Origin of the sequence: Nitrosomonas sp. GH22, assembly GCF_009833115.1 — a bacterium.
Taxonomy (GTDB): domain Bacteria; phylum Pseudomonadota; class Gammaproteobacteria; order Burkholderiales; family Nitrosomonadaceae; genus Nitrosomonas; species Nitrosomonas eutropha.
Window position 1 is genome coordinate 1 of record NZ_QRCA01000011.1, and the last position, 115343, is coordinate 115343.

Genomic DNA, 115343 nt, shown 5'->3' on the forward strand with positions numbered 1-115343 from the left:
GCGTATGTTTGCGAAACGCCACAACAGCGGCTTCTTCTTCCAGACTTAAAACAGTCGAGTGCGACTCTTTGGGGCCCATCGGTGCATCGTGGGTGAATTCCCGCTTCCGCCACTTCGCTACCGTTTTTGGATTAATCCCATGCCGCTTGGCCAGAACATTCAGACTCTCTTGACTATTTTGTATCGCTCGACGCACCGCCGCTGTCGTGCGGGCGCTTCCGTGTAATATCTGTCCCATAAATCATCCCTCCGTAGCTGGTTATATGTTACACCAGCACACCGTGGGACTAAACAACTAAAGGCCGATGAATATTTTCCTCCTGTTGCTCCACCCGTTTCGACCCTTGTAACCATTTCTCCAGTACCGATTTAAGCTGTTCTAGTTGCACCGGCTTACTCAGATAATCATCCATTCCTAGTGCACGACACCTTTCCGCTTCACCCTTCAGTGCATTCGCTGTCAAAGCGATGATTGGAATCTGATAACGGCCCGTTTTTTCAGCGCGAATCGATTGCGTTAACTGATACCCATCCATTTCCGGCATATGCAGATCAGTCAGTATCAGCGCATACTCTCCACTTTTCCATTTCTGCAGTGCCTCACGCCCATTGACGACAATGTCTGCAGCAAACCCCAGCAAAGTAAGCTGCTGGCGAATAACTTTCTGGTTAATCTCATTGTCTTCAGCAACCAGAATCAGATTATCCCGCTGTAGCGCCTCTTCCCGGGATAATGGAACAACTTTATCGACAACTACTACAGAAATATCCTGATCTTCCTCTAGCTTTGCCCGGCCGGCTGCAACCGCTACCGCACGGAGAAATACCCGACGATAAAGTACATTTCCATCGAGCGTCACTACACCCTCCTCTTCCATACGGCCGCGATGGCGGCGGCCACGTCTAATAATTACAAACTGAAGCTTGTCATTTACACTCGAATTGGGCCGATCGCGAAATACCGCACGCAACTCTTCAATGGGCAACTCCTCATCCCTCATATCTACCACTAACAACCATTGACCCGTCGGAAGCTGTTTAATTCGTTCACGTGCAGCAAGCAATCCCGGTACACACTCAACTACAACACCTGCATATTTCAGATAGGTTGCAAGATCAAGGCTCAATCCGTCTTTACTTCCCATAACCACACATGACAACCCCGTGAGATCTGTTTCCAATTCCTCCTCTTGAATGACTTCTCTCTGAATTATTCCAAACGGGATACGCACGGTAAACACAGAGCCTACATCAGGTTTACTTTCTACAGAGATCTCACCTTTCATCAACTCAACCAGCCGACGGCAGATGATCAAACCCAAGCCGGTTCCACCAAAGCGGCGCGTGGTGGAAGCATCTCCCTGGGAAAAAGGTGTAAACAAACGCTCCCGAGCAGCATCATCCATACCGATACCATTATCGATAACCTGGAACATAACCGTTACAACATCGCCATCCACCTCCTCCGCCGGACTGGCCCTGACCGCAACACGCCCTGACCGCGACATGCCACTGGAAAATTTGATGGCATTGTTAATCAGGTTGATTAATATCTGCCGCAAACGCAACGCATCTCCCAGTACACCTTTCGGTAAAGCCGGATCTACGAACAAGGTCAACTCAACTTCCTTGCTGGCAGCCATATGTGTCAGCGTCCCACATGCACGCTCCACCACTTTCTCCAAAGATATCGGCGTTTGCTCGATCTCCAGCCTGCCCGCCTCAATCTTGGAAAAATCGAGAATATCCTCAATGATCTCAAGCAACGCGAAGGCAGATTCCCGAATGAGATCAGTCATTTCTCTCTGATACGTACTCAAGCTGGTCTGATCCAGTACATCGATCATGCCAATCACACCATTCATCGGCGTGCGAATTTCATGGCTCATGGCGGCAAGAAAAGCAGATTTTGCCTGATTGGCCAGCTCGGCCTCGTGCCGCGCCTGTTCCAGATCCTGTCGGATTTTCACATGCTCGCGCATATCACGCATAATTCCAGTGAAATGCCGTTCATCTCCTACGAAATACTCACTAACTGCAAGATACAAAGGAATAACCGTTCCATCCTTGCGTACCCCCTCGACTTCACGCCCCAGCCCGACATTATGCCCGCCTGGCAGTTGTGGACGCCCCACATATTGCTGACCATATCCAGTTTCACAATACCGCTGCATATAGTATTCATGCATGCTTCTATCTGGCTCTGGCACCAGAATGGAAACGTTCTGCCCAATCGCCTCTTCCACGGTATAGCCAAACAGTTTTTCCATGACGGGATTCACTGAGAGCATCACGCCTCGATCATCGGTTGACACCACACAATCCACCATGTGTTCAACGACTGAACGTGTTTCCTCTTCCTTGATTGCCAGCTCGGCGTTGAGTCGCTCAAGTTGGGCAGTACGCTCAGCCACACGCGCCTCCAGATGCCGGTAGCTGATCGCCAAGCGCTCAGTCATCATATCGAAAGCACCGGCTAGTTGCCCGATCTCATCCCACCCTTCACTGGGAATATGATGCTGAAGATTCCCGGCAGTAATTGCTTGAGCGCATTCATTGAGATTTTTCAGCGGGATCACAACCCGCCGGTTGAACAATAGCGCCCCCAGAATCGCCATCAAGAAAGTCAGGCCAAGCACCACCAACCCCATGATGCGCATTTTCGTCACCGAAGCAAATGCTTCCTCGGTATCAATCTGTACGACTATCCCCCAGCCCATACGTGATAAATACCGCCAGGCGGCAATCACCGGCTGGCCATTAAAATCAGTGACTACTCCTCCTCCATGTTCGCCATTCAGACTGTTTCTGATCGCCAATGCAAGCAACGGCTCATTCAGAGATATGGTGCGTTTCAGAGCAGCATTAGGATCTTCCCGCAGAGGCGCCACGATTCGGGCAGTGTCTTTGTTTTCTCTATGAGTAACAATTGTTTCGCCACTTTCACCCAGTCCGACGTTATTGGTCAGCACATTGAATACATGCTCGCTGTATATCTGCAGCGCCAGCACTCCGTGAAAATCTCCATCAATCAATATGGGCACGGCGACAAACGCCGCAATTGCACCGTGTGATGGCGGATAGTATTCAAAACTAGATAGATCGCTTTGATGTGTCTCTTTTATTTGTTGAAATACCTCACCCAACCCAGTATCTCGATAAGGACCTGTTAATAAATTGGTGGCAAAATCGGATTCATGGCCAACAGAAAAAACAATCCAGCCATCAGGAGATATCAGGAACAGATCATAGTAGCCTGTGCCTGCAAGATAGCGCTCGTAATGCGCCCGGTAGCGAGCATCCAGAGATCGATAGACATCGGAATCTGCACCATGCCGGCTGAATACCTGTGAAAATTCGTCTATTGCCTGACGCGTCGTGTCACTTGTCTGGATAAGATCTGCGTCCAGTATCCGTTCATGCAAGTAAGAATCAATCTGTTCAACTTTTTTGTCAGCAATCGACGAAACCTGCTGAATGGCCGACTTGCTGATTTCTCCCTCAAAGATGTGCAGCAAACCATAGCCGACCAACGCAATAGGCAATAACGCCACCAGCGCAAACCAGATGGCAAACCGCTGAGTGAGCGACGTAAGAATCATCACTCTCACAGACAATCAGAACAATGTTTCAGAGAACGTCGGGCGTAATAGGCAAAGGCGCTCGCACTGCGTTGCGCATGTAAAATCCAGTCATGCGCCTCTCGTCCCAGCGTCGGATCGATCGGCTGAATTTCGCCAACCGCACTTGCCAGCAACTGCATGCGTGCAGCCCGCTCAAATGCCAGCGCAATCAAACAGGCTTCCTCAACATTACTGCAAGCCACCAGCAGTCCGTGATGAGCAAGCATCAATGCGCGTTTACTACCCAATGCCTCGGCAATCAACCCACCTTCTTCGTTACCCACCGGAACACCCGGCCATTTCGGTAAAAAAGCCACATCACCATACAGCACACAGTTATCCATGTGCGAAATGATGAGCGGTGTTTCCAGCATACTCAGTGCCGCTGTATGCAATGCATGGGAGTGGACAATGCAATGTACATCGGGGCGTGCACGATATACCCAGGAATGAAAACGATTCGCGGGATTAGGCATACCCTCCCCTTCCAGCACCTGCAAATCCTCATCAACCAGCAACAAATTCCCGGCACTGATCTCGTCAAAACCGAATCCCAGCCGCTGCGTCAAAAACGTGCCCGGCACCTCCCCGCGTGCGGTAATCTGTCCAGCCAATCCAGAATCATGGCCATTATCAAATAAAATACGACAAGTCAAAGCCACCTTCTGGCGCAGAGAATAAATTGCCCCCGGCAGCTTATTCTCCATCTGATCGAATTCACGTTGCATCAACTGCTGCTTGTCAAGATCAAACGTTTCACCACTCATAAGCCGGAATCTCCCTCTTTTCCACAAAGAAACTTCATTGTTATTACCAGTGCAATTTTCCGTATTTCTTTCGTGGTTGCAAGCAAAACCCGATAGAAATCAAGCATAATCTACATTAGCTCTGACGTGGCTCTCAAACGTTCGATGAAAGGGCAGCTTAACCTCGTTTGCTTCCCAGGGTCTGTGGATTTGCTACCAGCCGCCCGGTTGCTTGAGATCACGATAAAAATCGACTATGTCTGCATCAACATTGAAAAATTTTTCTGCCCAACAGAATCGAAACATCAAAAAAATAGAGGGAGGCATGAATTATGAAAGCCTCCGATTCTCGAAAACAGGTTGAAAAATAGTGCAACCAAGGATGGCCTTGGTGGGGAATGCTGCCTTGGTCGAGATTGTCAAGTAACTTAAGCGTTGTCTTGAGCTGGTTTGCCAGTCGAATTACCTTTATCACTGAAGATATATCAAGCAAGTGCATGTTTCTGCTGCCGCACGTGCAAACGCACATCTACAGAGCTGTACGGGCACCCTACTGGCCATCACCAGTTTCTGACTTACCGGCGGCTTGTCGAAACCTGTCATCTCATGACTTTCAGAAAGCCAGCTGGTACAATTTTCAGGTCATTGGGGAGTAGCCACTCTTTATCACAAAGAGGCTTACATCAACATACTTGACCCACAACAGGTCATGGTGTAGGCAGCCCTTCGCCTGGCAAGACCTTTGACTGCGATGCTTCCACTAGGCCGGAGATGTATCGTGGTCAATCGTCTTTTCCGGCCAGGAAATTCTCATGGAATCGTTCTTCGTATCAACCGGGATCATTGCCCTCGCTGAAATCGGCGACAAAACCCAACTCCTCGCATTCATTCTCGCCGCACGCTTCAAAAAACCTGTTCCTATCATCCTGGGAATCCTGGTGGCCACCATCGTGAATCATAGCCTGGCAGGAATGCTAGGGGCCTGGATTACTGAAATTGTCAATCCCGGGGGATTGCGTTGGGTACTCGGCCTATCGTTCATTGGCATGGCCATCTGGACAATGATTCCCGATAAGATTGAGGAGGAAGAAACACGGATTGCCAGACGATTCAGCGTGTTTGGAGCGACTCTGGTCACTTTTTTTCTGGCCGAAATGGGGGATAAGACGCAGATTGCAACTATCACATTGGCCGCTCACTATGCCTCTCCATTTTTAGTTGTGATTGGTACGACTCTTGGTATGCTCATCGCTGATATACCAGCGGTATTCATCGGTGACAGGTTTGCAAACAGGATTCCTATGAGACTTGTGCACTCGATCGCGGCAGGCATCTTCGCCCTGCTTGGTCTTGCAACGCTGCTGAGGGGGGCGGAGCAGCTTGGATTCTAAGGTAAGACTGTAAAAGCAAAGTGTCATCATGACAAAAAAACAATTCTCAGCAAGATTCCTTCCGGCGTCTGGGTACTGGGCTTCGTTAGCATGCTGATGGACATCTCCTCCGAGATGATTCACAGTCTGCTGCCGTTATTCCTGGCCGGCACTCTGGGTGCAAGTGCTCTTATGGTTGGCTTGATCGAAGGGCTGGCCGAATCCACGGCACTCATTGTCAAGGTATTCTCGGGCGCACTCAGCGACTATCTAGGCAAACGCAAAGCACTGGCTCTGTTCGGTTACGCCCTAGGAGCACTGACCAAACCGTTGTTTGCCATTGCCCCAGTCACCAGTGTTGTACTCGCGGCTCGATTGTTGGATCGGGTGGGTAAAGGTGTCCGGGGTGCTCCACGTGACGCGCTGGTAGCGGATATCACCCCCATAGAGGTGCGCGGTGCGGCATTTGGCCTCAGACAATCGCTGGATACAGTCGGTGCATTCCTTGGCCCGTTATTGGCAACCGGCCTGATGCTACTGTGGGCAAACGACTTCCGGGCAGTGTTTTGGGTTGCTGTTATCCCTGGGTTGTTAGCGGTCGCGTTGCTATTCTTCGGTGTTCATGAGCCAAAGCAAAACGTTAGTAACAAACGTATCAATCCAATCTGCAAAGAGAATCTGATGCGTTTGCATGCCACGTACTGGTGGGTTGTCGGTATCGGTGCCGTATTCACACTGGCACGGTTCAGTGAAGCATTTCTGGTGCTTCGCGCTCAACAAGGTGGCATCCCACTTGCACTGGTTCCACTGGTAATGGTTGCCATGAACTTGGTTTATGCAGCATCGGCCTACCCTTTTGGCAAGTTATCCGATCGCATAAGTCACAAGATATTGCTGGCACTAGGGCTGTTTGTTCTGATTGTCGCTGATCTGGTATTGGCTATCGATGCTCATTGGATGACAGTACTCGTAGGTGTCGCGTTATGGGGAATTCACATGGGCATGACGCAGGGGCTGTTGGCAACAATGGTTGCTAATGCCGCACCGGTTGATTTACGCGGTACAGCGTATGGATTCTTTAACCTTATCAGCGGCATTGCCATGCTCATCGCCAGTGTGGTCGCCGGTCTGCTTTGGGATCAGATGGGAGCGTCCTTCACGTTCTATGCCAGCGCCGGGTTCTGCGGTATTACATTAATTGCACTGGTCAAGCGAGGATAACTGTGGATAGTAAAGTGATCAATACAAACGTATCCTGGTACAAAAAGTTTCGGCTGTAGCAGATACTCCGGAAAGCTATAATCAATTCTGTCATCCGGATTGTCATAGCGCTATCGTAAAAAAGGAGGATTTCCATGAAACACCATCAGAAAAGAGTCAGCCAGACCAACCTGCCAGGCTGGATCAAACGGGGAATACTGATCTGGACGGCAACTATTATCGGTTCATATTCGCTGCCGCTACTGGCAGAGGATATCGGCAGTGTATCGACACGATTCAAGTTGCTGGGTGCCAACGATAAAATAGTAGTAGAGGCATTTGATGATCCGGATGTAGCAGGCGCTACGTGTTATCTGAGCCGAGCAAAAACAGGGGGAATAAGCGGCACAGTAGGTGTGGCTGAAGATAGATCGGAGGCTTCTATCGCCTGCCGTCAGACAGGGCCAATTGCATTGCCGGAGAAAATAAAAAATGGTAAGGCGGATGGAGACGAAGTATTCAAGAAAAGTACCTCGCTGCTGTTTAAAACATTACAAGTGGTACGTTTCTATGATGCCAGGCGTAACGTGCTGATCTATCTCAGCTATAGCGATCGAGTCATTGAAGGATCACCACAAAACAGCATATCTGTAATCCCGGTTACGCCCTGGCATTAACAAGGTGTTGAAAAGCATCAACAAGATCGTCAAGGTAAGATGAAAATAGGTGAAAAAACGCAGTTTACATACGATAAAGAGTACTTTGAGCCTGTTTTCAATACCGCAGGACGATATGAAAGTTATACAGACCATCTTTAAGCAACCAGTATTTCCAGCGGTGATGTATACGGCAAACCGAAAGCCTCAGCTACTGCCGGATGCATGACTTGTCCACGATAGATATTAAGGCCATTCATCAACGCCTGATTGCTCTGCAAGGCTGACAGCCCTTCATCTGCCAGACAGGCAACATAGCTGGCAGTCTGGTTGTTCAACGCAAAGGTGCTGGTACGCGGAACTGCGCCCGGCATGTTCGTCACACAGTAATGCAGCACACCATCCACTTCAAAAACAGGATGGCTGTGTGTGGTCGGTCGGGTTGTTTCCACACACCCTCCCTGATCAACTGCCACATCAACAATCACTGAACCCACACGCATTTGCGGCAACATTTCCCGAGTTACTAGCCAAGGTGAGCGCCCACCGGGGATCAATACGGCACCGATGACAAGATCTGCCTCGTAAACTGCCTGACGCACATTGACCGCATCACAATATCGAGTTTGCAGCCGTCCGGAAAAACGGTCATCCAGCGCTTTCAAACGATCATGATTGATATCCAGCACTGTCACCATCGCCCCCATTCCGGTTGCTACTACCGCAGCATTGGTGCCCACTACCCCTGCGCCCAGAATGACTACATTGGCTGGGGCAACGCCTGGCACCCCACCCATCAGCACTCCCCGCCCCCCTTGGGTTTTTAACAGATAGGTTGCGCCAATCTGCACCGCCATGCGCCCCGCTACCTCGCTCATGGGTGTCAATAACGGTAATGCGCCGAATGCCGTCTGCACTGTTTCATAGGCAATTGCACTGACGCCGCTGGCGAGCAGTTTTTCTGCTAGGGCTCTATTTGAAGCCAGATGTAGATAAGCAAACAGCAGTAAATCCTTTCGCAAATACTGATATTCCACTTCGGTTGGCTCTTTTACCTTGACGACCAATTCAGCTGCCCAGGCATCTGCGGCGCGCATCACAATTTCTGCACCGGCTTCCCGGTAATCCTGATCGGAAATAATACTGCCCGCACCTGCTCCGGTTTCAACCAGCACCCGGTGCCCTCGCTCAGTCAGTGTATGTACGCTGCCCGGAGTAAGTCCGACCCGGTATTCATCCTCTTTCGTCTCTTTGGGTAATCCGATAATCATTCACGCCCTCAAGCTTTTCACACATAAAATTCAGATTTCTTGCTGCTTACGCCAGCTCCACCCAAACCGGTGCATGATCTGACGGCCGTTCCAGTTTCCTGGGTGCCTTGTCCACTTGCCAGGTAGCGCAACTGTCTGCCGTTTCATGACTCAGCAAAATATGATCAATACGCAACCCTCTGTTCCGGCGGAAAGCCATCATACGATAATCCCACCAGGTATATATTTTTTCAGGCTGCTCGAACAGGTGAAAACTGTCAACAAATCCTGTATCTAACAATCCGCGAAAGGCTTGCCGCTCAGCCTCGCTGCACAACACTTGTCCCTTCCAGGCCTCAGGATCATAAACATCACGATCCTCCGGAGCAATATTGAAATCTCCTAGTAATGCCACCTTGCCGTAACGTGTCCGCTCCTGTTGCAAAAAAGAATTGAGTATCGACAACCACCTCAGTTTATAGGCATATTTTTCTGAATCAACACGCTCCCCATTCGGCACATACACACAAATAATACGCAAATCTCCATAGGTTGCTGCAATCAGCCTTTTCTGTGGATCATCAAAATCGGGCAAGGCCGCGCAAACATCCACTCCTGTTACTTTACTCAGTAAAGCAACGCCGTTATATGTCTTTTGACCAGCATAGATTGACTGGTAACCCGCCTGCGCAAGTTCATCCACCGGGAAGAATTCATCCTGAAGCTTGGTTTCCTGCAAACACAATACATCTGGTTGATTGACGTTCAGCCAGTCGATTACCTGCTGTAATCGAACTTTGAGTGAGTTGACATTCCAGGTGGCAATTTTCATGATCTATTCCGTAGCAAGAGAGGTTTGTTTTCCAACTGTTTAACCGGGCTGAAGATACTAACATCAAACATTTTTACAAGCACACCACATAAGCTTGCAGCAATAATTAAATTAAGATGGATAGCGGCTATAATGTCCGCCCTTGTTAAACGGAGAGAAAAATGAAAAGAACGATTGGATTGTTGGTGGTTTCTGCAGTAATCAGCTTGACAGGATGTGCGAAGACCGACACTTATACCCCGGCAGAAAATGCTAGTGGCGAAGATATTTTTTTCGCAAGCTGCACTAAATGTCACAAACCTGAAACAGATGGCAAGGTCATGCTCTTGAGCGCCAAGATGAATACCAAAGAAGCCATTATCGAGAAAGTTCAAAAAGGCGGCATGACAATGACAGCCTTCCCCAACATTACCGGCGAACCCGCGCAACGTCTGGCTGAATTCGTTCTGACAAACAGCAAAACCAAATAATCGACTGCTGCTAATGCTGTTTTCTGGTTGATACAACGCAATAATGATTCGGGAAGAAGTTTGAAAATTGCTGATTCTACTTTCAGCTGAAAATAGAATCAGCCCAGTCGTTCTGAATCCATGCGCTGAGGAATACTCACCGGCCACTGTAATTGTTCCCGGATTGCACAGGCAAAAGCTTCGGCACTACCCGGTTCGCCATGCACGATGAAAGTTTTTCGCGGAGGCTGGCTGAATCCTCTTAACCAATCAAGCAGATTCTCCTGATCAGCATGGGCAGAAAGCCCGCCAACCGTATGAATAGATGCGTGCACAGGAATTTGTTCACCAAAAACACGAACATTTTTACTACCATCCACTAATCTGCGCCCCAAGGTACCCGCAGCCTGAAAGCCGGTAAACAAAATGCTGCATTCAGGTCTGGGCAAGTTATATTTCAGGTGATATTTAATGCGCCCGGCATCGCACATACCACTGGCAGAAATAACGATTGCGCCGGATTGTATGTGATTGAGCCTGATTGAATCCTCGACTTCCTGCACAAAATGAATCCGCAGATTCTTATTATGCTGGCTGTGCCAGTTCATGATATCGATAGTTTCCTTATCAAATAATTCTCTATGTCTGAGTGTGATTTCCGTAGCAGCCAACGCCATAGGTGAATCCACGTAAATATCCATCACTCCCAGGCGCCCCTGACGCTGCAGATCCGTCAGCAGAAATAACAAATCCTGAGTACGGCCAACAGTAAACGCCGGTACGATGATATTGCCGCGTTTATGGATCAGTGTCTGACAAATGATTTCCACCATTTCATCGCGTGTGTCTTGCATGCTGCGATGGCAACGGTTGCCATAAGTGGATTCAACCAACAGATAATCAGCCTCTTTGATAAATGTCGGATCGCGCACGATAGGATGGCCCGGCTGCCCCAGATCACCCGAGAAAACAATTTTTCTCTGCCTGGAACCGGACTTCAGCCAGACCTCAATGATGGCTGATCCAATAATGTGTCCAGCATCACGAAATCGACACTGCACTAATGGATGCGGCTGACATGTTTCGTCATAATTGACACCTCGCATTTGTTTAAGAAATGCTTCTGCCTGGGTAACAGTGTAGAGCGGGACATTTTCATAACGTAGCGAACGTTTATTACGCAATGCCGTTTTTGTATGCCACTCTGCTTCTTTTTCCTGAATATGAGCACTATCTTTCAGGATGATTGAAAGCAGATCTGCCGTGGCCGGGGTCATGTAGACAGGCCCTCTGAATCCGAGCACACTCAAGCGCGGCAATAACCCAGAATGATCCACATGGGCATGTGTTAGCAAAACAAAATCCATTGATTCCGGATTAAAATTGATTGCGGCATGATTTTTACGACTTGCATCCCGCCCGCCCTGGAACATACCGCAATCCACCAGAAAGCGCACATCATCCGTTTCAACCAGGTAACATGATCCGGTGACTTCTCCAACACCGCCCAGAAAGGTAATCTGCATGGGTATTTATATTCTATTGAGAATGTGCAGAATACCCCGGGCCATCAATTCCATTTCCTCTTCATTAATAATGTACGGCGGCATGATGTAGACCGAGTTGCCCATGGGACGAATCAGAAGTTGTTGTTCCAGTCCCTTTTGCGCAAAGCGGTGTGTGAAATCCGGTTGGGGGTTATCCACTTCAAACGCCCAAATCATACCGCAGTTGCGGAAATTCTTGACATCCGGGTGCTCCCGAACAGGCTGTAAACATTGATTGAGAAAATCAGTTTTTTTACGGTTTGTTTCGATCACATTATCCTGCTCAATGATATCGAGCGTTGCCAGGGCTGCCCGACAGGCAAGAATATTGCCGGAATGGGAGTGCGAATGGAGAAAAGCCTGGTTAATTTCATCACGGTAAAACGCACGATAGACTGCATCATTAGTCATGACCACTGAAAGCGGCAAATAGCCCCCACTTAACCCTTTGGCAAGGCACATAAAATCCGGCGTGATTCCAGCTTGTTCACATGCAAACAGAGTGCCTGTTCGACCAAATCCAACCGCAATCTCATCTGCGATTAAATGAACCCGGTAGGTATCGCATATTTCCCGTGCCCGTTGCAGATAAACCGGGTGGTACATTCCCATTCCGCCCGCTCCCTGGATAAGAGGCTCCAGAATCAGAGCCGCTGTACTGGCATGATGTTGTGCGAGATAACTCTCCAATTCAGCGGCAGCCTTCAGCGCATGAGTTTCCGGGGTTGTTCCAGTTTCAGCAACACGCCAATCAGGGGTAGGTACCGGATGCGCAGGGCGTAACAGCGGTGCATAAATTTGTCTAAAAAGCGGGACATCGGTGACCGATAACGCCCCCAGGGTTTCTCCATGATAACCATTCTGCAGATTAACGAATTGGGTTTTATCGGGGAAACCACATTGCTGCCAGTAGTGAAAACTCATTTTCAGCGCAATCTCATTGGCTGACGAACCATCGCTGGCATAGAAACAATGACTCAGGTTTCCTGGCGTTATGGCACTCAATCGTTCTGACAGCTCTACTACTGGCTCATGAATCAATCCAGCCAGCATCGCGTGTTCCAGCTTGCTAAGTTGGTCAATGATGGCAGCATTGATACGAGGATTGCAGTGCCCAAATAAATTGACCCACCATGAACTGATTGTATCCAGATAGCGCTTACCATCTGCACCATACAGCCACACACCCTCTCCCCTGGTGATTAATATCGGGGGAAATGCTTCGTGATGCTTCATCTGGGTGCAGGGATGCCAGACACTCTGATGGGTGTGCAAAGTTACTTTTTTATCATTCACTGTCTTGAAATTCCTTATAATAGCCTCTATTATTAGCACTCAACGTCGTTGAGTGCTAATAATAGGTTGTTACGAGACTCAGCGATTGTTGATGAAACTCATTGAATCAGATTCAAATATGACCAGATCTTTCGTTTTTGTTAACCATTGTAGGAGAAAAGGACTATGAATATTCGCCCTTTGCATGACCGTGTAATTGTTAAACGGCTGGAAGAAGAACGCAAGACCGCGTCCGGTATCGTAATTCCCGATACCGCCGCAGAAAAACCGGATCAGGGTGAGATCATCGCTGTAGGTAAAGGAAAGGCGGGCGAAGACGGCAAAATCCGCGCATTGGAAGTTAAAGTCGGAGACAAGGTACTCTTCGGCAAATATGCCGGCCAGGCTGTCAAAATTAAGGGCGAAGAGTTCCTCGTAATGCGTGAAGAAGACATCATGGGTGTGATTGAAGGTTAATTGATCGTTGAATAACCAACTGAAATCAGGAGTAAAGATATGGCAGCTAAAGAAGTAAGATTTGGAGATGCAGCGCGCAGCGCCGTAATCACTGGCGTAAATGTACTGGCAGATGCGGTTAAAGTGACGTTGGGCCCTAAAGGACGCAATGTTGTACTGGAGCGTTCATACGGCGCCCCCACCATTACTAAGGATGGCGTATCGGTTGCGAAAGAGATTGAACTGAAAGACAAGTTCGAAAACATGGGCGCACAAATGGTCAAGGAAGTCGCCAGCAAAACCTCGGATACAGCAGGAGATGGCACAACGACGGCAACTGTTTTAGCACAAGCCATCGTCAAGGAAGGTATGCGTTATGTCGCAGCCGGAATGAATCCAATGGATCTGAAGCGCGGGATCGAAAAGGCAGTTAGCGCCGCTGTTGAAGAATTGAAAAAACTTTCCAAGCCATGTTCCACCAGCAAGGAAATCGCTCAAGTTGGCAGCATTTCTGCCAATTCCGATGCCGAAATCGGCAGAATCATTGCTGAAGCAATGGATAAAGTCGGCAAGGAAGGCGTCATTACGGTTGAAGATGGTTCCGGCCTGGAAAATGAGCTGGATGTCGTGGAAGGCATGCAGTTTGACCGAGGTTATCTCTCTCCCTATTTTGTCAGCAGCGCTGAGAAACAGATTGCAGCACTCGAAAACCCTTTCATTCTGTTGCACGACAAAAAAATATCCAATATTCGTGACCTTCTGCCAATACTCGAACAAGTAGCCAAAGCAGGTAAACCACTGCTGATCATTGCTGAAGATGTTGATGGTGAAGCCCTGGCAACACTGGTCGTGAACAATATTCGCGGCATCCTCAAAACATGCGCAGTCAAGGCACCTGGTTTTGGTGATCGTCGTAAGGCTATGCTGGAAGATATCGCGATCCTGACGGGTGGTACGGTGATTGCCGAAGAAGTCGGTTTATCCCTGGAAAAAGCTAAACTGGAAGATCTGGGCCAGGCTAAACGCGTTGAAGTTGGCAAGGAAAACACCACCATTATTGATGGTGCCGGAGATACCAAAGCCATTGAAGCACGCGTTACACAGATTCGCAAACAAATCGAAGAAGCAACCAGTGACTATGATCGCGAGAAGCTTCAAGAACGCGTAGCCAAACTGGCTGGGGGTGTAGCTCTAATCAAGGTTGGCGCTGCCACGGAAATGGAGATGAAAGAGAAAAAAGCTCGCGTTGAAGATGCCTTTCACGCAACACGCGCTGCGGTTGAAGAAGGTATTGTTCCTGGTGGTGGCGTCGCCCTGCTGCGTACAATTGATGCTGTGAGCAAGGTCAAAGGCGACAACCATGATCAGGATTCCGGCATCAAAATTGTTTTGCGTGCACTGGAAGAGCCACTACGCCAGATCGTAACCAACTGCGGAGATGAAGCTTCTGTAGTCGTCAACAAAGTTAAGGAAGGTAAAGGTAACTTTGGTTACAATGCTGCAACGGGTGAATATGGCGATCTAGTTGCTATGGGCGTGCTGGACCCTACCAAAGTAACCCGCTCGGCTCTGCAAAACGCCTCATCAGTTGCAGGATTGATTCTGACGACGGACGCAATGGTTGCAGAGCTTCCAAAAGAAGATTCGCCTGGGGCAGGTGCCGGCATGGGCGGTATGGGTGGCATGGGCGGTATGGACATGTAACCGACTCCAATCGGTCTATCTGTTAACAATAATGAACCACAACGGATCGGTATGCAAAAAACCGGACGTTGTGGTTTTTAACTTCTATCGGTCGTGCTGAGATAAATATATTGGATACTTTAAAAACTTATCCGGATGACCGGAATTTGCTTGCAGACCGGGTTATCCTGGTTACAGGTGCAGGACAAGGTATTGGGCGCACTGCAGCACTCACTTTCGCAAAATATGGCGCCACGATTATTTTACATGGCCGTAAAACCGAGAAGCTTGAGCAGGTTTATGATGAAATCGAGACGCTCGGCAGAGCATCAGCAATCATTCTGCCATTTGATTTCGAACAGGCTACTGAAACTGGCATTGTGGAACTAGCTGGGGCAATAGCCTCCCAAATTGGTCGGCTGGATGGTATTTTGCACAATGTCGCCTGGACCACCGGCCCAATGCCACTTGAATTCCATACACTTGAGCACTGGCAAACCACCATGCAGATCAATCTTCTCATCCCTGCAATGCTGACTCGCGCCTGTTTTCCGTTGCTCAAGACCGCCCAGGATGCCAGTGTAATCATGACGGGAGACACCCACGGCCAAGTACCCACAGCCTACTGGGGTGCTTTTGCAGTAGCGAAAGCAGGGGTGGAAGCATTGGTCAAAATTCAGTCTGAGGAGTGGGAGATTTATCCAAATTTACGCATTAACGCACTGATTCCTGGAGCTACAGACACGCCACAACGTACCAAAACTCATCCGGGCAGCAATAACCGTTTATTACCCAAACCGGCAGATCTGATGGGGACTTATCTCTTCCTGATGGGACCAAATAGTACTGGAGTAACTGGCAAAACGTTCAATTGCCAAAAAGATTAACCGCACAACGGACAGGAAATCTGCCCCGGTTGTTAGAAGCGAGTATAATTGGCTATAAAGGGGTGTGGTGTGATTCGCTGAAAAACAAGCTGCGGCACAACTGTGTGAGCAAAAATCATCTTGTTTTTGGGAATTCTGAATCCCGCTAATTTTTGAATAGCCCGGCGCGCGAAAGTGGCGGAATTGGTAGACGCACCAGATTTAGGTTCTGGCGCCGATGAGGTGTGGGGGTTCGAGTCCCCCCTTTCGCACCACGGAATATTCAGGCTTGGCCAACCTAGCACGATCATACCACTTGTTTAATCAATGTTACGTATCAGCTCAGGAAAATAGATGCAGACACAAGAGGAAGCCTCCAATCCACTGGAGCGCAATATTGAACTCTCTGTTTCACGGGAAAAAGTCGAAGCCGAAGTGGGTCAGCGCCTGAAGCGCCTGGCTCCAAAAATCAAGATACAGGGATTCCGTCCGGGCAAAGTTCCTATGAAAATAGTTGCACAGCAATACGGCCATCAGATTGAGCACGAAGTGCTGGGAGAGTTGTTGCAACAACAGTTTAGCGAAAGTATTAATCGAGAAAACTATCGCATTGCAGGTGTTCCAAACTTTGAATCCAGAAATCCCGGAACAGATAATTCAAACTATGAATTCCGCGCAACATTTGAAATCTATCCTAATATCGAACTGGGTGATTTAAATTCGATTACAATCAACAAACCTGTTTTACAGATTGGCGACGTGGAAATCCAGAAAACACTGGAAGTTCTGCGTAAACAGCGAACAAACTATGAGTCGGTAGATCGTCCGGCACAAACGGGTGACCGGGTTAATATCAATTACCGGGGATCCCTGGACGGAAAGAACTTTGCTGGTGGCCAGGCAGATAATTACAGTGTCATTCTTGGAAACGGGCATCTTCTGGAAGATTTCGAGGCATCTATCCTGGGCATGAGTACAGGACAGGAGAAAACGTTTGATATGACTTTTCCTGAAGACTATTCAGGAAAAGAAGTTGCCGGAAAGAAAGTAACTTTTACAATTACACTCAATAAGGTTGAAGCTCCTAAGCTACCGGACGTGGATGGTGAATTTGCCAAGTCGCTAGGGATTGAAGATGGTAATGTTGAAAAAATGCAATCAGAAATCAAGGCTAATCTTCAGCGTGAAACAACCCAGCGTATCCGGGTAAAACTCAAAGAACAAGTCATGCAATCCCTACTGGATAAGATTTCAGTAGATATCCCCAAAATTTTGGTTCAACAGGAAATAGATCGGCTAATAGAAGAAGTACAAGATACCCGGACAGCACGTGGTTTTCCTAAAGCCTCCAATTTGCAAAGAGATACCTTTCTGGAAAGAGCTGAGCGGCGCGTCAGGCTGGGACTCATTTTATCCAGGTTGATCGAAACACACGGATTAGGTGTAAAGCCTGAGCAAATCAAAAGTTTTATTGAAGAACATGCTCAAAGTTACGAAAATCCTGAACAGGTCGTCAAATGGCACTTCGCTTCACCTGAACGAATCAAGGAAATAGAACCGCTTGTTCTGGAGGATAACGCCGTATCATGGATACTGGACAGAGCCAATATCGTTGATCAGAATGTCACTTTCGATGAACTAATGGGATATTCACATGCAACCAATACTTGATTGGGAGAAAAACGAATTGAATACTACAGGACTGGGTTTGATTCCCATGGTAATCGAGTCCAGTGGTCGCGGAGAGCGCGCCTACGATATTTATTCAAGGCTGCTCAGAGAAAGAATCATTTTTTTAGTGGGCCCGGTTACAGAAACATCTGCCAACTTGGTAATTGCGCAGCTCTTATTTCTAGAATCTGAAAATTCAGAGAAAGATATTTCCTTATATATCAATTCGCCCGGCGGGCTTGTCACGGCAGGACTAGCTGTGTATGACACCATGCAATTCATTAAACCGGATGTCAGCACACTTTGCATAGGACAAGCTGCCAGCATGGGTGCCTTGCTGCTTACTGCGGGCGCCAAAGGCAAGCGTTATTGCCTACCCAATTCACGCGTTATGATCCATCAGCCACTGGGCGGATTTCAGGGACAAGCATCCGACATAGAAATACACGCTAAGGAAATTTTGGCACTGAAAGGTCGTTTAAATGAAATTTTGGCTAAACATACCAGTCAAACGATTAGAACTATTGAGAAAGATACTGATCGTGACAATTTTCTCGGCGCAGAAGCAGCCGTAAAGTATAGTTTAGTGGATGCAGTATTAACGAGCAGGAAAGTAAAACACGAGTAAAATCAAATTGTTCCTGTTGAACAAGAGCAATATTCGTTTGATGATTGTGGGGTGGAATAATGTCTGAAAAAACAAATGACGAAAAACTTTTGTATTGTTCTTTTTGCGGAAAGAGTCAGCGAGAGGTCCGGAAGTTAATTGCCGGGCCATCTGTATTCATTTGCGATGAGTGTATCGACCTTTGTAATGACATTATTCGCGAAGAAATACAGGTTGATGAAACGGCCAAACTATCTAAAACAAGTTTGCCGACCCCACATGAAATTTGTGAAACACTGGATCAATATGTCATTGGACAGGAATCTGCAAAAAAAATACTGTCTGTTGCAGTTTACAACCACTATAAGCGATTAAGAAATCTATCAAAAGTTAATGCTGGTAGCGATGACATTGAACTTGCCAAAAGCAACATATTGCTGATTGGTCCTACCGGATCTGGCAAGACCTTACTGGCACAGACACTGGCAAGATTGCTAGATGTACCGTTTGTTATTGCTGATGCAACGACGCTGACAGAAGCAGGATATGTCGGTGAGGATGTAGAAAATATTATTCAGAAGTTGCTGCAAGCAAGCAACCACGATGTTGAAAAGGCCCAGCGCGGAATCGTATACATCGACGAGATAGATAAAATTTCGCGTAAATCAGACAACCCTTCCATCACTCGGGATGTTTCAGGAGAAGGTGTACAACAGGCACTACTCAAACTGATTGAGGGTACAGCAGCCTTGGTACCTCCTCAAGGTGGGCGCAAACATCCCAATCAGGAATTTATTCAGGTTGATACCACAAATATTCTGTTCATCTGCGGTGGGGCATTTGATGGTATCGATAAAATCATACGTGCACGATCTGAAAAAAGTGGCATAGGCTTTGGTGCGGATGTCATCAACCAGAACGATCGCAAGGAATTAAACAAGATATTGGGTGACATTGAACCAGAAGATCTAATTAAATATGGCTTGATTCCGGAGTTTATCGGGCGTTTACCAGTCGTGGCAACGTTGCGTGAATTGAACGAGGCAGCACTGATCCAAATTTTGATTGAACCCAAAAATGCACTGGTTAAACAATACAGCAAGCTATTCAGCATGGAAGGGGGAGTTGAATTGGAATTCCGCGAACAGGCTCTTGTAACAATTGCCAGAAAAGCGCTTGCACGGAAAACTGGAGCACGTGGATTACGTTCTATTCTTGAGGAAACACTGCTGGATATTATGTATGATCTGCCTTCAATCAAAAACGTCTCAAAAGTAGTGATCGAAAGCAGCTCTACAAATGATGATCTTCAACCTATCATAATTTATGCTGAAAAGCCCAAGCTGGCCAGAAGCTCGAAATAGTACAAATTCTTTTAAGAGTTTGTTTTTAGCACACTGCGGGTACCTGTTTTTCACAGGTGTCACCATATCTTATCCTATCCATGTTTTCTGCAGGATGTAAATGACATGACATCAGATATTCTCGACACCCAAGAACCAAAAAACGAGCTTGATTTACCACTGCTCCCACTGCGTGATGTGGTGGTCTTTCCACACATGGTTATTCCATTATTTGTGGGACGTCCAAAGTCTATCAAGGCTTTAGAAGCTGCGACAGAAGCTGGAAAAAATATTCTGCTAGTTGCTCAGAAATCAGCCTCTAAAGATGACCCTTCTCCCCAAGACCTTTATAAAGTTTGCTGTGTTTCAAGCATTTTGCAAATGCTGAAACTCCCCGATGGAACAGTCAAGGTATTGGTAGAAGGAAGTTATCGGGCAGAAATTGAATCTTTTAATGATTCCGAAACCTATTTTTCTGGAAAGGCTATACCAGTCACAATTGATGAGATCGACACGTCAGAAATTGAAGCATTACGACGCGCTCTTCTTTCCCAATTTGACCAATATGTCAAATTAAACAAAAAAATCCCATCAGAAATTCTTGCTTCCCTGACAGGAATTGATGAGGTCGGACGATTAGCTGATACGATCGCTGCTTATCTTCCCTTGAGACTGGAGCAAAAACAGGAAATTCTGGAAATTTTTGAAGTTCAGCCACGTTTAGAACGTTTACTTGGCCTTCTGGAAGCCGAACTGGATATCCTCCAGGTAGAAAAGCGCATTCGCGGTAGAGTCAAGCGCCAGATGGAAAAAAGCCAGCGGGACTATTACCTGAATGAACAGGTTAAAGCTATTCAGAAAGAACTGGGCGAAGGCGAAGATGGCACTGACCTTGAAGAAATCGAAAGAAAAATAAAGGCAGCTTCCTTGCCTAAAGAAGCATTAGCCAAGGCAGAGTCTGAGCTGAAAAAACTGCGCCTGATGTCTCCTATGTCAGCCGAAGCAACTGTTGTACGAAATTATATTGACACGCTGGTTGCATTGCCCTGGAAGCAGAAAACCAAAATCAGCAAAGAATTAAAGATTGCCGAATCCATCCTGAATGAAGATCATTATGGTTTGGAGAAAGTAAAGGAAAGGATAGTTGAATACCTTGCAGTACAACAGCGGGTTGCCAAATCCAAGGCTCCCATTCTTTGCCTTGTCGGCCCGCCTGGGGTAGGTAAAACTTCACTAGGTCGATCTATAGCTCGCGCGACAAACCGTAAATTTGTTCGTATGTCTCTCGGAGGCATGCGAGACGAAGCTGAGATCCGTGGGCATCGTCGAACTTACATCGGTTCGATGCCCGGAAAGATTTTGCAAAGTATGACAAAAATCGGTGTCAAAAACCCACTGTTTCTGTTAGATGAAGTTGACAAAATGGGAATGGATTTTCGTGGCGACCCTTCTTCTGCCTTGCTGGAAGTACTTGATCCGGAGCAAAACAATACATTTGTTGATCACTACATCGAAGTTGAATACGACTTATCGGATGTCATGTTTGTTGCTACCGCAAACACACTGAACATTCCTCCCGCACTCCTTGATCGAATGGAAGTTATTCGACTTTCAGGCTATACCGAAGATGAGAAACTAAATATTGCAAAACGATATCTTCTACCCAAGCAAATGAAGGATCATGGTTTAAGCGAGGGGGAGTTGTCTGTTTCTGAATCTGCATTACGTGACATTGTCCGCTACTACACCCGAGAAGCGGGAGTGCGTTCAATGGAAAGAGAAATCTCCAAGATTTGCAGGAAAGTCGTCAAAATTTTGCTGGTTAAAAAAAATAAGGAAAAGATTATTATCAACTCCCGCAACCTCGATAAATATCTTGGAGTGCGCCGTTACGCTTATGGCATGGCTGACGAAAAAAATCAGGTTGGACAGGTTACGGGACTGGCTTGGACGGAGGTAGGCGGTGAGTTGCTGAGAATTGAGGCAGTAGTGCTACTAGGCAAAGGGAAGACGATTACGACCGGTAAACTGGGTGAAGTCATGCAGGAATCCATTCAGGCAGCCCTGTCTGTTGTTCGAAGCCGCTCAATCGTTCTGGGAATATCAGATGATTTTTATCTGAAGAACGATATTCATATTCACTTGCCTGAAGGGGCCACGCCTAAAGATGGGCCGAGTGCAGGTATTGGTATTTGTCTGGCTATGGTTTCTGCATTGACCGGAGTCCCGGTGCGAGCATCCGTTGCGATGACCGGGGAAATTACACTAAGAGGCGAAATTCTTCCAATCGGTGGGCTCAAGGAGAAACTCCTGGCTGCTCATCGTGGTGGAATAAGCACAGTGTTGATCCCGGAAGATAATGTCAAGGATTTGAGTGAGATTCCTGGAAACATTAAAAACAAACTGGATATCAAGCCAGTAAAATGGATTGACCAGGTGCTAGAAATTGCTCTGGAATATAAGCCTGATGCGATACCGTCAGCTATCCCTGGTCAAGTCATTGCATCCACACCTAAAGATAGCGTTACAAGAGCTTCTTCAATCAAGCATTGATTATTTGGATACACATAACGGGAGAGCTTCAATAAAATTTTAAAGTATCTTCCTTTAAAGCTGCTATTTTATAGATAGATTCGGCTTTATTTTCCGCAGACAAGCGAATAGTAAATTTTACGATCACTTGATAGAATCTTTGCTTGAATCCTTAAGATGAATCCCAAGGAAGTACTATTTGACTTAATCTGAAGTCAAAGTAAATAGCCTATTGGTTTCCACCAGTAGGCTATTTGATATTTCCCTGAAGATTCTGGTTACTGATAGAAACCGGATTCTAGAGAACAACATTTTCATTCACTCATATTAGGAATATCGATGACCATTGATAGCTTTCGCCCAGAAAAAAAAATAACCACTTTCTATCCGCCTCAGCGCACCTTGCTTGGTCCGGGACCATCCGATACACACGCGCGTGTTTTATCCGCTATGGCTCGCCCGACACTGGGTCACCTTGATCCGGTTTTCACCGAAATGATGGAAGAATTGAAAGGCTTGCTGCGATATGTATTTCAAACGACCAATTTATTGACTTTTCCAGTTTCCGGACCAGGTTCGGTCGGAATGGAAATGTGTTTTGTTAACATGATTGTGCCTGGAGACAAAGTTGTTGTTTGCAGAAATGGTGTCTTTGGCGGACGGATGATCGAGAATGTCGAACGCTGTGGCGGAATTCCATTGGTAGTGGAGGATAAATGGGGCGATCCGGTTGATCCTCAAAAAGTGGAAGATATACTGAAAAAGAATCCGGATGCTAAAATTGTGGCGTTTGTACATGCCGAAACTTCTACAGGTGTTCAGTCGGATGCCAAGACCATCGGCCAAATAGCAAGAAAGTACGATTGCCTAACAATTATGGACACTGTCACGTCATTAGGCGGGACACCTGTTTATATGGATGGATGGGATATTGATGCCATTTATTCCGGCAGCCAGAAATGTTTATCCTGTCCACCGGGATTGTCTCCCGTCAGTTTTTCAGAAAGAGTAGTAGATCTGGTCAGGAATCGTACTGAAAAAGTACACAGCTGGTTCATGGATATCAGTTTGTTACTCGGTTACTGGGGATCTTCCCGCACCTATCATCACACCGCACCAACCAATTCTCTATATGGCTTGCATGAATCACTGATTATATTGTATGAAGAAGGGCTTGAGCATTCCTGGACCCGGCATCGTCGTAATCACGAAGCATTAAAAGCTGGATTGAAAACACTGGGTATCGGATATGTCGTGGATGAAGCATATCGTCTGCCACAGTTGAACTCTGTGCATGTCCCGACGGGCGTAGATGAAAAAGAAGTACGCCGCAGGCTCTTGGCTGATTACAATCTAGAAATTGGTGCTGGTTTAGGTGATTTTGCCGGAAAAATCTGGCGCATCGGCTTGATGGGTAATTCAAGCAAACTGGAAAACGTCATATTCTGCCTGGATGCATTAGAGCATGTATTGGCCGATTTGGGCACGAAAGTCGATAAAGGTGCAGCATCATCTGCTGCGCATCAATATTATGCAAATAATCCCGCTGTATAGGTGACTGGTAGAGCTGCTGCTAAAAAGTAAATTTCTCCATTTTGTAACAGGAGAAATTTACTGCTCCGGCGAAAAACTAAATTTTTGCTCGCATTTTCTGTTATTTCCCTAATTAGTGCCACAGCAAAAACAGTAATCCAGCTATTAATTTTCTGACAAAAACCAGAACTGAAGTGTCATCATTCACCGTTACAAAGTATTTTTTCAGCGCCCCTGTATCATTTTTGATACTTGTTTGTGCAATACCGGAAATGCTCTTGCCATCACCCTGCGAAAACTTGGCATCACCACCTAATTCCACTTGACTTATGAACAATCGCCAAGTGATTTTCCATCATGACCTTTAGAACACATGCGATAACAGATGATCGAGTAATCAAACTCATTTGGACAAGATTAGTATCCAGGTACTCTGCCCAATCAGGATCTCAAAATACTATCTATTCGCCCTGCCTGAAGCACGTATCCTTACCAGCTTCCAGTATCGAACAATACTGAGAATATCCGGTAATCTTCAAATTCCCCTGGTCCTACAATAGCCCATATGCCAATAACCAGATTAGAGCCGTATGCGCTCAGTTTAACGATTGATCCCGGTTCTCTGGAATTCTCAGATACATCTACTTTGATTGATCAACCACTTGACTGGATTGGTCAGGAACGTGCCAGGCGGGCAACTTATTTTGGCCTCGAAATGGAACACCCGGACTACAACCTTTTTGTATTGGGCGAAACGGGCAGTGGCAGATCTTCCCTGCTGCGACAGGCGATGACAGAAGTTGCAGCAGGGAAGCCTGTACCATCTGATTTATGCTACGTCTACAACTTTGATGTGCCGGAACGACCTCTGACATTACGCTTACCAGCAGGCAAAGGTAGCTGGCTACGGCAACAACTTGCACAATCCATGAGCGATTTATTGCAGGAAATACCGGAACGGCTGAATAGAGATGATTTCAAGGCAGAAGCGGAGCACATTGAAAACCGCTTCAAGCTGGAAGAAAGCAATTATTTTGAAAAACTCAATATATATGCAGAATCATTAAAATTTGCAATTCGGCGTGAATCTGGACGCCTGGTTTTTACGCTTTTAAATGAATCCGGAAAGCCACTGACCGAAGAAGAAATCTTGACGCTACCGAGAGACCGGAGAGCTGCTCTCGATCAGGACGAACAAGCACTACGCCATGAAATTGCATCTTATCTCCAAAAAATTCGTATGCTTGGCCAAAACCGGGATAAGGAGCTCTCCACATTATGTCGGAATTGGATTGAACCTCTGCTAAATCAGGTATTGGATGCCGTACCGGGCGAACTGGACCGATCCTTTAAAGATTATGCCAGGCTTGAACACCACTTGAACGGGATCAAACACGATATTCTTGAAAACCTGGATATATTCCAGCCAGCTGATTTAGATGAAGAAAAGAGCCCGGAAGATCTAAAGGAGTTGTTTGAGCGCTACCGGGTAAATATCGTAGTAGACAACCGAGATTCAATCAGCGCACCGGTTGTGGTCGATGACAATCCATCTTTTAAATCGATGATTGGCAGTATCGGGTACCAATCCATTGAAGGTATGCTGGTGACAGATTTTACGCGTATCCGCGCAGGCAGTTTGTTGAAGGCGCATGGTGGCTTCCTGATGTTACATTTGGATGATTTACTGGTTGATACTTTCTTGTGGGAAAAAATTTGTCGCTTTCTGCGTAACCACATATTGCAGATTGAAGAATCCTGGACTGCTAATGCCGCAACACCGGTCATACCCATTGAACCTGAATCTGTCAAGATTGATGTCAGAATCATCCTGATTGGCTCGCGTGAGCAATATTACACAATTCAGGAAGAAAATCCCGAACTAGCGCGGCGATTCCGGGTAAAAGTTGATTTTGCAGTCTCATTCCTGGCCAGTATACAAGCCTACCGGGCTCTGTCTATTTTTATATCCCATCTCTGTAAACAATCCTCTCTGCCACATTTTTCACGCGGAGCGGTTGCTTGTGTGCTAAAAACCTGCCACAGAACCACAGAAGACCAGAAGCGATTAAGTGCAAACTTCAGTTATACAGAAATGCTGGTTGTGGAAAGCGCCCTGCAATGCAAAGCGCGCGGAAATACTATTGTTGAGGAGCGAGATGTTACAACTGCCCGCCAGGCTCGGACACTGCGACATAATTACCCGGACCAATGTGCACAAGAAGCTATTGCTGACGGAGATATAGTCATCACCGTACATGGTGAAAAAGTCGGGCAGATCAATGGTTTGAGCTTGATCGAGATGGGTGATCACAGTTTCGGTATTCCTACACGCATTACTGCGCACACCTTCGCTGGAGAAGACGGTCTGCTCAATATTGAACGTGAAGTCGGCATGTCCGGGCCGATCCACGATAAAGGCGTATTCATCCTGCAAAATTTTCTATCCGCTTTGTTTCACCATAATGCACCGCTCGCACTCAATGCATCTATCGTGTTTGAACAGGAATACTATGGCGTAGAAGGCGATTCTGCTTCATGCGCGGAATTGTATGCACTACTTTCAGCCTTGTCGGGATTACCGTTCAAACAAGGTATCGCAGTCACTGGTGCGATCAATCAATTTGGTGAAATGCTCCCGGTAGGAGGCATTAATGAAAAAATAGAAGGATTTTTCAGGGTTTGTGAAACTGCCGGTCTTGATGGTACTCAAGGAGTGCTGATCCCGGATCGCAATTGCCGTCACCTGATACTGGATGATAGTGTAATTAATGCGGTATCCAAAGGTATGTTCCACATTTACGCTATCGATCATATGTATGATGGCCTGGAATTACTATCCGGCTTTCCTGCCGGAATCAGTGATGATGTCGAGCCACGCGAAATTATCAATTATCCACAGGATACCGTTCTGAGCCACGCACAAAAAGCATTACGCGCTTACCGCATGGCTTGCCATCAGCAACCACAACGCACAAAAATATCCTCTAAACGACCAAGCGAACATCCAGAAAAATAATTCTTCTACTACCTTGATTACACTAATTTTTCGGCTTTTTTACTAAAAATAAACAAGAAGAATCAAAGTAATGCATTAATTTCCAGCAAATCATCTTCATCCAGATCACCCACTTCAGCTTTAAGCTGGAGCCGGGCCATCAGATAATCATAATAGGCCTGAGCAAGATCTCTGCGCGCCGAAAAATATTGCTGCTGCGCATTGAGTACATCTATTTCCATCCGTACACCTACCTCCTGACCCAACGTGGTTGAATCAAGCTGGCTGCGGCTGGATGTTAATGCCTGCTTCAGCGCTTTGATCTGAGCAATACCATTAGTTACATTGAGATAATTCTGGCGAACCTGCAATGCGATCGTGCGCTGCACATTTTCCATATCTTTACGAGCCTTGTCCCGGTTAGCTAAAGCTTCTCTAACACGAGATTGCACTGACAATCCCTGGAAAATAGGAACCGTCAATTGTAATCCAACAGATTTATTGACGATATCCAGCCCTCGCCCGGTGAAAGCACCGCCGACACCATGCTGATCACTATATTGTGCAACCAGATCAAGAGTTGGATAGTGACCAGCTTTGGCACGGTCAATGTCTTGCTCGGAAATCTCGTAAGCAATACGCTGTACTTTCAGCTGGAAATTCTTTTCTTCCGCTAGCCCGACCCACTCATCCATACCATCGTGAGGCAAAGAAAGTGGATCGGCGATAATCTTGTCCAGGCTTGCATCCTGCAGATCATTCGGGAGTCGATTGATTAGAACTTCTAATGCATGCTGACTGATTTCCAGTTTGTTTCTGGCAGCGATTTCCTGTGACAAGGTTAAATCGTAACGCGCTTCGGCTTCGTGTGTATCGACTATGGTCGAAACACCAACTTCAAAATTTCGTCTAGCCTGTTCTAGCTGTTCATGAATCGCTTTTTTCTGCGACTCGACTACCTCAAGGTCAATTTTTGCCTTGAGTATATCAAAATAGGTTTGTGCAACCCGCAAGATCAAATCCTGCGCTGCGATAATGAATTGCGCATCTGCCTGCGCCACCTCATTTTTAGATTGCTGATAAATAATAAAATTCTCAAAACGAATGAGCGGTTGAGTCAGAGTCGCGGTAATTCCCCGATTTTTGATCTCTCTGCTTGGCAAACCACTTGTTTCAATATATTGATTTTGGCCAACTCCAGTCAGGCGAATATCGGGCAATAACCCAGCCCTTCCCTGAGGCATCCGTTCTTGTGCAGCCACATAGGCAGCGCGCGCCGCGCCGTATTGTGCATCCTCTTCCAGCGCTTCACGGTAAATCTGCATCAGATCGGCAGCTTCTAACTGAACACAAACAAACATGCTCAAGCATAATAGACACGCTAAACCTCGTAAGCTTTTCATCATTAGCCGGCTGATTTCATTATCTTCGTATTTTCGTGGTTTGATGATTGCCACTGAAGTTATCAGTACATTGGCTTTTATGAAGCGGTTAGCAGACACAGGGCTTCAAAAATGAAATTGCTCACGCTGCAATGCATTTCTGAATGGCGCAGTACAGGTTTCAAACAAGCGGGTCGAACTATAGTTACCTGGTGTAGTACAGGTTATCAACATTGCCTCCATAACAGGCTCCTCACCAACTATGGCGAACAACCGGCCTCCCGGTGCCAGACTTTGCTGAAATGCCTCGGGCAGCACTGGTGTGGAAGCTGTCAGGACAATTACGTCATACGGACCGTGATCAGGCCAGCCGCGTGCAGCATCACCCTGCTCCAGTGTTATGTTGGTGATATCATGTGCCTGCAGATTGATACGCGCCATGACATGCAGTTCCGGTACGATTTCCACACTATAAACATGTGCGCCAAGTTTAGCCAACAGCGCAGTCATATACCCCGTTCCGGTACCAACCTCAAGGATCTTATCAGTTTTATTGATGTTCAATTCCTGCAGAATACGTGCCTCCATTTTGGGCGTTAGCATTACCGCATCATGCTCCAGCGGAATTTCCATATCTGTGAATGCCATAAAACGATAAGCTGCAGGTACAAATTCTTCACGCTTTATCTGATATAACAAGTCAAGAATATCCTGATTCAGAACATTCCAGGTCCGGACTTGTTGTTCCACCATATTGAAACGACTTTGTTCGAGGTTCATCATAGATCTAATTTCTGTTATCAACGAAAGAATCGGGCTTGCAATTATTCCATATTTACTTTAGCTTGGCAGCTTTGGCTAGGGGTCCGCATTCGTAGAAAACTGGAATGTTGGTGAGACAGTCCCTTAATACCTGATGCGGATAACGCCGCCGGAGGGAAGCTGGGAGTAATTTCCCTGCTCCTTGCGGCTTTCTTAAGGAGCATAGCATGAAAATACCTGTTTCCAGACTGGAAAAATTCACCAGTGACAATGCACGGGTAGATACAGCTGCAATACAATCTCTCCCCAATTCACGCAAGATTTATATTCAAGGCTCCCGCGCAGATATCCGGGTACCGATGCGGGAAATCAGCCAGTCTGATACCAACACCAGCCAGGGAATCGAAAAAAACCCGCCCATCTGCGTCTACGATACTTCCGGCCCCTACTCGGATCCTGATATCAATATAGATATCCGCCACGGTCTGCTCCCTTTGCGTGAAAAATGGATTGAAGAGCGCGAAGATACAGAAGTTCTCTCGGGATTATCCTCAAGTTACAGTTTAAAACGGTTGCAAGATCCCGCTTTAACAGCAATGCGTTTTAATCTCACACGCCCGGTTCGTCGCGCCAAAGAGGGCAGCAATGTTACTCAAATGCATTACGCTAGGTGCGGCATTATTACACCGGAAATGGAATTCATCGCAATTCGGGAGAATCAGCGCAGAGAGCGTGTCACCGATCTGGCGAAAAGCGAGTTACTAACTCGACAACACCCCGGACAAAGTTTTGGTGCTGCGATTCAGGAATGGATCACCCCAGAATTTGTTCGTGATGAAGTTGCACGCGGGCGTGCCATTATTCCAGCCAACATCAATCATCCGGAAGCAGAACCCATGATTATCGGCCGTAATTTTCTGGTCAAAATCAATGCCAATATTGGTAATTCCGCACTGGGTTCCAGCATTCAGGACGAGGTGGAAAAAATGACCTGGGCGATTCGCTGGGGCGGTGATACGGTCATGGATCTCTCCACTGGAAAAAATATCCACGAAACACGCGAATGGATTATTCGCAACAGCCCAGTTCCAATTGGTACTGTACCAATTTATCAGGCACTGGAAAAAGTGGATGGCAAGGCCGAAGAACTAACCTGGGAAATTTTCCGCGATACGTTGATTGAACAGGCAGAACAAGGCGTGGATTACTTCACCATTCACGCCGGGGTACGTTTGCCTTTCGTTCCAATGACAGCCAAACGCATGACCGGTATCGTCTCTCGTGGCGGTTCCATCATGGCCAAATGGTGCCTGGCACATCACAAGGAAAGTTTCCTGTATACACATTTCGAAGATATCTGCGAAATCATGAAGGCCTATGACGTCAGCTTTTCCCTAGGAGACGGCTTACGTCCTGGCTCAATTTATGATGCCAATGATGAGGCACAATTCGCAGAATTAAAAACGCTGGGTGAACTGACAAAAATTGCGTGGAAACACGATATACAAACCATGATTGAAGGACCGGGGCATGTGCCCATGCACCTGATCCGGGAAAACATGGATCTGCAACTCGAACATTGTCATGAAGCACCTTTCTATACATTGGGGCCACTCACCACCGATATCGCACCTGGTTATGATCACATCACCTCGGCAATCGGCGCAGCCATGATCGGCTGGTATGGAACTGCCATGCTGTGCTACGTCACGCCCAAAGAACATCTTGGTCTACCGGACAAGGATGACGTCAAGGATGGGATCATTACCTATAAAATCGCCGCACATGCTGCTGATCTGGCTAAAGGACACCCAGGCGCACAGATTCGTGACAATGCACTGTCCAAGGCGCGTTTTGAGTTCCGCTGGAACGATCAATTCAATTTAAGCCTGGATCCAGATAAGGCCAGGCAATTTCATGACGAAACCCTGCCGCAGGAAGGTGCCAAGCTTGCCCACTTCTGCTCAATGTGCGGGCCCAATTTCTGCTCAATGAAAATTACCCAGGATGTGCGTGATTATGCTGCACAACAGGGTATTTCTGAAAATGAGGCGTTACAGGAAGGCATGGCCAAAAAAGCGGATGAATTCATTGAAAAAGGCGGTGAGATTTATAGAAAACTATGATCTTTCCTGGTGATTTCATTTGCTTAAACAATTCACATTAGGCCGCTATGGACTGGCTGATTCTCATCAAAGTATTTCTGCTTGGTATTGTTGAAGGACTGACCGAGTTTTTGCCAATCTCATCTACCGGACACCTAATACTGGCGGGCGATTTACTGGATTTTAATGACGATAAAGCTCAGGTTTTTACGGTAGCAATACAGCTGGGGGCGATTCTCTCCGTTTGTTGGGAATATCGTGCACGGCTAATAAATGTGGCCAGGGACTGGGGCACCCGACGGGCAAATCGTTTCGTACTGAATCTGTGCGTTGCTTTCTTGCCAGCCGCAATACTGGGCTTGCTATTCATCAAAACGATAAAGTATTACTTATTCCACCCGCTGCCGGTTGCTATTGCATTGGTGACTGGCGGCGTGCTGATACTCTGGGCCGAGCGTCGGGAACACAGAATTGAGGTTGAAAATGTAGATGATATGAACTGGAAGCATGCGCTGAAAATTGGCTGCGCACAGTGTCTGGCACTGATCCCTGGCACCTCCCGTTCCGGCGCAACGATTATCGGTGGATTATTGTCCGGATTATCACGTAAAGCTGCTGCAGAATTTTCTTTCTTTCTGGCAATCCCAATCATGTTTGCTGCCACCTTCTATGATGTCTACAAACACCGGGAATTTTTACATAGCGATGATCTGGGAATGTTTGTGGTGGGATCAATCGCAGCTTTCATTAGCGCGTTAATTGCGATACGCGGGTTTATACGCTATGTCAGCCATCATGATTTCACCCTGTTTGCCTGGTACCGCATTGGTTTTGGCCTGATTGTATTGCTGACAGCCCATTTTGGCCTGATTAACTGGTCTGCAGGTTAATGTTAAAGCCCTCTTTAGCCCTGAATCCACGGCAATCCAGCGGCTTTCCAGCCGGATTGTCGCCCGCGGTGACCACTTTCATCCTTATCGCCTTCAAAACCTTCCAGAATGTTATAGCACTCCGTAAAACCATTCTGGCTCAGAAGGGTTGCTGCCTGGTCAGACCGGCCACCACTGCGGCAGATGAACAGCAGAACAGCATCATCTGCAACCTGACCAGTAAGCTGTTCCAGAAAATCAGGATTGGGCTGCATTCCTGGGTAAGTCAGCAACTCGACTTCAATTGCCCCGGGAACACGCCCAACCCAGTCCAGTTCAGCTCGACAGCGCACATCCACAATTCTGGCTTCCGGCATGGATTGCAGCACCTTATGCGCCTCTGATGGCAACAGTGCTCCCCTGTAGCAAACACCCAGCTCTTGCGCCCGATTTTGAGCTGTTTCCAGAATTTTATTGATCTCCATCATTTCTACTGAATTTCCATTTGTAAAACACAGGCCAAATTATTTTTGGTGCCAGACACAAATTATTTATCAGAATTTTAGCTCAAGCCCGCTTAGCTTTTTCAATGATGACATCTTCCAGCGGTACATCCTGGTGTCCGGCAGAACGACCTGTTTTCACTTTCTTGATTGCATCCACCACTTCCTGGCCTTCCACAACCCGGCCAAATACACAGTAACCAAAACCTTGTGGCGTCATGCCAGTGTGATTCAAAAAACCGTTATTGGCAACGTTAATGAAAAACTGTGCAGTGGCAGAATGCACATCGGAAGTGCGAGCCATGGCAATTGTATAGGTCTCGTTACCAGAACCCAAAGCAGCTTCATTCTGAATAGGCGCCAAAGTTGATTTTTCTTTCATTCCTGGTGCATAACCGCCACCTTGAATCATAAAACCATCGATAACACGATGAAACAAAGTGTTGTCGTAATGTCCGCTATCAACATAACGCAGGAAATTTTCGACAGTGACAGGCGTTTTATCACTGTCAAGTTCCAAAGTAATGGCGCCGTAATTTGTATGTATTTTAACCATTTTAATTTTGTCCTGAGTTTACGGATTTTCGGAATTGGCAGAAGCCGGGAGCAATTTGACACTTTCAATAACGATCATGTTTTGTGGTACATCTCTGTTAAAAGGCCCATTTGCTCCGGTTGGCGTCCCGGCAATCGCATTAACAACATCCATGCCAGCTGTAACTTTACCAAAGACTGCGTAACCATACCCCTGCATGGTAGGAGCGGTGTAGTCAAGAAAATTATTGTTTGCGACATTAATAAAAAACTGTGACGAGGCAGAGTGTGGTTCATTGGTGCGCGCCATCGCAATCGTACCAAGTGTATTTTTAAGCCCGTTGGCAGCTTCATTTTCGACAGGCTGCCGGGTAGGCTTCTGTACGTAATTCTGATCGAATCCACCCCCTTGAATCATGAACTTGGCAATAACCCGATGAAAAATCGTGCCGGTATAGTAATCATCATTAACATAGTTCAGAAAATTCTTGACAGTCTTTGGCGCCTGATCGGCATAAAGCTCTATCTGTATCGCGCCAAGATTGGTTTTAATTTCAACCTTAGGATTAGCTGCAAAAACGGATGTTGCCAACATCGTCAGGCATAAGGTAAAGAAAAGCGTAGTGGAGGTAACTATTTTTATTGAACGAGCAGTATGCCGCTCAAAGGAGAAGATTATCATTATGCTATACTCACACGGTTTTGCCCCTGGTTCTGCCGGGCGGACGGTTATAAAGAAAAGTCCCTGATTTTATCAATAAAATAAGCACTTCTCACAACTATCTCTCTTGCATACGCCTCCGATGCTCAAAATTTACGATACGCTCACCCGCTCCAGACGCGAATTTATCCCTCTTACACCCGGGAAAGTCAAAATGTATGTGTGTGGCATGACTGTTTATGATCACTGCCATCTTGGACACGCTCGTGTATTGGTCGTATTTGACAGCGTAGTACGCTGGCTACAGACTCTTGACTACGAGGTGACTTATGTCCGCAATATCACTGACATCGACGACAAGATTATTCGCCGCGCGCTGGAAAACCATGAGCCGTTTGGAGCACTGACTGCCCGCTACATTCAAGCAATGGAAGAAGACGCTGCGGCATTGGGCATCATCAGTCCTTCTTTCGAGCCGCGCGCAACTGAATGCATCGAGAGTATGGTCACAATGATCGAATCATTACTGAGCAAAGGGCTCGCCTACGTAGCAAACAACGGCGATGTATTTTACGATGTACGCCGTTTCCCCGGCTATGGCAAGCTCTCGGGTAAATCACTCGATGATTTGCGTGCCGGTGAGCGCGTGGAGATCGATACCAACAAGCGGGATCCCTTGGATTTTGTGTTATGGAAAGCTGCCAAACCCGATGAACCCAGCTGGGATTCGCCGTGGGGCAAAGGACGTCCGGGCTGGCATATTGAATGCTCCGCCATGAGCGGGCACTACCTGGGTGAGCGGTTTGACATCCATGGGGGCGGTCAGGATTTACAATTCCCGCATCACGAGAACGAAATCGCGCAAAGTGAAGGCGTCCACGGCCACCCCCATGTTAATTACTGGATGCACAACGGATTTGTGCGCGTAGACAATGAAAAAATGTCCAAATCGCTGGGTAATTTTTTCACTGTGCGGGAAGTGCTGGCACGCTACCAGCCCGAGGTAGTTCGTTTTTTCATTGTGCGGGCACACTATCGCAGCCCGCTCAATTATTCTGATGCCCACCTCAACGATGCCAGAAACGCACTGGAACGTCTCTACACAGCGCTGAAGAATCACGCGCCATCACAGGCACAGGCAGCTGAAGAAGCAACTGCTACGATTGACTGGGTAAATGATGGCTACGCTCAGCGTTTCATGGCGGCGATGAATGATGATTTCAACACACCAGAGGCGGTTGCGGTGCTGTTCGATCTGGCAAGCGAAGCAAACCGGACGGGTAATTCACACTATGCCAGTTTGCTCAAGGCTCTAGGTGGAATACTGGGTCTGTTACAGCAATCACCAAGGCAATATTTGCAACATCCCGCACACCCACAGAATGACCACCATTCCATAGAAGAAATTGAACGCATGATCCAGCAGCGATTACAGGCGCGCAAGGAGAAGAACTTTGCGCAGGCTGATGCACTGCGTCAGCAACTGGCCGAAGCCGGCATTATTCTGGAAGACGGTCCGCAAGGAACAACCTGGCGACGACAATAACGCAGAATTTCATCAAGGTATTTGCCAGATATAAAGTGCGGCACCACTAAAATCATCCAGCTGGATACACCGATCAGGCATGACGCCTGGAACAGTAAAGGTGTTACTGATGAAAAGGCTACCCGGACGCATTTCCTGGCATACTTTCTCCCATAAACGAGGCATGGGCACAGGGGAAAGATAGGCATATACTACATCGTATCCAGACAGATCATACCGCCAGATGCTTTCCCATTGAAACCGGCAATCCTGCCCGGATAGCATTGCTCTCAACTTACTGATCCAGCAGGGCAACATGGCGGTCTCAATGCCGTGATAGCTGCCATGCGGCAACATCCGCGCCAATTTGCATACCAGCCCGCCACACCCCGAGCCCAGATCAATCAATTTGAAGTTGCAATCCTGCGGCAGCAATCCAGCCAGTGTATCAACCGCCTCCTGGCTAGACAAAAACAACGGCACCCGTGTGTGATGTATTCTTCCAAAAATTAGCATGAGTGTAATAAAACCAGCCAGATACCAGTCAGCAGACAGCTTCAGTGTTGATATCGCCGACAGCAGCGCCGGGAAAAAGAACAGATGAATAACCGCCTGCCAGACTGGCAAGCGCAACAGATAGAAACTCATGAGCGCAGCAATCACTCCCTGCAGCCAGATTGCGTGCAGCAGCGTGAGCGGCCACGGCAGAATTACCCCAAGCAAACATACAAGCAAAATACTGCTCGGCAGCACTACAAAGATCTTTTTCAGCAGTGATTCGGAAGCAGCACACCGATGAACAGTCTCAGTTGGATACGGCATTGTTTCCATCCACAATCTGCGGACTGACTTCTTCTTCACTATGGATGTTTACTTCACCCAGGCTTTCACGAGTAATGGCATCCTCGGCTTTTTTATTCATGACGATAATGCTGATCCGCCGGTTAAAAGGACTGAATGAATCTTCTTTATCAAACATCACCGCGGAAGACAGCCCGACCACTCGCAACATTTTCTCCGGATTCATTCCACCCGCGATCAGCTCACGCCGGGAAGCATTGGCACGATCCGCCGATAATTCCCAGTTACTGTAGCTTTTTTCACCGGAGGGATAGGGAGTCGCGTCAGTGTGGCCAGAAAGACTGATTTTATTGCCGACATCATTCAGCATCTTGCCGATTTCATGCAGAATCATTTTGGTATACGGCTGCAATTCTGCTTTTCCGATAGCAAACATCGGACGGTTTTTTTCATCAACAATCTGGATGCGTAAACCTTCCGAGGTAATATCGAGTAACAGCTGGCTCTTAAATTTATTAAGTACCGGATTACTGTTGATTGCATCTTCTATTTTGGCTTTGAGTTTTTCCAGTTGTTCCCGTTCAACACGATCCTGGAGAGTCTGCAGCGCATCCATATCAAGAGATTGCTTCAAGTCATCAAAATCGGATCGCCTCATCTGACCGATTCGCCGGCTCAGATCATCACCACCTCCTTTAATGACACTGGTACTGTCCCCGCTGCCATCTCCCCCAAGCAGCGCAACTTTTAAAGGCATCTTGAAATATTCAGAAATACCTTCCTTATCCCCCTGCGTAGTTGAACCCAACAACCACATTAACAGGAAAAAGGCCATCATGGCGGTAACGAAGTCAGCATAGGCAATTTTCCACGTGCCACCATAATGCGCTCCCGCTATCTTCTTGATGCGTTTGATGACGATTGGTTTTTGTGAAAAGTCCTCAGCCATTCGCGACCTCATACAGAAACAAAAAAACCCGGGAAAACAACATTACTTGGCCTTACTCTGTTTGACATGCTTCTCCAACTCGATAAACGATGGCCGTTCAGTGGAAAAGAGCACTTTCCTGCCAAACTCCACTGCCAGCGCCGGTGCATAGCCGTTAAGATTAGCCAGCAGCGTAACCTTGATGCACTCCAGCAACTTGCTTGATTCATGCAATCTCTGTTCCAGGCGACTGGCTAGAGGACTGACAAAACCATAGGCAAGCAAAATCCCAAGAAACGTCCCAACCAATGCCGCAGCAATCAATTTGCCCAGCTCTGCCGGTGGAATGCCGACTGACGCCATGGTATGCACCACACCCATCACGGCTGCCACAATTCCGAAAGCTGGGAGTGCATCCCCCATCTTGCCGATAACATGCACGGGCACTTCCCCTTCCTGGTGATGCGTTTCGATTTCACCATCCATCAGATTTTCAATTTCCAGGGGGTTAAGATTGCCACCAACCATCAGCCGCAGATAATCGGTAATGAATTCTATGGCATGATGATCCGACAGGATTTTGGGATATTTTGTGAACAACGGACTTTTAGCAGGATCATCCACATCCGCCTCAATCGACATCAGTCCTTCCTTGCGGATTTTGCCGAGCACTTCATAGAGCAGTGTCATCAGCTCCATGTAGACCACCTTGGTATATCGGGCACCCTGAAAAACACCAGGAAGCGCTTTGAAAGTAGCCTTGATTGCTTTGCCGGAATTACCGACGAAGAATGCACCCAGCGCGGCACCTGCAATCATGAGCAGCTCGACCGGCTGAAATAATGATCCCAGATGGCCGCCCGCTAGAGCAAATCCACCAAACACAGAGACAATGACAATAAGATATCCGATACTTACCAACATGACTGAAAAACCTTTTATGAATTTCAGACTTTATCGGCTGCTTGCGGGCTGACTTTAATCTGGTAACCACACCAGCTGGATATCAGGCCAGTACCAATGGCTTTCAGACAAAAAAATCAATTTTTATAACAATGAAGATTCGATTGTGCCGAAGTAACACTAAGCGCTACCCGCATTGATCGACAGTAGTGTAAAGTTGCCCTATGAGCATAAGCACTACATTGCACATCAAACTGCCAGCTTTCCTTGTACAGGCAAATATGGAGCCGCGCGTGCTGATTAAACCTGAAGCACGCATGAGTTATGTGCTTGAACTCATGCGTATCAATATAGCTACAGATGGTGGCCCCTTTGCTGCGGCGGTATTCGAGCGCGACAGCGGCTTGCTGATTGCAGCCGGTACCAACCGGGTGGTATCAAGCCACTGTTCCACTGCTCACGCCGAAATACTTGCGTTATCGCTGGCGCAGACAAAACTGGGCAGCCACGATCTGAGCGCTGACGGTCTGCCTGCCTGTGAACTGGTAACCAGTGCCGAACCTTGTGTAATGTGCTTTGGTGCAGTGATCTGGTCCGGCGTACGCAGTTTGGTCTGTGCTGCACGCGGTGAGGATGTGGAGGCAATCGGTTTCGACGAAGGTCCTCGACCAGAGAACTGGATTGATGAATTGGAAATTCGCGGTATCATCGTGACAACTGATCTGTTGCGTGATACCGCCTGCACGCTCCTGCGCGACTACGTTGCCTGCAACGGCGTGATTTATAACGCACGCTGCGGAATACACAAATGAACAGCGAGTTACTTACTTTTATCCGGAAGTCCCCTTGCTGCCCAACTCCATTGCCCGTGCTTCGTCTTCCTGCGCAAGATACACCCAATCTACGATCTCCTGATTGGGGATATAACCAGGAACCAGTTGTGCCATCATCAACCGGATGACACCGACATCATTCACATTTAAAGCCATCTCCAAAGCACTCAGCTTACCTTCCAGCTCTGCCCAAGGAACAGAATCTTCATGCGCTCTCATAATCCTCGGATGGGAGGTCAGTTCCGGGTTGTTTCCAATCAACAGCTCCTCATAAAGCTTTTCACCGGGGCGCAAACCGGTGATCTCAATTTCAATGTCACCTTCCAGATTCTGCTCATCTCTGACAGTCAAACCAGAAAGCTCAATCATGTGGCGTGCCAGATCCATAATCTTCACGGATTCTCCCATATCCAGCACAAACACCCCCCCGCCCCTGGCCATTGCCCCTGCCTGGATAACCAATTGAGCCGCTTCCGGAATTGTCATGAAATAGCGGGTAATCTCCGGATGAGTCAGCGTAATCGGACCCCCCTCCCGGATTTGCTGACGGAATTTCGGCACCACTGAGCCCGATGAACCCAGTACATTACCGAAACGCACCATGGAAAATCGGGTAGCGGAATTGTTATCGGCCAGAGCCTGTAATACCAGTTCTGCCAAGCGCTTGCTCGCACCCATGATATTGGTAGGTCGCACTGCCTTGTCTGTGCTGATCAGCACAAAATCCATCACACCATTTTCCTCGGCGGCCCGTGCCAGATGGAGCGTACCAAACACATTGTTCTTAATGCCTTCCGCCGGATTATGCTCCACCAGCGGCACATGCTTATAGGCAGCGGTATGATAGACAGTATCCGGGTGCCAAGTAGATATGATCTCCCGCATACGGCCCTCATCCTGTACTGATGCCAATAAAGGCACCAACACAATATCACGGCTGGCAAGCTTCCCCTCCAGTTCCTGGTGAATCATATAAAGCGCAAATTCATTCTGTTCAACCAACAGCAACCTGATCGGCCCCACAACAAGAATCTGGCGGCAAAGCTCACTACCAATCGATCCACCCGCCCCCGTCACCAACACCACTTTACCCAGGATATTCTTCGCTAACAGAATATGATTCGGTGTTACCGGTTCACGCCCGAGCAGATCATCAATATCCAGTTCACGCAAATCTGTAATACCCACCTTACCCTGGATCAGATCAGTCACACTGGGCAATGTCCGTACCGAAACACGCGCATCACGAATCTGGCATAAAATTTCATTACGACGACGGCGTGAAACACCCGGCATTGCCAACAAGACATCGCTGATATTCAAGGTGGAAACCAGGGCCGTCAGATCACCCGGGTTATAGATAGGCAAACCATTGAGTACATGTCCATGCAAGCGATCATCATCATCCAGAAACCCCGCTATCTGTATTTCCGGACTATTGGCCATGGCTACTGCCAACTGACGACCTGTTCGGCCAACACCATAAATAAGTGCCCGGGGCCGGGAAATATGTCTCAAAATATTCTGGTACTGATCTCCCAGCCACACACGTGCCAGCGCACGCGATGCACCGACAAACAGGAGTAGCAGAATCGGCTGAATGATACCGATTGTTCGTGGAACACCTGACAGCCCGATAACCATAAAGATGGTGGCATAGATCAGCCCATAAATACTGATAGCACGTGCTACCGTCAATAACGCCGGCCAACCGCTGTATCTGAAAATGGCACGATAAAGACCAGTAACAATAAAAATAGGCAGCGCCAGTACAACGGAGGTTACCGCTGCCCAAATGGCGCCCTCTGCCCATGGACCCTGCCTGGTAAAACTGACAAACTCACCCAAACGCAGGTAATAAGCCAGCCAGACTGTCAAAACACACAAACTGAAGTCTACAGAAAGGGCAATTAGCCGTTTCATCGTACGGGACAAGGTCAACACTGAGGGTGCAAACTGTCTGAAGTAATTTTTAACCATAAAACTTAATCAACCGGATTTTTCTCTTACACGATCCCCTGCACCACGACCTGTCGCTGTCAGCACAATGTACTTAAAATAATTCACCACCGACAACGTCTTGATCATCTGCCTATCAACCTCTGCCAGCAGCACAGGGGTAGACATATCAATACCCCGAATCTGCGCCAACCCTGTAATACCCGGACGCACATCAAAGACTCTCCGTTGCACTCGTTCTCCGATCAACTCAAGCTGATTTGGCAAGCAAGGCCGGGGGCCAACCAGACTCATCTCTCCCTTGAGTACATTCCATAGTTGCGGCAGCTCATCCAGCTTAGTTTTTCGCAAAAAATTACCAAAAGAAGTAATAGCCGAGACATCCGCCAGATGCGTGGCAACAGAAGCCGTACCTGGTCGCATAGTACGAAATTTAACCAGGACAAATGGCTTCTGCTGTCTTCCTACCCTTATCTGCCGAAATAATGGTGATCGTGTGTCGAACAACCCAACCACATAAAGAATCGTCAACAGCGGCAGGGTAACCAGAATACCCAAGACTGCCAGCACAATATCCAGTAAACGTAACATGATATCCCGGTTTACAGGTTCACTTGAAAATTCACCCTAATATCATATCGCATCACAGCTGATCAATCCGTTCACGTACCCAGCCAAAGCCCAGATGTTCCTGTTCCAGCCTCAGCCCCTCACGGATACGGTTGTCACGCAGAGCATCGTATAGATCCGATTCTTCCGGAGTTAATCGGTGCAAATCATTCCGCTGTGGCTTGTCTTCCCGGCCCCAGAAAGCAGTGTGCGCCTCAAGAGTCGCGCGATCCATCAGCAGAGATGAAACATGCGGAAAATGGCTGCGCAGTTGATCAAGAATGGCGAAGCCGTGAGTGTCGATATCTCCCCAGTAATGGATCACACAGCGATCCAACCAACGGCTCCGAGCAAGCGCTTCCCAGCCGTAGCCGGAGCCGAAAACAGCCATGGCAGCAGGGACATTGGGCAAAGCCAGAAAGTTGATTTCGTTTTCAGTGATAAACACCCGCCGGATACCAATGGTCAATCGGCTAAAGCTACCAGCATCCAGTGTAATATCCGGACAACAGATACCCGCGATGATTTGTATTTCAGGATCCAGGATATGAAAACGAATCCTGGCAGGCTTTTCTACAAAGCCATAGCGGGCAGCAAATCGGGCAATACCAGTCTGACTGGCATCTAGTATCTAAAGGTCTTTAAGCAGCTTTCTTTATAAGACTTGCGAAACGGTTAGCCTGTTTCCCGACAACTTTCAATAAACGGCTTGGTGAATCTTTACAAAAACGCTCAATATTTTTCATGCCATCAACAATACTGTAAGTACCAGAAGGAATAAAATCGGGACTCAAGTAATTTGTCAGCACAAATCTGGTTCTATTTTTGAATTCTGCCAAGACTGGCTCTCGACCGTACATTTTCCCTTCTTCCATAAGCTTGAAGCTATTGATAACGAAGTTCTTGTAAGGCCCAAAGACATGAGAAAGATCAGCAGTGCGCACAGCTTTAGCTGTGTTACCAAGCTCTTCACCTACATTTTCCGGTAGCTGTTCACCCATCCTTGTAAACATTATGCATGTTTGAACATCTCGAATATATGATTCTTCGAACCCGTAATTTTGCAGGAGGACATTCATTATATGAGCTGAATACCCCTCTTTACTGCCATACTTTTCCCAGACAGGTGCTATGAGATCATGGGGGAAACCAGCGTCATGCCCCATATAAGCAATTTTGGCCATGAAAGAATTGATTAGGTTGCCTTTGGTCTTTTCCTGCTTACAAAGGTCGTCGATGATACCAAGACCGTGCTCAATATGTTCATCCCAGTTGTGATAGGGTAAACGCGGCTCATAAAAGGGCTTTAAATCACACGCGAGCAACTCCAAAAAACCAGCTTCATCTTGAAGTTCATCGTTTAATATAACGAATTCCATACGACTTGATTATACCTGTACGTTTCTGCATAACAAAGATTGCCGGAGGCCAGGAACGTTGACTCATGTAAGGTAACTCTGAGAAAAAAGATGTTACGTAACAACCAGCATCGATTGGCTGTTTCAGATCAATAGCACGCTGATAAGCGTTTGGGCAGGGTGTTTGAACACCCTGCCACCCAGGCTGATCCTGTCATATCGATGCTATCCCTGCTCATCACTCTACAACATTTATGAAAAATCATCTGGAGAGTAAAGTCATAAAACGCGTGATGGTAGGCACCGACCGCTCTGAAGCCGCCGACCGAGCTGTCCAGTGGGCCGCTGGATTTGCCGACCGCTACGATGCGGAGCTGTTCGCGATTGAGGTAGTGGTGCCGCAGTATCCGTCCGCCACAGAATTCGGCGAAGCCGAACAAACGCGCGCTGCGGCAGCCAACAACGATTTGGCACACTTTGTGCGGCAGGTCGCCGGAGATCGCGGGCATGCTTTGGTCGTCATTGATACGGATCCGGCATTGGCAATCGTCCGCGCCGCTGAACAGAAGGCAGTCGATGTCCTGGTGGTTGGCAATTTTGGCATGGCAGGTCGAAAAAAGTTTTTGCTCGGTAACATACCGAACCGCATCAGTCATAGTGCCCATTGCACCGTGATTATTGTAAATACCGCGCATTCTACTGGTGAGCAGACATCGGGTTTGGCTCGAACTCACCTATCCGCGGGTGAAATCCCGCCTTTTGAGCCTCGACTGGCAGCCCGCGCTACGCATATCGCAGCTGTAATGGCGAAACATGGCCTCAAGCTGTTCAGCCAATCTAACGAACCAGATATATCTATCCGCCGTCAGCAAGCCAAGCGCTTACGAGCAGCCCTGGAAGAGCTTGGCCCGATATTCTCAAAACTCGGACAAGTGTTGTCAACTCGCCCGGATCTCCTTCCAATTGAATACATTGAGGAGCTTTCTCTGTTGCAGTCCCGGGTGCCGCCGATGACGGAAAGCGAGGTGGTCCAAGTTTCCGAGCAGGAATTGAGAGTCCCCTGGGAGGATGTATTCAAGTCGATTGACCCGAAGCCTCTCGCCGCTGGCACGATCGCTCAGGTCCATCGTGCAACGCTCGAAAGCGGTGAACGGGTCGTAGTCAAGGTTCAGCGACCGACTGCTCGCATGGATATCGAACAGGATCTCGCCCTCCTCCAGGTGTTTGTGGAGAAAGTCGGAAAGCGTCCTGCGCTCAATCAGGTGATTGATATGGAAGCCGTGTTCAAACATCTCTCCACCTCGCTCCATAGTGAACTCGACTTCCGTCAGGAGGCCGACAATATCGAGCGCATGCAAGTGGTGCTCGCAGACTATAATCGCCTTGCCGTACCCAGCGTACACCGGGATCTGTCCACGTCTCGGTTATTAGTAATGGAAGAGATCCAGGGTATACCGATCAGGCAGGCGCCGGCTGGCCCAGCACGCATCCAGGCTGCTCGTCAACTGTTGGAGAGCTACTACAAACAGATCATCGTCGATGGCTTCTTCCATGCCGATCCCCACCCAGGCAATCTGATGTGGTGGAAGGATTGCATCTATTTTCTTGATTTCGGAATGGTCGGTATGGTAGGAACCGATCTCCGTGAGCATCTCTTGTTAATGTTGATGGCTCTATGGCAGGAAGATGCGGCGTTTCTCACCGATGTCACATTCATGATGACGAGCGCCGATAATAGTAGCACCCTCGATGTGGCCCGATTCCAGAGTGAGATTGGGGAAGTGATGGCAAAATATCGCACTGCCTCGCTTGCCGAGATGCAGATCGGGCCGCTTCTGCAAGAAATGAGTGCGGTTTCGTTACGGCACGGAGTACCGCTACCAGCTTCGCTCACGCTCGCCATCAAGGCACTCGCGCAGGTACAGCTGGCGACTGCCGAGCTTGATCCAGCACTCGATCCGTATGACGTAGCGGGAAAGTATCTGATGCGCTTGATGGCTAAACGCATGGGTACCGCGTTCAATCCGAAGACATTGCTGTATCAATCTCAGAAGTTGAAAGTACGAACCCTGCGCATGATCGAAGCAGTTGAAAATTTCGTTGGTGCCCGCCCTGGCGGTCCAAAGCTTGTGGTAAATTTCCGGGCCAATTCACTGGAGGATATAGTACGTCATACGGGACGACGACTAGCGCTCGGCCTGACCGCTGCGGCAAGTATCCTGGCCAGTGGATTCACAGCAGCGTCAACGGTTACTGCCGAGTGGGTGCCAATAACATTCGGGATCGTCGGAGGTCTGCTGACCCTTGGCCTGGTTATCGATCTGCTGCAAAGACATTGAAGACAAAAATAGTTTACGATGGCGGACTGTTCAGTGCCGAAGATTTTGTGCCACTACGCTTGATCGAACGCAACACGGCTTTCTCGATCACGTAGGCGATGACCGCCATTACCATGCCTACCAGTTGACGTTCCATTTTTCGAGTGAAAGATCCTTTAGGAATCATATTTTTGGAAGCGTTGTTCATCACAGATCTATTATCAATTAAAGGATTGCGATCCGCAACGAGTAACTTCCCGCGCTTAACTCAGTTAATCCTGTCCATGGCAGGCCGGAATATCTACCATCGACTTTGTTCATGACGAATGATCACATATCAGAATGGCTGGATAACCTTGGCCTAGGTATATATCGCGAGTCGTTTCAGCAAAATGCGATCACCTGGGATGTCCTGCCCGAGCTGAATGAGGGCGATCTGGAGGCGCTGGGTGTTTTGCTGGGACATCGGAAAAAAATCTTGCGCGCGATCACTCAATTGTCGCAAAACGCTGAGGTTATGGATTCGAGGCCTATGCCCGCTGACGTCATTCAGGAGGAGCAGCTATTCCGTCCAGAACGGGATCAAGCAGAACGTCGACAGTTGACGGTGATGTTTTGTGATCTTGTGGATTCGACAGCACTGTCCTGCCGATTGGACCCTGAAGACCTCCAGGATGTGATCCGACGGTTCTTGGACGCCTGTAGCCAAGCAATTGACCGGCTCAATGGCTATATCGCAAAATACATGGGCGATGGGATGCTGGTTTATTTCGGGTACCCCCATGCCTATGAAAATGATGCGGAACGAGCGGTCCATGCTGGACTGGCTATTCTGGATACAGTGGGGGAACTTAATCGAGACAACCCCCATTTACAGTTTGATATTGCTGCACGAATCGGGGTCGCTACTGGTCAAGTCGTAGTCGGCGAGCTAATAGGACAGGATCTTGCCAAGGAACGGTCAGTGTTTGGTGAAACCCCAAATCTCGCCGCCCGCCTCCAGACGCTGGCAAAACCCAATCAATTGATCATTGATCCAGCGACGAAACGGCTTGTCGGAAATGAATTCGAATTTCTGGATCTCGGCTCCTTTTCGCTGAAAGGGTTCGACACACCTGTCCAAGCTTGGCAGGTTCTGAGTACCAGGCTGTCGGTCAGCCGGTTTGAGTCCTATCGATCCAGCCACTTAGCCAAATTTGTAGGCAGAGAACAGGAGATCTCACTCCTGTTGGGTCGCTGGCGCGAGGCCATCAGCGGCGAAGGACAAGTCGTGCTCCTATCCGGTGAGGCCGGCATCGGAAAATCGAGAATCGTCTGTAGTTTATGTGAGCGCCTCAAAGATGAACGGTATCAGACGATTCAGTTTCAATGTTCACCCTACCATACCAATACGGCACTCTATCCGGCCATCAATTTTCTGCGGCAAACAGCGGGACTCGCAAGTCATGACAGTGCCCAGGCACAACTGAACAAGCTCGACGCCCTGGCTATCGAAGGCAGAATCGATAGCCAGGAAACGGTTTCATTGCTGGCAGATCTGCTCTCGATCCAGGGAGATCATCGGTATCCGCTTCTCAATGTGCCATCCGAAAAACGCAAAGACATGACGCTGGAAGCACTTGTGCACTATCTACAAAGGCTGGCCGATCGTTGTCCACTGTTGTTCACGGTGGAAGACGCCCATTGGCTTGATCCAACAACGCAGGAACTCATGACGCGAATCATTGGCCGCATTCGGCAGATGCGTGTGTTGTTGTTGATCACAACTCGCCCCAACTTCAAGCCGTTGTGGTCGGAATATAGCTATGTGACGTCCCTGACGCTCAACCGACTTCCACGTCGGCATAGCGCTGAACTCATTGCGGCGATAACAGGAGGAAAAGTGCTTCCGCCCGAGGTGCAGCAGGCTATTCTGGCCAAGGCCGATGGCATACCCCTCTATATTGAAACATTGACGGAAAATGTGCTTGGATCTGGGCTCCTGATCGAGGACAACAATTCATTTACTCTGAAGGGCCCACTAAAGGGATTGCCCATTCCAGACAGTCTGCAGGCGTTGCTCATGGAGCGGGTGGATCGGTTAGGGTCAGCCAGAGAAATTGTGCAAACCGGTGCGGCAATAGGGCGCGAATTTACCTACGAGCTGTTGCGAGCCACTGTCGAAGTGCCGGACAGCGAGTTAAGGAATGCACTCGACCTGTTCGTTGCTTCCGGGCTCGTTCTTCAAGAGGGCAAGATACCTCTTGCGACATACTACTTCAAGCATGCACTCGTCCAGGAAGCGGCCTACAGCATGTTACCCAAGAAACCTCGGCGCATACTTCATGCTCGCATTGCCAAAACCCTGGAGAGCCGGTTCCCAGAGCGGGTAAACATGGAACCGGAACTCTTGGCTTATCACTTGGAACAGGCAGGGCTGACTGGTCCGGCAGTTGATTATTGGCATCGCGCGGCCCGTAGAGATGCGAAACAATCAGCCAATATCGAATCGCTTAATCATTTTAACAGAGCACTGGATTTGCTAAAGGAACTGCCGCAAGACCCGGAGCGAAATACCCTGGAGTTGGAACTCCTGCTTGCACGCGGAGGCCCATTGCTGGCCGTCAAAGGATATGCGTCCGACGAAATGGAACATAATTATCGAAGAGCGAAGGATTTGTTGTCGGAGCAAAGCAGTTCCGTGGACCAATTTCGAGTTATTCGGGGATTGTGGGTCGTTCTTATGCTCAGAGGGCACCTCGTCCGTGCGCGCGGCCTGGCTGAAGATCTCTTGGCACTGGCTCACCGTGAGCAAATAGCAGAACTGCTGATTGAAGCTCACCATGCCTTGGGTGCAATCAACTTATTTTCTGGCCGGTTTGACGAAGCCAGAACCCATCTGTCCGCCGCAAAATCCCTTGACGTTCCGGATGAACACCGCTCACAGGTCTTTTTCTACGGACAAGATTCAGGAATAAGCGCGAGGATTCTGCTGGCCAGGACGTTATGGATATTAGGTGAGATTGAGCAAGCCGAAACGTTGGCATTGGAGGCGATAGGTATGGCGAGGGCGCTGGAGCACCCATTCACTCGTGTTTTTACGCTCATTTTTCTTGCCTGGATCTATGCCGGCGCCCGCAATGCGAAGAGAACGCTGGAGCTCACCGATGAGGCAATTACGGTTTCAACACAATACTCATTTGAATTGGGGTTGGCGTGGGCGACAGCCTCTCAGGGTTGGGCATTGGCCGAAATTGGACGGGAGGAAGGCCTCGTCAAATTAATTAATGGGATTGCTGCTACCCGGGCCACAGGTGCGATTACCAACAATACGTCTACATTGGCGTTACTGGCAGAAATCTATTTACGCAGAAATAGAATTGACGAAGGATTGGTCGCCATTGAGGAGGCACAGAAACTTGCTGTTACTGGAGGAGAATTGTTTTGGCAAGCGGAGTTGTTTCGATTGAAAGGCGAACTGTTGCTCGGGCAATCCGAGCAAACAGTCCAAGAAGCAGAGGAGTGTTTGTGTGAAGCCTTAAAGATCGCGCAGGATCAGTATGCAAAAATATTTGAACTTCGGGCCGCCACGAGCCTAGCTAAACTTTGGAGAAAACTCAACAAAGCAGACGATGCCAAACGCATCTTAAACGCGGTGTACTCCAGATTCAATGAACGCGTAGACAACCTCGACTTGATTGAAGCGAAAACAGTCCTTGAACAGCTGGGTGCGTGAAATCGCTGCTGTTGTAATCGGGATTTGAAGTTCAACGATACGAGCCTGTATAGCAAGATAGATCATCATTCTACAATTATGCCTTTTTGAAGCGTTTGCGATCATTGCGATTTTGCCAGCAACGCGGCTCATGGAGGATCCGCGCAGAGGCCTCTTAACTGTAGCTTATCGCGAACAACATTTGATCGATTTCAAAGACTTTGCCACCCAGATTTTCTAATATGCCTACCAACAAATATCAGAAAATTGACAGACAAAATCATCCTGGTTATGAATGTAATTGTGCCCGTTCATTGTTGTGCGCACAGATACTACGCCAAGAGACATGAAATGAACATCTTGCTGACTGGATCCAGCGGTTTTGTAGGCGGTACCATCTGGCAGACACTGCGTCAGCGAAAGGTAACGGTACGGCCTGTATTTCGCACGTCAGTCTCAGCGTTGACAGCAGGGTGTCCGGTTGATGAAGCAGTAATCGTACCCACATTGGATGCGGCCACCGACTGGACGCAAGCCCTGGCAGGAGTGGATGTGATAGTCCATTGCGCTGCCCGCGTCCATGTAATGCAAGATAACGCGACTGATCCACTCACGGAATATCGCCGCGTGAACGTGGATGGTACGCTGCGCCTGGCGCAGCAGGCTGCCGCTGCCGGAATGCGGCGTTTTGTGTTTATCAGCTCAATTAAGGTCAACGGCGAAGGCACGCAGCCGGGGCGACCCTATTCAGCAGATGACACGCCTGCGCCAGAAGATGCTTATGGCATTTCCAAGGCCGAGGCCGAAGCGGGTTTGCACAAACTGGCTCAGGAGATGGGCATGGAGCTGGTCATCATTCGTCCCGTGTTGGTTTATGGCCCTGGCGTCAAGGGTAATTTTCTGACCATGCTGCGTTGGGTGCGGCGTGGTTTTCCTCTGCCGTTGGGTGCGGTGGTGAAAAATCGTCGTAGTCTGGTGGCGCTGGACAATCTGGTGGATCTTATCTGCACCTGCGTGAATCACCCAAACGCAGCCAATCAGACTTTTCTGGTAAGCGATGGAGAAGATCTATCCACTGCCGATTTATTGCAGCGGCTGGGCCAAGCGATGGGCAAAAAAGTACACTTACTTGCCATACCGGTGTGGCTGCTACACCTGGCGGCGCGCTTGCTGAGTAAAGGTGCAATAGCGCAGCGTTTGCTAGGTTCGTTGCAGGTGGATATCAGTAAAACCCGCACCCTGCTCGGGTGGCAGCCGCCGTTATCAGTAGACGAAGGCTTGAAAAAGCTGGTGGAGCACCAGGGATGATCTTGCCATGTGCTTACTCTGCAGAATTTGCCAACGTCCTTGGTAAACGCCACCAATGCTTCCAGAGATACCGCAACATGCTGACCATGTGCCACCTCATGTAGCGCAAACTTCTCCGGCTGGCCCGTTGCGCATCGTGAATTACCCGGACCTTTGGACATGCCAGGACTGACCGCCCAGATTTCCACAAGCGCGCACAGATATCCACATCCTCGTAGTACAGAAAATACTTCTCGTCAAAACCAGCAATCGCACGGAAATCTCCTGCGCGAAACAGCATGAACATTCCACCCACCCAGTCTGCTCTGAACGTCACATCCTCGGCAGCGAAGATATATCGGCCATCACCACATCCGAAAAATTTGATGGCTAGAGAAAAAGGGGTGGGAAATCGCCGAACACTGTCCTCGACCCCACCATTCGGCGTGATCACCATCGGTGCGATCACTGCGGCGGATAACCGAGTAATCTCCTCAAGCAAAACTGGAAACAGATTCTCAACCAGACGGATATCGGGATTCAGAACACAGAACCATTCTCCCTTTGCTTGCTGGAAAGCAGCATTATGATTCGCACCAAATCCCCGGGGCGCAGTATTTCTCAACACACTGATCGGATAGGGAAAATCATCAGGTTCAAATAAAATTTCTTCGGGGATATTGAGGGTAATCAACACCTCGGCGATCATAGACATATCCAGCCTGGCTAAATCCTTGAGTAATTCCTCAACCAGAGCTGATTGACCGTGACTAACAACAGAAATCGTGATCATGCAACGGCACTGCCAAAGGCGCTTGCATAGTATAACCAGCCACAGGGTAATATTTCCTGTAAAAGCCTGTTGATACAAACCCGCAAGTCGGTTCCATAATGAAGCATCCTGAAATCGGGAAGATTCATCATGTCATAGATGTCGCGATTTTCCAGGGGAAATTTTCCATGCAGATTTGACAATACTATCCTTTCGGTTGGCAGATCATTTTTGCTTTGACATGGAGTCGATTGCTATCCAATATCGGTCCATGAGAACCAGTTTCAAGCATCCGTTCGCCCAGTATGTCAATAAAGCTAACAGGCCGCTGCAACTGGCAATTGAAGATAAGGTAGAAATGATATGCGAAACACCAGAAATTGGCGAGCTCAAAGCGAGGGATCTGGCCGATGTTCGGGCTTACAAGTCCCGGTTCAACCAGCAAGAGTATCCAATAGCTTATCGATCGCCGGCCAGAAACATACCTATTGAATTTATGATCATCGACTTCTATCAAATCGGTACGTACGAGAACTTTTACGACAAACTGAAACAGTATTTGCGACACGATAAAAATCTGAGAGATGAATCACGATCACGGATATAAACTGCTATTTTCCCACGCTGAAATGGTGGCAGACTTGCTGCGCGGCTTTGTTAAAGAAGACTGGGTTAATGAACTCGACTTTTCCACACTGGAGAAAATCAACGGTAGCTATATCAGCGATGATTTGAGAGAACGTCAGGATGACATCATCTGGCGCTTGCGCCGTAAGCAAGGCAAGCAAGACGAATGGCTGTACGTTTATTTATTGCTGGAATTTCAATCTACCGTGGACTGGTTCATGGCGGTGCGAATCATGACTTACATCGGCCTGCTGTATCAGGACCTCATCCGCAGTGAATCCATTAAAACGGGGGAACAGCTACCACCAGTACTACCGGTAGTTTTGTACAATGGAGACAACCGCTGGCAGGCACCGGCAAACATAACTGAGCTGATTTTCCCTGCGCCTGGCGGACTGGATCGTTACCGGCCACAGCTCAACTACCTGCTGCTGGATGAAGGACGTTACCATGAACACGAACTGGCAGCATTGCGTAACCTGACAGCCGCTTTGTTCCGACTGGAGAACAGCCGCACCCCAGAAGATGTCCAACAAGTGTTACAGGCATTAATCACTTGGCTGCACACCCCGGAACAAGACAGCCTGCGACGCGCATTTACTGTCTGGCTGAAACGGGTATTCTTACCAGGCAGAATGCCAAAAATCAGCTTCGATGAAATTCATGATTTACAGGAGGTACACAGCATGCTTTCAGAACGCGTCAAAGATTGGACCAAAGACTGGAAACAGCAGGGAATTGAAGAAGGAAAGCAGATAGGTATTCAGGAAGGGCGGCAGATTGGTATTCAGGAGGGGCGGCAGGAAGGAAGATTGGAAGGTGAAGCAAAATTTTTCCTGAGGTTACTGGAGCGAAAATTTGGTCCAGCAGATGAAATTATCCAGACCCGTATCAAATCTGCAGATTCACAAACCCTGCTGTACTGGGGTGAGCGGATTCTGACAGCACAGACCATTGAAGAAATATTTGAAGAATAATGGAGCCTGTAAAATATCTTGTGTAAGTGCCCGAGCCTTCATCCCCGTGAAGGAATTTTCCATGACTACTGACACAATGAATGAACTCGACCTGAACCAGTGGCAAGCCCATATTGGCTGCTTGGCGAAAAATATCAAATCTGAAGCAGATCTGGGTAGCCTGACCCAGCAGCTAGTTAAAATGACCGTGGAAGCAGCCCTTGGAGCCGAGCTGGACGAGCATCTGTTATGCCAGGCATGATCCTGCCGGGCGTGGTTCAGGCAACCGCCGCAACGGTACATTATCCAAGCACAACTGAAGGGCGCTCATGGCAAGGTTGGTATTGAGGTGCCCCGTGATTGGGCTGGTACTTTTCAGCCACAGATCGTGCGCAAGGGCCAGACGCGTCTAACGCAGATGGAGATGACCAGATTCTGGCGCTTTACGCCAAGGGCATGAGCACGCGCGACATCGTTGATGCGTTCAGGGAAATGTACGACGCTGATGTGTCGCCTACCCTGGATGCAATTTACCCGATCGTTTATCTGGACTGTATTGTGCTGAAAATCCGGCAGAACAACCGGGTTATCAACAAGTCGATGTACCTTGCACTTGGCATCAATAGGGAGGGCCATAAAGAGCTGTTGGGCATGTGGCTAACATCAATCATCAGCCATTCATATCAGAATCATCAATCAGGATTTCCAGCAGCTTTTTCAAATATCTTTGTCACGCCAGCGGATAAAACGACGATGTGTATTGCTCCAGTTCCCGTAGTCTGGCGGCAAATCCTGCCATGGAGCTCCTGTTCGTATAATCCAGAAAACAGCATTAATAAACTGTTGATTATCTCTGGCTACTCCATCCCATGCTCTTTCGCGTCCTGGTAAATGCTCCTCAAATAACACCCATGCCTTATCCGAGATATCATGTCTGCGATGCGATTGTGTTATATGAAGTCCTTTTAAAGGATAAAAGGATTTCATATTTTCAATCTCACGACTACACTATTTAGGCTACAACACAATTAAGAATCATGCCAGATGTACCTTGATACCGGATGCGCTGCGCTGATCCGGCCTGCGGGGAGTGACTTGGATATAAAAGGGGATACCGATTCTTTGAATATGCTCAATCAGGTCTGGATTATCTATCTTATGAAATAATGATAAATCCACCATCCAGGGCAACAACAGATCGTCTATCTGGTTTTCTATGGCCAGCAGAGTTGTCAGGTCTAGCTGTTCACCCTGGATGCTTAAGTCTATATCAGAACCCGGGCGGTAATTGCCTTTGGCGCGCGATCCATAAAGAATTACGCTGTCGATTTGTGGATATTGACTAAAAATATGGCATAACCTGGTAATAGCAGCTTGAGGCAGACCAAATTTTTTCGGCATTTCACGCGCTCCTGGTTTGCATATCTGCTTCAAATTTTGCAAAAAGCAGGTGGTAGCTACTCAGAATTTTCTCACAGATTTCATTAGCTACCGCTTCATTGTAAGTATGTGATGTTTGGTTGCGACTTTTGATCATCTCCATCCAACCCTCACCGTCGGTGATAAGCCCGGCTTTAAAAGCCTGGCGTATAGCATCGCGTGAACCGGTTATTTCTGGATTACCCTGATAAATAAAGTAATCTTTCATTACATTCCACGCCAGCTCAAAAACAAACTCGAAGGACTGAATCAGCCCCTGTTTTTCCAATTCGGATAATTCCCGGGTAGCTGCCAGTTCCACCGCACTCACCAAGCGTTGGCGCGCTTTTTGATAGTTAGCCAGGCGCTGGAGCCAGCGTACGTCTTGAGTGGGCATAAGAAATTTACTTAATAAGAAAAATGGGGACAGGCCACGGTTCTCACCGTTTAGTCAAACAACCCCTCCTAACTCTGGCGCTATCACCTTCCGAGGTCACCCGGATTTTCCCGGGGTCACCCGTCGCCTCAAAGTGGCCACAATCTCTTCACCAAAGCGCCACTATCCAAGACAAAATTACCACTCTTAGTAGAAAACTTGGTCTGTCCCCTATTTTACTATTTTATGCGCCCTAATTTTCCCAATTATGATTACTGCAACACTGACACTTTGCAACCACAGGCCACTGAACAAAATAAACCCCATACGCTACAGTTGTTTGCACCTGGGCATGGTGAGCAGTTTATTTTTAACGCGTAAAAAACCGAACTCTTTTCCGGGTGCCGATATAAGCCCTGGAGTGCCCGGCCAAGCGCAGGTCAGATCACACTGTTGTGTTCAAAACGCTGTTGCCAAGGGTTTCATACAAGTCCTTTACCAGGGGAGGATACCTACTGGTTTGATGTCTCCAAGCTGCGAGGTATGATCATTTCTGGTGTATGCCAGTAGAGGGAAAAGCGGTGTAATCTGCTGGTAAAGATCTCAGCAGACCAACCAATAAAAAGAAAAACACCGCATGACAGATAGTAATATTTTAAAGCCGAACAAACCAGAGCAAAATGATCCATTGCAGGAAGTACTTCGAGAAGGCGCACGTAGAATGCTGGCTGCAGTTATTGAAGCGGAAGTATCCACTTTTATCGAGCAGCACGCCACTTTAAAAACTGGCGAAGGTAAGATGATATTAGCCAGAAATGGCTATTTGCCTGCACGTTCGATACAAACGGGACTTGGAGACATTGCAGTCAAAGTTCCGAAAGTTTGAGATCGCTCCAAGTTGGGTAAACAGTCTGATATCACCGTATTTGAAGCGCACCCGGAACATTGAGGAGTTTTTGCCCTGGTTATATCTGAGAGGAATTTCAACGGGAGATTTTTCCGAAGCGCTGAAACATCTATTCGGGCCAGAAGCAACGGGATTATCGGCAGCCATGATCAGCCGCCTGAAACAGGACTAGGAGCAGGATTATCAAAACTGGACGCGTCGTGATCTGAGTGGCAAACGGTAGGTTTATGTCTGGGCTGATGGAATCTACAGCACTGTACGAATGGATGACCGATTATGTCTTTTGGTGATTATCGGTTCTGATGAGACCGGGCGTAAAGAATTGCTGGCATTGTCCGATGGCTATCGCGAGTCAGAAGCCAGTTGGACGGAAGTACTCATGGATTTGAAACAGCGCGGTCGCAAAGATGCACCAAAATTAGCTGTCAGCGATGGTGCCCTGGGATTCTGGAAAGCTGTAGCCAAATGCTGGCCGGCATCTTTGTTTTTGCTAAATACTTAACTAAAGCTGATTGACTATGATTGATAACAGAAATCATGATCATGCAGCGGCACTGCTAAAGGCGCTTGCATAGCGTGGCCAGCCACAGGGTAATAATTTCCTGCAAAAGTCTGGCGATAAAGTCTCGCGCAGTACAAACCTGCAAGCCGGTTCCAGAATGAAGCATTACGAAAGCGGGAAAATTCGTCATAGATGGAACGATTTTCCAGGGTCAGTTTTTCACGTAAACCTGACAGTGTTTCGATATTCCGTGTATTCCACCGTCGATGCATCCCAGACAGCATCAGGCCAAAGCGCCTGAGCCTGGCAATAAATCCATCATTTTCTCCGATCAGGTTGGCAGCATGCTGGCGATAGCGCAGGCTTGGAGCAGAATCGTAAATCACAACACCTCCACAACCGCTGACCACCATATACAAAAACCAGTCATGCACCACAGGTCAATCCATGACAAACCTGCTCCCTCCACTCTTTTCCTCTTTTCCTCTTTTACACAAAACACGCTTATTCCAGGCAGGCATAAAAGCGTAGGGTGACGGGATAAATCAGCGTTTCTCCAAGTTGGCATTAATCTGTAATGTCGTTTGACGCTAATATCGTAACGCAATACTATGTACTCATGACGATCACTCCTCACCCTCCAGCTCTCTTTCAATATCCTCAATGCGCGGCAAGTCAGTTTCCAGCTCTTTTGGTAAAGCCTGCACCAATTGATACTCAGCCACACCGATGGGCTTGTTCATATCGCGCAACGCATATTCAGCTACCACCTTGTCCCGGCTTTTGCACAGCAGCAGACCCAGGCTGGGATTATCGGTGGGATGCCTGAGTTGGCTGTCCACCGCGCTGAGATAGAAATTTAGCTTGCCTGCGTATTCAGGTTGAAATTCGCCTGCTTTCAGTTCCACCACAACATAGCAACGCAGCTTGAGGTGATAGAACAACAGGTCGATGTAGAAATCCTTATCGCCCACCTCCACATGCACCTGCCGCCCGACAAAAGCGAAACCTGCTCCCAGCTCCATCAAAAACCGGGTGACATGCTTGACCAGAGCATCTTCGATGGCACGTTCCTGCGTCTCCTTGCCCAATCCGAGAAAATCTAGTCGATACGGATCTCTCAATGATTCACGCGCCAGATCGGACTGCGGCTGGGGCAGGCACTGGCTGAAATTAGTGATAGCAGCCCCTGTGCGTTGACGCAAATCAGATTCAATCTGCATCACCAGCACATTGCGTGACCAAGCATTCTCAATGGCTTGGGCGGCATACCATTGGCGCTCTTCGGCCGTCTGAAGCTTGTCCAGCAGGGCCACCTGGTGATACCACGGCAATTGTGCAAGCACCCCTTGCACAAATTCCCCGTCTGGCCAGGCCTGCGCGAATGCGCGCATGTATTTGAGGTTGCGTGGGGAGAAGCCCTTCATATCCGGGAAGGCGTTGCGCAGGTCACGAGCCAGTGCCTCCACGACCTTGCTTCCCCAGCCTTGGCTGGCCTGACGCTCCAGAATGCCTTGCCCGATCTGCCAATACAGCAAGACAAGCTCACGGTTGACCGCGAGAGTGGCACGTTGCTGCGCAGCATGGATGCGCTGCTTGAGTTCTGCCAGCCAGTCAGCATACCCGGCAGGCACAGCATTCAGTCTGTATTGACTCATAGTCGTCCCCTCAGATGCTCTTCACTTCAGTACCCGGGTTCATTAAACCATGCCACTCTGCAGTCTTTGCGAACCCTGCAAAGGTGAAGCAATGCAGAAATAACCAGAGACAACACTAACAGATATGCAATTGCCGGTTTCTGTCATCGTTATAACAGCACTGCTAAAGACGCTTGAATAGCGCAGCCAGCCACAAGGTGGCATTTCCTGCAAAAGTCTGGCGATAAAGTCTCGCGCAGTACAAACCTGCAAGCCGGTTCCAGAATGAAGCATTACGAAAGTGAGCAAATTCATCATAAACATAACGATTCTCCGGGGTCAGTTTTTCACGTAAACCTGACAGTGCTTCGATATTCCGTGTATTCCACCGTCGATGTCTCCCGGATAGCACCAAACTCAAGCGCCTGAGCCTGGCAATAAAACCACCATTTGCCCCAATCAAGTTGGCAGCATGCTGGCGATAGCGCAAGCTGGGAACGGGATCATAAATCACAACACCTCCACAACCGCTGACTACCATATACAAAAACCAGTCATGCACCACAGGTCAATCCATGACAAACCTGCCCCCTCCACTCTTTTCCTCTTTTACACAAAACACGCTTATTCCAGGCAGGCATAAAAGCGTAGGGTGACGGGATAAATCAGCGTTTCTCCAAGTTGGCGTTAATCTGTAATGTCGTTTGACGCTAATATCGTAACGCAATACTATGTACTCATGACGATCAAGACATTTCGATGCGTGGATACTGAAACCCTATTCAAGTTGGGGCGAGTTGCACGATTTGTCAACATTGAGCGTCCAGCGTTACGCAAGCTCAAGTAACTTGATTTGGCACGGTGCATTGAGGATATACGCGTGCCGCCCGCGAATCGGCTGGAAATATTGAAAGGCGACCGTGCCGGGCAGCACAGTATCCGCATCAACGACCAGTGGCGTGTGTGCTTCCGCTGGACAGGCACGGATGCAGAAGATGTTGAGATTGTGGATTACCACTGATGGAGATTAACCATGAATAATAAATTAACGCCGGTTTCCCCCGGCGAGATGCTGGCAGATGAATTCTTGATTCCGCTGGGTATGAGCAATTACCGGCTGGCAAAGGAAATCGGCGTATCAGCGCAGCGCATCGGTGAAATCGTAGCGGGTAAGCGTGCCATTACCGCAGATACAGATTTGCGCTTATGCCGATTTTTTGGTCTGTCAGACGGATGGTGGTTGCGCCTACAAGTGGACTACGATATCGAGATGGCGCGCGGTGCGCTGGAAGAAACATTGGCAAAGATCAGGCCGTGGGCAAATACCCAAGAGCATGAGACACCGGCCTGATCATTGTTTCCAGTGGATGGTTTCAGCCACCACAAAAGTAAGAATACCGGGTCCCAAGAGCATCTATGTCGGCGTGATTCGATACAAGATTCCCACTCGGATGATGCGAGAGCATTCAAAGCTTTAGAATCATTTTTCTGGATTACTTCCTGCCTTACTTCGCCTGCAGTCGCAAGATGGTTATTTTTGCAATTACAGAGTCTCTTCGCTGTCTTTGCGAACCCTGCAAAGGTGAAGCAATCCAGAAAAATGTCAGCAACCCGGCACAGCGGAGTGATGACTGGCACCTTTGTTTCTGCTATCAATGCTCAACCAAAGTGATTGGCCATAATTGACAACAAAGATTGTAATCATGCAACAGCACTATTAAAGACGTTTGAATAGCGCAGCCAGCCACAAAGTGACATTTCCTGCAAGAGTCTGTCGATAAATCCCGGTACGATACAAGCCCACCAATCGGTTCCATAATGAAGCATTACGGAAACGGGAAAATTCATCATAAATGTAACGATTTTCCGGGGTCAGTTTTTCACGTAAACCTGACAGTGCTTCGATATTCCGTGTATTCCACCGTCGATGCATCCCAGACAGCATCAGGCCAAAGCGCCTAAGCCTGGCAATAAATTCATCATTTGCTCCGATTAGGTTAGCGGCATGCTGGCGATAGCACAAGCTGGGAACAGGATCGTAAATCACAACACCGCCACAACCACTGACTACCATATACAAAAACCAGTCATGTACAACAGAATTAGCATCCGGCCCTGCTTCCAGCATGAGTTTTCTGGCCGCATGGTTGAACACCATGGTATTACCGCCCGCTATATTTTGCACAAGTGCGTTACGAAAACCGGGAGCATGTTTGAATAAGGGTGACAAGCCTGTTTCATTATTTCGCTCATCCACTAATTTTGTCCGGGAGCAATAAAGTGCCGGGGTTTCACAAGAAATATCGGACAACACCTTAACAGCACGCAAAAGCTTGTCTTCATGCCAGATATCATCCTGATCAGACAGCGCATAGTAATCCGCCTTGATCAATCCATTACAAATCAGCGACAGGAAATTCTGACAAAACCCATTTCTTGGCCCCTGAATAACACGCAGCCGATCCGTTTTTGCCTCGAAGGCGCGCAAAATATCCCGCGTGGAATCTTGCGAACCGTCATCCGATACATATAAATACCAATTCTTGTATTTCTGGTTTTCGATGGAATCAAGTTGAGCCTGCAAGTAATGTGCACCATTGTATGTGCACATCAGAACGGCTACTTGTTGATCAAGCAAACCACTCAATTCGTCCCCAGCCATCCCTGAACTGTCCACAGCCAATCAAACAGGAATCAATGCAACATCGCGCACGGCAATGAATGCCGGATTCAGTACGCCTGATTTGCCGTAACGCAATGCTCGCCCATCTAGGTCGATCACCTTGCCACCCGCTCCCTCCAGAATAGCCTGAGCAGCTGCGGTATCCCATTCGCTGGTTGGTGCAAGGCGCGGATAAATATCTGCCATGCCTTCTGCCACGCGACAAAATTTCAAGGAACTGCCAACCTGTAACAATAGCACTTCTCCCAGGCGATCTATAAACGCCTGCGTTCCGGCATCGAGATGGCTTCTGCTCGCTACCACACGGCAAATATCTTCAGGCTCTCCCGAACTCACGCAAATCGTCTGGGTACCTGATTCCGTTCTTCTAAATGCTCCCAAACCTGGACCACCCCAATACATACAATCCATAGCAGGCGCGTATACAGCGCCGAGTACACTGCGGCCTTCTTCAATCAAAGCGATGTTCACGGTAAATTCGCCATTGTGGTTAATAAATTCCCGAGTGCCATCAAGCGGATCAATCAACCAAAAACGATTTTTATCATCCCGATATTGATGGGATGTCTTATCTTCCTCCGATACGACCGGGCAGCCCGCTATCAGTAACTTCAAGCGTTGCACCAACCCATCATGCGCTGCCAGATCAGCTCGGGTAACCGGACTTTGATCAGCCTTCTGCTGAAAATCAATCTCCCCGGCCCGGTATACTGCCATGATAGCGTCACCTGCCGCCTGAATAATCGGCAACAATTCTGTCAGCAAGGCGGTAAGATCAATTTTTTGCATAATGAAATTATATTTCGTAACCAACCACATCAGCCTGCTAACAAATAATGCATCAGGAAGAGACTTTAACAACCAAACCGCTAATAACATCCACTCAATCTGACAGACTGCACGTTCTCATTTGCGTAGATAAAAGTAGCGGTAAGCGTGCCCTATTCGACTTCCTGTTGAGTACTCTCTCCAAAGCAGCAGACCACCAACCAGCACAAGACAACAATTTCAACTTCAAACACAAATCTGGCGCAGTCGATAGTGAAACCTGGTCCATTTTTTCAACGACAGGACGTGAATTCTCGATCACCATTGCAACAGCACCCGAGAGAAACAACCGCGAAATACATGCTGCACTCTTCAAGGCAAACGTCGCAATCATTCTGATCGATGCCGCCTGCGGAATACAAACCCAGGCCAAATGGTACGCTTATCTGGCATCGTCCTTCAAAATTCGCCATCTCATTCTCGGCGTCAACAAGATGGATCAGGTGGATTTTGATCCCCATATCTTTCACGGTATCGAACAGGACTTTCACGATCTGTGCAGTCACCTGGATTTTGCAAGCACCGCAATCATACCCACGGTGTCGCTTCAGGGGAATAACGTTCTCAATCCCTCCGTCCATACCCCCTGGTATGACGGCCTCTCACTGATTGACTATCTGACAACCATAGAAACAGCAAGAATAACTGACAACCGCTTCATATTTCTGGTGCAAGAAAACAATCCAGCGAACATCCGCTCTGATCGTTGCAACGGAATGATCGCTAATGGTCAAATTACTATAGGTGACGTGGTACGTATTGCTGCCTCCGGAGAAATCGCGCAGGTAAAAAATATTCGCACTTTAAATAGCGATGTATTTGAAGCGCGTACGAATGAAGTTATCACTCTGGCATTGGATAAAGAGGTGAAAATTTCGTGCAATGATGTTATTTCAGCCGCGCATTCACCTCTGGAAACAACGGATCAATTTACTGCCGTAGTAATCTGGACGCATGCTGAACCAGGATTAGTTAGTCGAAACTACCAGCTAATCCTGGCGAATCAGCAAGCCGATGCATCCATTACTACCATCAAATATCGCCTTGATATAAATACTGGCGCCCACGAAGCATGCCAACAGCTAAAACAAAATGATATTACGGTATGCAATCTGGCGCTGAACCATCCGGTAGCATTCGATACCTATACCACATTGCCCGTACTGGGCAATTTTGTGCTGGTGGATCAATACAGCCACGCCACGATAGCCACGGGATTGATTATGCATAATCTGCGCCGGGCACAAAATGTGCACCGGCAGGCCCTCAGCATTTGTCGTGAAGATCGTGAACGTTTAAATGGTCACAAAGGTAAGGTCATCTGGCTCACCGGATTATCCGGCTCCGGCAAATCCACCATTGCCAACGCACTTGAAAAGGAGCTGCACTCACAAGGCAAACGAACCTATATCCTGGATGGCGACAATATGCGCCACGGATTAAACAAAGACCTTGGTTTTACCAATGCCGACCGGGTAGAAAACATCCGCCGTGTTGCAGAAGTAGCAAAACTGATGATGGATGCCGGCCTGATCGTGATCACCGCTTTCATCAGTCCATTCAGAGCGGAACGCGAAATGGCCCGACAACTTATCGGGAAAGAAAACTTTGTCGAGGTTTATATCAGTACACCGCTAGAGGTATGCGAACAGCGCGACCCCAAAGGATTGTACAAAAAAGCACGGAGTGGACAGCTACCTAACATGACGGGGATTAATAGCCCTTACGAGCCACCAGAACACCCCAGCCTGATCATCAATGGTACAAACCAGAACATTTCCGCAATACTAAGGCCGCTACTTCAACTTGTCAGCAGCCTTCAATAACATGTCAGAGAAATTATGATGATCTTTACAGACCAGCTTTCAGCAACCGGGGATTTGTTGTCAGTACTTCAATACCTGCATGTTGAAAATCAGCGTCATTAGTCATCAACTTCATATTTTGCTTCTTGCAGATATCTATGAGGAGCGCATCGTTGAAATCAACCCGTCTGGATTTAAAATCTGCCAAAGCCTGATTGAAATCCAGTTGATCCGCTGGAATTGAATGGATTTGACAAGCGCCTAGAATTTTTGATGCAAATATATGAGCAGATAAAGCTATTTTCTGAAAATCAGAAGATTGCCTGAATTGCTTAAAAGTCCGGCATTGTGATTTGAAGTTTCCTTCCCACTCTATTCTGCAATAGCGGTTCAAATATTCACTCAACACCATAGGATCAAGAACAGGTTGTGCCCGGGCACTGACAAGCCTCGAAAAAGCAGCTGAATATTGATGAGCAAAAAATTGCTGAGGATTTCCAGGCGCAGGAAACAAATAAAGCCAGATGTTGGTATCCACCAGAATCTGTTCTCCGGATGAAAAGGAATAAGAAGACAGGTCATACACCTTATTGTTCATCTTCATTCGCTTCTTCCTGCCATGCTGCATCATAACCTTTCGGATTCGAATAATATTTTTTGGCATTGTCAACAACGTGCTTCAGAAGCTCCATATCGTCCCCGGAAAGACCTTCAACTCTAACCAGTGCCTTTACTTCATCCTCACTGAACGAGCCATACAGTTGGCCAATTGCAACATTGAGAAAAAGAGAAATTACCATGTCCACATGATCAAATGAAATGTTTACCGGCCTACTCTTTTTTAGAAGGGGTAATACCTTTTCAAATACCTTCTGCCCATCCTCAGCAGATATACCCAGCGGCCCTCCAATAAGATCTGCAACTCTGATACTTACCTGATCGTTCATTATGGAATCCTTTAAAATCAAAAAATATCGTTACTGCTCAGTTCAGATTTCAGGTAATAGCTGTTTGTATCCTGAGTGTTAATCTCGATGTTTACACATGTTCCAGGGAAATCATGATCAAGCTTTTTACAATTGTCACCAGTCGCAGAGAACTCGTAATAGCCAGATCGAGAAATAATTTGAAGCTTTCCTTCATTCATCCGGATAAAATCTTTGAGCAATTTCAAACCCAGGCCACCAGGTTGATTTCCTGTTTTTGTCGTATTTCCTTCAGTAAGCGCCCATTTAATAGCCGCACAGGAACTCATCTTTGTATTTCCAGTATATTGACGAATATTATCTCGTATACCCACCCCAGCATCAGCAATCGTAAAATCAAGTCGATGCTTTTGAGGAAAGAACTGTCCGCAGGTAAAAATTCCAGATATTGATCTGGAATGGATGGCAGCATTCTGGAATATCTCAAAAAGACTTTGTTGAAATCGTTTAGTAAGCACCGCTGACATAGCCGGAATCCCCTTTCCATACATGTAAGATTCAAGATATTCGAAAAACTGCTCCCCCGCTTGAAGCTTGAATACTTTAAATGGAACGGTTGTCTGATTGGTATCTATCAGAGCCGTCTTCTGAAATTTGGTCAGAAAATGATTTTTTCTGAGGATCGTATCTAAATCAGGCTTTAGATTGATGAGTGAAACATCGTTCAATTCATCCCGAAGTCTTGCTACAACGACATATAATGGCGCGGCCATATTGGCTTCAAAGAAATCGCAACTGGAGAAATCCACTTCAACAGAATCTGAAAATGCTCCGTGCGACTGTTCAGCTACACGAGCGATGCTGTTAAATCCAGCATAATCACTTCGCACAGTCCCAATATTCAGCTTCATAGCAGCAGGTTCGCAGTTTTATTTCACAAAATCTCCATAATACTGGAATCATTGCTTATCAGGTTCGAGTAAATTTTTCAAAAGAAATTGTTCCACTTCTACCAATTCCGATATGGAAATGGCTGCATGACAAGAATCTGTAGAACGAAATAAAAAACGCACAGGAATACCAGCAGCGGCGGCCGCTTCAATATCACTGATCTTGTCACCAACAAGCACGCACCGATCCAAATCCAACCCGTGCTCACGTGCTGCTTGAAAGAACATACCCGGATTAGGCTTGCGAAACTCACTCTCTTGCCGGTAATAGCCCACGCCATGCTCGGGGTGGAAGGGGCAAAAATAAACGGCATCGATGCTTGCATTTTGATCTTCAAAGCGCTGTCGCATCCATTGTGTAAGCGTATGAAACTGCGCCTCGGTATAGTAACCCCGACCAATCCCGGCCTGATTAGTGATGACAATTATCTTGTAGTCCAGATTACGTGCTGTACGAACCAGATCAAATATATCCGGCACGAATTCAAAATTCTGAGACTGATAAACATACCCGTGGTCGATATTGATCACTCCATCACGATCCAGGAATAGTGCTGCATTGGTCACGGATCAAAATCCGGCCAGTTCAGTCTGCGCGCGCAGGAAATCCTCTGGCACTCCAATATCGATGAACTTCCCTGCCGTGACGAATACATCAAATTCTCCACGCGCCACAGCCGGAGCAAGAAAATCAGACTCCAGTGAGAAAGGTTGATCGGCAGGAAAATCATCCAGTTGTTGGCGTTTGAATACATAACACCCGGCGTTGATCAGTCCGGGCCCGGCGGTATCTTTCCCGGCAAATCCCTGGACCACACCATCACTTACAAGCAAACGACCATAACGCGATGTATCCGCCACCGCCCGTCCTACAATAATCGGGTGCCGCCTGGATTGCCATTGCTGTTCCACCTGATCGATTTCCAGATCCAGAAATGTATCTCCGTTAAACACAAACACATGGTCAGAAACCACCTGTTCAAGCGACAGACGTACCCCACCGCCTGTACCAAGCGGTTGATCTTCCATCACATAAATCAAATCCATACCTGCATGAAGCGAGCCAAAATAGCTACTGACCTTCTCTGCCATGAATCCTACCGAGAGGATGATCCGCTTGAAACCTTTACGTGCCAGCACATCAAGCAGAATTTCCAGAAATGGACGACCCGTAATAGGCGCCATGGGCTTGGGTACATCGGCCACAACCTTGCGTAAGCGCGTGCCCAGCCCCCCAGCCAGAATAATGGCTTCCATCAAATGGGAGCCTTGAACAGCGTACGCTCCACCAGGCCACAGAGGATATGGCCCAGTACGGCGTGACCTTCCTGAATCTTCGGCGTATCCGCCGACGGAACGTCTAAATAATGGTCACATAAATTTTTCATCGGGCCACCCCGGTTACCCGCCATGCCGATACAAATAACTTCTTTCTGCCTGGCTATTTGCAATGCCGCCAAAACGTTGGAAGATTTGCCCGAAGTAGAGTAGGCAATGAATACATCGCCTTTTTGCGCATGCGCCTGCACCTGCCGGGCAAACAGATTTTCATAGCCATAGTCGTTACCAATGGCAGTCAAAATCGATGTATCTGTAGTCAGCGCAATTGCCGGCAGACCCGGCCGATCAAAAGCAAAACGGCTGACAAACTCTCCAGCGATATGCTGCGCATCAGCAGCACTGCCACCATTACCTGCCAGCAGGATTTTATTACCTGCTTGCATACAGCCGATACAAGCTTGGGCTGCTGCTTCAACACGGGACAGTAACCCCTCATCCGCCAGCATAGCTGATACGATCTGCTGGGTTTCCTGAATCTGGGAATAAATGTAGCTTCTCATTTAACCTTCCAGGCTTGTGTACCATTTTTGGTGAAATGGCAGTTGCTTACCTGCCCGCCGAAATTATTCAGAGTGCGAATCACATCCATCCGTTTTTCTGTAGGTACAAAAAACAACATAAAACCGCCACCACCCGCTCCTGAAATCTTACCTGCCAGCGCACCGGCCTGAATCGCTGCGTCATAAATTGCATCAATATGAGGACTGGAAACCGTTCTGGCTGAACGTTTCTTACTTTCCCAACCCATACGCATTGATTCAATGAGACCACCAAAGTCACCACGCAACAGGCATTCTTTCATTAATAAAGCTTCGCGTTTAATGCCATGCATGGCTTCCAGAGCACCGGTGACACCTGAATTAACATTGTTACTTTGGTCTGCAATAATCTTCGCTGATTCCCGCGAAATACCAGTGAAATACAATACCAGCGAAGCTTCCAGTTCGCAGATAATCCAATTTTTGATGCGTAACGGATTCACAATGGCACGATCATCCGCATAAAATTCCATGAAGTTGAAACCACCAAATGTTGCTGAATATTGATCTTGCCTGCCGCCCAGCAGACCGCACTCAATACGCTCTATCTGAAAGGCAATGCGAGCCACATCATAATCACCGAAGGGTAAATTCAGCAGCTCAACAAAGGCCCGTATCATCGCAACGACCAAAGTTGAAGAAGAGCCCAGACCTGACCCAGGTGGTGCATCACAAAATGTACTCAGTTCAAGGGAAATTGGTATCCCATTATTGTAATTCAGGATGAAGTAATTATAGACTGCCTTATGCAGATCCAGTTTTCCGTTCAAAGGCAGTGGAAATATAAAACCTCTGCAAATTTCCATCTGCTGATCCGTTGCAATCAGACGAACAATATTTTCATCCAATCTTTTGATTACAGCATAGGCATAGCGATCGATCGTGGCATTAAGGACATAGCCGCCATGAACATCACAGTACGGCGACACATCACTACCGCCACCCGCCAGCCCGAGGCGCAGTGGTGCCCGACTTCTGATTATTGTCATTACCTGGATTATTCTGTGAGGAGCAAAATAAAAAGCGTACTAAAGTGCTTACCGATTCAAGGGAATTTTTCCTTTTGAAATTTCTTCCCGCCAGTGATTCAGCAAATCTGCAAACATCTGACGAGCCGGGATCTCCGGCTTCCAGTTGATTGTTGATCGAATTTTCGTGTTATCGAACATCTGATAATCAGCATCAATGGGACGAAACCGCTCCTGATCTGTGATAACCCGGATATCGCGCCGCGTACTCATCCCAAGCAAAATTTCAATCACTTCCGGGAGTTTGAAAGCTTCCTCTCCAGCAATATTGAAATATTCCCCACAAGGAATCTTGCCTTGCTCACTTGCCTCCAGCAGCAGAAAGTAGGCTCTTACCGCATCACGCGCATCCTGAAAGGTTCGTGTACTCGATAAATTACCAACACGAATAACCGGCTCCTGGTACTCGGCTTCAATTAGAGCAATCTGCTTGGCAACGGTACTCTCAAAAAAAACATCGCTACGCCTGGGGCCGGAATGCGTACCCATGCGAGTAACAAACGTACGAATCCTATAAGCCTCTCCGTAAAATTGCCCAAGATAATCTGTACCAATTTTACTGATACTGTACGGACTGGCACCATGGAATTGAGTCTCTTCCGATAACGCAATTCCTGGCTTCGCCCGACCATACACTTCACTTGAGGAACAAATATGCACCACAGGATCATAACCATCAACTTCTTTCAGTTGCCGAATATTCTCGAGCAGATTGGCTGTACCAATAATGTTTGTCTGCAATGTTTCAATAGGGATATTGAATGAAGTCTTCGGGTATGATTGCGCAGCCAGATGTGAAATGTATTCAGGCTGGATTTCTCTGATCATCCTGGCAATCGCGGAATAATCATTGAGATCTGCATAAAACAAGCTGATCCGGTCTTTTCGGTTGATCCGATCAGTCAAATGGTAAAGGTTATCCATAGGCTCTTGCCAGCGCATCAGACCAATTACGTCATAGGGTGTGTTCTCCAATATGTAATCGGCAAGCTGCGAGCCAACCTGCCCGGTAATGCCGGTAATCAGTATTTTCTTGGTCATAAAACTCTTTTGTTAGTTACTTTGATGGCAATGCAAACTCTAATTGAGCTGCCTCACAGAGGTTGTGCGGCGGCCGTCCGAGTAGTCTGGCAAAGATTGGTGATGTCATCGCGATAATGCGGGGTCGGTTTTTAAAAAAATCTGCATCGGGCTCAATTATCTTGAACCGCAAATCATGGAAATGAATCTCGCGAAGGCATTCCGCAAAATCCACCCGAGAAAGAATCTGTGGGCCACCAAAGTTGATAATTTGTTCAGGAGAATCATCCCAATGTTCGGCTAGTGTCAATGCCCCAGCCACCACATCATCACGATGAACAATGGCGCGGGAGAAAGGATGAAACAGATCAGCCTGCTCGTTTCGCTGGGCGCATCCGGCAAGGTAACGGGTAAACTTATCTTCACGTGAAAACACATAAGATAGGCGAATCGCTTTAAACAAAGTGTTTCCAGCAAAGCGTTGTTCGACTTCGTGCTTCATTACCGCATATTCCCCAACCGGGTTGCATGCAGCGCGCTCATCAAACTCATCCTCGCGTTCACCATAGACGGCATCGCTTGAAAAGAAGATCACACGGGCACCGCGATCAATCGCGCCAGAGATAAATGCAGAAGTGCCTGTAACATTGACAGTCCATGCTCGTTTATACTCACTCGCGCAGATATCTGGAGCTGAGATCGCGGCGGCCAGTAAAATTGTATCGCCAGGAGAAACGAAAGACCAATCAAAACTGGATGAATACCCCAGATCGAGTTGGAATGTTTTATTCTTTCCGGTTGTTGATGTCCCAATAGCCAGAGCATAGATTTTGGCTTTATTAAATATGTATTGGCCAATGTAGCCAGTTGCACCAACAACGATTATACGTTTCATTTTGTAATTCAAGATCAGATCAGTCCAAGCTTGCGAAGTCGTTGCTTATAAATTTTACCGCAACGACTCGGACTAAAATTGTTCGCTATGAATTGCTGTGCTTCCTTGCCAAGATCAGAAGACAATGTCGTATCGTTTGCAAGTCTTCTCATGTGCCATGCGGCATGTTCAATATCGGGGTCAGCCCATACCTGATCAGACCAATGAACGTATTGTCCCTCTTGCACTGGAACCAATGAATAATCAACAAGGCAGGAGTTAGTCTCCTGAGCATAGTCTGTACTACCTGAATAGTTGGTAACAATCGTTGGCTTACCCAAAAGCATCGCTTCCATCGGTCCACGGCCCAACCCTTCTGCCCGATGCAGTGAAACATAGCAATCGCATGCCAATTTCAAGCTTAACAACTCTTCTGTCTGCATCACTTTGTTGATGATCACGATACGCTTGTCACATGCTGCAATCTCCATGAGTTCTTTCCATCCCTCATCACTGGTATTGGCGTTCATCACTTTGATAACCAATCCAGCGTTTTCATTCTTATTTGGAAAGGCCAAGATAAAAGCACGCACTACCGCCCATGGATTTTTTCGATGGATATAAGAGAAAAAATCAAAAGTCATAAGAAAAACATATTTATCACGAGGGATACCAAAGCGATCTCGGCCAATGTTTTCTACCGAAGGCAGCTGAACACCAACCGGCATATAAATCGCTTCCTTGTCCAAGGCGTTGGATAGAGCCTCCTGGATAAATTCTGTAGGTGCCCAAACTTCATCCATCATTTTTAAAAAAGGTGTCCATTCCTTTGGAAATAATGCAAGTTCCCAAAATGGATAGGAAATATTGAAACGATCAGTAAAAAAATCTTCGCCAAGTGTTGTATAAACTCTCAACATCTGGTCGGCATTGATATGAAATATGTTGGCCTTATATCGATTGGTAGTTTCTAAAGTACCGTGTCTGAGCTCAGCTTTCTGTCGAGAGGAAACGCCAACATCAAAATTGATGACACCAAAATTAATATCGGTTGTTGCCATAGAAGCGGCCGACATGCGAACATGCTCCCCCATCCCAAGTTCAGAAAATGCATACCCAATCAAATTGGTACCAGGCTCTCCCTCCCTTGAATGAGTAGCAACAGCAACCGCTGGTTTTTTTATGGCATTAACATTTACCTCATAGCTATTTTTCAACCCCCAAGTGAGAAGATGAATCCATGCAACCTTTCCTTTCTCCCTGAACGAGCTAGGCAAAATCGAAGCCAGCTTCACCAGAACATCTTGCATCCGGATCATGATGGTATAGGGAAAGTTTATTTTTATTGGTTCCCTCTCCTCACTACCAGTTTGTTCTTTTCTGCTTGGCGAAAGTCCATATTCACGAAATGCAGAATTCATATACCACTGACAAAATGCGCGCTGACCATCAACCGAACTCAGGTCGAACGCAAGCTGTAGATCTTTCCTGCTGCACCAAATTAAATACATCAGCTGCGTAATTGAATCTTCTACCAGCAATTGTGGAATCTCAGCTGAAGAATGCAAAACCTCAAGCCCCATAATTTTGCTCGTTATAAATTTTGGAAAAGTGTCAGCTCAAATTTGCGCCATACATACTTTAATTTATTGCGCGCGACCTCAGGAAGGTACTCTCCAAACTGCACCGCTTGCTTCCTGAGTAGATGCATCAGCGACAAGATTATTCTGATAATTCTTTTTTTAAGCCCGGGCGGCTCTTCCTTTTCACATGATAAGAGTTGCCTCATTACCTGCTGAGGCAAACCGTAATCTCGCACTGCCGAGATTTCAAACCAATGAGCAAAACCACGTCTTCCTTCTTGAGTGGCAAGACTAAACGCCGCCCGCAAATCAGGGCGGATTTGATAGATATACATCATGAGTTCAGTGATAATAGTTTCATCACCATATGCATTGATAGATGAAGGCTGGTTGCAAAGATTTATTAAATAACTTGAAATATTATTTTCTTCATAAAAAACCGTTTCCGGATGCTTTTCCCGGTAAAACTGCCGCATCACCGTGGCTATTTTAAGAGAAGGTTTTATTACAGAGTACGCATAATCCCAGTTTTTACAGGCTTTCCACCCTGCCAGATGGAGATTATCCAAGTATGCCTTGAAAAGTGGTTGTAGTAACTCAATGTCATTCCAGTTGAAACGATTCTGGTGTTTTGAAACCAGTTCTCTATTGTCAGCGCTAACCCCGCTAAAATGAAAAAAAACTAGAGGCTGGCTGTCCACCAACCATTTTCCCTCTGCAGTATGCTCGACTTTGCGCTGCATCAAATTCCAGTATGCGATGTTGTAGCCTGGATCCTTGAATACGTGGAGATTGTTGAGAAAACACGGTGCCAGGTCACACCAGCGTTGATCTGTAAACAAATTACGAGAAAAATCTGAAGCACACTGCGTTTTCAGACGCCGTCCCCACCAGCGTATAAATTGTCTGGCTTCCTCACAGCGCCTTACCGCGATAAAACCAAGATTGAAAACACCAGCCTGCAACATAGTGTGGTCATTGGGATTGGATCCATCTTCCACTGGTCGAGTAATGTGAGGTATCAAGACAACAGACGCCCCTCTTTCAATTACCGCCTCAAGCCGATCAAATTTGGAGAAAACCTGAATATCTGGATCCAGATAGATGACGACATCCAGATCAGTATTGTTGAACAACCATTCAATCATGAAAGGTTTAACTGCCGTGTTAAATTCCATAATGTCATAACGGATTGTCATATCCTGAAATGAATCAATTCCGATCTGATCTGCCTGAATGACTTCAAAAACCTCTTTCGAAGGCTCAAACTCACCTGACACCTCATCAGCAAGACACAAATAGCGCCGGTATTCTGGCAGATGCTCTTTAACCGATGCCATCAATGTTCTAGCGTAAGCGAGATAATTCTTTGAAGCTATAGTAAAAACACCAATTTTCATAAAAATACTTACACCACACAATTTTTTAATTATTCAACTAAATATCTAGTGTTAGCCTATTTTTTAGACTTTACGGTTTTTATTTCTTAAAAGTCGACTTATTGCTCTAAATAAAGATGTAATTTTCCAAGATGTACTTTGGAAAATTGACTGGATAGTTGCATTACGATCTGCCACAATTAAATTCAAACTCTTGATCTGGCCATTGCACTCAGTTATGGCTCGATTGAGATCAGTGATCTGACTGTCACGCTCAGTTATGGCTCGATTGAGATCAGTGATCTGACTGTCACGCTCAGTTATGGCTCGATTGAGATCAGTGATCTGACTGTCACGCTCAGTTACATCTCTGCTCATATTCATCTTCTGTGACAGCAGTTTATCAGCCAGAACAAGAGCGGATTTTAGGCGCGCAAATTCAGCAACCCAACAGGAAATCTTGGCAGACAGTTTATTGTCATTAATTGGTACCGAATCGGATACTGCGCCTGTCAGAGAACTATAAACTTCTTGAACAATAGCAGGGCAAGCGATATCTGACAGCAAATCACCATAATCATACTTTGTATGCCGTAGAGATTCATCCAGGAATTTTGTTTTGTAATCCTGCAACTCCACACTATCTATTTCCAGATTAAGAGCCTTTGCTACACGCATCAACTCTGTATCTGGCGATTGCATCATACGATCATAATCCACCAGCACTCGCGACTTCCCAACACCCCCGGCCAGGCTCTCCAACGTATGGCCCAACCACAATAGATAGCTATGCTCTTCGACAAAACCATCTCGCTTTGCCAACGACCTGACTACACTTAGCGGATGGCGTATAGCCAACACATACTTCACATTAAGCTGACAATGGTCAAATACCTCCTTCCAAAATGGCAATAATTTGGCTACTCTAGGATCTTTAAAACCAAAAATCGGTACATTACAAATCTTCTCCTGAAGTAGCTCTACCGCACGAATAAAATAGCCGTCTTTGTGCAATTTATTGACATCATTAGCATTAATCGGCGTCAAGTAGAACCAGTCACTACCAATAGCCTGAAGCATTTCAATATTGAGCGAGTTCAGATCAATATCTTCCCAAAATCCTCTGGCATTGATATTTTCGATAGCTGGCATCAATCGATCACCAAGTGACACCCCAAGAACCTGAAGACCGCGAGCAATCACACTGGTTCCACTGCGATGCATGCCCAATACAACGATCAAGTCTTTTTCATTTGCCATTGTTTTAAATCGCTTTTTCTGTCTGTTTTAGCTCGACTTCTGGATAGCATTCAAAATCAATAATGCCGGTCGCAAAACCGTTGGAATCCGACAGAATTCTGAACATCTCAATATCAATCAGACGATGGAAGTATCCTTCACTGCCATCGACGTCGCCTACGACACCGGCATTCAAAAAATATACCCCCGAATGCAATACACACTTAAATCGAAATTCAACCTGATAAGAAGAACCCGCTTCAACATAGGGAAGACTATTCTGCCGGGATCGCGCTGAAGCGCCCCCCCCCAATTCGACCCCGGAAACAGTTTTGATCAGCATGCCAAAACGTACGTTGCTACCGCTCTTAGTGAAACGCACGGTATAAGAATAGCGATACGTTCTGCCGCGCACCAAATTATTAACACGCTGCCCGGCCAACGTAAGTATGGTTGGCGAGATGATATGCGCGCCATGCGATTCATATTCAATCGTGCTGCTGGGTTTGAGATTTGGATCAAAACTTTCTTCGGGTTCCGGCTCACGAACAGATTCCGGTTCATTTTGTTTCGTTACTGTCCCAGCAGCAATCGCGTGGATTCCCGTATGCTCATCCATATACTGAATTTGCTCACGAACTGTATCTTGCATATCAGCAGGAGCGTAAAGCAACTTTTGATAGCGACCAACGATTTGTTTAGGTGCGCCAACTGCCAGCTTTTCTCCGGCGTCCATCAGCACGGCGCGGTCACATAATTCTACGATTTGAGTCCCTGAATGCGAAACAAACAGAATCGTCGCACCGCTTGCACGTATTGATTCAATCCTCGAAAAACATTTGCGCTGGAATAATTCATCTCCAACTGAAAGTGCCTCATCAACGATAAGAATTTCCGGATCAACATTAATGGCCACGGCAAAGCTAAGCCGCACCATCATGCCACTGGAGTAAGTTTTGACCGGTTGTTCAATGAACTCACCAATATCGGCAAATGCGACAATATCATCAAAGCGCGCATCCGTTTCTTCCTGACTCAAACCCAGAACGGATGCGTTCATGTAGACGTTTTCACGCCCGGTAAATTCCGGATTAAAGCCGGAACCCAGCTCCAGTAGCGCTGCAATGCGACCATGGGTTGTAATGCTGCCAGAAGTCGGGCTGAGTGTGCCGCAGATCATTTGCAACAAGGTGGATTTACCGCTGCCGTTGCGGCCGATGATGCCGATAGTCTCGCCTTTCTTCACCTCAAACGATATGTCCTTAAGCGCCCAAAACTCACGAAAATACTGCTTCGGCTGTCTACCAATAACGCGCTGCACGCGAGGCAGGATGAATTGTTTGAGCCGGTCGCGTGGGGTATCGTAGATTTGATAACACTTGCTGAGGTTTTCCACGCGAATGGCGATGTCGTTCTGTTCTTTGTTCACGCTGCCTCCGCTGACTGCCCATAGCAGGGTAGATAGCCTAAAATTTTTCTCGCTTTACGTGTTACGTTTGACGTAATATCATGGGCTGCATGATCCAGTCTTTTCGATGTAAGAGTACGCAAGCAGTGTTTGAGGGTGAATATCCTCAGCGTTTTAGTACTATCCAAGCTGCAGCTGAACGTAAGCTGGCACAATTGGAGGCAGCACAAACACTTGATTTTTTGCGTTCTCCACCAGGAAATCGGCTGGAAAAACTGGCTGGCGACCGGGAAGGTCAATGGAGCATTCGTATCAACGCACAATGGCGTATATGCTTCAGTTGGACCGATCTCGGGCCGGCTGATGTCGAGATTGTTGATTATCATTGAGAAATAACCATGGCCAGACCTGTAAACTGCATGCGCGCCGTCCATCCCGGTGAAGTACTGCGTGAAGATTTTTTGATTCCAGCTGGAATAAGTGTCAACGCGCTGGCGATTGCCTTGAGTGTGCCAGCCACCCGCATTCATGAAATCGTCAAGGAGCGGCGTGCCGTTACTGCTGATACTGCTGAACGGCTGGCGCATTATTTCGGGGGTGATGCCGCTTCCTGGCTTGCTTTGCAGGCCAGTTACGATCTGAAAACACTGCCCACGCGCGATGAAATTGAACGCCGCGTGCAAAGACGTGAAGAGCACGTGTAACTTGAGCTGGTACTGGCAGCGGCCAATTACCCTTGTACTGTTCGGGATAGGTTTCATGTTATCCCTTGTGTTTCTATTGCTTGCTGCAAACAGATTCTCTCTTGATTTTTCTTTTGAAGATTGCTTGTCAATCCGGATTGGCATTACGTTTTGATGGGAGTAAAAGCTGTATTTTACTGGATTGTTTCAACCTGTTGGGTTTTGCAAAGACGGCAAAAGAGGGAGTGGCTGGATTACTTCTTTTGCCACGCTACTCTCGCAGCTAAAGGCCTGTCGGGATCCATAAAGACAGTATTTTCTCGTATGCTGCCTGAATAATCCCGTCTTCGCGAGGCGGTGCAACCAGTGCGGAGATCCAGCATGGTTGTGGTCGGGGTTAAGGGTACGTCACGTATTCTGCTGATGTCGCTGCTGGATTGCTTCGGCGTACCGCCTCGCAAAAACAGGGTGGAAGGATACGCAAACATAGAAACCATTACGCTTCAAAAACTTCTTCGATGGTCTGTGCTGTCAGTATCTGTTTTCCCCAGCGCTGCAAAGTATGTGTATCTGCCGCCTCAATTCGCTTGCGTACTGCTTCACTGATTGAACCAGAACCAAAGCGCTGCTCCAGCAAATACTGTAGAAACTCAGCCTCACCCTCCAGTCGTCCTTTTTTCAGGCCTTCTTGTAGACCTTTTTGCAAACCTTCTTGCAAACCTTTTTGCAAACCTTTTTGCAAACCTTTTTGCAAACCTTCTTGAAGTCCCTCTGCAATTCCCTGTTGTTTCCAGTCTTTGGTCCATTCCTTGACACGTTCTGAAAGCATGCTGTGTACCTCCTGTAAATCCTGAACTTCGTCAAATTTGATTCCCGGCATTCTGTTGCGCAGATATACCCGTTGTATCCATATAGAAAATGCACGTCGCAAGTTACTTTGCTCGGGCGATTGCAGCCAGGTAATCAACGCCTGCAATACTTGTTGGACATCTTCCGGAGTGTGGCTGTTCTCCAGCCGGAACAAAGCTGCCGCGAGGTTGTGCAGGCTGGTCAGTTCATGTTCGCTGTAGTTACCTTCGTCTAACAGTAAATAATGCAACTGCGGCCGATAGCGTTCCAGCCCGCCCGGTACTGGCATAATCAGATTGGCAATATTCACCGGCGCTTGCCAACGTGGTTCTCCATTGTACAGCACCACTGGCAGTATCGGCGGTAGCCGCTTATCTGTGCCAATCGATTCGCTGCGGATCAGATCCTGATATAACAGACCAACATAAGTCATAATCCGCACTGCCATGAACCAGTCCACGGTAGACTGAAATTCAAGCAGCAAGTAGATATACAGCCAGTCGCTTTCCGTTTCTCCTGCCTGATCTTTTCTCCAGCGAATACGCCAAATGACATCATCGTGCCGCTCTCTCAGGTCATCACTGACATAGCTGCCGTTGATTTTCTCCAGCGTGGAGAAATCCAGGTGTTTTATCCAATCTTCCCGAACAAAACCGCGCAGCAAATCCGCCACCATTTCAGGGTGGGAGAACAATAGTTTGTAGCCATGATCGTGATTCATCAGCAAAGTGTAATAGAACAAAAGAAATAAAGCAGTTCTGTATTGCTTCCCGCCATACTACGTTCGAGGTTGCGACTAAAGCCTTACAGTTTCGCAAAGACAACTGGCCGGATCATCGCGAGCAGTCTATATTTCACCAACAACAAACCCATGGTTGAGAGCAGCGTCACCATCGCAACGAAACGGGAGCTCCCCGAGTGCGGGCTGCAGACAGTGCGCGGGATGGCTTTGTGCGCGGTACGGCAGTAACTTGCCATCCGCCGGCTGATTCCCGGCGCCTCGGCAGTGATCAGCGATCAGGTTATTCCGGTGCATCCAGTCACCAAACGTTTCATGGCTGGTTTCGCCCGCCTGTTCCTTGGCCCAGGCATAAATGTTGCTCTGACCAAACTCGGTATCGAACCACTCGACACCCCTGCATTCAGCAATGTGTACGTGTGCAAACGCCTCGGGATCCAGGATAGGGCGAGCCATGATGGTACGGTGTAATTTGCAGGTCTTGCCCAAATTGGTAATGCTAATGTGCCCATTTTAGCTATCAGCTGAAGCTGCCCTTCAGCTTTTACCACCTCCACTTTTTTTGACAGTGTGCTGGAATTTCAGGACAGCGAAATTCAGCTCAATAGTGGTTTCTGCGTCTCGTGTTTGCAGGTCACCATCCAAGATTTCAGCAATCAGCTCGCCACTCCGCTGCATAAGTGTCTTTTGCTTTGGCTTGTCTTCTGAGTTGGCGAGTTCCTTAGCATTGCGAGAAAGCTCACGCAACTTACTAAAGGTTTCGATAATGTTGAGCGTGGCCTGCGTTGCGTCCTGACTTTTTAGAATAGTGAATTGTATTTTTTCACCAATGATCGCTTATTTTACAGAGATGGGCAGATTCAGTGCTGCAGGTAAGGTTTCTGCTTTATATCCCAATCGTGTTATTGCATCCTGACTATTCGGTTGAAGGTTTCCAGCAAGATCAGGCTATATTCTTTGGTTAGAGTCAGGTTTTCGACAAATTTTGCAGGATCAATCATATATTCATGTACTAATCGGTTATGAAGATAACGCATTTCAAGCCAGGTTTCTGTGCTGGCTAATACGCCAAGTCGCTCCGCGCGGTTCAGTGTCTCTATTTGGCTGCCTGGCTCTTCAGCAAGTACCAGCAACCAGCGTGGGAGCAGTTTTCCGGCTATCGTGTCTTGCATTCTGCCAAATCTGGACACAAAGGCTTCCAGTTGTTCGGCACGAGCGAAGTTGTGTTCCAGATCCTTTACCCATTTGACATCAATTGACTGCCCGAACAAACTGTGCCAGCTATAGGTAAGATGTTTGCCTTCTTTCGCAACTATTTCCAGTGTTTGTAAAAAACGTTGTTGTGCAAGATCCAGGGATGGTTTCATAAACGTATCCCGGTACGCAGCGCCTGATCATGTATTGCCTGTCGACGAGTTGATGGATCCAGCACCAGTATATCAATGGGTTGATCACCGATCAGTAATTGCAGTCTGGCGACAAGCTGCAGGGTTTTACGCTCAACCTCCTGTGTGATGGAGGGTAGTTCAACCAGCAAATCAATATCACCGCCCCGGGCATTATCATCCAGTCTGGAACCGAATACTTTGACATGGGCATCGGTGCCAAAGATATCCTGAACGCTGTTACGAATGGTTTGCTGTGTTTGCGGCGAAAGTCTCATTTATCAAAGAACATCCGCAAATCCTTTTCTGGTTTTCTGAAACCAGGCAAAGCCCAGCCAGGCGATGAAGCCAGTGGCCAGCCAGTAGAGTCCTAACATGGCGAACTCAGGTATTTTTCCCCAGTACAGTACATCCCGAACCATTTCGACGACCGGAGTAAGCGGGTTCAAGTACAGCCAGTGTCGATAGTTTTCTGGCAAGGCAGTTGCCGGGTAAAAAATAGGGCTCAGGAACATCAATACCGTGGTGAGGACACCGATAAATTGAGATACATCCCGCAAAAACACTCCCAGTGAAGCCAGGGCCCAGCTTAGGCCCATGATGAATAAACAAAATGGCAAAATGACTAGCGGAAGAAATAATAAGGTAGCGTGCGGCACGCCAAACAGGACCAGGTAGGCCACAAGCCAGACAATCAGGCTGATCACTGCGTGGTAAAGGGCGGAAAGTAGCGCAACGAAGGGCAGAATTTCCAACGGGAAGACCACTTTTTTGACATAGTTAACGTTGGAGAGTATCAGCCCGGGGGCGCGATTGATGCACTCGGCAAACAGGTTAAATACAATCAAACCGGCAAACAGCACCAGGGCAAATTCGGTTTTGGAATCACTGCCGGTATTCCAGCGCGCCTTGAACACCACGCTGAATACAAAAGTGTACACAGCCAGCATAAAAATTGGATTGAAAAAGGACCACAGCAATCCTAAAGCAGAGCCACGGTAGCGCCCCAGCACTTCCCGTTTGGCAGAGGCATGAACCAGGCTGCGATTTCGCCAGAGACTGACGAACATTTCTATTGGTGTTGCTGAAAATTCGCGCATCGGTTAAGTATTTTTGTTTACTGACACAAGCCGGCTCCGCGATCATCAAAACTACTTCCGATTGTCGTTCGCCAAATCTGGTTGATATCCGACACAAACTGTAAAGTGTCTTTCACGAAATTTTCAAGCACCACCATGCGTTGTTGTGTGCGGGATACTGATCTCAAAGTGTTTCAGGCACGTTACTGCCATGCTGTTTCACTATCTATCAATAAGCACGATCGGCAGAGCCTAACCGGGGAATCCAATGGGTAAAATGCGACAAAGGCTGCCGCCAGTTTGACGGCACTTTACCACAGCGGCATGTAGCGGTTCAATAATTCCAGCCGGATAGATTACTGCTCTGGTTCGGCAGTTGTCAGATCCGCATGATGCTGGTGGATATCTGGCTTTTCAGTACTGCTGGGCTTGATTGTCCGTATTTCATTGGTTGTTTGGTTTGAACTGCCCGCCAAACCGGGCATATCGGTACCCGGAGGTTTTCTGATCGATCCAGCAATTCAGCAGGTGGCGGGCAGTGGGAATAATTTCCGATGCCGTCATGCCGACAGGGCCATGTTGCTGTTCCAGCAGTGTATCCGCTGCTGCGCCGTGCAAGTGAACGGCCAATAACAGAGTATTTTCCGGAGGTAATGCTTGCACCAGCAATGCACCCAGAAAACCTGAAAGGACATCACCAGTACCAGCAGTGCTTAAACCAGGGTTGCCACTGGTATTGAAATGGCAATGTCCGTCCGGAAAAGCGCAAATGCTGCCCGCCCCTTTCAGGACGATGATGCAATTAAACTGTCGGGCAAGGGTTTGAGCGGCCTCCAGCCGATTGTGTTGTATTTCAACAGTGGTTGTATTCAGCAAACGGGCTGCTTCTGCCGGGTGGGGTGTGAGTATGGCGGGTGCTTCGCGTACCTTGATGGCATTGCTGAGCTCTGTATGGCAGGCAATCAAGTTGAGTGCATCAGCATCCAGCACTAATGGCAGGCTGGTTTGCAGCGCTTGTTCCAGATAAATGCACGCAGCGATTTCTCCCCCCAAGCCGGGACCAATTAACAGAGCATCCAGAAAATCTGGCTCAAAAAAGCCGGAAGGGGGACGCAACATCAACTCAGGTTGGGTCAGATCAACTACCGGTGCATCCTCCTGCGTCAGCAGCCCCAGATAAACTCGTCCCGCTCCCAGATTGAGTGCAGCACGCCCGGCCAGCAGAACCGCACCAATCATGCCGCCGGCTCCGCCCAGAATTCCGAGTCTACCGTAAGTACCTTTATGGCTGTTTGCCTGTCGGAGAGGCGGCAATCTCGAGGCAATACTCGCTCGATCCAACAGCCAGTTCCGTGGAGAAAGCAGTGTGGTGGTGTCCAGCTCCAGATTGCACACAATGATTTCGCCGCAATGATCGCAGCCGTCATGCGTCAGCAAGCCTGGCTTGAGGGCGATGAAAGTAACCGTAATCGCTGCCCTAACCGCAACCTCCGACACACGACCGGAATCGCTCAGTAAACCACTGGGAATATCGAGCGCCAGTATCGGGAGATTCAGATGATTGATTTGCCCGATGAGTTGCTGGTACCTTTCCTCCAGCGGGCGTGCTTCGTTCAGGCCGATACCAAACAAGCCGTCTATCACGGCATCCCATTGGCCATTAGCCGGAATCTCCCGATGGATCATTTCACCGATGGATTGCCATTGTTCCAGCGCTTGTCTGGCATCCCGCGACAGCCGTGCGGATTCTCCGGTAAACACCAGCGTTACCTGTTTTCCCCAGCCATGCAAATGGCGCGCAGCCACCAACGCATCCCCGCCATTGTTACCCGGTCCGGCCAGAATCAATATCCGATGATTGTTCCCTGTCAGCAATCGGGCTTGGGCAATTTCTGCTGCCGCCAACCCTGCCTTCTCCATCAATGGCGGCGGATTGGGTACGGATAGCACTAGCGATTCAATCTCGCGAATTTCAGCAGTGGTATAGATGGGCGTGGTATTCATTTGATCGCAAGATTATTCGTGAAGATTATGTTATTCCTCTACATTTTCACCTGATCCGCCCATCTCCTTTGGCAGGTCTTTCATTTTTGGCAAGCCGTCCCTGACGTGCAATACCGTTTCCTGGTAGTGCACATGAACTTCGGGTGTATAAGGCAATTCCGGTAGTAATGCTGCATAAACGTCGATGAGTCCCATGCCTGGATGGTCTGTAAAAAGATGGCCACCACAGGTTTGACACCATTTACGATAACTTGCTGGTGTTTTGTGATAGGTTCCGATGTTGTCAGCACCTTGTGTAATTTTAACTGCCTCGGGCTTCCACAAAGTAAACGCATTGACTGGCCCTGCAGACCAGTGCCGGCACGATTCACAATGACAATAACCCATAGCAGCGGGTTCTCCAGTAACTGTGAATTGAACTGCTCCACAAAAGCAGTTGCCCGTATAAGATTTTTCGTTACCCATGATATACCTCCGAGGTTATTAATACCCATAGGGGCTGATTGTTTCCCTTATTCGTATCTTTATGTTTGAGAATGGCGGCAGGTTATGTATCTTGTCAAGCGCGCGTTGCTACCCTTGGCTTTGTCATTGATGATCTAGCCTTATCGTCATGGCCCAAACTTCTTTGGGCACCACCTGCATCTGTTGCTCGATTACTGTTTTACTGTTGATGGTGTAATTAATTACCTGAATCATAGAATAACCATCACGATTGACGATGAAGTATTTACTTTTTTGAACAATGTTGCGAATAACAATCGGTAGCGCCTATATCAATCAACTCTTGAAACAGGAACGCAAAAATTTCCTTCAGGCAGCTTTACGTAAAGCAAACCAGGAAGAGGCAGAAGACACGAACTACCAGGCGGAATTACAAGAATGAGGTAGTAGGCTGTCAGATGGATTAGCCAATGACTGATTTCAAACAGCTGGACATTTACTGGATTAATTTACTGGATTAATCTTGAACCGACCAAGGAGGCAGAAACAAAAAACTGAGGCCATGTGTCATTCTTCAAAGTAGCCTGGCCAATGTCCATTCCAGAACATTGATTGTTGCTCCTTTACTTCCTCAACATAAACCCTGGCCTTTTGCAGTAAATCTGGAGCCCACAGAAAAAAATGGGTTGGATAAAAATCATCATATCAATCTCAAGCAATTACGTGCAGTCGATATTTCGCGTCCCGGGAAGAAACAGGGCGTGCTTGAAAGCCAATATGCTGATCCTATCAAAGATAGCGTTAATAATTACCTTTGATTTGTGAGTTGATCGAACGAGCCAGAACAGGTGTTTCATAACTGCTCTTGGTAATGCGTATGTTGATGATTTTCGTACCGCCAGGCGAGAGCCGACAGCGGTCAAGTGCAACATGAGTGATCTTGCTGCTTTGGCGGGCATGGAAACGTACCATACGAACAAAACACACAGCAATCACCTGCCAGTGGATGTAACAATGTATGGCACAACTTGCATTCGTAGTACCACTGACAGGCATCAATTGGCATTTCCTCTGTTTCTTTATGTCCGCAATGGGGGCAGCTAATGGTGGATTGAGTGATCATATTTTTCATATACGAAACTCATAAAATAACCGACATCAGCGGGTCTTCAGAAATTCGATCAGCGCATACTTATCTTCATCCGAAAGTTCTGCTCCAAAGTAGTGCCCCTGATTTTCAGAGAGATCCGGGCAGAGATTTTTGCCAGTACTGGGATCAAGGCTTGCAAATTGAGCAATAGGAGTCCCGGCAGGAAGCGTAACGACACCAGATGGGGTTGGTAGTTGTACCTGGTCAGTCGTACGCAGGATCGAACCAGGCTCATCTCGCTTATCAGGATTCAGCAACAGATCCATTGCATCCTCGTATGCCGTGATACGACCAACCACTGATGGATCGCCGATGCTTTGGCCCAGCCTGTTATTGTGGAAAAAAGGAGCAGTTGCCCAAATGCCTACAAGAGGCATGTCACGGTAAAAACCTGGTCCGCCGGTCGGCCGTTCCTTATATTGATCTGAAGAAAACGCGGCCCAGATATGGCCACCCATCCAGTTAGTCGTGCGGGCACGGCAGCTATTCGTACCAATCTCGGCGAAAGGATGAACCAGATCATCAGAGAGAACATTTCGCCTTAACGAACGATTCCCATCGGAATGGCATGATTCGCATGCCTGAGAAAAGACTTTCTGACCCTTCCTTACAACTTTCCAATCGATATAATGTGCGCCTTTCGGGGCACGCACCAAGCGTGGAGCATGTGGCGTTTGCAGAAACGCACAGAGCTTGTCTACCGACTCTTCTGCTTGCAGGAGCTCTGGGCAGATCTGTCTGCATTCTGCAAGGTTAATGGGCGTTTGACTCCCGCCAGGTCCGTTGGCAAGATGCCCAACCATGCATTCTGCAGCGCACATACCAATGTTGAAATAAACTCGGAGCGCTGCCTGCTCACAGCCGATATCATCTTCTCCTCCCTGTCCGTTACGATGAACGCGAGCAGGCTCACCATCAGCGGTCACATCAAAGAATGGGCGATTGGGTAGTGACCAGATCGGCGTAATCATTCCCGGATTATTAATATGATCATTTTCCAGTAAAGTAGTATCTACAGTGCCGGGAGCCCAGCTGGAAAAGATTTGATAGCGAGGATCATGCGGCGAAAGATGGCTCTTAAAAAGCTTGTCGATCCGCAGATACTGATTTCCGACAGTAGGATGAATGTTTCTTTCTTGTGGATTATTTGGATTTGAAGGAGGATGAACGGGATCAAATCCGGCATGACAAGCGGCACAGGTGATCCCTATAAGCGGTGAGCCGCCTGAGGGGTTTGGAAATTTGCGCACTCCTATGACACCGGCGGACTCAGGATCTGCACATCGATCGAAATAGCCCGTTGACGCATCACCCGGGGTGCAATCCGGATCATTAATAACTCCGTACTCATCAAACCGACTATCCCGTGGCCAGGTTAACATATGATCAAAGCCAATCTGGAAATTGAAGGGAGCATTAGGCAAGATAAGACTAAAAAAGCGCTCTCCTCCAAAAGTACTATTGAACCAGATATTGCGCCCTTCTGCAGCATCCCTTTTATTTCCTGCAAAACATACTGCGGTTGTGAGTAACACCATAACAACATACAACATACCGGCGGGTAGTATTTTTCTCATGCTGTCCTCCTTCCTAAAAGCAAGTATTACATCTGGGGAATATGTAAAAAATGACAGCTGGAAATAACTAAGTCAAGTCCTAAGAAGGTGTTCCGAATTTTGTATAAACGGAGAAACTGCAACTATTATTGATCCATGCGATCAGTTTCTGGTTTTTCCCAACCTAATCATCCAGACAATAATCTGGCTGTAGGTTACTCGTGTAAAATCATGTCTTTTCATTTAACTGGCTACATTCCTGATGTTGCAATTTCATGGGCGCAATGCGCTTTCTCCTTTTCGTCTGGAACGCTTGCTTCATTCAATTCAGTCAATCGTACCGGAAATTTCCGGTATTACTGCCAACTACCACTATTTCTGTGAGGTTCAGCGTGATTTGACGCCGGAAGAAATCGATCGGCTACGACAGTTGCTCAATGTTGAGGGGGCAGCAGCGCCGCTTTCCCTGGGCAGCAAACTGTTGCTGGTTGTACCTCGTCCTGGCACGATTTCACCCTGGTCATCCAAGGCCACTGATATCGCGCATTGTTGCAGTCTGGATAAAATCGAGCGACTGGAACGCGGCATTGTTTTCGCGTTTCGTTGCCAGACAACACTACCGCCGGAGCAGATGTTGCAAATCGAGGCGTATATTCATGACCGCATGACTGAAGTGGTACTGCATTCGCTGCCTGAAGCTGCGATCCTGTTTCAGCATTCCACACCAGGCACATTGGCTGAAGTTGATCTGATTGGCCAGGGAAGTGATGCGCTGCTGCAGGCAAACCGGGAAATGGGACTGGCGCTGTCACCCGATGAAATTGATTATCTGCTGGATTATTTTATCCGCATTCGGCGCAACCCTACCGATGTCGAATTGATGATGTTTGCACAGGCCAATTCGGAACATTGTCGCCACAAGATTTTCAATGCGAGCTGGGTAATCGATGGCATGCAGCAACCCCATTCGCTGTTTGACATGATCCGGCATACGCATCAGCGCCACCCTGAACATACCATTGTTGCCTATGCAGATAACGCTGCCATTCTGGAAGGAAAAACTGTTGAGCGGTTTTACCCCAGTCAAGGCAATTCGTACAGGCACGAACCGGAACTGACCCATTGGTTGATTAAGGTGGAGACGCACAATCATCCGACGGCCATCTCACCTTTTCCAGGTGCGGCAACCGGCGTGGGAGGCGAGATTCGCGATGAAGGTGCAACCGGATCCGGCGCGAAACCCAAGGCCGGCCTGACCGGATTCAGCGTATCCAACCTGCGCATTCCTGAGGCCATCCAACCCTGGGAGACTGATAATTATGGCAAACCAGGGCATATTGCCTCTGCGCTTGACATTATGTTGACTGCTCCGATTGGTGGTGCGGCATTCAGTAACGAATTTGGCCGTCCCAATCTGGCAGGTTATTTCCGTACCTATGAAGTAGAAGTCAACGGTCAGGTACGCGGCTATCACAAACCTATTATGCTGGCGGGCGGCATCGGCCAGATTTCCGCATTGCACACTGCCAAAGCACCTTTTCCGCCAAGCACCTTGCTGATCCACCTGGGAGGGCCGGGCATGGCTATCGGGTTGGGTGGTGGTGCGGCATCCAGTATGGATGCCGGCACCAATGAGGAAGCGCTTGATTTCAACTCGGTGCAGCGGGGTAATGCCGAAATGCAGCGGCGTGCGCAGGAGGTGATTGATCGCTGCTGGCAATTGGCACGCAGCGGGCAACCCAATCCGATTCTGGCCATTCACGATGTGGGTGCTGGCGGGCTTTCCAATGCCCTGCCCGAGCTAGTGTATGGTGCAGCACGTGGCGGCTGGTTTGATCTGCGTGCGGTTCCCTCTGACGAACCGGGCATGTCGCCCCTGCAGATCTGGTGTAATGAAGCGCAGGAACGTTATGTGCTTGCCATTCATCCGCAATCCCTGCCTTTGTTCCAGGCAATTTGCGAACGCGAGCGCTGCCCGTTCGCTGTTGTCGGTGAAGCACTGACAGAGCCGCAACTGATTGTGGCCGATGAACATTCGGCCACTCATCCGGCGGATATTCCTTTATCCGTACTGCTGGGCAAACCACCCAAAATGGTGCGCAATGTAAAACGTATCCACCCTGCCCCTACTCCTCTGGACAAAACCGGTATACGCCTGCAGGAAGCGGTCAGTCGCGTTCTGCGCCTGCCAGCCGTGGCGAACAAATCCTTTCTGATTACGATTGGCGATCGCACAGTTGGCGGCCAGACGGCGCGCGATCAGATGGTTGGCCCATGGCAAGTGCCGGTAGCCGATGTCGCGGTTACTACCTCGGGCTTTCAGACGTATCTGGGCGAAGCATTCGCGCTAGGTGAACGCACGCCGCTGGCTGTGATCGATGCAGCCAGTTCAGCACGTATGGCGGTAGGGGAAGCAATTACCAATCTGGCTGCTGCCGCGATTGCCAGCCTTGGAACCGTCCGATTATCTGCAAACTGGATGGCCGCGGCGGGACACCCGGGTGAGGATGCCGCATTGTATGACGCCGTACATGCCGTAGCAATGGAATTGTGTCCCACACTGGGAATCAGTATCCCGGTAGGCAAGGATTCATTGTCGATGAAAACCAGTTGGCATGATTCACAACAAAAAGAAGTAATTGCACCGCTTTCATTGATTATTTCGGCATTTGCCAAAGTCTCCGATGCACGCAAGACACTCACGCCGCAACTGCGGCTAGATAAAGGTGAAACTGAGCTGATTTTGCTTGATCTGGGTAATGGCAAAAATCGGCTTGGTGGATCGGCTCTGGCGCAGGTTTACGGACAATCAGGGGATCGTGCACCTGATCTGGAGAGTCCGGAAACACTCAAAGCTTTTTTTGATGCCGTGCAAACGCTCAATGAACAAGGTTTGCTGCTGGCCTACCATGATCGCTCTGATGGCGGGCTGTTTGTCGCACTCTGTGAAATGGCATTTGCCGGACATTGCGGCGTCAGCATCGCGCTGGATGCACTGATCTCCAGATCAGTTGATGTTGTAGACACACAAGTGCTGTCAACTTTGTTTAGCGAGGAACTGGGCGCCATTATCCAGATCGAAACCCGGCATCATGCTACAGTGATGACTATTCTGGCAGGGGCAGGATTGGGACAAGCCAGCTACCTGATCGGCCACCCGAACCGACAGGATGACATCCATCTGATGTATGACGGCAAGGTGATCTTTCAGGAAAAACGTGTGGCGTTACAACGTATCTGGTCGGAAACCAGCTTTCAGATGCAAAAACTGCGCGATCATCCCGGATGTGCGCAACAGGAATTTGATCGACTGCTGGATACAGATGATCCGGGACTGCATGTTCACCTGACGTTTTCACTGGATAAAGCTGCTTCTGTACCAGGCATCCTTGCCAGCCGTCCCGCAGTTGCTATTCTGCGCGAACAGGGAGTTAACGGCCAGGTAGAAATGGCGGCTGCTTTTGACCGTGCTGGATTCGATACCGTAGATGTCCACATGAGCGACATTTTGTCCGGGCGGGTGAAACTGGCCGAATTCAAGGGCTTGGTTGCCGGAGGCGGATTCTCTTACGGTGACGTGCTGGGTGCAGGCCGGGGATGGGCACAATCCATTTTGTTCAACGCGCGGGCGCGGGATGAATTTGCCGCTTTCTTTGTTCGCACTGATACCTTTGCGCTGGGCGTATGCAACGGTTGTCAGATGATGAGCCACCTGCAGGCTATCATTCCCGGAACCGCTCATTGGCCTCGTTTCGAGCGCAACCGTTCCGAGCAGTTCGAAGCACGTTTTGTCATGGCTAAAATCGGGAACAGCCCTTCTCTGTTTTTTGACGGCATGGCAGGTAGCCGCTTGCCCATCACCGTTGCGCATGGTGAAGGGTTGGCGGTATTCCGCGATAATGGGCAATTGCTCACGGCGCAACCCTACATTGCACTACAGTTTGTCAACAACCGCGGCGAGCTTACAGAAACCTACCCGCTTAATCCCAATGGCTCTCCTGCAGGCATTACCGGCATGACTTCAACTGATGGCCGGGTAACTATTTTGATGCCGCATCCGGAAAGAATATTCCGCACTGTGCAGCATTCGTGGCACCCTGACGATTGGCCGGAAGATGCCCCCTGGATGAAAATGTTCAGGAATGCCCGCAAATGGGTGGATTGAGAATACTTCTAATATATTGATGTTACACAAACACTTAAAAATACATAACAAAACAATGATTGATTTAAAGTCTGCTCGGCAATTTGTCATACCCGGTTTATTGTTGCTAGGAGGAATGGTGAATGTTTCTGATCTTGCCGCCCAAACTGCTTCGGAGAAAAAAATAGTTTCTACCAGTAAGCAGATCACACCGGACAAATGTGTTCCGGTTGCAAGCTGGATAATCCCCGGTAAAGGGGAAACAACACTGTCCAGCGTGCTGACGTCAGTAAAGGACAAATCCGTGGTATTACTGGGCGAGATGCACGCTAATCCTGAACATCATCGCTGGCAACTGCAAATGTTGGCTACCTTGTACGCTGCACGTCCGGACATGGTAATCGGCTTTGAGATGTTTCCACGCCGGGTGCAGAAAATTCTGGATCAATGGGTGGCGGGAGAGCTGACAGAGTCCGAATTTCTGGCTCGATCTGAATGGCAATCGGTTTGGAATACGGATGCCAATCTGTACCTGCCGCTGTTCCACTTTGCGCGGATGAACCGCATTCCAATGCGCGCCCTTAACATTGATATTGCACTGAGACGGGCTGTCACCTCCAAGGGATTCGATGGTGTACCGGAAAAAGATCGGGAAGGCGTCACGCGACCAGCACCTCCCACACCGGAATATCTGGAATTTCTGCTGCCCATTTATGTACAGCATGATCGCCCCGCTCATAAATCTACTGGAAAAGCTCAAAAACCAAACGTTTATGATCCCGATTTTTTGCGCTTTGTTGTCAGTCAGCAGTTATGGGATCGCGCGATGGCACAGGAAATCCATATGACGCTCAGCAGTTATGACAAGAACAAAAATCCGCTGGTGGTGGGCATTATGGGCTCCGGTCATATCCTGAAAGGCTTTGGTGTACCTCACCAGCTAGAAGATCTCGGTGTGAAAAAAATTGCTGCATTGTTGCCATGGGATACCAACCGATCCTGCAAGCCACTGGTTGAAGGTTATGCTGATGCAGTATTTGGCCTGATGCCGTTTACATCGGTATCCGCCGCTCCATTACAGCAGCGTTTGGGCATCGGCTTTGAGTTCAGCAAGAAAACCGGGGGGGCTCTCGTGCTACAAGTCGAAAAACGGAGTATCGCCGAATCTGCCGGATTACAGGCCGGAGACGTAATTCTTGAAATGGCTGGCAATACCCCTCAGGAAAGCAGTGATGTGATTGCTGCGGTTAAACGTCAGGCACCGGGTACCTGGTTGCCCCTGAAAGTGTTGCGGGAAGGTGTCATCATTGAAATCATTGCGAAATTCCCGCCTTTAGTGAAATAAACGGGAAATCAGACCTTTTCCTGCAAGGACTTATAGAGTGTGAAATCCAACTGGTGTCGTTGCAGCAGTTTGTAAAACTCGGTGCGGTTGCGCTTGGCCAGCCTGGCCGCCTGGGTTACATTTCCGGCAGTTATTTTCAGCACCTTGACGAGATAATCTCTTTCAAACTGTTTGCGGGCTTCCTCAAACGAGATCATCTGCTCTTCATCCTTGTGCATGGCATCGCGGATCAGTTCGCTGGAGATGAGAGGAACCGCACTCATGACGATACTTTGTTCGATAACATTCATCAGCTGGCGGATATTGCCTGGCCAGGAAGATGCCAGCAGAAAACTGATTGCTTCCGGAGAAAAGCCATTGATATCCTTTTGGTGCTTCTCGGCAAATACACGCAGAAAATGATTGGCCAGCAGAGGAATGTCTTCACCACGCTGGGCAAGTGAAGGAATTGTCAAACCCACCACAAAAAGCCGGTAATACAGGTCTTCACGGAAATTTCCTGCCTGGATCTCCGATTTCAGATCTTTATGCGTAGCAGAAATGATACGTACATCAATCGGGATGCTCTGAGCTGTTCCAACCGGCCGGATAACCCTCTCCTGCAGTGCGTGTAGCAATTTTGCCTGCAACAGCAAAGGCATATCACCAATCTCGTCCAGAAACAAACTACCTCCTTCTGCCAGCTGGAACAGCCCTTTATGCTCCCGGACTGCCCCGGTAAATGCACCTTTGGCATGACCGAACAGCTCAGACTCCAGGAGTTGTTCAGGAATGGCCGCACAATTAATGGTGATGAACGGCTGCTCACAGCGTTTGGATGCTTGATGAATGGCACGAGCAAATAATTCCTTGCCGACACCGCTTTCACCAGACAGCAGCACACTGGCATTGCCTTGCGCGACGCGATCCACTTTGGCAAGCAGATCTTCCATGAGCGCACTGCGAGTAATGATCGCTTTCCGCCATGTCGGGGCAGGCACTTTGCTGGAGATTGTATCTACAGCAGGCGCCAGATCAATTGCACGCTCGACCTGGCTCAGCAGAATTTTAGGATTATATGGCTTTGTGAGATAACCAAAAATCCCGCGCTGCGTTGCCGCGACAGCATCCGGAATGGTACCGAACGCGGTCAGGATAATGACCGGAAGCGTTGGAATATGACGATGGATATGCTCGAACAATGCCATACCATCCATGCCGCTCATCTGTATGTCACTAATGACGAGATGCGGTCGTGATATGTCGAGATAATTGATGGCCGCTTCGGCACTTTCGGCGGGAACCGTTTCATATCCGGCTGCTGTCAGGCGAATGGAAAGCAGCTCAAGTAAATCCGGATCATCATCCACCAGAAGAATTTTTTTACTTTGCATCATTTAGCCAGCTAATTAATCAGAATGCACTTTTGCGCATGAAGTGTTTTTCAATATTTTTAATTGCGTTGATCTTATCTTGCAGTGTTTTTACTTCTGCCTCTGTTGTCCGTAACTTTACAGATAAACTTCGTATTTTGAAATTCGCTGCTCGCTGCTGCTTAAGTAATAATATCAGCAAGTTTTGAAAGGCGGTCGTAGCGGGAGTCGACTCGATCTGCTCCGGAGGATTTTCCATTAGATCCAGTGCAGCTCGCGTACTTTGAAAACCGGTATCGGGCAACAACAACAGTATCAATAATTTAAGTCGCTGGTGTGCATCGATGCTGTCGCGATAATGACTGTTGGCGTACTGATACTCTTCGATGAGCTCTGATTTGGATTTATCTTGTAGTGCGCTGTAGTAACGCATTAGCTCACCCAGATCATCCGGTTCCTGGATAATCCGGGTTTCCATATGTTCGGATGGCTGATGTACCGGCTGAACTAGTGTACGCATACACCCGGGAAGGGTCGTGATTAAAATCAGCCCTGCCAATAATTTACAAATTGTTTTCATGATGTGGATTCAGAACTGTTGGTGGGCAGTGTTAATCGAAAATGTGCGCCACATTTTCCGGTATCCCGAACAAGTTCGATATTTCCTCCATGTGCGACGGCATATTCCTTCGCAATCGCCAGGCCGAGGCCCGTGCCCTTGGCATGATTTTCAGGCGTATTGCGCCCCTGGTAGAACGGCTCAAATATCCGATCTCCATCAGCATTATCAACACCTGGGCCGAAATCCATAATGTCGATCTGCACCTTGTTTTCATCACACAAAGCAGTAATTTCAATGTGACCATATGCCGAAGAAAATTTGACGGCATTGGAAAGTAGGTTATCAAGCATGATGTCCAGCTTCTGTTTGTCACACTCCAGAAATAACTCCGGGCAATTCAGGTTAATTGTAAGGCTTTTGCTCAAGATGGAAAGATTTTGCGCTTGAATAACTGAATTTATCATTTTTTCCAAATTAACATTCTGTTTGGCAAGCGTAATGATCTCCGCCTGGAGCGCGCTGAAATTGAGCAAATCTTCTATACGTTTTTGCAATTGTATGCTGCTGGTATGAAGAATCCCGGCAATGAGCTGTTGTTTCCGGTTGAGATTGCCCGTCACCCCCTCAGCCAAAAGATCAGCGCCTTCCCGAATCGCTGTCAGGGGTGTTTTCAGCTCATGGGAAATATGGCGAAAGAACTGTATTTTCTGGTTCTCCAGCTTGAGCAGGCGCTGTCGCAGCCAGTCCAAACGTTCCCCAATGTAGGTGAGGTTTTGCGGCCCGTTGACACGGATTGGTCGGGAAAGATTACCACGCCCCATTTGAGCAATTGCTTCATCAATCTGGCGGACGGGACGAGCAATAAATACGGAAAAAACCAGTGCCAGAAAAATAACCAGTGGAACCAGAATCAGTAACTCCCATTCAACCAGTGAGCGGGTTTGTGTGGCAATCTCACTTACATTACCGACACTTTGCCCGATCATACGAAAACTGTTGGTTGAAAATTCCTGGGCAAGGTCAAGCAAAGAAGCGAAACGTTCAAGCAGATACTGTAAATCCTGCGGGTGTTCTTTCAGATCCAGTATTTCCCGAAAAATTCCAGTTTCCAGTAGCCGCAGCTTTTCCAGTGGAAGCTGTTGTTCCGGATACGTGGAAATAATGGAGAGGTGATTGGTAATATTTTCAAACTTGGTGTGCGCAATGAAATAGCCTTCTAGCAGAGTTGCATCATCCAGCACCAGCGCATGTTGCACACTACGCTCCATCGCCATGATTTCACCAATAATAACCCCGGTACCATTGGTAATCTGGGTGGCTTGATAAACATTGTATCGGCTTTGTTCGGATAGCTGATCAATACGTATGGCACTGTATATCAGCGCACTGATCAGAGGCAAGCCGACAATTGAAAATCCAAGCAGGATTAGAGCCAGAAATGATTTCGGTTTATATCTGGATCTGTTTTTCCGGTGTATTCGCTCGGAAGATGAAACATCTGTAGAAATTTTCATATATCAGGTTTACCTTTCGTGCGACCTGGGCGAAAATACCTGAGTAGAAAGATTATGGCCATTTTCACGCATTGATTCTCTGCACAGCAATTTTTCCCCGGATATTAAATAACCATTGTACTCGCCATGTTGCTGATGATTGATAATTACGATTCCTTTACCTACAACCTAGTGCAATATCTGGGTGAACTCGGTGAGGAAATTACGGTTGTTCGAAACGATGAAATTTCGCTAGATGCAGTTCAGCAGTTGAATCCAGCCGGCATCGTTATTTCACCAGGCCCATGCACGCCGGATGAAGCGGGTGTTTCTATGGAATTGATCACCCGGTTTAGTGGAAAAATTCCCATATTGGGAGTGTGTCTTGGTCATCAAAGTATCGGCCAGGCTTTCGGTGGGCGGATTGTACGTGCCGAAAAAGTCATGCATGGTAAAACATCGCCGGTTTTTCATGATGGTCGGGGCGTTTTCCAGGGAATCGCCAGTCCGTTCATGGCAACCCGCTATCATTCACTAATTATCGAACCATCAAGTATACCTGACTGTCTTGCTATCTCCGCTTGGACTGAAGAAGGTGAAATTATGGGCGTGCGACACCGTACGTTGCCAGTCGAAGGTGTGCAATTTCATCCAGAATCGGTTTTAAGTGAACATGGTCATCAGCTGCTCAAAAATTTTCTGCACGAACATCATATTCAAGACCATTCATCAAAACTGTGCGAAGCGTGAAACCACAAGCTATTCTCGCTCGAATCCTGGAGCAGCGCGAAACTCCTTATGAGGAAATGGTTGAGCTGATGCGCGCAATCATGTCAGGAAACGTTTCACCGGCAATGACTGCTGCCCTGATGACGGGTTTACGCATGAAACGTGAGAGCATCGGTGAAATTACTGCAGCGGCTCAAGTCATGCGTGAACTGGCTTTGCACATTGAAGTGGCCGATTCAGTCAATCTGGTCGATACCTGCGGTACCGGTGGGGATGGATGCAATACCTTCAATATTTCAACAGCTTCCGCCTTTGTGGCTGCTGCTGCAGATGCACAGGTAGCCAAACACGGCGGACGTTCTGTTTCGAGCAAAGCGGGCAGTGCAGATGTACTAGAAGCAATCGGCATCCATCTTAATCAAACGCCTGACCAAATTGCCCAATCCATTACCGAAGTTGGCATTGGTTTTATGTTTGCTCCTAATTTTCATCATGCCATGAAACATGCGGCTCCCGTTCGTCGAGAGCTGGGTGTGCGCACGTTATTCAACATCCTGGGGCCGTTAACCAATCCTGCAGGTGCTAAAAACCAGTTGTTGGGTGTATTCAATGAAGATCTGACCGGGATATTGGCACAGGCCTTGCTCCGGCTGGGAAGCCAGCACGCAATGATCGTCCATGGCAGCGATGGGCTGGATGAAATTACCATTTCCGGCCCAACCAAAATTGCTGAACTCAAGGAGGGAGAAATCCGGGAATATACGGTGCAGCCGGAAGATTTCGGATTGGAACGTACCGCAATAGAATCTCTGCAGGTAAATAGTACGGATGATGCACGAGTAATGCTTCTGTCTGTGCTGGATAATCATCCCGGACCTGCCAGAGATATTGTTCTACTCAATGCAGGCGCAGCAATTTATGTCGCTGGAAAAGCTGATTCCTGGGCCGAAGGGGTGGAAATTGCCCGTGACAAGCTGGCCAGTGGTGCTGCCAAAGAAAAAATGCTGGCATTAATCAAATTCTCCAATCAGTTAACCCATTAATTAGTTTTGCATGTCAGATATTCTTGATCGCATCCTCGCCGTAAAAAAGCAGGAGATTTCAGCTACCCAAACACAAAAATCACTGGATAAAATTCATGACGAAGCACGGGCAGTACCCGCTCCACGTGATTTTCTCCAGGCCATACGCAGCCGGATTAATCAAAACCACGCTGCTGTCATTGCAGAGATCAAACGGGCCAGCCCAAGCAAGGGCTTATTGCGCGGACAAACAGAGTCACAAAATGTTTCTGGATCAGGACATGTGGGAAATTTATCCGGGCGGAATCCGATCCTGGAAGATTTTATCCCGACAGACATTGCAGCCAGTTACGCCAGAAACGGGGCGGCCTGTCTATCCGTGCTGACGGATGAGCAGTTCTTCATGGGCAATGCTGATTTTTTACGGCAGGCACGCGCTGCTTGTGATTTACCGGTGCTGCGCAAGGATTTTATGTTAGACGAATATCAGGTCTACGAAGCGCGTGCCATGGGTGCCGATTGTATTCTGCTGATCGTTGCAGCCTTTTTTTCACCCATTTTTCAACATGATTCCGCTATCAATCAAGGTGACAGTGCACTCGAACGGATGCACAAACTGGAAACCATTGCACAGGAACTGGGCATGGCCGTACTGGTGGAAGTGCATAACGCAGATGAGCTTGATCTCGCATTACAATTGTCCACACCATTGATCGGAATCAACAACCGTAATCTGAAAACGTTTGAAACCACACTGGATACGACCTTGCAGCTGGTCAAACATATCCCGTCCGGACGAATTATCGTTACCGAAAGTGGCATTCGTACACCAGCTGATGTAGAAATGATGCTATCTCATTGCATCCACACTTTTCTGATCGGGGAAACCTTCATGCGCGCACCGGACCCTGGTGTTGCGCTGGCAAACCTGTTCACAACAAATCTGGCGTAAACTGCGCCGCACCTGCCGACCGGATAAGCATCTTCCCGATCGGGATGAAATAATTATGTTATCAACATCAACTAAAAGGAGATCTTCATGAACTTTAAAAAACAACTGGTGAGTAGCTTGAGTGGTCTGGTTTTTTCTGCCGTGATGGTCAGCGGTACGTTGGCAGCAAGTATGGCCGAATTTAATGATAAGGGAGAGCTGCTGTTACCAAAAAATTATCGTGAATGGGTAATGGTCGGTACTCAGGTGACACCCGACGAACTGAATGACGGAAAAGCACCCTTTACCGAAATCAGAACCGTTTACATTGATCCTGAAAGCTATGCCCACTGGAAAAAAACAGGGGAATTCCGGGATGGCGCCATGACCGTAAAAGAGCTGATCAGCGTTGGCGGCCGCAAAGGCCCGGGCAGCGGTAATGGCTATTTCATGGGCGACTATATCGGCCTGGAAGCATCCGTCAAGGATTCAAAACGCTTCCCAGATGAACCAGGAAACTGGGCTTTCTACATTTTCTATGTGCCTGGTACACCGCTGGTTACCGCAGCGAAAAACTTGCCTACGGCTGAGTGTGCTGCATGTCACAAGGAAAATGCCAAGACAGATATGGTTTACACACAGTTTTATCCGGTACTGCGTGCAGCCAAAGCAACCGGCGAATCAGGTGTGGTTGCACCGAAGTAAGTTCTGATACCCACCCATCTGACAGGAGTATTTTCGGCGGTAATTCATCCGCAATCGAAATACTCCTGTCCCTTTTACTTCCTTTTCCCGGGATTGATACTGATTTCTTGATATAGCAAAACCCACCTCCTCCAGCTTGCAAACTGTTTCTTCAAACCGGCTTATTGCAACCCGGTGATAACATATTGGTCATGACTAATATTATTATCCGCAAGTTTCCCTCTCACGCATACGAAACCCTCACTGCACACGGCCTGCCATCGGTACTTGCACGTATTTTTGCTGCACGTGGCATAGAAAAACCGAATCAGCTCGATACAACATTTTCCCACATGGCATCATTTCAGCAACTAAAAAATATCAGGCAAATTGCAGTTTTACTAGCCGATGCGATTGCAGCAAAAAAGCGTTTACTTGTCATTGCCGACTACGATACAGACGGCGCAACTGCTTGTGCAGTCGCCTTGCGCGCATTAAGCCAGTTTGGTGCTGTGGTGGATTATCTTGTACCCAATCGTTTTGAATACGGCTATGGGCTGACACCGGAAATCGTGCAGCTGGCAGCAAATTGCAATCCTCCTCCCGCAATCCTGATTACTGTGGATAACGGCATTGCCAGCGTGGAGGGCGTTGCGGAAGCAAACCGGCTGGGCATGCAGGTATTTATCACTGATCATCATCTGCCTGGAGATCAACTGCCAGAGGCAGCGGTTATCGTTAATCCCAACCAGCCAGGATGTGATTTTCCTGATAAACATATTGCCGGAGTTGGCGTAATTTTTTACGTAATGCTGGCGTTACGAGCAGAACTGCGTGAACGAGGATCCTTCATTGCGACAGGTAAAGAACCCAATCTGGCCAACCTGCTTGATCTGGTGGCATTGGGCACCGTTGCCGATGTGGTCAGGCTGGAAGGAACCAACCGCATCCTGGTACAGCAAGGATTGCAGCGAATCCGCAGCGGCCATTGCTGTGCTGGTATTCATGCGTTGTTCAAGGTAGCTGGGCGTGATTTCAGTCGCGTCACCACTTATGAGCTGGGATTTATTCTTGCCCCCAGATTAAATGCTGCCGGACGGCTGGATGATATGTCACTAGGAATCGAATGTTTACTGGCCGAAGATGAATCCCGTGCCCTGCATCTGGCCAGCGAGCTGGATGAACTGAACCGCCAGCGTCGTGAAATCGAGGCAGGCATGCAGGATGAAGCGATGAGCAAGCTGGAAGGGGTGATAAATATGCTTGATCAGTTCGATGCGCCAGCCAATAACAGGGTGCACCCTGTTTACAGCCTGTGTTTGTACGATTCAGATTGGCATCAGGGTGTTATCGGCCTGATTGCATCGCGCATCAAAGACAGATTGCATCGACCGGTTATCGTGTTTGCACAGGGAAATAATGGGGAAATCAAAGGTTCCGGCAGATCAATTCCGGGCTTGCATTTGCGCGATGCACTGGATCTGGTTACAAAACGTCACCCAGGATTAATCGTCAAATTTGGTGGCCATGCTATGGCTGCCGGTCTGACAGTACATGCACAGCATTTTGAACAATTTCGCGCAGTATTCGAGCAAGTTGCGCAGTCACTGCTGACGCCTGTCGATTTGATACAAGTAATTGAAACCGATGGTGAACTGGAAGAAAGAGATCTGACTCTGGAACTGGCACAATATCTGACCAATCAAGTCTGGGGACAAGGTTTTCCTGAACCCAGTTTCAACGGCCGCTTCCGGGTTGAAAATCAACGAATTGTAGGAGAAAAACATTTGAAACTGAAGCTGCGCAAAGCTGGCGCCAGCCGGATATATGATGGCATTCTGTTTTTTCATACTGAACGTTTGCCAGCCGAGATTGACGCTGTCTACCGGGTGCAGCTGAACGAATATAACGGAAGCACTCGTATGCAGTTACTACTTGAACACTGGTTTGGATCTGGTTGCGCACAATATGGATGAACTATTTTTTCCTGAACATGAGCGGGTTTATCTGGTTGAATTTGCCACCAGTATGGCGATTGGCTTGCTCATCGGTCTGGAGCGTGAACGGCATCCAGCAGCCAAAGCGGGGTTACGCACTTTTGCCCTGGTGGCCATGTTCGGCACGCTGGCCGCCGTGCTATCGGATAAGGTGCAAACACCCTGGCTGCTAATCAGCGGATTGTTGCTAACCGGAATCATGATGATTTCATCCTACCGGGATAAACGGGAAAAACAGAAGGATCCAGGTACCACCACAATTGCTGCGATACTGATCTGCTACGGATTGGGAGCTTTGGTATGGTATGAAGAATCAATATTGGCAGTTATGCTTGCCATTATCACAACTATACTGCTTTATTTTAAAACCGAGCTTCAGGGAATTTCACAAAACCTGAGCCGAAAGGATCTGATTTCGATACTGCAATTCGCGGTACTCAGCTTCATTATCCTGCCCATTTTGCCTGATAAGGATTATGGTCCCTTCAACGCATTCAATCCTTATCAGATATGGCTGATGATCGTACTGATCTCTGGCATTAGCCTGGCTGGCTATATTGCATTACGTTTCGTCGGTCAGCGTCATGGTGCTGTTCTGCTGGGTGTGCTGGGAGGACTGGTTTCCAGTACGGCTACCACGATGGTGTTTACGCGCCATAACGGAGATAAGCCTGATCTGATCAATACGGCAGTTATTGTAATTTTACTGGCCAATTTGGTTGTACTGGTCAGGCTTGCATTGATTACCGAGATCATTTCTCCAACTATTTTTCCCTACCTTACGCCCATTCTGGGTGGCGGTCTTTTTTTGGGATTAATCGCTTCAGTATTCAGGTGGCGTGAATTTAGCCAGCAGCAAGCTGTTCCAATGCCGGATACCAAAAATCCGACAGAAATCTCGATCGCCGTAAGATTTGGCCTGCTTTACGCGGCAGTATTGTTTCTTTCCGGCTGGTTATCAGAGATCGCCGGCAATAGCGGATTATACGCTGTGGCCATTATTTCTGGGCTAACCAATGTGGATGCGATCACACTGAGCAGCTTACGTTTGTACGAGATGGGTCAACTGGAAATCATCGAAGTTGTGATCGCAATTACGCTCGGAGTAATTGCCAATCTCATTTTCAAGCTGGGACTAATATTTTTTACCGGAAACATTGTACTGGCCAAACGATGTTTCCTGGGAACAATAGCTACCATTATCGGTCTGGTTGGTGCATTTTTCCTGGCTTCACATCTGGCATATTTCTGAACAATCCAAACTCCGTTTGTAAAACCATGTCATCCAAACCAATCAAAATTCGTCCAGGACATCTACAACGTTACACTGGTTTTGTAGGGTCCAGTGATGCCTGTGCCCTGGCACAACTGGCAAACCAGCAGAATCAGGACAACCAGCTGTTGGCTGTTATCACCGCCAATGCACAGGATGCACGAAGATTACTTGAGGAAATCCCTTTTTTTGCACCCGATTTGCGTGTGAGTTTATTGCCGGACTGGGAAACTTTACCTTACGATGTTTTTTCCCCACACCATGATCTGATTTCAGAACGCCTGGCTACTTTTCACCAGATTGTAAACAATGCCTGCGACGTATTGATCGTACCGGTTACAACTGCGTTATACAGAATGCCGCCACGAGAGTTTCTGGCAGCGTATTCGTTCTTCATCAAACAAAAAAGTACATTGGATTTGCAGTCATTTCGCAGCCAGATGTCGTTGGCTGGCTATTCCCATGTTTCACAAGTAATTTCGCCGGGAGAATACAGTATTCGCGGAGGGTTGATCGACCTGTTTCCCATGGGGAGCCCGCTTCCTTATCGTATTGATCTGTTCGATGATGAAATTGAATCCATACGTACATTCGATGCGGATACCCAGCGCAGTATTTATCCAGTCAATGAAATCCGGCTGTTACCGGCACGAGAATTTCCCCTCGACGATACCGGGCGCAGTCGTTTCCGTACCGGCTTCCGGGAAAAATTTGAGGGAGATCCAACACGCAGCTGGCTGTATCAGGAAATCAGCAAGGGAAATATTCCTGCCGGAATTGAATATTACCTGCCACTTTTTTTTGAACAGACTGCTACATTATTTGATTATTTACCACAGCATTCCACGCTATGCCTGCACGGTGAAATTGCATCCACCATTGAAAATTTCTGGCAGGATACCCGATCACGCTTTCAGCTGATGCGCAGTGATATTGATCGCCCCTTACTTCCCCCCGCTGATCTGTTTTTGCTGGAAGATCAGTTTTACGGCTACCTCAAAGCATATAGTCGGATAGAAATACAGAGCGGTGATCAGCAAACAATTAGTGAGCCGTTTTCTCTTCCTCTTCCATCTGTGCGGGTAGATCGTCGTGCTGCCGACCCAATCGAGCAGTTAACCACTTTTATCAGCACATTTACGCAGGACGGGGGCCGGATTTTACTGCTGGCAGAAAGCCTGGGGCGGCGCGAGCTGATGGCCGAATACTTGCGTGAATATGGCCTGCAATTAAAACTCTGCGAAGACTATGCTGCTTTTCAATCGGATCACACGCTCTGCATGCTCGGTGTGGCGGCCTTGCACAATGGTTTTATTCTGGCTGCAGAAAAACTGGCACTGATCACTGAAACCGAGCTGTATGCTACCCATGTACGCGGACAGCGCGCGCGCGATGCACGCAAAACCACTTCTGCTGATTCCATTTTGCGTGATCTGTCTGAAATCAAACCCGGCAATCCAGTGGTGCACGAACAACATGGTATCGGCCGTTATCTCGGCTTGGTAAGTATGGATGCTGGCGAGAATAATTCAGACCAATCTGACGAATTCCTCGCGCTGGAATATCAGGGAGGAGACAAGCTGTATGTACCGGTCACACAGCTTCATCTTATCAGCCGCTACAGTGGTGCTGCGCCGGAGGAGGCTCCTTTGCACAAGCTGGGAAGTGGCCAATGGGAAAAAGCCAAGCGCAAGGCGATGCAACAGGTACGCGATACCGCTGCTGAGCTGCTGAATCTGTATGCACAGCGTGCCGCCCGCAAAGGCCATACATTTCGCCTTAATCAACATGATTACAATGTCTTCGCAGACGGCTTTGGTTTTGAGGAAACACCAGATCAGGCTGCCGCCATTCATGCGGTCATTCAGGATATGGTTTCCGGAAAGCCAATGGATCGACTGATTTGTGGAGATGTTGGCTTCGGCAAGACTGAAGTCGCCTTGCGCGCTGCTTTCATTGCGATCGCAGATGGCAAGCAGGTTGCGATTTTGGTGCCAACCACGCTGCTGGCAGAGCAGCATTATCAGAGTTTCTCTGATCGCTTCGGGCTGATTGCCGACCAATGGCCGGTAAAAATTGCTGAGCTTTCACGTTTCCGTTCGACCAAAGAACAATCCGAAGCGCTGCAAAGCTTGGCGCAAGGAACAACCGATATTATTATCGGAACACATAAGCTGATTCAGGACAAGGTCAAATTCAAAAACCTGGGGCTGGTTATCATCGATGAAGAACATCGTTTCGGTGTGCGCCAGAAGGAACAACTCAAGAAATTACGTGCTGAAGTAGATGTACTAACACTGACTGCAACGCCAATTCCACGCACACTGGCAATGTCGCTTGAAGGTCTCAGGGATTTTTCAGTTATCGCTACTGCTCCCCAGAGAAGATTGGCAATCCGGACATTCGTACACCCTTACACAGAGGGAATCATTCGCGAAGCCTGCCTGCGCGAACTGAAACGTGGTGGACAAATCTATTTTCTCTACAATGAGGTCAGCACCATTCAGAACATGTATACCAAGCTGATCAAACTGCTGCCAGAAGCAAAAATAAACATTGCACATGGGCAAATGCGGGAAAGCGAGTTGGAACATGTTATGCGTGATTTTTATCAGCAGCGTTTCAATATGCTGCTGTGTACGACCATCATTGAAACAGGAATTGATGTTCCCACCGCCAATACGATTATTATCCATCGCGCTGATAAGTTCGGCCTGGCACAGTTACATCAGTTGCGCGGCAGGGTGGGCCGTTCGCACCATCAAGCGTATGCCTATTTGCTGACACCGGAAAAAGCAGCACTGACAATACAGGCAATCAGACGACTGGAAGCCATTCAGGCAATGGAAGAGCTTGGATCCGGTTTTTATCTGGCCATGCATGACCTGGAGATTCGTGGTGCAGGTGCAGTGTTGGGGGATTCACAAAGTGGCGAGATGCAAGAGGTCGGATTTAGCCTTTACAATTCGTTACTGGATGCGGCGATTAAATCATTGAAAGCAGGTCATGAGCCGGATATGCAGCAACCTCTCGGTATTTCAACGGAGGTTAGGCTGCATGTTCCTGCACTACTGCCAGAAAATTACTGTAACAATATTCATGAACGGCTCGTTCTGTACAAGCGCATGGCGGGTTGCAGCGATGAGGCGGAGCTGGATGAGATTCACCAGGAGTTGATTGATCGCTTTGGCCTGTTACCTGATCCAGCCCGTGCATTACTGGACAGTCACCGACTACGCATTGAAGCCAAAAAAATGGGTATTACGCGTATTGACGCAAGCCAAGATAGTATTCAGTTACAGTTTGTAACTGATCCACCGATCGAAGCTATAAAAATCATTCAGCTTATCCAAAGTGGTAAGGAATACAGTATGTCCGGGCCTGATCGCTTGATCATCCGGGCGCAAATCCCGGATATCGGAGAGCGGATAAAGAAAATCAGGAAATTGATGACGGAATTGAAAAACTGAAGCAGGCAGGCAATAAAAATTACCCGTAGGTAGTTTCTTTATCAAAATCTTGCCAGATATAAGGCGGGCGAACAGTCGGTCGAGTGGGAATAAGAAAGGTTGCTGCATCCAGTGCGCCAAATACAGTGCGTCCAATGGTATGCAGGATACCGGTCAAAAAACCGATAGTCACCCCGTATGCAGCACCGTCCCGCTGAGTGGCAAGAATCACGTTTTTGGGAAGTTCAACAAAACCGGTTGCTGCGTTAGCAATACCGTTAACCAGTTTTTCACTTGCTGCGGCCGGATAGCTTTGTGCTGAACCATGCTCTGCCATGACAGTCTGCGGAAGTACACAAAGCAGCATCAGAAAAAAAATCCATATAATCGAAGTTTTCATCATTCACGTCTCCTTGACCGTTTTGTTATATGTGATTGTGATGATGATTAACGGCTTTGCGATTGCAACCTTTATCAGCGTTCCAGATGATCCAGTTTGTCTGTGACAGACGCCCATTCATCTGCATCCGGCAGTGCATCTTTCTTCTCGATAATCGGTTCCCAGATTTTGGATAACTCCGCATTGAGTGCGATGAACCGTCGCTGATCTTCAGCAACGTCATCTTCTGCATAAATTGCTTCCACCGGGCATTCCGCCACACACAGCGTACAATCGATACATTCATCCGGATCGATTACCAGAAAATTGGGGCCCTCACGAAAGCAATCCACAGGGCACACGTCAACACAATCGGTATATTTACATTTGATACAACTTTCAGTCACTACATAAGTCATGATGGTATTTTGTCCTCGAACGGCACTTCCTATAACGAATCTGTAATTTTATCAGAATCCGGGTGAATTCCACTACCACACAGCAAAATTGCGGGTTATTCCATTATTTCGACAATTGTGACGGGCATGCTGTTTTTACAGAACGTTTTACTACCGATCGTGCTGATAATCCAGCGCATACCAGAATACTCAGTAAGTACGCTGTGACTTCCTGGTGCCCGGGGCCGGAATCGAACCGGCATGGACGTTTATGTCCGAGGGATTTTAAGTCCCTTGTGTCTACCAATTTCACCACCCGGGCAATTACGAAGCACTTCTGATATGTATGGAGGCGGGGGTCGGAATCGAACCGGCGTAGACGGCTTTGCAGGCCGCTGCATAACCACTCTGCCACCCCGCCATGAACCGTTTGATAAGCGTCGCTTACTTTACGACGCCAAGCATGGAAATTTGACGTGGACCAAGAAACGCCGGAATATGCAGAACACAGCATAAAACAATAAAATGGAGCGGGAAACGAGACTCGAACTCGCGACCCCGACCTTGGCAAGGTCGTGCTCTACCAACTGAGCTATTCCCGCAAACTACAACGGACTAATAAACTTGGATTTGCCTCTCGACAGACGGGTGATTATAGAGACCCCTTCAAATTTGTCAAGAATTATGGCTTTGATAATAATTGTTTTGATTGAAACTAACTCGGGATCCAGGACATTCAAAACAATTCGTTCTTGCCAAGATAGCGCCATTTTCCTTCTGGCAGGTCAGCCAATCTGATCTGGCCAATCCGGACACGTTTTAATCCGGACACGTTTAAACCAACCAACTCACACATCCGCCGGATTTGCCGCTTTTTACCTTCCTGCAGGATAAAACGAAGCTGATCTTGATTTAAGAGACTCACCTTGGCGGGTTTTAATACTTGGCCGTCGAGCTGCAAACCATGATTGAGTAATGCCAGCCCTTTGCGCGTCAGATTGCCGATTACCCGTACCAGATATTCCTTTTCAATTCGCGAATATTCTCCGATCAACTGTTTGGCAACACGGCCATCCTGAGTGAATACCAGCAATCCCTGTGAATCAATATCAAGCCGACCAGCCGGGGCAAGATTTTTAAGGTGTTGCGAAGTAAATTTCAGAGAAGAACGATCTCGATGAAAACGAGAATCGTGACAAATCAGACTGGCCGCTGGTTTATAGCCAAGCTCAGGCTGACCGGATACATAACCAACCGGTTTGTTCAACAAAATCGTTACTTGCTGATTCTGTTTGATCTGGGCTGTTCGATCAAGTGTGATTTCCTGCCAGGGATAAATCTTTGTCCCCAGTTCACGAGCCGGCTGTCCATCCACATAGACCCAACCTTGTTCGATATAAACATCTGCTTCCCTGCGCGAGCACATTCCCTGCGCGGACATCAGCTTGGACAAGCGAACTTTTTCCATCAATAAACAAACTGCTTATAGAACTACACATCATCAAAAACGTGAAATAGGTGTATTACTTGTTCTCACCCCGTACAGGCAAGCGCCAGATAAACGTAAACAGGATTACAGCCAGTAAAACCAACATACTTTTTAATCCCCAGGAAGAAACGATCAAAATCGAGCTGCCAAAGGATAACGACATCACCAGATATGCCCAACGCTTGACCTGGCGCGTCACACTGCGATATTCGCACCATTCGTAAATAATCGGTCCGGCGATACGATGACTGAGCAGATAGCCATGAAAACGCTCGGAGCTGCGCGCAAAACAGCCTGCCGCCAGTAAAACAAATGGTGTTGTTGGCAGTATGGGTAAAAATATGCCTAATATACCTATAAACAGGGCAGTTACACCGATACTCAAGTATAGCCAGCGCACGACAGGTGAATCATGCAGTTGAAGCAGGTTAATATTCGTTTGTGCCTGATTCATTGATTTATTAAATTCTGTCGACATAAAAAATCCTCAAAATTCACCTAAATGTCAATATTCCTTGCGCGAAGAGCATTACTTTCAATGAATGCCCGGCGAGGCTCGACCACATCGCCCATCAAGGTAGTGAAGATTTCATCGGTCAGGATACTATCCTCAATCTGTACACGTAACAGGAGGCGATTACTCGGATCCATCGTCGTTTCCCATAACTGCTCCGGATTCATTTCTCCCAGCCCCTTGTAACGCTGGATAGTAACACCCTTCTTGGCCTCCGCCAGCAACCATTCCAGAGCTTCCTTAAATTCCAGAATGGGTACTTCCTGTTCACCCCGCTTAACCTTCGCACCTTCACCGATCAGACCATGCAATATTTGTGCAGTTTGCCTGATCTTGGCGAAATCACCACTTTTCAGAAAATCAGTATCCAGATAACTAGTTCGAAGATTGCCGTGCTGTTTACGATTAATCCTGAGCTGGTAATTCTCAGAATCTTCATCGTATTCCGCAGTAATTTCAACATCATCCAGCAACGATGCCAATCTGACGGCGCTGTCTTGTGCACTGGCTTCTGAACTTAGATCGATATTAGGTTGCTTAAGTAGCGCATACATCACAGCCCGATCAATCAACTGGCTCATTCGTTCAATCACTGCCTCAGCTACCAGGTATTCATCTGCAATCTTTGCTAATGTTTCTCCGACAATCGGTGGATTATCCATCCCGGGATGCAGTTCTGCACCCACGAGCGCTAAACCAAGTATGTGGCGCTTGAGTTCATAATCATCCTTGAGATAACGTTCCTGCTTGCCATGTTTGATTTTGTACAAAGGTGGTTGCGCAATGTAAATGTGACCACGCTCAATCAATTCAGGCATTTGCCGGTAGAAAAAGGTCAGCAGCAGAGTCCGGATGTGCGATCCATCCACGTCCGCGTCAGTCATGATGATAATGCGATGGTAACGCAGTTTATCCGGGTTGTATTCATCCTTGCCGATGCCTGTTCCCAAAGCAGTTATAAGTGACACGATTTCCTGGGAGGAAATTAGCTTGTCAAAGCGGGATTTCTCGACGTTCAGGATTTTGCCTTTGAGCGGCATAATTGCCTGGAATTTACGATCACGTCCCTGTTTAGCAGAACCGCCGGCAGAATCTCCCTCCACCAGATAAAGCTCGCATAGTTTCGGGTCTTTTTCCTGACAGTCTGCCAGTTTTCCAGGCAAACCCATACTATCCAGGACGCCTTTTCTGCGTGTCAGTTCGCGGGCTTTTCTGGCAGCTTCCCGTGCTCTGGCAGCTTCAATAATCTTGTTGCAGATAATCTTTGCTTCATTGGGATTTTCCAGCATAAATTCTGAAAGTTTATGTGAAACAACTTCCTCAACCACCGGACGTACTTCGGATGAAACCAGTTTTTCCTTGGTTTGGGATGAAAACTTAGGTTCGAACAGCTTGATCGACAACACACAGGTCATCCCTTCTCGCATGTCATCACCCGTGGTATCAACCTTTGCTTTCTTGGCCAGCTCGTTTTTTTCTATATAGCTGTTGAGTGTGCGCGTCATCGCTGCACGCAATCCAGTCAGATGGGTGCCACCATCCTTCTGTGGGATGTTATTAGTGAAACACAGTACTTGTTCAGCATAACTGTCATTCCACTGCATTGCAATTTCGACAGTAATATCATCTTTCATTCCTTTCGCATAAAAGATGCTTGGGTGCAACACAGTTTTGGTACGGTTGATGTATTCGACGAAATTACGGATGCCACCGGAAAACGCAAAAGTCTCTTCCCGATTATCACGCTGGTCGACCAGCCTGATCCTGATTCCGTAATTAAGAAAGGAGAGTTCACGCAATCGTCTGGCGAAGATATCGTAATGATAAGTTACATTACCAAATATCGCTTGACTGGCGAGGAAGTGCACCTCTGTTCCGTGTTTATCGGTTTGGCCAGTAACTGCCAATGGAGCAACCGCTACGCCGTCCCGAAACTCTATCTGATGAACATTTCCCTTGCGGTAAATCGTCAGTCGTAGCCATTCTGACAGCGCATTCACCACGGACACACCAACACCGTGCAACCCGCCAGATACCTTGTAGGAATTGTCATCAAACTTGCCGCCCGCATGCAGCTCCGTCATGACAATTTCAGCAGCAGAACGTTTCTGCTCATCATCCTGCTTGATATCGGTAGGAATCCCGCGACCATTGTCCTGAACACTGATGGAGTTATCAGCATGGATAATTACGGAAATTTCATCACAGTAGCCTGCCAAGGCCTCGTCGATGGCATTATCGACAACCTCGAACACCATATGATGCAGCCCGGTGCCATCACTGGTATCACCAATATACATTCCGGGGCGCTTGCGAACAGCATCCAGTCCCTTCAGAATTTTAATGCTGTTCGAGTCGTAATCGCGTTGACTGCTCTCGGTATTTTTGGTGGACTCTGGCTGACTTGTATTCATATTTAAAGTTATCTCTTTTGTAATTCCGGTAAATCTGATAAGGCGAGCAGGTTTGTACTACTCGCGCATTGGCATTAGGACATGATTGAACTGATCATCATCCGGCAACGTAATTAATATAGCGCTTTGCATACTCTCAAAAGAGCACCTGATATGCTCGCTATCCAGGTTGTTCAATACTTCCATCAGGTAAACGATATTAAAACTGGTATCAATTGTTTCATTTGAATAAACGATTTCAATTTCTTCCTGTGCTTCTTCCTGTTCCTTGTTTTTGGCGGATATATTCAGCTTTCCGTTCGTGATATTCAGATGAACGCTGCGAAATAAATCATTACTACTGGAAATAATCGCGGTGCGCTGCAGTGCGTGGAGGAAATCAAGACGATTTATATCGAACTGAAAAACACTGGTTTGCGGAATTGCACGTCTGAAATCGATAAATTTTCCTGAAATGACTTTCGACACTAACACAGCATCTGAAAAGTGGAAGCAGATCTTTTTTGAGTAAATTTCGACAATTACCGGTTTGTCACTATCTTCCAGCTGTCTGATCAGTTCCAACACCGTCTTGCGCGGGATAATTGTTTCCGATTTTTCAAACTGTCCATCCAGATCGAAAGAAGTTATCGCCAGTCTGTGCGTGTCAGTGGCTACCAGCATCAGCTTGTTGTCTTCGATCAGCAATAATGTCCCGTTCAGGTAATAACGCAGATCCTGCTGCGCCATGGCGTGTGATACCCGCTGCAGATGCTTTTTCAGTATTTGTTGTGTCAGTGTGAACGAGGCATCGCAACGCTCATTGTCCTTGGCCATTCTCGGAAAATCTTCAGCCGGAAGTAGTTGCAGACTAAAACGGCTTTTTCCAGAAACAATTTGTAATCGGTTTTCTGACCGGATCAGTTCGACTGGGGAACCAGATGGCAAAGCGCGCAATATGTCCTGTAATTTTCTGACAGAAACAGTCATTTGCAGTGAACCCTGATTTTCCAGTTCCGGAATATTGGAAGTTGCCTCGACTTCTATTTCCAGATCTGTTGTCACCAGTGCCAGTTTGCCATCCCTGATTGAAATCAGGACGTTTAAAAGTATGGGAAGCGTGTGTCTTCGTTCTACGATACCACTCACTGTTTGTAGTGGTTTGAACAGCAAATCCCGGTCGGATATTGTTAGTTTCATTTAATTTAAAAACTAAATAATAATAATTAAGCAGTGAAAAAAATAAGGATAAGTAACAAAATTACTTACATATTATATATTTACACGTTAAATTAATCCTGTATGATTTGAGTATAGCCTGTGGATGAATTGTGAACAAAATTTTCCAATCAGGATTTTATGCGAGTTATCCACAAAACATGCAGGGGTTATTGGCGTGTTACGTCATCCACGCAGGATATGTATCAATGTACTGTAATCCCGGTTTATTCCGGGATCAGAAGCACGTAGTTCTACGATTTTACGATGGGCATGCAGTACAGTTGTATGGTCTCTTCCACCGAAAGCTTCGCCTATATCAGGCAGACTTAACTGAGTTAGTTCCTTGGCGATAGCCATTGCAACTTGTCTGGGTCGGGCGATAGCCCTGACACGTTTCTTTGAGTACATGTCGGCTACTTTTATTTTGTAGTAATCCGCTACGGTTTTCTGAATGTTTTCGATTGAAATCTGCCGATTTTGTATGGCTAGCAGATCCTTTAACGCTTCCTTGGCCAGATCAAGGGAAATCGGATGACCGGTAAAGCGTGAATACGCCAGAACCCGTTTTAGTGCGCCTTCCAGTTCCCGGACATTGGAACGGATATATTTAGCGATGAAAAAGGCGGTACTTTCGTCCAGTTCGATCTTCTCGATGAAAGCTTTTTTGAGCAGAATGGCTACGCGCATTTCGAGTTCGGGGGGTTCGATCGCCACGGTCAATCCCCAACCGAACCTTGATACCAAACGTTCCTCCAGCCCGGAAATCTCCTTCGGATAACAATCGGAAGTTATGATTACTTGCTTGTGTGCTTCGATTAATGCGTTGAAGGCGTAGAAAAATTCTTCCTGTGTCCGGTTTTTACCGCTGAAAAACTGAACATCATCCACCAGCAACAGATCAAGCGAATGATAGTAAAGCTTGAATTTATCGAATGACTTGTGCTGATAAGCACTGACGACATCCGATACATATTTTTCAGCATGGACATAGCGGATTTTGGCCCCGGCATCCAGTTCCATAACGTAATTGCCGACCGCATGCATCAGATGCGTTTTGCCTAATCCTACCCCCCCGTAAATAAACAAAGGGTTATAGGCAATACCTGGTCGTTCTGCTACCTGAATGGCCCCGGCACGTGCCAGCTGATTGGCCTTCCCGGTAACAAAGGCGTCAAAGGTAAAAGCAGGATTGAGCCGGCTGGGATTGGTTTTTCTGGCGGTGGTGCCATGCGCTTTATCTGTAGGTGGTTTCTTGTCTTCCTTGCTTTTCGGTTCAGGTGCCTTGATTGTTGCTGTTTTGATCTCGGCTGGATCTTTCAGCTCCAGTTTGAAATGGATTTTTTCATTGAAATGACCTTGTGCCATTTCGTCGATGCGGTTGACAAAATTATCCTTGATCCATTGCAATACAAAACGATTGGGAGCAATTAAGACCAGGGTATTTTCCACATCCGGACAGATTTCCAGCTTGAGCGGCTTGATCCAGGTATTAAACTGCTGTCCATTCAATTCCTGTTTGAAATGCTTAAGACAGAAATACCAGAAAGTCTCTATTTTCTGCATGACAAGTAGAAGAAATTAACCCGGATTTAGAAAAGTATTCCGGTGAAACTTGAAAAAAACTAGAGAGGAAAAACAAACAGTTAAGTGCGGTGTAAAAGCAAAAGGGTTTTTTATAAGTTTACGTGAACCCCGTTTATCTGCTGAGGAGGTTAGTATAATGAAGTTTTTCCGGAAAGGTTGTCTTATTGCGTACAGCTTCGCCAGGCCTGGATTACAGCTCTGTTGATTTTGTTTGGCCTGTGTTTGCGGCAGTCAGAAAACCGGCCAATAGCTTTCAGATTTATCCTTTTGATTTTCATTTTATCAACCCGGGTAGGTATGATAAAAAACATATCTTTACAAAATATCTTTTAAAAACTGCTCTGGGTACAGAGGGAAAACTGTCTGATAATGGCCCTTTTAAACCGGGAATACAGGAATATTTTTTTGTTATTTATTCAAAATTCCAAAAAGTTCTGGATCAATCCTTCAGCGGCAGCGCGGTATTTAACCTTTCTTGCGCTGATGTTTACGATTTTGCCCGTCATTGCTGAAAATTGGATTGCCAGCGCAGAATCGATACGCGAACAACTGGCAAAAAATATTCAGAACAATCAGGATAGTGCGGTACAGATAAACCTGCAGCGATTTTATGCGCAACGTGATTATCAACCAGTCTGGACTTTGGCTGGTCATTCTGCTGTCTTGCTGGACACTGCGTTAGTGCTTATTAGGCAAGCTGATGAAGAAGGGCTTTCCAGCAATGATTACCATATTGAATCCTTACGAAAACTTCGTGACGAAACTTCTGATCCAATTTCCCTACTACTCGAACTGGATACAACCCGATCATTGCTGGCGCTTGCCCATGATTTGCACAGTGGCCGGCTGACGGCTTCTCTGGCTGATCCGGATTGGCACATTCCACAACAGCAATTTGATCCGGTAACGTTTCTGCAGCAAGCACTCACTTCAGGAAAACTGGAACAGGCCTTTGCAGATTTGCCACCTGATATCCCGCAATACCGTTCGCTCAAACAACTGTTGAACAAATTTCGTGCACTGGTTGCTGCCGATACCATATGGGCCAGGATACCGGAGGAAACTTCATTGATTCGCCCGCATACCAGGCATACTTCTATTCCACAGGTACGTCAGCGTATTCAGGAGGCATATCATATTTTTGAAAAACCGGAATATGATATTGTTGTCAGTAATAGCGAATTTTATGATGATCAGCTGGAAATAGCGATCAAGGCCTTTCAGCGTCAACACGGATTAAATGCAGATGGCATTATTGGTAAAAATACCCGGCGAGCCATGAACATAACGCCAGGAGAGCATGTTCAGCAGTTGCGTATCACGCTTGAACGATTGCGCTGGCTGCCCAGGAAACTCGGTGATCGCTATATCCTGGTCAATATTGCCGGATTTAATCTGGTGGCAGTCCAGGAGAATGTGCGCGTGCTGGATATGAAAATTGTTGTCGGGCGTGATTATCGTTCAACACCAAGTTTCAACAGCAAAATTACTCACCTGGTTCTCAACCCGTACTGGAACGTGCCTGCCAGCATTGCACGCAAGGATTTACTGCCAAAACAGAGACATAACCCGGATTATTTTGCTTCCGAGGGAATCAGGGTATTTTCCGATTACAAATATGAATCCGAGCTGAATCCTGATTTTATCGACTGGCATTCGACCAGCAGATCTCTTCCTTATATCTTGCGCCAGGATCCTGGTAGAAGAAATGCACTGGGCACTATCAAATTCATGTTTCCCAATCCTTTCAGCATCTATTTACACGATACGCCTTCCAAATATCTGTTTCAGAAGGATATTCGTACTTTCAGCTCGGGTTGTATCCGTCTGGAGAAGCCATTGCAACTGGCAGAGTTTGTCTTAGGGCAATCATTTGAACAAGCCGATATTGCTGAAAAAATCAGCAGTGGCAAGACACAAACCGTGCATTTACCTGAAAAAATACCTGTTTATTTATTGTATCTGACCGCTTGGAGCGATGAGCAGGGCGAAGTTTACTTTTCATCCGATGTCTACGGGCGTGACAAACGGGCGCTGGCATACGCCCACTGGTAACAGCCGGAAAAGTGTCTATGACAGTCTTTTTAATTTGGCACGATCATGGAGGATAACAATGTCCAAACTTATCATTGCAGACAATCTGGAAACACTTACCGCACATGGCAACAGTCGGCGGCGACTGTTGCAAGCCAGTTTAGGCGCATGTGCACTATTTGCCATGCCGGCAGCCAATGCTGCCAATTCCCCCCGTATTTATGAAAAACGCCTGTCCTTGTTAAATCTGCATACCGGAGAAAGAATCAGGACAGCTTACTGGGAGCAGGGAAAATATATTCCGGAAGCATTGCAGGCGATAGCTAAAGTATTGCGCGACCATCGTTCCGGTGAACGTCACCCGATTGATCCAGGATTGCTTGATCTGATCCAGCATCTGCACCATAAAACAGGCAGCTCAAAAGAATTTCAGGTAATTTCTGGGTATCGATCGCCGGCTACCAATGCTACCCTCGCAGCGAAAAGCCACGGTGTAGCTAAAAAAAGCCTGCATATGCAAGGTAAGGCAATAGATATTCGTTTGCCCGGTGTTCCACTTAATGCGTTGCGACGTGCGGCCATGTCGATGCGTGTTGGAGGCGTTGGCTACTACCCGGAATCAAATTTTATCCATGTTGATACCGGTAACGTTCGCTATTGGTAACTAGAAAACTTCTGATTGATCAAAAACTCCTGTAGGTACATTCTTCCCGGCCAGTTTCCTGACCAGGTGTTCACATAAACCTGCTTACAATACATTAATCGGTATTTTCAAATACACAGTGCCATTATCTTCAGCGGGTGGCATCTGGCCGGCACGCACATTGACCTGAACGGATGGCAGAATCAGTACCGGCACATCTAATGTGGCATCACGTGTGGTACGTATCGCGACAAATTCGTCTTCACTGATACCGTCGTGTACATGAATATTGTTGGCACACTGGTCAGCGACTGTGCTTTCCCACTGTACCGGGCGGTCACCGGGTGGATAGTCATGGCACATGAACAATCTTGTTTCCGGTGGATAATTATTCAGCAACCTGCGGATAGATCGATAAAGCTGCCGGGCATCGCCTCCGGGGAAATCGGCACGTGCCGTCCCTATATCTGGCATAAACATCGTATCACTGATAAAAATTGCATCGTCGAATTGATAAGCAAGGTCAGCCGGTGTGTGGCCAGGTACGAAAATCACCTTACCCTTGAGTTCGCCCACCTCAAAGCTGTCACCGTCATCAAACAGATGATCAAATTGCGAGCCATCCGGCTGAAAATCTGCCCCCATGTTGAACAGCTTTTTAAATACCTGCTGCACGTCGGGAATCCGGCTGCCTATGGCTGTTTTCCCCCCTAGTTCCTGCTTGAGGTAGTGCGCTGAAGAAAGATGATCAGCGTGCGCATGGGTTTCAAGTATCCAATCCGTCGTCAACTTCTTTGAGTACACAAATTTGATCAACACATCGGCGGAGTGATGTTTTGTTCTCCCGGATTTGGGATCGTAATCAAGTACCGGGTCGATAATGGCGCAACGCCCTCCCGGCTTGTCAAACACAACATAGCTGATTGTCCCGGTAACAGGATCAAAGAAAGCTTGGATATTGGGTTGCATCATCATCTCCTTGGATTGTTTGTATTCAAATAATTTAATATATAAAACATTAAATCATAAAAATATATAATGTGTTAGGATAATTTATCTGTCAAGGAGGAAAACTTATGATTGACTGGCAATCATTTACCCCGGTTAGCGCATTCACAGGCGGCATGATTATTGGCCTGGCAACTACGCTGCTGCTGCTCGTTGCAGGCCGGATTGCAGGCATATCCGGTATCGTTGGCGGGTTGATCGAATTACGTAAAGGAGATCTTGCCTGGCGAGCGGCGTTTGTTATTGGATTATTGCTCGCTCCGTGGTTATGGCGCTGGCTGGGCGAACTGCCTCCAGTTCATGTCGAAACCAGTTATGCAATGCTGGCGTTGGCTGGGTTGGC

At 47.7% G+C, this 115343-nt stretch carries 104 protein-coding genes, 4 tRNA genes, 6 pseudogenes and 2 riboswitches (1 of these 116 running past the window's edge); of the genes and pseudogenes, 47 read left to right on the plus strand and 67 right to left on the minus strand.

Annotated features, from left to right (window positions below; translation table 11 throughout):
• The 3 genes and pseudogenes from ABF86_RS04505 to ABF86_RS04515 all read right to left on the minus strand — a co-directional run.
• A pseudogene (locus tag ABF86_RS04505) lies at positions 1 to 238 on the minus strand (IS481 family transposase); the annotation flags it as partial.
• A 49-nt stretch (positions 239 to 287) separates the two neighbouring features.
• The gene (locus ABF86_RS04510) at positions 288 to 3602 is read right to left on the minus strand and encodes an ATP-binding protein (RefSeq protein ID WP_240142224.1); all 3315 of its coding nucleotides are present in this window, start codon (positions 3600 to 3602) and stop codon (positions 288 to 290) included.
• A gap of 5 nt (positions 3603 to 3607) precedes the next feature.
• The gene (locus ABF86_RS04515; protein ID WP_074456503.1) at positions 3608 to 4390 is read right to left on the minus strand and encodes an aldolase; all 783 of its coding nucleotides are present in this window, start codon (positions 4388 to 4390) and stop codon (positions 3608 to 3610) included.
• 614 nt (positions 4391 to 5004) lie between these two features.
• Positions 5005 to 5175: riboswitch (yybP-ykoY riboswitch) on the plus strand.
• Positions 5176 to 5181: 6 nt separating this feature from the next.
• On the opposite strand from ABF86_RS04515, the gene ABF86_RS04520 reads away from it, so the two are divergent.
• From ABF86_RS04520 to ABF86_RS04530, 3 genes are all read left to right on the plus strand, one after another.
• The gene (locus ABF86_RS04520) at positions 5182 to 5760 is read left to right on the plus strand and encodes a TMEM165/GDT1 family protein (protein ID WP_011633346.1); all 579 of its coding nucleotides are present in this window, start codon (positions 5182 to 5184) and stop codon (positions 5758 to 5760) included.
• Positions 5761 to 5850: 90 nt separating this feature from the next.
• Positions 5851 to 6960, plus strand: coding sequence for an MFS transporter (locus tag ABF86_RS04525; RefSeq protein WP_083341411.1), 1110 nt, complete (start codon positions 5851 to 5853; stop codon positions 6958 to 6960).
• 134 nt (positions 6961 to 7094) lie between these two features.
• Positions 7095 to 7616, plus strand: coding sequence for a CreA family protein (locus ABF86_RS04530; RefSeq protein WP_011633344.1), 522 nt, complete (start codon positions 7095 to 7097; stop codon positions 7614 to 7616).
• A gap of 137 nt (positions 7617 to 7753) precedes the next feature.
• On the opposite strand, the gene ald is transcribed toward ABF86_RS04530, so the two are convergent.
• Both ald and xth read right to left on the minus strand, forming a co-directional pair.
• A complete protein-coding gene (gene ald / locus ABF86_RS04535) occupies positions 7754 to 8866 on the minus strand; it encodes an alanine dehydrogenase (protein ID WP_011633343.1) in 1113 nt (370 codons plus the stop codon).
• A gap of 46 nt (positions 8867 to 8912) precedes the next feature.
• Positions 8913 to 9677: an exodeoxyribonuclease III gene (gene xth, locus ABF86_RS04540; protein ID WP_011633342.1), complete on the minus strand. Its 765-nt coding sequence runs from the start codon at positions 9675 to 9677 to the stop codon at positions 8913 to 8915.
• 161 nt (positions 9678 to 9838) lie between these two features.
• Here xth and ABF86_RS04545 point away from each other — a divergent pair, with 161 nt between their 5' ends.
• On the plus strand, positions 9839 to 10147 hold the full coding sequence (locus ABF86_RS04545) for a cytochrome c (protein WP_011633341.1): 309 nt from the start codon (positions 9839 to 9841) through the stop codon (positions 10145 to 10147).
• A 98-nt stretch (positions 10148 to 10245) separates the two neighbouring features.
• On the opposite strand, the gene ABF86_RS04550 is transcribed toward ABF86_RS04545, so the two are convergent.
• Both ABF86_RS04550 and bioA read right to left on the minus strand, forming a co-directional pair.
• A complete protein-coding gene (locus tag ABF86_RS04550; protein ID WP_074455992.1) occupies positions 10246 to 11652 on the minus strand; it encodes an MBL fold metallo-hydrolase in 1407 nt (468 codons plus the stop codon).
• Positions 11653 to 11658: 6 nt separating this feature from the next.
• Positions 11659 to 12969: an adenosylmethionine--8-amino-7-oxononanoate transaminase gene (gene bioA / locus ABF86_RS04555; RefSeq protein ID WP_074455993.1), complete on the minus strand. Its 1311-nt coding sequence runs from the start codon at positions 12967 to 12969 to the stop codon at positions 11659 to 11661.
• Positions 12970 to 13134: 165 nt separating this feature from the next.
• Between bioA and groES the strand changes: the two genes are divergently transcribed.
• From groES to ABF86_RS04600, 9 genes are all read left to right on the plus strand, one after another.
• Positions 13135 to 13425, plus strand: coding sequence for a co-chaperone GroES (gene groES, locus ABF86_RS04560; RefSeq protein ID WP_074455994.1), 291 nt, complete (start codon positions 13135 to 13137; stop codon positions 13423 to 13425).
• Between the two features lie 39 nt (positions 13426 to 13464).
• A complete protein-coding gene (groL, locus tag ABF86_RS04565; protein ID WP_074455995.1) occupies positions 13465 to 15108 on the plus strand; it encodes a chaperonin GroEL in 1644 nt (547 codons plus the stop codon).
• A gap of 110 nt (positions 15109 to 15218) precedes the next feature.
• Entirely contained in the window at positions 15219 to 15974 is a 756-nt protein-coding gene (locus tag ABF86_RS04570) for an SDR family oxidoreductase (protein WP_074456033.1), read from the plus strand.
• A gap of 168 nt (positions 15975 to 16142) precedes the next feature.
• Positions 16143 to 16228 (plus strand) — tRNA-Leu (locus ABF86_RS04575).
• Between the two features lie 79 nt (positions 16229 to 16307).
• The gene (tig, locus tag ABF86_RS04580) at positions 16308 to 17624 is read left to right on the plus strand and encodes a trigger factor (RefSeq protein WP_074455996.1); all 1317 of its coding nucleotides are present in this window, start codon (positions 16308 to 16310) and stop codon (positions 17622 to 17624) included.
• The gene (gene clpP / locus ABF86_RS04585) at positions 17608 to 18252 is read left to right on the plus strand and encodes an ATP-dependent Clp endopeptidase proteolytic subunit ClpP (RefSeq protein ID WP_011633334.1); all 645 of its coding nucleotides are present in this window, start codon (positions 17608 to 17610) and stop codon (positions 18250 to 18252) included. Before tig ends, clpP begins: the two co-directional genes overlap by 17 nt.
• 59 nt (positions 18253 to 18311) lie before the next feature.
• A complete protein-coding gene (gene clpX / locus ABF86_RS04590) occupies positions 18312 to 19595 on the plus strand; it encodes an ATP-dependent Clp protease ATP-binding subunit ClpX (protein ID WP_011633333.1) in 1284 nt (427 codons plus the stop codon).
• 105 nt (positions 19596 to 19700) lie between these two features.
• Positions 19701 to 22127, plus strand: a complete 2427-nt coding sequence (gene lon, locus ABF86_RS04595) for an endopeptidase La (RefSeq protein ID WP_074684639.1) — start codon at positions 19701 to 19703, stop codon at positions 22125 to 22127.
• Positions 22128 to 22445: 318 nt separating this feature from the next.
• Entirely contained in the window at positions 22446 to 23660 is a 1215-nt protein-coding gene (locus ABF86_RS04600; RefSeq protein WP_011633331.1) for an alanine--glyoxylate aminotransferase family protein, read from the plus strand.
• Between the two features lie 112 nt (positions 23661 to 23772).
• On the opposite strand, the gene ABF86_RS04605 is transcribed toward ABF86_RS04600, so the two are convergent.
• The gene (locus ABF86_RS04605) at positions 23773 to 23961 is read right to left on the minus strand and encodes a hypothetical protein (RefSeq protein ID WP_074684638.1); all 189 of its coding nucleotides are present in this window, start codon (positions 23959 to 23961) and stop codon (positions 23773 to 23775) included.
• 243 nt (positions 23962 to 24204) lie between these two features.
• Here ABF86_RS04605 and ABF86_RS04610 point away from each other — a divergent pair, with 243 nt between their 5' ends.
• Positions 24205 to 26658: an ATP-binding protein gene (locus tag ABF86_RS04610; RefSeq protein ID WP_074684637.1), complete on the plus strand. Its 2454-nt coding sequence runs from the start codon at positions 24205 to 24207 to the stop codon at positions 26656 to 26658.
• 62 nt (positions 26659 to 26720) lie between these two features.
• On the opposite strand, the gene ABF86_RS04615 is transcribed toward ABF86_RS04610, so the two are convergent.
• On the minus strand, positions 26721 to 28043 hold the full coding sequence (locus ABF86_RS04615; protein WP_074456034.1) for a TolC family outer membrane protein: 1323 nt from the start codon (positions 28041 to 28043) through the stop codon (positions 26721 to 26723).
• A gap of 102 nt (positions 28044 to 28145) precedes the next feature.
• Entirely contained in the window at positions 28146 to 28802 is a 657-nt protein-coding gene (locus ABF86_RS04620) for a protein-L-isoaspartate O-methyltransferase (protein WP_083341410.1), read from the minus strand.
• 67 nt (positions 28803 to 28869) lie between these two features.
• Positions 28870 to 28976: riboswitch (TPP riboswitch) on the plus strand.
• 32 nt (positions 28977 to 29008) lie between these two features.
• Between ABF86_RS04620 and thiC the strand changes: the two genes are divergently transcribed.
• Entirely contained in the window at positions 29009 to 30907 is a 1899-nt protein-coding gene (gene thiC, locus ABF86_RS04625) for a phosphomethylpyrimidine synthase ThiC (RefSeq protein WP_074684636.1), read from the plus strand.
• Positions 30908 to 30954: 47 nt separating this feature from the next.
• Complete coding sequence (locus ABF86_RS04630; RefSeq protein ID WP_074684635.1) at positions 30955 to 31776, plus strand: undecaprenyl-diphosphate phosphatase; 822 nt, start codon at positions 30955 to 30957, stop codon at positions 31774 to 31776.
• 14 nt (positions 31777 to 31790) lie between these two features.
• Here ABF86_RS04630 and ABF86_RS04635 read toward each other — a convergent pair whose 3' ends face one another.
• The 3 genes from ABF86_RS04635 to ABF86_RS04645 form a co-directional block, all read right to left on the minus strand.
• Entirely contained in the window at positions 31791 to 32243 is a 453-nt protein-coding gene (locus tag ABF86_RS04635; RefSeq protein ID WP_074684634.1) for a rhodanese-like domain-containing protein, read from the minus strand.
• A gap of 79 nt (positions 32244 to 32322) precedes the next feature.
• Positions 32323 to 32814 carry a peptidylprolyl isomerase gene (locus ABF86_RS04640; RefSeq protein ID WP_074684633.1) on the minus strand — a complete coding sequence of 164 codons (492 nt, stop codon included), beginning with the start codon at positions 32812 to 32814 and terminating at the stop codon, positions 32323 to 32325.
• Positions 32815 to 32832: 18 nt separating this feature from the next.
• Positions 32833 to 33387, minus strand: coding sequence for a peptidylprolyl isomerase (locus tag ABF86_RS04645; protein ID WP_164502680.1), 555 nt, complete (start codon positions 33385 to 33387; stop codon positions 32833 to 32835).
• Positions 33388 to 33595: 208 nt separating this feature from the next.
• Here ABF86_RS04645 and cysS point away from each other — a divergent pair, with 208 nt between their 5' ends.
• Positions 33596 to 34999 (plus strand): cysteine--tRNA ligase, encoded by a 1404-nt coding sequence (gene cysS / locus ABF86_RS04650; protein WP_011633322.1) that lies wholly within the window; start codon positions 33596 to 33598, stop codon positions 34997 to 34999.
• Between the two features lie 12 nt (positions 35000 to 35011).
• Here the strand turns inward: cysS and ABF86_RS04655 are convergent, their stop codons facing one another.
• From ABF86_RS04655 to motA, 3 genes are read right to left on the minus strand one after another with little or no spacing between them, the layout of a single operon-like run.
• Positions 35012 to 35800 (minus strand): class I SAM-dependent methyltransferase, encoded by a 789-nt coding sequence (locus ABF86_RS04655; RefSeq protein ID WP_074684668.1) that lies wholly within the window; start codon positions 35798 to 35800, stop codon positions 35012 to 35014.
• The gene (motB, locus tag ABF86_RS04660; protein ID WP_074456004.1) at positions 35784 to 36728 is read right to left on the minus strand and encodes a flagellar motor protein MotB; all 945 of its coding nucleotides are present in this window, start codon (positions 36726 to 36728) and stop codon (positions 35784 to 35786) included. The genes ABF86_RS04655 and motB overlap by 17 nt, the downstream gene beginning before the upstream one ends.
• 42 nt (positions 36729 to 36770) lie before the next feature.
• Complete coding sequence (motA, locus tag ABF86_RS04665; RefSeq protein ID WP_074456005.1) at positions 36771 to 37631, minus strand: flagellar motor stator protein MotA; 861 nt, start codon at positions 37629 to 37631, stop codon at positions 36771 to 36773.
• Positions 37632 to 37834: 203 nt separating this feature from the next.
• Between motA and ABF86_RS04670 the strand changes: the two genes are divergently transcribed.
• On the plus strand, positions 37835 to 38422 hold the full coding sequence (locus tag ABF86_RS04670) for a nucleoside deaminase (RefSeq protein WP_074684632.1): 588 nt from the start codon (positions 37835 to 37837) through the stop codon (positions 38420 to 38422).
• Between the two features lie 18 nt (positions 38423 to 38440).
• Here the strand turns inward: ABF86_RS04670 and ABF86_RS04675 are convergent, their stop codons facing one another.
• Genes ABF86_RS04675 through ABF86_RS04690 form a run of 4 tightly spaced genes read right to left on the minus strand, consistent with a single transcriptional unit; the run spans position 38441 to position 42390 of the window.
• A complete protein-coding gene (locus ABF86_RS04675; protein ID WP_074684631.1) occupies positions 38441 to 40423 on the minus strand; it encodes a nucleoside-diphosphate sugar epimerase/dehydratase in 1983 nt (660 codons plus the stop codon).
• A 9-nt stretch (positions 40424 to 40432) separates the two neighbouring features.
• Positions 40433 to 40993: a sugar transferase gene (locus tag ABF86_RS04680; protein ID WP_074684630.1), complete on the minus strand. Its 561-nt coding sequence runs from the start codon at positions 40991 to 40993 to the stop codon at positions 40433 to 40435.
• Positions 40994 to 41045: 52 nt separating this feature from the next.
• The gene (locus ABF86_RS04685; RefSeq protein ID WP_345889561.1) at positions 41046 to 41642 is read right to left on the minus strand and encodes a DUF2220 domain-containing protein; all 597 of its coding nucleotides are present in this window, start codon (positions 41640 to 41642) and stop codon (positions 41046 to 41048) included.
• A gap of 10 nt (positions 41643 to 41652) precedes the next feature.
• The gene (locus ABF86_RS04690) at positions 41653 to 42390 is read right to left on the minus strand and encodes a hypothetical protein (RefSeq protein WP_011633314.1); all 738 of its coding nucleotides are present in this window, start codon (positions 42388 to 42390) and stop codon (positions 41653 to 41655) included.
• 272 nt (positions 42391 to 42662) lie between these two features.
• On the opposite strand from ABF86_RS04690, the pseudogene ABF86_RS12770 reads away from it, so the two are divergent.
• Together ABF86_RS12770 and ABF86_RS04695 are read left to right on the plus strand one after the other, a co-directional pair.
• Positions 42663 to 42992: pseudogene (locus ABF86_RS12770) on the plus strand (universal stress protein); the annotation flags it as partial.
• Between the two features lie 96 nt (positions 42993 to 43088).
• Entirely contained in the window at positions 43089 to 44708 is a 1620-nt protein-coding gene (locus tag ABF86_RS04695; RefSeq protein ID WP_240142233.1) for an AarF/UbiB family protein, read from the plus strand.
• Between the two features lie 13 nt (positions 44709 to 44721).
• On the opposite strand, the gene ABF86_RS04700 is transcribed toward ABF86_RS04695, so the two are convergent.
• Entirely contained in the window at positions 44722 to 44895 is a 174-nt protein-coding gene (locus tag ABF86_RS04700) for a hypothetical protein (protein WP_166484983.1), read from the minus strand.
• 111 nt (positions 44896 to 45006) lie between these two features.
• Between ABF86_RS04700 and ABF86_RS04705 the strand changes: the two genes are divergently transcribed.
• Both ABF86_RS04705 and ABF86_RS04710 read left to right on the plus strand, forming a co-directional pair.
• Positions 45007 to 48402, plus strand: a complete 3396-nt coding sequence (locus ABF86_RS04705; RefSeq protein WP_074684627.1) for an adenylate/guanylate cyclase domain-containing protein — start codon at positions 45007 to 45009, stop codon at positions 48400 to 48402.
• A gap of 330 nt (positions 48403 to 48732) precedes the next feature.
• On the plus strand, positions 48733 to 49689 hold the full coding sequence (locus ABF86_RS04710) for an SDR family oxidoreductase (protein WP_074684626.1): 957 nt from the start codon (positions 48733 to 48735) through the stop codon (positions 49687 to 49689).
• Between the two features lie 13 nt (positions 49690 to 49702).
• Here ABF86_RS04710 and ABF86_RS04715 read toward each other — a convergent pair whose 3' ends face one another.
• Entirely contained in the window at positions 49703 to 50461 is a 759-nt protein-coding gene (locus ABF86_RS04715) for a glycosyltransferase (RefSeq protein WP_074684625.1), read from the minus strand.
• Positions 50462 to 50711: 250 nt separating this feature from the next.
• On the opposite strand from ABF86_RS04715, the gene ABF86_RS04720 reads away from it, so the two are divergent.
• From ABF86_RS04720 to ABF86_RS04730, 3 genes and pseudogenes are all read left to right on the plus strand, one after another.
• Entirely contained in the window at positions 50712 to 51047 is a 336-nt protein-coding gene (locus ABF86_RS04720) for a type II toxin-antitoxin system RelE/ParE family toxin (protein WP_160803472.1), read from the plus strand.
• The gene (locus ABF86_RS04725) at positions 51025 to 52044 is read left to right on the plus strand and encodes an Rpn family recombination-promoting nuclease/putative transposase (RefSeq protein WP_160803473.1); all 1020 of its coding nucleotides are present in this window, start codon (positions 51025 to 51027) and stop codon (positions 52042 to 52044) included. The genes ABF86_RS04720 and ABF86_RS04725 overlap by 23 nt, the downstream gene beginning before the upstream one ends.
• A 76-nt stretch (positions 52045 to 52120) precedes the next feature.
• Positions 52121 to 52683 (plus strand): annotated as a pseudogene (locus ABF86_RS04730) (transposase); the annotation flags it as partial.
• A 60-nt stretch (positions 52684 to 52743) separates the two neighbouring features.
• Here ABF86_RS04730 and ABF86_RS04735 read toward each other — a convergent pair.
• The 3 genes and pseudogenes from ABF86_RS04735 to ABF86_RS04745 form a co-directional block, all read right to left on the minus strand.
• A pseudogene (locus tag ABF86_RS04735) lies at positions 52744 to 52977 on the minus strand (transposase); the annotation flags it as partial.
• Between the two features lie 81 nt (positions 52978 to 53058).
• Complete coding sequence (locus ABF86_RS04740) at positions 53059 to 53424, minus strand: nucleotidyltransferase domain-containing protein (protein ID WP_011633305.1); 366 nt, start codon at positions 53422 to 53424, stop codon at positions 53059 to 53061.
• 1 nt (position 53425) lies between these two features.
• The gene (locus ABF86_RS04745) at positions 53426 to 53839 is read right to left on the minus strand and encodes a nucleotidyltransferase substrate binding protein (RefSeq protein WP_011633304.1); all 414 of its coding nucleotides are present in this window, start codon (positions 53837 to 53839) and stop codon (positions 53426 to 53428) included.
• Positions 53840 to 54455: 616 nt separating this feature from the next.
• Between ABF86_RS04745 and ABF86_RS04750 the strand changes: the two are divergent.
• Positions 54456 to 55200: pseudogene (locus ABF86_RS04750) on the plus strand (transposase); the annotation flags it as partial.
• A gap of 41 nt (positions 55201 to 55241) precedes the next feature.
• Here the strand turns inward: ABF86_RS04750 and ABF86_RS04755 are convergent.
• The 3 genes from ABF86_RS04755 to ABF86_RS04765 all read right to left on the minus strand — a co-directional run bounded on the left by ABF86_RS04755 (position 55242) and on the right by ABF86_RS04765 (position 57426).
• Positions 55242 to 55661 (minus strand): hypothetical protein, encoded by a 420-nt coding sequence (locus ABF86_RS04755; RefSeq protein ID WP_204987559.1) that lies wholly within the window; start codon positions 55659 to 55661, stop codon positions 55242 to 55244.
• Between the two features lie 192 nt (positions 55662 to 55853).
• A complete protein-coding gene (locus ABF86_RS04760) occupies positions 55854 to 56885 on the minus strand; it encodes a PDDEXK nuclease domain-containing protein (RefSeq protein ID WP_074684619.1) in 1032 nt (343 codons plus the stop codon).
• 163 nt (positions 56886 to 57048) lie between these two features.
• Positions 57049 to 57426, minus strand: coding sequence for a hypothetical protein (locus ABF86_RS04765; protein WP_204987560.1), 378 nt, complete (start codon positions 57424 to 57426; stop codon positions 57049 to 57051).
• Positions 57427 to 57561: 135 nt separating this feature from the next.
• Between ABF86_RS04765 and ABF86_RS04770 the strand changes: the two are divergent.
• Both ABF86_RS04770 and ABF86_RS04775 read left to right on the plus strand, forming a co-directional pair.
• Positions 57562 to 57885, plus strand: a pseudogene (locus ABF86_RS04770) (type II toxin-antitoxin system RelE/ParE family toxin).
• Between the two features lie 12 nt (positions 57886 to 57897).
• On the plus strand, positions 57898 to 58215 hold the full coding sequence (locus ABF86_RS04775; RefSeq protein WP_011633300.1) for a HigA family addiction module antitoxin: 318 nt from the start codon (positions 57898 to 57900) through the stop codon (positions 58213 to 58215).
• A 366-nt stretch (positions 58216 to 58581) separates the two neighbouring features.
• Here ABF86_RS04775 and ABF86_RS04780 read toward each other — a convergent pair whose 3' ends face one another.
• Both ABF86_RS04780 and cysQ read right to left on the minus strand, forming a co-directional pair.
• Positions 58582 to 59526, minus strand: coding sequence for a glycosyltransferase family 2 protein (locus ABF86_RS04780; protein ID WP_074684618.1), 945 nt, complete (start codon positions 59524 to 59526; stop codon positions 58582 to 58584).
• Between the two features lie 21 nt (positions 59527 to 59547).
• Entirely contained in the window at positions 59548 to 60336 is a 789-nt protein-coding gene (gene cysQ / locus ABF86_RS04785; RefSeq protein ID WP_074684667.1) for a 3'(2'),5'-bisphosphate nucleotidase CysQ, read from the minus strand.
• Between the two features lie 47 nt (positions 60337 to 60383).
• Between cysQ and cysC the strand changes: the two genes are divergently transcribed.
• Positions 60384 to 62201, plus strand: a complete 1818-nt coding sequence (gene cysC, locus ABF86_RS04790) for an adenylyl-sulfate kinase (protein WP_275689280.1) — start codon at positions 60384 to 60386, stop codon at positions 62199 to 62201.
• Between the two features lie 25 nt (positions 62202 to 62226).
• Here cysC and ABF86_RS04795 read toward each other — a convergent pair whose 3' ends face one another.
• The 13 genes from ABF86_RS04795 to ABF86_RS12775 form a co-directional block, all read right to left on the minus strand.
• Positions 62227 to 62784 carry a PIN domain-containing protein gene (locus tag ABF86_RS04795; RefSeq protein WP_219997557.1) on the minus strand — a complete coding sequence of 186 codons (558 nt, stop codon included), beginning with the start codon at positions 62782 to 62784 and terminating at the stop codon, positions 62227 to 62229.
• The gene (locus tag ABF86_RS04800; RefSeq protein WP_074684617.1) at positions 62768 to 63127 is read right to left on the minus strand and encodes an STAS-like domain-containing protein; all 360 of its coding nucleotides are present in this window, start codon (positions 63125 to 63127) and stop codon (positions 62768 to 62770) included. The genes ABF86_RS04795 and ABF86_RS04800 overlap by 17 nt, the downstream gene beginning before the upstream one ends.
• 17 nt (positions 63128 to 63144) lie before the next feature.
• Positions 63145 to 64017, minus strand: a complete 873-nt coding sequence (locus ABF86_RS04805; RefSeq protein WP_011633294.1) for an ATP-binding protein — start codon at positions 64015 to 64017, stop codon at positions 63145 to 63147.
• Between the two features lie 48 nt (positions 64018 to 64065).
• Positions 64066 to 64623 (minus strand): HAD family hydrolase, encoded by a 558-nt coding sequence (locus ABF86_RS04810; RefSeq protein WP_011633293.1) that lies wholly within the window; start codon positions 64621 to 64623, stop codon positions 64066 to 64068.
• A 3-nt stretch (positions 64624 to 64626) separates the two neighbouring features.
• Positions 64627 to 65313, minus strand: a complete 687-nt coding sequence (locus ABF86_RS04815) for a nucleotidyltransferase family protein (protein WP_204987561.1) — start codon at positions 65311 to 65313, stop codon at positions 64627 to 64629.
• A complete protein-coding gene (locus tag ABF86_RS04820) occupies positions 65313 to 65897 on the minus strand; it encodes a D-sedoheptulose 7-phosphate isomerase (RefSeq protein ID WP_011633291.1) in 585 nt (194 codons plus the stop codon). Before ABF86_RS04820 ends, ABF86_RS04815 begins: the two co-directional genes overlap by 1 nt.
• The gene (locus tag ABF86_RS04825) at positions 65894 to 66925 is read right to left on the minus strand and encodes a dehydrogenase (protein ID WP_011633290.1); all 1032 of its coding nucleotides are present in this window, start codon (positions 66923 to 66925) and stop codon (positions 65894 to 65896) included. The genes ABF86_RS04820 and ABF86_RS04825 overlap by 4 nt, the downstream gene beginning before the upstream one ends.
• Before the next feature lie 48 nt (positions 66926 to 66973).
• Positions 66974 to 68005, minus strand: a complete 1032-nt coding sequence (locus ABF86_RS04830; RefSeq protein WP_160803476.1) for a GDP-mannose 4,6-dehydratase — start codon at positions 68003 to 68005, stop codon at positions 66974 to 66976.
• A gap of 16 nt (positions 68006 to 68021) precedes the next feature.
• Complete coding sequence (locus tag ABF86_RS04835; protein ID WP_160803477.1) at positions 68022 to 68879, minus strand: NAD-dependent epimerase/dehydratase family protein; 858 nt, start codon at positions 68877 to 68879, stop codon at positions 68022 to 68024.
• A gap of 14 nt (positions 68880 to 68893) precedes the next feature.
• A complete protein-coding gene (locus ABF86_RS04840) occupies positions 68894 to 70441 on the minus strand; it encodes a glycosyltransferase family 4 protein (protein WP_160803478.1) in 1548 nt (515 codons plus the stop codon).
• Positions 70442 to 70452: 11 nt separating this feature from the next.
• A complete protein-coding gene (locus ABF86_RS04845; RefSeq protein WP_160803479.1) occupies positions 70453 to 71841 on the minus strand; it encodes a hypothetical protein in 1389 nt (462 codons plus the stop codon).
• 63 nt (positions 71842 to 71904) lie between these two features.
• On the minus strand, positions 71905 to 73080 hold the full coding sequence (locus ABF86_RS04850; protein WP_160803480.1) for a hypothetical protein: 1176 nt from the start codon (positions 73078 to 73080) through the stop codon (positions 71905 to 71907).
• Between the two features lie 4 nt (positions 73081 to 73084).
• Complete coding sequence (locus ABF86_RS12775; protein ID WP_345889560.1) at positions 73085 to 74488, minus strand: ABC transporter ATP-binding protein; 1404 nt, start codon at positions 74486 to 74488, stop codon at positions 73085 to 73087.
• Positions 74489 to 74568: 80 nt separating this feature from the next.
• Between ABF86_RS12775 and ABF86_RS04860 the strand changes: the two genes are divergently transcribed.
• Positions 74569 to 74856 carry a type II toxin-antitoxin system RelE/ParE family toxin gene (locus tag ABF86_RS04860; RefSeq protein ID WP_160803481.1) on the plus strand — a complete coding sequence of 96 codons (288 nt, stop codon included), beginning with the start codon at positions 74569 to 74571 and terminating at the stop codon, positions 74854 to 74856.
• 9 nt (positions 74857 to 74865) lie between these two features.
• On the plus strand, positions 74866 to 75171 hold the full coding sequence (locus ABF86_RS04865; protein ID WP_160803482.1) for a HigA family addiction module antitoxin: 306 nt from the start codon (positions 74866 to 74868) through the stop codon (positions 75169 to 75171).
• 233 nt (positions 75172 to 75404) lie between these two features.
• Here the strand turns inward: ABF86_RS04865 and ABF86_RS04870 are convergent, their stop codons facing one another.
• The 6 genes from ABF86_RS04870 to ABF86_RS04900 all read right to left on the minus strand — a co-directional run bounded on the left by ABF86_RS04870 (position 75405) and on the right by ABF86_RS04900 (position 79223).
• Positions 75405 to 75638, minus strand: a complete 234-nt coding sequence (locus tag ABF86_RS04870; protein ID WP_160803483.1) for a hypothetical protein — start codon at positions 75636 to 75638, stop codon at positions 75405 to 75407.
• An 8-nt stretch (positions 75639 to 75646) separates the two neighbouring features.
• A complete protein-coding gene (locus tag ABF86_RS04875) occupies positions 75647 to 76720 on the minus strand; it encodes an Rpn family recombination-promoting nuclease/putative transposase (RefSeq protein ID WP_074684664.1) in 1074 nt (357 codons plus the stop codon).
• Between the two features lie 126 nt (positions 76721 to 76846).
• The gene (locus ABF86_RS04880) at positions 76847 to 77194 is read right to left on the minus strand and encodes a hypothetical protein (RefSeq protein ID WP_204987562.1); all 348 of its coding nucleotides are present in this window, start codon (positions 77192 to 77194) and stop codon (positions 76847 to 76849) included.
• A gap of 446 nt (positions 77195 to 77640) precedes the next feature.
• Complete coding sequence (locus ABF86_RS04890; RefSeq protein ID WP_204987563.1) at positions 77641 to 78105, minus strand: hypothetical protein; 465 nt, start codon at positions 78103 to 78105, stop codon at positions 77641 to 77643.
• Positions 78102 to 78401, minus strand: coding sequence for a nucleotidyltransferase domain-containing protein (locus ABF86_RS04895; RefSeq protein WP_074684601.1), 300 nt, complete (start codon positions 78399 to 78401; stop codon positions 78102 to 78104). Before ABF86_RS04895 ends, ABF86_RS04890 begins: the two co-directional genes overlap by 4 nt.
• Before the next feature lie 3 nt (positions 78402 to 78404).
• Entirely contained in the window at positions 78405 to 79223 is an 819-nt protein-coding gene (locus ABF86_RS04900) for an ABC transporter permease (protein WP_011633279.1), read from the minus strand.
• 105 nt (positions 79224 to 79328) lie between these two features.
• Between ABF86_RS04900 and ABF86_RS12535 the strand changes: the two genes are divergently transcribed.
• Positions 79329 to 79478: a hypothetical protein gene (locus tag ABF86_RS12535; protein ID WP_204987564.1), complete on the plus strand. Its 150-nt coding sequence runs from the start codon at positions 79329 to 79331 to the stop codon at positions 79476 to 79478.
• 168 nt (positions 79479 to 79646) lie between these two features.
• Here the strand turns inward: ABF86_RS12535 and ABF86_RS04905 are convergent, their stop codons facing one another.
• Both ABF86_RS04905 and ABF86_RS04910 read right to left on the minus strand, forming a co-directional pair.
• Positions 79647 to 81206 (minus strand): bifunctional ADP-dependent NAD(P)H-hydrate dehydratase/NAD(P)H-hydrate epimerase, encoded by a 1560-nt coding sequence (locus ABF86_RS04905; RefSeq protein ID WP_074684600.1) that lies wholly within the window; start codon positions 81204 to 81206, stop codon positions 79647 to 79649.
• A gap of 30 nt (positions 81207 to 81236) precedes the next feature.
• The gene (locus ABF86_RS04910; RefSeq protein WP_074456031.1) at positions 81237 to 81671 is read right to left on the minus strand and encodes a GFA family protein; all 435 of its coding nucleotides are present in this window, start codon (positions 81669 to 81671) and stop codon (positions 81237 to 81239) included.
• Between the two features lie 280 nt (positions 81672 to 81951).
• On the opposite strand from ABF86_RS04910, the gene ABF86_RS04915 reads away from it, so the two are divergent.
• A complete protein-coding gene (locus ABF86_RS04915) occupies positions 81952 to 82092 on the plus strand; it encodes a hypothetical protein (protein ID WP_240142226.1) in 141 nt (46 codons plus the stop codon).
• A 142-nt stretch (positions 82093 to 82234) separates the two neighbouring features.
• Complete coding sequence (locus ABF86_RS04920) at positions 82235 to 82468, plus strand: type II toxin-antitoxin system PemK/MazF family toxin (RefSeq protein ID WP_240142235.1); 234 nt, start codon at positions 82235 to 82237, stop codon at positions 82466 to 82468.
• A gap of 101 nt (positions 82469 to 82569) precedes the next feature.
• Here the strand turns inward: ABF86_RS04920 and ABF86_RS12780 are convergent, their stop codons facing one another.
• Together ABF86_RS12780 and ABF86_RS04930 are read right to left on the minus strand one after the other, a co-directional pair.
• Positions 82570 to 82782, minus strand: coding sequence for a GDCCVxC domain-containing (seleno)protein (locus ABF86_RS12780; protein WP_074456032.1), 213 nt, complete (start codon positions 82780 to 82782; stop codon positions 82570 to 82572).
• Between the two features lie 26 nt (positions 82783 to 82808).
• Entirely contained in the window at positions 82809 to 84377 is a 1569-nt protein-coding gene (locus ABF86_RS04930) for a cytochrome C (protein ID WP_160803485.1), read from the minus strand.
• 241 nt (positions 84378 to 84618) lie between these two features.
• On the opposite strand from ABF86_RS04930, the gene purL reads away from it, so the two are divergent.
• Both purL and ABF86_RS04940 read left to right on the plus strand, forming a co-directional pair.
• Positions 84619 to 88521 carry a phosphoribosylformylglycinamidine synthase gene (gene purL / locus ABF86_RS04935; protein ID WP_160803486.1) on the plus strand — a complete coding sequence of 1301 codons (3903 nt, stop codon included), beginning with the start codon at positions 84619 to 84621 and terminating at the stop codon, positions 88519 to 88521.
• A gap of 55 nt (positions 88522 to 88576) precedes the next feature.
• A complete protein-coding gene (locus ABF86_RS04940; protein WP_240142227.1) occupies positions 88577 to 89845 on the plus strand; it encodes a ChaN family lipoprotein in 1269 nt (422 codons plus the stop codon).
• An 8-nt stretch (positions 89846 to 89853) separates the two neighbouring features.
• Here ABF86_RS04940 and ABF86_RS04945 read toward each other — a convergent pair whose 3' ends face one another.
• The 3 genes from ABF86_RS04945 to ABF86_RS04955 are packed head-to-tail and all read right to left on the minus strand — an operon-like array spanning position 89854 to position 93273.
• A complete protein-coding gene (locus ABF86_RS04945) occupies positions 89854 to 91221 on the minus strand; it encodes a sigma 54-interacting transcriptional regulator (protein WP_011633271.1) in 1368 nt (455 codons plus the stop codon).
• A gap of 16 nt (positions 91222 to 91237) precedes the next feature.
• Positions 91238 to 91777, minus strand: a complete 540-nt coding sequence (locus ABF86_RS04950) for a hypothetical protein (protein ID WP_011633270.1) — start codon at positions 91775 to 91777, stop codon at positions 91238 to 91240.
• The gene (locus ABF86_RS04955; protein ID WP_074456195.1) at positions 91774 to 93273 is read right to left on the minus strand and encodes a HAMP domain-containing sensor histidine kinase; all 1500 of its coding nucleotides are present in this window, start codon (positions 93271 to 93273) and stop codon (positions 91774 to 91776) included. Before ABF86_RS04955 ends, ABF86_RS04950 begins: the two co-directional genes overlap by 4 nt.
• Before the next feature lie 126 nt (positions 93274 to 93399).
• Between ABF86_RS04955 and ABF86_RS04960 the strand changes: the two genes are divergently transcribed.
• From ABF86_RS04960 to mfd, 7 genes are all read left to right on the plus strand, one after another.
• Positions 93400 to 94002: an aminodeoxychorismate/anthranilate synthase component II gene (locus tag ABF86_RS04960; protein ID WP_074456194.1), complete on the plus strand. Its 603-nt coding sequence runs from the start codon at positions 93400 to 93402 to the stop codon at positions 94000 to 94002.
• A complete protein-coding gene (trpD, locus tag ABF86_RS04965; protein ID WP_011633267.1) occupies positions 93999 to 95024 on the plus strand; it encodes an anthranilate phosphoribosyltransferase in 1026 nt (341 codons plus the stop codon). Before ABF86_RS04960 ends, trpD begins: the two co-directional genes overlap by 4 nt.
• Before the next feature lie 10 nt (positions 95025 to 95034).
• Positions 95035 to 95955, plus strand: a complete 921-nt coding sequence (locus ABF86_RS04970) for an indole-3-glycerol phosphate synthase TrpC (protein WP_011633266.1) — start codon at positions 95035 to 95037, stop codon at positions 95953 to 95955.
• Between the two features lie 87 nt (positions 95956 to 96042).
• Positions 96043 to 96639, plus strand: a complete 597-nt coding sequence (locus ABF86_RS04975) for a cytochrome P460 family protein (protein WP_011633265.1) — start codon at positions 96043 to 96045, stop codon at positions 96637 to 96639.
• Positions 96640 to 96830: 191 nt separating this feature from the next.
• Positions 96831 to 98594 (plus strand): single-stranded-DNA-specific exonuclease RecJ, encoded by a 1764-nt coding sequence (gene recJ, locus ABF86_RS04980; RefSeq protein WP_041353396.1) that lies wholly within the window; start codon positions 96831 to 96833, stop codon positions 98592 to 98594.
• Complete coding sequence (locus ABF86_RS04985; protein ID WP_240142228.1) at positions 98554 to 99867, plus strand: MgtC/SapB family protein; 1314 nt, start codon at positions 98554 to 98556, stop codon at positions 99865 to 99867. Before recJ ends, ABF86_RS04985 begins: the two co-directional genes overlap by 41 nt.
• Positions 99868 to 99893: 26 nt before the next feature.
• Positions 99894 to 103358, plus strand: a complete 3465-nt coding sequence (gene mfd, locus ABF86_RS04990) for a transcription-repair coupling factor (RefSeq protein WP_074684593.1) — start codon at positions 99894 to 99896, stop codon at positions 103356 to 103358.
• A gap of 19 nt (positions 103359 to 103377) precedes the next feature.
• Here the strand turns inward: mfd and ABF86_RS04995 are convergent, their stop codons facing one another.
• The 10 genes from ABF86_RS04995 to dnaA all read right to left on the minus strand — a co-directional run bounded on the left by ABF86_RS04995 (position 103378) and on the right by dnaA (position 111294).
• Positions 103378 to 103740 (minus strand): exosortase system-associated protein, TIGR04073 family, encoded by a 363-nt coding sequence (locus ABF86_RS04995; protein WP_011633261.1) that lies wholly within the window; start codon positions 103738 to 103740, stop codon positions 103378 to 103380.
• Between the two features lie 71 nt (positions 103741 to 103811).
• Positions 103812 to 104135, minus strand: a complete 324-nt coding sequence (gene fdxA / locus ABF86_RS05000; protein WP_011633260.1) for a ferredoxin FdxA — start codon at positions 104133 to 104135, stop codon at positions 103812 to 103814.
• Positions 104136 to 104347: 212 nt separating this feature from the next.
• Positions 104348 to 104436 (minus strand) — tRNA-Leu (locus ABF86_RS05005).
• Between the two features lie 25 nt (positions 104437 to 104461).
• Positions 104462 to 104535: transfer RNA gene (locus ABF86_RS05010), tRNA-Cys, on the minus strand.
• Between the two features lie 105 nt (positions 104536 to 104640).
• Positions 104641 to 104716, minus strand: a tRNA-Gly gene (locus tag ABF86_RS05015).
• Positions 104717 to 104850: 134 nt separating this feature from the next.
• A complete protein-coding gene (locus ABF86_RS05020; protein WP_011633143.1) occupies positions 104851 to 105582 on the minus strand; it encodes a pseudouridine synthase in 732 nt (243 codons plus the stop codon).
• Positions 105583 to 105637: 55 nt separating this feature from the next.
• Positions 105638 to 106081, minus strand: coding sequence for a YbaN family protein (locus ABF86_RS05025; protein WP_083341405.1), 444 nt, complete (start codon positions 106079 to 106081; stop codon positions 105638 to 105640).
• A 20-nt stretch (positions 106082 to 106101) separates the two neighbouring features.
• The gene (gene gyrB / locus ABF86_RS05030) at positions 106102 to 108531 is read right to left on the minus strand and encodes a DNA topoisomerase (ATP-hydrolyzing) subunit B (protein WP_074684592.1); all 2430 of its coding nucleotides are present in this window, start codon (positions 108529 to 108531) and stop codon (positions 106102 to 106104) included.
• A gap of 57 nt (positions 108532 to 108588) precedes the next feature.
• On the minus strand, positions 108589 to 109710 hold the full coding sequence (gene dnaN / locus ABF86_RS05035; protein ID WP_160803487.1) for a DNA polymerase III subunit beta: 1122 nt from the start codon (positions 109708 to 109710) through the stop codon (positions 108589 to 108591).
• A 204-nt stretch (positions 109711 to 109914) separates the two neighbouring features.
• Positions 109915 to 111294 carry a chromosomal replication initiator protein DnaA gene (gene dnaA / locus ABF86_RS05040; protein WP_011633139.1) on the minus strand — a complete coding sequence of 460 codons (1380 nt, stop codon included), beginning with the start codon at positions 111292 to 111294 and terminating at the stop codon, positions 109915 to 109917.
• Positions 111295 to 111479: 185 nt separating this feature from the next.
• Here dnaA and ABF86_RS12785 point away from each other — a divergent pair, with 185 nt between their 5' ends.
• The 3 genes from ABF86_RS12785 to ABF86_RS05050 are packed head-to-tail and all read left to right on the plus strand — an operon-like array spanning position 111480 to position 114013.
• Positions 111480 to 111827 carry a hypothetical protein gene (locus ABF86_RS12785; protein ID WP_240142229.1) on the plus strand — a complete coding sequence of 116 codons (348 nt, stop codon included), beginning with the start codon at positions 111480 to 111482 and terminating at the stop codon, positions 111825 to 111827.
• Positions 111799 to 113370 carry a L,D-transpeptidase family protein gene (locus ABF86_RS05045; RefSeq protein WP_240142230.1) on the plus strand — a complete coding sequence of 524 codons (1572 nt, stop codon included), beginning with the start codon at positions 111799 to 111801 and terminating at the stop codon, positions 113368 to 113370. The genes ABF86_RS12785 and ABF86_RS05045 overlap by 29 nt, the downstream gene beginning before the upstream one ends.
• 58 nt (positions 113371 to 113428) lie before the next feature.
• Positions 113429 to 114013 carry a DUF882 domain-containing protein gene (locus tag ABF86_RS05050; protein ID WP_011635491.1) on the plus strand — a complete coding sequence of 195 codons (585 nt, stop codon included), beginning with the start codon at positions 113429 to 113431 and terminating at the stop codon, positions 114011 to 114013.
• A gap of 84 nt (positions 114014 to 114097) precedes the next feature.
• Here ABF86_RS05050 and ABF86_RS05055 read toward each other — a convergent pair whose 3' ends face one another.
• Positions 114098 to 114961 carry an MBL fold metallo-hydrolase gene (locus tag ABF86_RS05055; protein ID WP_074456188.1) on the minus strand — a complete coding sequence of 288 codons (864 nt, stop codon included), beginning with the start codon at positions 114959 to 114961 and terminating at the stop codon, positions 114098 to 114100.
• Between the two features lie 107 nt (positions 114962 to 115068).
• On the opposite strand from ABF86_RS05055, the gene ABF86_RS05060 reads away from it, so the two are divergent.
• Positions 115069 to 115343, plus strand: partial view of a YeeE/YedE family protein gene (locus ABF86_RS05060; RefSeq protein WP_074456187.1) — the 5' portion only. 154 nt of this gene lie beyond the right edge of the window; 275 of the gene's 429 nt are visible here — the first part of the coding sequence; its start codon is at positions 115069 to 115071; its stop codon lies off the right edge, out of view.

What these genes read in the sequence shown, in the direction of transcription:
- ABF86_RS04645 (WP_164502680.1), bottom strand. Translation starts at nt 33,387, where the DNA reads ATGTTGGCAACATCCGTTTTTGCAGCTAATCCTAAGGTTGAAATTAAA.
- ABF86_RS04545 (WP_011633341.1), top strand. Translation starts at nt 9,839, where the DNA reads ATGAAAAGAACGATTGGATTGTTGGTGGTTTCTGCAGTAATCAGCTTG.
- ABF86_RS04680 (WP_074684630.1), bottom strand. Translation starts at nt 40,993, where the DNA reads ATGTTACGTTTACTGGATATTGTGCTGGCAGTCTTGGGTATTCTGGTT.
- ABF86_RS04655 (WP_074684668.1), bottom strand. Translation starts at nt 35,800, where the DNA reads ATGCCGTATCCAACTGAGACTGTTCATCGGTGTGCTGCTTCCGAATCA.
- recJ (WP_041353396.1), top strand. Translation starts at nt 96,831, where the DNA reads ATGACTAATATTATTATCCGCAAGTTTCCCTCTCACGCATACGAAACC.
- ABF86_RS04640 (WP_074684633.1), bottom strand. Translation starts at nt 32,814, where the DNA reads ATGGTTAAAATACATACAAATTACGGCGCCATTACTTTGGAACTTGAC.
- cysC (WP_275689280.1), top strand. Translation starts at nt 60,384, where the DNA reads ATGCATCAGGAAGAGACTTTAACAACCAAACCGCTAATAACATCCACT.
- ABF86_RS04700 (WP_166484983.1), bottom strand. Translation starts at nt 44,895, where the DNA reads ATGAACAACGCTTCCAAAAATATGATTCCTAAAGGATCTTTCACTCGA.
- mfd (WP_074684593.1), top strand. Translation starts at nt 99,894, where the DNA reads ATGTCATCCAAACCAATCAAAATTCGTCCAGGACATCTACAACGTTAC.
- ABF86_RS04690 (WP_011633314.1), bottom strand. Translation starts at nt 42,390, where the DNA reads ATGGAATTCGTTATATTAAACGATGAACTTCAAGATGAAGCTGGTTTT.
- ABF86_RS04860 (WP_160803481.1), top strand. Translation starts at nt 74,569, where the DNA reads ATGGGCTGCATGATCCAGTCTTTTCGATGTAAGAGTACGCAAGCAGTG.
- ABF86_RS04715 (WP_074684625.1), bottom strand. Translation starts at nt 50,461, where the DNA reads ATGATCACGATTTCTGTTGTTAGTCACGGTCAATCAGCTCTGGTTGAG.
- ABF86_RS04930 (WP_160803485.1), bottom strand. Translation starts at nt 84,377, where the DNA reads ATGAGAAAAATACTACCCGCCGGTATGTTGTATGTTGTTATGGTGTTA.
- ABF86_RS04795 (WP_219997557.1), bottom strand. Translation starts at nt 62,784, where the DNA reads ATGAAGATGAACAATAAGGTGTATGACCTGTCTTCTTATTCCTTTTCA.
- ABF86_RS04845 (WP_160803479.1), bottom strand. Translation starts at nt 71,841, where the DNA reads ATGAAAATTGGTGTTTTTACTATAGCTTCAAAGAATTATCTCGCTTAC.
- ABF86_RS04630 (WP_074684635.1), top strand. Translation starts at nt 30,955, where the DNA reads ATGGACTGGCTGATTCTCATCAAAGTATTTCTGCTTGGTATTGTTGAA.
- ABF86_RS04800 (WP_074684617.1), bottom strand. Translation starts at nt 63,127, where the DNA reads ATGAACGATCAGGTAAGTATCAGAGTTGCAGATCTTATTGGAGGGCCG.
- ABF86_RS04745 (WP_011633304.1), bottom strand. Translation starts at nt 53,839, where the DNA reads ATGCCCACTCAAGACGTACGCTGGCTCCAGCGCCTGGCTAACTATCAA.
- groL (WP_074455995.1), top strand. Translation starts at nt 13,465, where the DNA reads ATGGCAGCTAAAGAAGTAAGATTTGGAGATGCAGCGCGCAGCGCCGTA.
- fdxA (WP_011633260.1), bottom strand. Translation starts at nt 104,135, where the DNA reads ATGACTTATGTAGTGACTGAAAGTTGTATCAAATGTAAATATACCGAT.
- ABF86_RS04835 (WP_160803477.1), bottom strand. Translation starts at nt 68,879, where the DNA reads ATGAAACGTATAATCGTTGTTGGTGCAACTGGCTACATTGGCCAATAC.
- clpX (WP_011633333.1), top strand. Translation starts at nt 18,312, where the DNA reads ATGTCTGAAAAAACAAATGACGAAAAACTTTTGTATTGTTCTTTTTGC.
- ABF86_RS04760 (WP_074684619.1), bottom strand. Translation starts at nt 56,885, where the DNA reads ATGAGTCAATACAGACTGAATGCTGTGCCTGCCGGGTATGCTGACTGG.
- ABF86_RS04670 (WP_074684632.1), top strand. Translation starts at nt 37,835, where the DNA reads ATGAGCATAAGCACTACATTGCACATCAAACTGCCAGCTTTCCTTGTA.
- ABF86_RS04610 (WP_074684637.1), top strand. Translation starts at nt 24,205, where the DNA reads ATGCCAATAACCAGATTAGAGCCGTATGCGCTCAGTTTAACGATTGAT.
- ABF86_RS04615 (WP_074456034.1), bottom strand. Translation starts at nt 28,043, where the DNA reads ATGATGAAAAGCTTACGAGGTTTAGCGTGTCTATTATGCTTGAGCATG.
- thiC (WP_074684636.1), top strand. Translation starts at nt 29,009, where the DNA reads ATGAAAATACCTGTTTCCAGACTGGAAAAATTCACCAGTGACAATGCA.
- ABF86_RS04905 (WP_074684600.1), bottom strand. Translation starts at nt 81,206, where the DNA reads ATGAATACCACGCCCATCTATACCACTGCTGAAATTCGCGAGATTGAA.
- ABF86_RS04530 (WP_011633344.1), top strand. Translation starts at nt 7,095, where the DNA reads ATGAAACACCATCAGAAAAGAGTCAGCCAGACCAACCTGCCAGGCTGG.
- ABF86_RS04975 (WP_011633265.1), top strand. Translation starts at nt 96,043, where the DNA reads ATGAACTTTAAAAAACAACTGGTGAGTAGCTTGAGTGGTCTGGTTTTT.
- gyrB (WP_074684592.1), bottom strand. Translation starts at nt 108,531, where the DNA reads ATGAATACAAGTCAGCCAGAGTCCACCAAAAATACCGAGAGCAGTCAA.
- ABF86_RS12780 (WP_074456032.1), bottom strand. Translation starts at nt 82,782, where the DNA reads ATGAAAAATATGATCACTCAATCCACCATTAGCTGCCCCCATTGCGGA.
- dnaN (WP_160803487.1), bottom strand. Translation starts at nt 109,710, where the DNA reads ATGAAACTAACAATATCCGACCGGGATTTGCTGTTCAAACCACTACAA.
- ABF86_RS04970 (WP_011633266.1), top strand. Translation starts at nt 95,035, where the DNA reads ATGTCAGATATTCTTGATCGCATCCTCGCCGTAAAAAAGCAGGAGATT.
- ABF86_RS04870 (WP_160803483.1), bottom strand. Translation starts at nt 75,638, where the DNA reads ATGTTTGCGTATCCTTCCACCCTGTTTTTGCGAGGCGGTACGCCGAAG.
- ABF86_RS04955 (WP_074456195.1), bottom strand. Translation starts at nt 93,273, where the DNA reads ATGAAAATTTCTACAGATGTTTCATCTTCCGAGCGAATACACCGGAAA.
- tig (WP_074455996.1), top strand. Translation starts at nt 16,308, where the DNA reads ATGCAGACACAAGAGGAAGCCTCCAATCCACTGGAGCGCAATATTGAA.
- xth (WP_011633342.1), bottom strand. Translation starts at nt 9,677, where the DNA reads ATGAAAATTGCCACCTGGAATGTCAACTCACTCAAAGTTCGATTACAG.
- ABF86_RS04830 (WP_160803476.1), bottom strand. Translation starts at nt 68,005, where the DNA reads ATGACCAAGAAAATACTGATTACCGGCATTACCGGGCAGGTTGGCTCG.
- ABF86_RS04525 (WP_083341411.1), top strand. Translation starts at nt 5,851, where the DNA reads ATGCTGATGGACATCTCCTCCGAGATGATTCACAGTCTGCTGCCGTTA.
- ABF86_RS04825 (WP_011633290.1), bottom strand. Translation starts at nt 66,925, where the DNA reads ATGACAATAATCAGAAGTCGGGCACCACTGCGCCTCGGGCTGGCGGGT.
- cysS (WP_011633322.1), top strand. Translation starts at nt 33,596, where the DNA reads ATGCTCAAAATTTACGATACGCTCACCCGCTCCAGACGCGAATTTATC.
- ABF86_RS04805 (WP_011633294.1), bottom strand. Translation starts at nt 64,017, where the DNA reads ATGAAGCTGAATATTGGGACTGTGCGAAGTGATTATGCTGGATTTAAC.
- ABF86_RS04675 (WP_074684631.1), bottom strand. Translation starts at nt 40,423, where the DNA reads ATGGTTAAAAATTACTTCAGACAGTTTGCACCCTCAGTGTTGACCTTG.
- ABF86_RS04940 (WP_240142227.1), top strand. Translation starts at nt 88,577, where the DNA reads ATGATTGATTTAAAGTCTGCTCGGCAATTTGTCATACCCGGTTTATTG.
- ABF86_RS04895 (WP_074684601.1), bottom strand. Translation starts at nt 78,401, where the DNA reads ATGAGACTTTCGCCGCAAACACAGCAAACCATTCGTAACAGCGTTCAG.
- ABF86_RS04740 (WP_011633305.1), bottom strand. Translation starts at nt 53,424, where the DNA reads ATGCCGAAAAAATTTGGTCTGCCTCAAGCTGCTATTACCAGGTTATGC.
- ABF86_RS05055 (WP_074456188.1), bottom strand. Translation starts at nt 114,961, where the DNA reads ATGCAACCCAATATCCAAGCTTTCTTTGATCCTGTTACCGGGACAATC.
- clpP (WP_011633334.1), top strand. Translation starts at nt 17,608, where the DNA reads ATGCAACCAATACTTGATTGGGAGAAAAACGAATTGAATACTACAGGA.
- ABF86_RS04960 (WP_074456194.1), top strand. Translation starts at nt 93,400, where the DNA reads ATGTTGCTGATGATTGATAATTACGATTCCTTTACCTACAACCTAGTG.
- ABF86_RS04850 (WP_160803480.1), bottom strand. Translation starts at nt 73,080, where the DNA reads ATGGCAAATGAAAAAGACTTGATCGTTGTATTGGGCATGCATCGCAGT.
- ABF86_RS04620 (WP_083341410.1), bottom strand. Translation starts at nt 28,802, where the DNA reads ATGATGAACCTCGAACAAAGTCGTTTCAATATGGTGGAACAACAAGTC.
- motB (WP_074456004.1), bottom strand. Translation starts at nt 36,728, where the DNA reads ATGGCTGAGGACTTTTCACAAAAACCAATCGTCATCAAACGCATCAAG.
- dnaA (WP_011633139.1), bottom strand. Translation starts at nt 111,294, where the DNA reads ATGCAGAAAATAGAGACTTTCTGGTATTTCTGTCTTAAGCATTTCAAA.
- ABF86_RS04550 (WP_074455992.1), bottom strand. Translation starts at nt 11,652, where the DNA reads ATGCAGATTACCTTTCTGGGCGGTGTTGGAGAAGTCACCGGATCATGT.
- ABF86_RS04995 (WP_011633261.1), bottom strand. Translation starts at nt 103,740, where the DNA reads ATGATGAAAACTTCGATTATATGGATTTTTTTTCTGATGCTGCTTTGT.
- ABF86_RS04950 (WP_011633270.1), bottom strand. Translation starts at nt 91,777, where the DNA reads ATGAAAACAATTTGTAAATTATTGGCAGGGCTGATTTTAATCACGACC.
- ABF86_RS04900 (WP_011633279.1), bottom strand. Translation starts at nt 79,223, where the DNA reads ATGCGCGAATTTTCAGCAACACCAATAGAAATGTTCGTCAGTCTCTGG.
- ABF86_RS04600 (WP_011633331.1), top strand. Translation starts at nt 22,446, where the DNA reads ATGACCATTGATAGCTTTCGCCCAGAAAAAAAAATAACCACTTTCTAT.
- motA (WP_074456005.1), bottom strand. Translation starts at nt 37,631, where the DNA reads ATGTTGGTAAGTATCGGATATCTTATTGTCATTGTCTCTGTGTTTGGT.
- lon (WP_074684639.1), top strand. Translation starts at nt 19,701, where the DNA reads ATGACATCAGATATTCTCGACACCCAAGAACCAAAAAACGAGCTTGAT.
- ABF86_RS04725 (WP_160803473.1), top strand. Translation starts at nt 51,025, where the DNA reads ATGAATCACGATCACGGATATAAACTGCTATTTTCCCACGCTGAAATG.
- ABF86_RS05050 (WP_011635491.1), top strand. Translation starts at nt 113,429, where the DNA reads ATGTCCAAACTTATCATTGCAGACAATCTGGAAACACTTACCGCACAT.
- ABF86_RS04890 (WP_204987563.1), bottom strand. Translation starts at nt 78,105, where the DNA reads ATGAAACCATCCCTGGATCTTGCACAACAACGTTTTTTACAAACACTG.
- ABF86_RS04865 (WP_160803482.1), top strand. Translation starts at nt 74,866, where the DNA reads ATGGCCAGACCTGTAAACTGCATGCGCGCCGTCCATCCCGGTGAAGTA.
- cysQ (WP_074684667.1), bottom strand. Translation starts at nt 60,336, where the DNA reads ATGCAAAAAATTGATCTTACCGCCTTGCTGACAGAATTGTTGCCGATT.
- ABF86_RS04515 (WP_074456503.1), bottom strand. Translation starts at nt 4,390, where the DNA reads ATGAGTGGTGAAACGTTTGATCTTGACAAGCAGCAGTTGATGCAACGT.
- ABF86_RS04945 (WP_011633271.1), bottom strand. Translation starts at nt 91,221, where the DNA reads ATGATGCAAAGTAAAAAAATTCTTCTGGTGGATGATGATCCGGATTTA.
- ABF86_RS04510 (WP_240142224.1), bottom strand. Translation starts at nt 3,602, where the DNA reads ATGATTCTTACGTCGCTCACTCAGCGGTTTGCCATCTGGTTTGCGCTG.
- ABF86_RS04520 (WP_011633346.1), top strand. Translation starts at nt 5,182, where the DNA reads ATGGAATCGTTCTTCGTATCAACCGGGATCATTGCCCTCGCTGAAATC.
- ABF86_RS04815 (WP_204987561.1), bottom strand. Translation starts at nt 65,313, where the DNA reads ATGGAAGCCATTATTCTGGCTGGGGGGCTGGGCACGCGCTTACGCAAG.
- ald (WP_011633343.1), bottom strand. Translation starts at nt 8,866, where the DNA reads ATGATTATCGGATTACCCAAAGAGACGAAAGAGGATGAATACCGGGTC.
- purL (WP_160803486.1), top strand. Translation starts at nt 84,619, where the DNA reads ATGTTGCAATTTCATGGGCGCAATGCGCTTTCTCCTTTTCGTCTGGAA.
- ABF86_RS05045 (WP_240142230.1), top strand. Translation starts at nt 111,799, where the DNA reads ATGTTTACGATTTTGCCCGTCATTGCTGAAAATTGGATTGCCAGCGCA.
- ABF86_RS04775 (WP_011633300.1), top strand. Translation starts at nt 57,898, where the DNA reads ATGAATAATAAATTAACGCCGGTTTCCCCCGGCGAGATGCTGGCAGAT.
- ABF86_RS04720 (WP_160803472.1), top strand. Translation starts at nt 50,712, where the DNA reads ATGAGAACCAGTTTCAAGCATCCGTTCGCCCAGTATGTCAATAAAGCT.
- ABF86_RS04780 (WP_074684618.1), bottom strand. Translation starts at nt 59,526, where the DNA reads ATGGCTGGGGACGAATTGAGTGGTTTGCTTGATCAACAAGTAGCCGTT.
- ABF86_RS04710 (WP_074684626.1), top strand. Translation starts at nt 48,733, where the DNA reads ATGAACATCTTGCTGACTGGATCCAGCGGTTTTGTAGGCGGTACCATC.
- ABF86_RS04880 (WP_204987562.1), bottom strand. Translation starts at nt 77,194, where the DNA reads ATGGCTCGCCCTATCCTGGATCCCGAGGCGTTTGCACACGTACACATT.
- ABF86_RS04910 (WP_074456031.1), bottom strand. Translation starts at nt 81,671, where the DNA reads ATGGGTAACGAAAAATCTTATACGGGCAACTGCTTTTGTGGAGCAGTT.
- ABF86_RS04635 (WP_074684634.1), bottom strand. Translation starts at nt 32,243, where the DNA reads ATGATGGAGATCAATAAAATTCTGGAAACAGCTCAAAATCGGGCGCAA.
- groES (WP_074455994.1), top strand. Translation starts at nt 13,135, where the DNA reads ATGAATATTCGCCCTTTGCATGACCGTGTAATTGTTAAACGGCTGGAA.
- ABF86_RS04820 (WP_011633291.1), bottom strand. Translation starts at nt 65,897, where the DNA reads ATGAGAAGCTACATTTATTCCCAGATTCAGGAAACCCAGCAGATCGTA.
- ABF86_RS05025 (WP_083341405.1), bottom strand. Translation starts at nt 106,081, where the DNA reads ATGTCGACAGAATTTAATAAATCAATGAATCAGGCACAAACGAATATT.
- ABF86_RS04705 (WP_074684627.1), top strand. Translation starts at nt 45,007, where the DNA reads ATGACGAATGATCACATATCAGAATGGCTGGATAACCTTGGCCTAGGT.
- ABF86_RS04915 (WP_240142226.1), top strand. Translation starts at nt 81,952, where the DNA reads ATGTTGCGAATAACAATCGGTAGCGCCTATATCAATCAACTCTTGAAA.
- ABF86_RS04875 (WP_074684664.1), bottom strand. Translation starts at nt 76,720, where the DNA reads ATGAATCACGATCATGGCTACAAACTATTGTTCTCCCACCCTGAAATG.
- ABF86_RS04840 (WP_160803478.1), bottom strand. Translation starts at nt 70,441, where the DNA reads ATGGGGCTTGAGGTTTTGCATTCTTCAGCTGAGATTCCACAATTGCTG.
- ABF86_RS05020 (WP_011633143.1), bottom strand. Translation starts at nt 105,582, where the DNA reads ATGGAAAAAGTTCGCTTGTCCAAGCTGATGTCCGCGCAGGGAATGTGC.